Below are 113,309 nucleotides of genomic sequence, written 5' to 3'. Positions count from 1 at the left end.
GGTCGAGCAGCGAGCGCCGTCCGCTGCTGGTCGAGCAGCGAGCGCCAGCGAGCGTCGTCGAGACCCCCGCAACCCACCCACCACCGCCACCACCATCGACCGACCACCACCAGACCGCAGGCACCTCACCGGGTCTCGACGACGCTCGGCGCTGGCGCGCCTCCCTGCTCGACCAACGAGTAGCCCAGCGAGCGTCGTCCGCTGCTGGTCGAGCAGCGAGCGCCAGCGAGCGTCGTCCGCTGCTGGTCGAGCAGCGAGCGCCAGCGAGCGTCGTCGAGACCCCCGCAACCCACCCACGGCCGTCACCACCATCAACCGACCACCACCAGACCGCAGGCACCTCACCGGGTCTCGACGACGCTCGGCGCTGGCGCGCCTCCCTGCTCGACCAACGAGTAGCCCACCGAGCGTCGTCCGCTGCTGGTCGAGCAGCGAGCGCCAGCGAGCGTCGTCGAGACCCCCGCAACCCACCCACGGCCGTCACCACCACCGACCGACCGCGACCAGACCGCGGGCACCTCACCGGGTCTCGACGACGCTCGGCGCTGGCGCGCCTCCCTGCTCGACCAACAGGGACCGCAGGCACCTCACCAGGTCTCGACGACGCTCGGCGCTGGCGCGCCTCCCTGCTCGACCAACAGACCGCAGGCACCTCACCGGGTCTCGACGACGCTCGGCGCTGGCGCGCCTCCCTGCTCGACCAACAGGGACCCCAGGCACCTCACCAGGTCTCGACGACGCTCGGCGCTGGCGCGCCTCCCTGCTCGACCAACGAGTAGCCCAGCGAGCGTCGTCCGCTGCTGGTCGAGCAGCGAGCGCCAGCGAGCGTCGTCGAGACCCCCGCAACCCACCCACCACCGCCACCACCATCAACCGGCCACCACCAGACCGCAGGCACCCCACCGGGTCTCGACGACGCTCGGCGCTGGCGCGCCTCCCTGCTCGACCAGCGGGAAGCGCTGGCGCGCCTCGCTGCCCGACCAGCGCCATGACGTCCCTGGTCCTCGCTAGGTTCGGGAGCGTGGACCTGCCCGTGATGCCGCCCGTCCAGCCGATGCTCGCCAAGTCGGTCGCCGGGGTGCCCGACCCGGCCAAGCACGGGGGCGGGCTGCTCTACGAGCCGAAGTGGGACGGGTTCCGCTGCCTCGTGTTCCGCGACGGCGACGAGGTGGAGCTGACCAGCCGCAACACCAAGCCGCTGACCCGGTACTTCCCCGAGGTGGTCGAGGCGGTCAAGGAGCAGCTCCCCGAGCGGTGCGTGCTCGACGGCGAGCTGTTCGTCGCGGTGGGCGACCGGCTGGAGTTCGAGGTCCTGCAGGAGCGGATCCACCCAGCGAAGTCGCGCGTCACGATGCTGAGCGAGACCACCCCGGCCGGCTTCGTGGCGTTCGACCTGCTGGCCCTGGGTGACGCGTCGTACCTCGACCGCCCCTTCTCCGAGCGGCGGGCGGCGCTGGAGGAGGCCCTCGGACACCTCGTCGGCGGCCGGGGCCCGTGCCACCTCACCCGCGCCACGACCGACCCCACCGAGGCGGAGAGCTGGTTCACGCGGTTCGAGGGCGCAGGGCTCGACGGCGTGGTCGCCAAGCCGCTCGACGCGGCGTACGTCCAGAACGGGCGCACCATGCTCAAGGTCAAGCACGAGCGCACCGCCGACGTCGTCGTCGCCGGCTACCGCGAGCACAAGACGAGCACGCCGGAGCGGCCGCTGCTCGGCAGCCTGCTGCTGGGGCTGTACGACGCCGACGGCTCGCTCCAGCACATCGGCGTGAGCGCCAGCTTCACCGAGAAGCGGCGCGCCGAGCTGCTCCAGGAGCTGCAGCCGCTCGTGTGTCCGCCCGAGGAGCACCCGTGGGGCGCCTGGAGCGAGATGGCCGTCGCCAACCCCGATCGGGTCCCGGGCACGCAGAGCCGGTGGAGCGTCGGCAAGGACCTCTCGTTCACGCCGCTGCGCCCCGACCTGGTGCTGGAGGTCAAGTACGACCACATGGAGGGCCGACGGTTCCGCCACACCGCCCACTTCAAGCGGTGGCGGCCCGACCGCGACCCCACCTCCTGCGGCTACGACCAGCTCGAGGAGCCGGTCCGCTACGACCTCGCCGAGGTGCTCAGCGCCGCCCCCGCCGACGACCCGACCGGACTAGGGTGACCGCCATGCCCGACTACGACGTCGTCCTGCTCGTCGAGCAGGCGCTCACGCCCGCCGACGCCGCCCAGGTCCGCTCCCTGCACGAGGGCATCGAGGAGCCGGTGACCTACCACGTGCTGCTGCCGATGGAGGACGCCGCGGCCCGCGTGGAGGCCGCGATGGGGTCGCTCTCGGGGGGCGAGCTGCTCGCCTCGCCGGCGATGGCGATGTCGGAGGTCGACCTCGACGCGGTCCGCCAGGACTGCCAGGACCGCTCACGCGCCGACCTGGCCGCCACCCTCGAGGCACTGCACGGCGCCGGCGCCACCGCCGTGGGCGAGGTCGTCACCGACCCGCCGATCCACGCGCTCGCCGAGAAGGTGCGCGCCGTCGACGGTCGCGAGGCGATCATCCTCACCCGCCCCCACGTGGTGGCGGAGTTCTTCCACGTCGACTGGACCTCCCAGGCGCGCCGCAAGATCGGCGTGCCGGTGCTGCACCTGCTCGAGCACGAGAACTTCGACGAGCAGGCAGGCGGCCCCGAAGGCATCTCGGGCGCCTGACGTGCGACTCCACCTCCGCCGGTCGACCGAGGCCGGTCCCGCCGACGAGCACGCCCCCGACCTGACCCTCGAGCGACCGCCCCGGCCCACCCCGCCGCACGGCCGCCCGACCGCGGCGTACGCCGCCGTCCTCGACGGCGAGCACCTGTGGCTGGCCGTCGACGCCGCGCCCGGCACGCTCGCCCTGCGCGACACCGGTTCCGGCGAGGTCGTGGCCCTGGTCGGCGACCACGAGGACACGCCGACCTACCGCTCGGTCCGCGCCGACCTGCTCGCGCTGCCCGGCACCGGCCCCGCGACGTACGACGCCGTGCTGGTCGGCTCCGGCGGCCGCGCGCCCCGGGCGGTCTGGACCCCGCCGCTCACGGAGGTGGGACCGGCGGTCGGGCCCGACGGCGGGCCGACGGCGGTGCCGACGACCCGCGACGGCTCGGCCCGGTTCGGCCTCGAGCGGGCCGAGGACGGCACCCTGCGGCTGCACCGACGACCGGTCGAGCGGCCGCTCCCCCGGCTCGTGTCGGTGACCAGCACCGGCGACGCCGTCGAGCTGCACGTGGGCGGCGTGGCCGGCGGCGAGCTCCACCTGCGGGCGGGCGGGCGGGACGGGGACGTCGTGGCGACGGTGTCGGTCCTGGAGGGTCGGGCGCGGATCGCCCGCGACGACGTGCCGCTCGACCGCGGCCGGCGGCTCGACATCACCGTCGCAGCCGCGGGGGCCGCGCGCCCCCTCGCCCGCGACGTCAACGACCTGCGCCAGCCCGGGCCGGCGACGCTGCTGCCGCTCCTGCTCGACGAGGCAGACCGGCCGCTGTGGCGTCTGGTGTGGTTCCCGGACGCGACGCTCGGGGTGCGGGTCCCGCCCCGCGACGACCACCCCGACGACCAGCAGGACGACCACCAGGACGACCACCAGGACGACCAGCAGGAGGAGCGCTCGTGAGGATCGCCTGGCTGGTCACCGACCTCGACGGGATGACCGGGCCGACCCGGTCCGCCATCACGCAGGCCAACGCGCTCGCGCCCGACCACGACGTCCGGCTGGTCAGCGTCACCCGCACGGCCGACCGGCCCTGGTACGAGGTCGACGACCGGGTCACGGTGCAGTACCTCGCCGACGTCCGCGAGGACCGCGACCCGGCGCGAGCGGCCGTCGCGGGCCTCGCCCCGCAGGCTGCCACGGCTCTCGCGGACCGCGGGTCGGCGCTGGTGCCGGCGCGGTGGGACGCGCAGTTCTCCGCGCTGACCGACGTGGCGATGGGGGCGGCGCTGCCGGCCCTCGACGTCGACGTGGTGGTCACCGTGACCCCGGCCCTCCTGGCCTCGGCCGTCCAGCTGCTGCCCGACCACGTCACGGTGGTCCACCAGGAGCACCGCTCCTCCTCCGACCGCGCCTCGGGACTCGAGCCGCTGCTGGCCCACGCCCCGCAGGCCGACGTCGTGGCCCTCCTGACGCCGTCGGCCGAGACCTGGCTGCGCGAGCGCCTCGGCGAGGTCGCCCCCGAGACGGTCGTCGTGCCCGACCCGCTCCCGATCGGGTTCGTCCCCCGCTCCCGGCTGGACCGCAGGACGATCGTCGCCGCGGGCCGGCTCGTCCCGGAGAAGCAGTTCACCAAGCTCGTCGCCGCCTTCGGCCTGGTCGCCGACCGGATGCCGGGCTGGCGGCTGCGGATCTGCGGCGAGGGCCCGCAGCGCAACGAGATCCTGCGCCAGGTCCGCAAGGACGGCCTGTGGGACCGCGTCGAGCTGCCCGGCGCCGTCCCCGACATGCGCGGCGAGTGGGCCAAGGCGAGCATCTCCGCGGTCACCTCCCGCGCCGAGGGGCTCCCGCTGGTCGCCCAGGAGGCGATGGCCGCGGGTGTCCCGGTGGCCAGCTTCGACTGCGGCTCCGGTCCCCGCGAGCTCATCGAGCACGAGGTGTCCGGGCTCCTCGTCGGCCCGGAGTCCGTGGCCGGCATGGCCGCTGCCCTGCTCCGGCTCGCGTCCGACGACGAGCTGCGCCACCGGCTCGGCGCGGGGGCGCACCGCGCCGCCCGGCAGTACGACGCGCACGCGCTCGCCGAGCGCTGGCTCGGGGTCTTCGCCGACGCGCGGGCCCGCCGGGCGGGGCGGGGACGGCTCGAGGCCCGCGCCCTCGCCAAGCCCCCGCGGCGTCGCCGCTCCGCCGACCCCGTGACCGCCCCGGGGGTGACGCCCCTCGAGGCGCGCCGCACCGCGCTGCGGCTGGCGGTCGACGCCGCCCGCGCCGCCAGCGACGCGTGGTTCGTGGTCCCGCCGGACGGGCCCACCCCGCCGGTCGTCGCGGTCCCGATGTCGGCCCGCCGGTCCGTCCTGGACCACCTGGCGGCCGCCGACGTCCCGGCGTACCTCTCCCTGCGCGACCCCGCCCAGCACGGCTGGCACGAGCGCCGCGCACCGGTCGCCGAGCTGGCCCGTGACCTGCGCCGCGGGATGACCACCCAGGTCTCGCTCGAGCCGTGGCCCGAGGACCCCGCCACCGGACGCCCCGGCCTGCTCGCGCACGGCGGCACCGTCGACCTCCAGTTCTGGGAGTCGACGGTCGACGGCGACCTGGTCGCGCCGCGCCGCAACCGCTGGGTCCAGCGCGTGCCGCCCGGCACCGTGCTCGTCGACCACGACGTCGACGGCGTCACCGTCCGCACGCTGCCCCTGATGGCCGAGCCGACGTTCGACCAGTGCCGCTTCCCGGTCGACGTCGTCTACACCTGGGTCGACGGGAACGACCCGGAGTGGAACGACGCCCGTGCCGCGAGGCTGTCGCAGGTCACCGGCACGGCGACCACCCGCGAGGCCAGCGGCCGCGCGCGGTTCGTCCACCGCGACGAGCTGCGGCACTCGATGCGCAGCGTGCACCTGTTCGCGCCCTGGGTGCGCCACATCTACCTCGTCACCGCCGGCCAGCGGCCCGCGTGGCTCGGCGACCACCCGCAGGTCACCGTGGTCGACCACCGGGAGATCCTCCCGGCGGACGCGCTGCCGACGTTCAGCTCGCACGCGATCGAGACCGCGCTGCACCGCATCCCGGGGCTCAGCGAGCAGTGGGTCTACCTCAACGACGACGTGTTCCTCGGTCGTCCGGTGCGCCCCGAGCAGCTGTTCACCCCCGCCGGGCAGAACGCGGTCTTCCTCTCCACCACGACCGTCGGACCCGACGACGACCCCGGCGCGCCGGCGTACCTCCGCGCCGCCTGGAACAACCGCCGGGTGCTGCGGGAGGCCTTCGGCGCGACCACGACCAGCACCCTGGCCCACACCCCGCACCCGCACCGGGTGTCGGTCCTGGAGGAGATCACCGAACGGTTCCCCGAGGAGCTGGCCCGCACCGCCCGCTCGCCGTTCCGCTCCGAGACCGACGTGTCGGTGCTGAGCTCGCTGGCCCAGCACTACGGCCTCGCGACCGGCAGCGCGTACCTCGGCTCCGCCGAGCACTCCTTCGTCAACGTGAGCAACAGCGACGTGGCCTGGCAGCTGCAGCGGCTGCTCGACCGGCAGCAGGACTTCTTCTGCCTCGGCGACCACCACGACCACGCCGCGACGGCCACGCGGCTCGACCGGCTGCTGCGCGAGTTCTACGCGGCGTACTACCCGGTCGCGGCTCCCTGGGAGCGCTGAGCCCGCGACCGGCGAGCGTCGGTCAGCCCGACCGGGACGCGAGGTAGGCGGTCACGACGTCGGCGATCCGCTCGCCCGCGTGGCCGTCCCACAGCGGCGGCACCGGCCACTGCTCGGGCCGCCCGGCGGCGAGGGCGGCGGCGACGGCGGTGGCCAGGCCGGTCGCCTCGACGAGCCGGTTGGTCCCCTGGGTGATCGTCACCGGGCGCTCGGTGTTGGGCCGCACCGTCAGGCACGGCACCCCGAGCACGGTGGTCTCCTCCTGGATCCCACCGGAGTCGGTGACGACCAGGGCGCTGCCGTCGACCAGGCTGAGGAACTCCAGGTACGGCAGCGGGTCGACCGCGTGCACCGCGGGGTGCTCGAACAGCCCGGCGCGGGTGAGGCTGGGCCGGCTGCGGGGGTGGACCGGCAGCACGACCGGCACCTGGTCGGCCGTCGCGTGCAGGCCCTTGACGAGCTCGACCAGGGCGTCGTCGTGGTCGACGTTCGCCGGCCGGTGCAGGGTCGCCACGGCGTACGACGCGGGCAGGTCCGGCAGGCCGGCCAGGCGGTGCGGACCGAGCTCGGCGCGGTGGCTGAGCAGGGTGTCGATCATCGGGTTGCCCACGAGGTGGACCGCGTCGGGGTCCACGCCCTCGCGGGCCAGGTGCGCCACGGCGTCGACGCTCGTGGCGAGCAGCAGGTCGCTGAGGCGGTCGGTGACCAGCCGGTTGACCTCCTCCGGCATCGTCCGGTCGAAGCTGCGCAGGCCCGCCTCGACGTGGGCCAGCGGGATGCCCATCTTGCTGGTGACCATGGCCGCGGCGACCGTCGAGTTGACGTCCCCGTAGACCATGACGAGCGCCGGCCGCTCCGCGGTCCACAGCTCCTCCAGGCGCGCCATCACCGTGCCGACCTGGACCGCGTGCGTGCCGGAGCCGACCCCCAGGTTGAGGTCGGGACGCGGCAGGTCGAGCTGCTCGAAGAAGACCGTCGACATGTTGTCGTCGTAGTGCTGCCCGGTGTGCACGAGCCGCTGGCGGTGACCGTGCCGCGCCATCGCGCGGAGGACGGGAGCCGCCTTCGGGAAGTTCGGCCGGGCACCGGTCACGTGCCAGATCTCGGCGGGGGGGACGGGCATGCGAGACGTCCTGGGGTTAGGGTCTGGGGCTGCCAGAACCTAGCAGCAGGGCACTCCAGGAGAGGAACAGGACATGGGCGACCTCGTCGTCGTGGGGCTCGGGTACGTCGGGCTCCCACTGGTCGCGGAGGCTTGCCGCGCCGGACTCTCCGTCACCGGGCTGGACGTGTCCCGCGGCGTCGTGGACGGCCTCAACGCCGGACGCTCGCACGTCGACGACCTGGACGACGCCGAGATCGGCGAGCTCCTCGCGACCGGCTTCACCGCCACCGACGACGCCACCTGCGTCGCCGAGGCCGACGCGGTCGTGATCTGCGTCCCGACGCCGCTGAGCGCCGAGGGCGGCCCGGACCTCGCCGCGGTCGAGGGCGCCTGCCGCGGCATCGGCCCGCACCTGCGGCCCGGCACGCTGGTGGTCCTCGAGTCCACCACCTACCCCGGCACGACGGCGGAGGTCGTCCGGCCGCTGCTCGAGGAGCTCTCGGGCCTGGGTGCCGACGAGCTGCACGTGGCGTACAGCCCCGAGCGGATCGACCCGGGCAACGCGACGTACGGCCTCAAGAACACGCCCAAGGTCGTCGGCGCCGACGACCCCGCCGCCCAGGAGAAGGCGCGGGCGTTCTACTCCCGCGTCGTCGACACCGTGGTCGTGGCGTCGGGCACCCGCGAGGCGGAGTCGGCCAAGCTGCTCGAGAACACCTACCGGCACGTGAACATCGCGCTGGTCAACGAGATGGCGCGCTTCTTCCACGAGCTCGAGATCGACTTCTGGGAGGTCGTCCGGCTCGCCTCGACCAAGCCGTTCGGCTTCCAAGCCTTCACCCCGGGCCCCGGCGTCGGCGGGCACTGCATCCCGATCGACCCCAACTACCTCAGCCACCGGGTGCGCACGCAGCTGGGCTACGGCTTCCGCTTCGTCGAGCTGGCCCAGGAGATCAACTCCTCGATGCCGGCGTACGTCGTGAGCCGGATCGCCTCGCTGCTCAACGACCAGGAGAAGGCGGTGCGCGGCAGCACCGTGCTGCTGCTCGGCGTCACCTACAAGCCCGACATCGCCGACCAGCGCGAGTCGCCGGCCGTCGACGTGGCCAAGCGGCTGCTCCAGCTGGGCGCATCGGTGCGCTACCACGACCCGCACGTCGCCTCGTGGGACGTCGCGGGCACCACGTCGGCCGGAGAGGACGTGCTCGCCGCGGCCGCCGACGCGGACCTGACCGTGCTGCTCCAGCAGCACAGCGCCTACGACCTCGACGCGATCGAGGCCTCGGCCCGCTGCCTGTTCGACACCCGCGGGCGCACGACCGGCGAGAGCACCCACCGGCTCTGACCACCGCGCCGCCCCCGTGGTCCACGGGGGCGGCGGGGGGCAGCGCGACCGTCGGGGTGTCAGCCCCGACGCATCACCACCGCGCCCTTCTCCAGCGGGAGGCTGCGGACCTCGAAGTCCGGCAGCAGGAGCGCCCAGCGCTCGGTCACCTCGAGGTCCGAGGCGCGGGTGGTGTCGTCGACGACGATGGTGCAGCGGGCCGCGAGGCGGTCGCGCAGCAGCGGGACCGCGGGGTACCGCGCGGCCGGGCCGGTCGCCGTCGGGGGGCCGTCGACGACGAGCATGCCGACGTCGTGGAGGTCGGCGATCGCCGCCTCGTCGTACCAGGGGGTCAGGTGGCCCGGCACGTGGGTCCGGGCGAGCGGCGCCCAGCGGACCTCCGCGCGGTCGGCCACGCCGTGGCGCTCGAGCAGCTCCCGGGTCTGCGCGGCGTAGTGGGCGTCGTGGTCCAGCGACACGATGCGCGTGTCGAGCCCGTGCTCGCGGGCGGCGAGGGCGAGGAGCAGCGTCGAGACGCCGCTGCCTGCCTCGACGACCAGCCGCGGCCGCTGCTCGAGCAGCCGGTCGACGACCTCGACCGCGAAGTCGGGTGAGGCGGCCCAGCCGCCCAGCGCCGGGACGCCGGCGCGCATCGGCGCCATCTGGCTGAGGTTGACGAGCGCCTGCACCTGGCGCCGGACGGTGAGCCCGTCGTTCTGCACGGTCCGGGTGAGGTGGGCGGGGACGGCGTCGACGGCGCGCTGCACCTTGCGCAGCCGGCGGCCCTGGCGCCGGGCGCGGTCGCGGGTCTCCTCGACCACGGCGAGCTGGCGCCGGCTGCGGCCGCGGGCGTCCCGGCCCTGCCGGGCCACGACACGCTCCAGGTGCGCGAGCCGGGCGGTGGTGGACCGCTGGGCGAAGGCGACCACCGCGGCCAGCGCGGCCAGGCCGAGCAGGAGGACGCCGAGCGCGAGGCCGACCACGACGCCCTCCGCGCCCGCGACGAGGCCGAAGACGACGGCCGGCAGCACCAGCGCGAGCAGCGCCAGGACGGCGGTCACGAGCAGGCCCGCGCGAGGCCCGCGGCCCACGCGGCGACCCACGACGGCGAACAGGCTCCTCGCCGAGGCCGCGGGCCCGGCCGGGCGCGCCTGCGCCTGTCCCTGGGGCGCCGGACGCTTCTTCTGCCCGGGGCCGCGACCACCTGCCGGGCGGGTGCGGGGGCCGTCCCGCCGGTCACCGAGCTGCTGGCGGGCCTCCGCCAGCTCGGCCCGGACCCGCCGGAGCTGCTCCTCCTTGCGCTGGAGCTGGGCCGCCGCGGCGGCCCGCTCCCACTCCGCGGCGACCTGCTCCTGGTGGCTGGTGCGGGCGTCGGGGGCCGTCGTGCCGGCCGTCAGCACCGCGTCGAGCACCCAGGCCGGGTCGGCGACCGGCGCCGAGGGACCGCCGAGCACGACGCACGGCCGGTCGCGGAAGCGGCGTACACCGGTCAGCGCCGGGGCCGCCGGGTCCGTGAGCCGGGCGCGCAGGTGGTCCAGCGCGTCGAGGTCCCAGGGGATCTCGACGGCGAGCACCGGCGGCTCCTGGCCCGTCCCGCCCGGCTGCCTCACGAGCGCGAGAGCGGCGTCGACCGCCTGCTGCATCCCGGGTCCCGCCGCGACACCGACGAAGACGAGCGGGTCCGTCGTCGGCGCAGCGACGGTGGGGTCGTGCTCGGCGGCCAGGTCGGTGGCCAGCTCGGTAGCCAGGTCGGCCGCCATGTCGTCGTACGTGGTGACGACGACGCGCTCGAGCGCACCTCCGAAGACCTGCGCCGCGCCGGGTCGGTCCACGCCGACGATCAGCGCCCGTCCGGTTCGCGTATCGTCCGGTCCCGTTGTCGTCACCGGGCGTCCCTCGTCTCGAGAGGCCCCGGCACGAGCCTGGGGAAGGTCGAAGGGATCGTCAGCATGAGCGGCAGTCTGCCACCTGATATCTCGGTCGTCGTGGCCACCCGCGGGCGCCCCGAGATCGTCGGCGAGGCCCTCTCCTCCCTCGCCGCGCAGACCCTCCCGGCCGACGCGTTCGAGGTCGTGGTCGTCGTCAACGGCTCCTCCGACGGCACCTACGAGGCGGTCGAGGAGGTCGCCCGGCAGCAGACCGACATGCACGTCCGGGTGCTCCGCTCCGAGCGCCCGGGTGTCGCCCACGCGCGGACCGTCGGCCTCTGGGCGGCGCGCGGGACCCACATGACGATCGTCGACGACGACGACCGGGTGACGCCCCACTACCTCGAGGACCTGCTCGCCGCGGTCGAGCCCGGCATCGTCCCGCTCGCCTGGCTGGCCGACGTCGAGCCGGACGCACCCGACGCCCCGGACTTCGCCAACTACTACTCCGACGCGCTGACCGCGGCCCTCGCCATCCCCGGCGCCGCCGAGGGTGCGCCCGTGCCGGTCGTGCGGCTGCCGCAGGCGATCTCCCTGAACGTCGGCAAGCTGGTCCCCGTCTCGCTCGCCCGGACCGTGGGCTACGACTTTTCCCTCCGCGGCGGCTCGGACTTCGTCTTCTGGACCAAGGCCTTCGCCCACGAGCAGTTCTCCTTCCGGGTCCTGCCCGACCGCCGCGCCTGCTACCTGCGCACGAAGGTGCCGGACTCGCTCTCGCGCCAGGAGCCGGGCTACGACTTCTCCATCACCCAGCGGCTCGCCTGCATCGGCAGCCTCGAGAGCATCCCCGACTCCACCGGCGACGTGGAGCGGCTGACCCGGCACATGGTCCGCAGCCAGCTGGTCCACGCCCAGCGCTTCCTCGGCCGCAACCCCGACCAGCGCACCACCGTGATCGAGGACGTCGAGAGCCGCCGCCTGCGCCGGATGTTCTGGTCCACGGTGAACGAGGGTGCGGCGCAGAACCTGGCCCTCCTCTACTGCTTCACGCCCTGGGTGGGCACCGCGGGCATCGTCGCCGCCCGGCGGCTGCGCGAGCGCGGGGTCCTCGTCGACGTCGTCTGCAAGGACCTCGACGAGATGCGCGACCGCGACACGTCGTTGAAGGTCATCGCCGACCCCTGGGTCGCTCGGGTCGCCGCGCTCGGCGGCCCCGCCGACTTCAGCTCCTGGGGCTCGGTGGAGTCGTGGTCCGGCGGTGTCTTCGCCCAGCTGGAGGAGTGGGGCACCGACCACCGGTCGGTGTACTCCCGAGCGATGTGGGTCGCCAGCCACCTGGTCGCCGCGCAGTACAAGCTGCGCAACCCCTCGGTCCCGTGGACCGCCGAGTTCTCCGACCCCATCAGCCGCACGATCCACGGCCGCCGCCGGCCGGGACGGGCCCGGGAGGGTGCCCTGCTCGAGGAGCTCCGGTCGGGGATGCGCGCCGCCGGGTTCGAGCCACCGGGCCACCACGACACGTTCGAGTGGGCGGAGGTCGCGGCGTACGCGCTGGCCGACGAGGTGCTCTTCACCAACGAGAACCAGCTCGAGTACATGCTGGACTACTGCCCCGACCCCGCGCTGGCCGAGCGCGTGCGCGCGGTCGCCACGGTGCGTCCGCACCCGACCCTGCCGCCGCGGTTCTACGACCTCGCGGAGCCGGACTACGTCCTCGACGAGGGCGTCGTGAACCTCGGCTACTTCGGCGCGTTCTACCCCACCCGCGGGCTCACCGAGGTGACCGGCGCGCTGGAGGGCCTCCCGGCGCACGTGCGGTCCAGGGTCCGCCTGCACGTCTTCACCCAGGACCCCGCCACGATCCGCTCGGCGGTCGTCGACGCGGGCCTGGCCGACTGCGTGGTGGTCAACCCCTACGTCGGGTTCCTGGAGTTCCTCGCCCTGACCCGCCGCTTCGACGTGCTCGTCGTCAACGACGCCGACTCCTCCGAGCACGGGCCCGGCGGCAACCCCTACCTGCCCTCGAAGCTCTCCGACTACCTCGGCAGCGGCACCCCGGTCTGGGCGATCGTCGAGCCCGGGAGCGTGATGTCGCGCCGGTCGCTCGCGCACACGACCCTGCTCGGGGACGTGGCCGCCGCCGCCGAGGTGGTCACCGGGCTGGTCGCGGCCCGGGCGGCAGGACCGGTCGGGGCCTCAGCCGACCTGTGAGGGCGGCACGTCGTCCACGGTGATCTGCTCCACGGGGGTGCGGGCCACGCCGGCCTCGCTCAGCTCCCGGTGCAGCATCGGCGTCAGCGTGCGGACGAAGGTGTCGGTCAGGTGCGACCCCTGGCGCAGGACGAGCACGCCTCCGATCGCGGACGGGCACGCGCCCTCGCCGGGGCAGATCCAGCGGTCGAGGTCCACGACGGGCAGGTCGAGCCGGTCGGCCAGGAGCGCGAGCGTCTCGCTGCCGTAGCCGTCGACGTCCTCGCCGCGCGGGGTGTCGCAGCGCCCGTAGCGGCCAGGGTTGCGCTCCACGCACCGGTAGGTCGCCGCCCGCCGCGGCGAGGGGTTGTCGTCCACGACGACGACGCGCGTCCCCATCGCCATCAGCTCCTCGAGGGCCTCGCGGTGGCCCTCGAGCAGGCCCGGCTCGTCCGTGGGGCTGCCCTGCGACACGAACGCCACGTCGGGCGCGCCGTCGGCGGCGTAGGCGTCGAGGACGTTGCGGGCGTACGGCGCGCAGTCCTCCTCCAGGCCCTGCAGGGTGAAGGAGCAGGCCGACTTCAGGCGCAACTGCAGGCGCCAGCCCTCCTCGCGCGCGATCGCGTCGAAGGCGGTGAACCACTGGCCCATCTTCGAGTCGCCGAGGAGGGCGACGGTCGTCGTGCCGTCGGTGTCGCCGTACTCGCAGGGGCGGACCTCGGTCTCGCCGGGGCTGAGCTGGCAGTCGTCGTCGTAGTAGGCCGGCACGTCCTCGGTCGCCACCGCCGGATCGGGCGTGAGCGGCCCGCGCCGGGTGAAGAACCGCGCGGGACGGTCCACGACCTCCCACCGGTCGGCCGAGGGCTCGGCGACCAGCGCGGTCGCGCCGCGTCCGGTCGCCCCGTCCAGGCGGGGCGCGCCGGCCCAGAGCAGGCCGGCGACCACCAGGCACAGCGCCATGGCGGCGCCGCCGGCCGCGAGCGCCCGCCCCGGTCGTGCCCCGAGACCGCGGTGGAACCGGACGGGGTCCTCCACGAGGTGCCGGGTGAGCCAGGCCAGCGGCACGGCCAGGAGCGCGAGGCCCAGCGAGGACCAGGTCCCCAGGTCCCACACCGAGCCGCCGATGACGAGCAGCGGCCAGTGCCAGAGGTAGACGGCGTAGGAGAGGCCGCCGAGCCACACGAGCGGGCCGAGCCCGAGCAGCCGGCCGGCCCAGGACGCCGGGTGCGCGCAGCCCGCGCCGATCACCGCCGCCGCGCCCAGGGTCGGGAGCAGCGCCGCGACGCCCGGCCACGGGGTCGCGGAGTCGAGGGTGAGGGCCGCCACGACGATGGCGCCCAGGCCGGCCGCGGCCAGCACCTCCGCGGCGGCGCGGGACATCCGTGCGGCCGGGGTGGCCAGGCAGGCCAGCACCGAGCCGACCGCGAGCTCCCAGACCCGGGTGTGGCTGGTGAAGTACGCCGCGGCGGGGTCGCTCGCCGTGCGGAGCACGCCGAGGAGGAACGAGACGCCCAGGACGGTGGCGGCGGTGGCGAGGAACCACCGCTCGACGCTGCCCCTCCGGCGGCGCGTGAGGGCGAGCACCACCAGCATCAGCAGCGGCCACACCACGTAGTACTGCTCCTCGACCGACAGCGACCAGTAGTGCTGCACGGCGGAGGGCGTCGCGGCCTCGGCCAGGTAGTCGACCGAGCGCGCGGCCAGTGTCCAGTTGACGGCGTACACCGTGGCGGACGCGACGTCCGTGGCGAGGTCGGCGTGGGCCGAGCGCGGCAGCAGCGCCCAGCCGGCCAGCGCGGTCACCACCAGGACGAGCGAGGCCGCCGGGAGCAGGCGGCGCGCCCGCCGCGCGTAGAAGTCGACCAGGGAGATCCGCCCGTCGCGGGCGGCCTCCCGCAGGAGGAGCGAGGTGATGAGGAACCCGGAGATGACGAAGAAGACGTCCACGCCGACGAAGCCGCCCGGGAGCAGGGAGCTGCTGGCGTGGTAGAGCAGCACGGTCCCGACGGCGACGGCCCGCAGGCCCTCGATGTCGCGCCGCAGCCGGGTGCGTCCGTCGGGGGCCGGTGCCGCGCCCGGCTCGGCGGCCGGGTGCTGCGAGGGGCGGCTCGTCGTCGTCACGGGCGCCGACCGGCGATCCGGGTCAGCACCTCGGTGGCGCCGGCCACGTCGTGCAGGGACGAGGCGTGGGCGACCTGCTGCCGCGACAGGACGCTGCCGGGCTGGCTGATCGCCCAGATGTCGGTGCCGCTGCCGAGGTAGTCCGACAGCTTCGAGGGCAGGTAGGGGTTGACGCCCTCGTGGTCGGCGTCGTTGACCACGAGGACGTCGAAGCGGGTGGTGAGGTGGAGGAACTCGAGGAACGGGCGGTAGCCGTTGACCTTCACGACGTCGGCGAGGCCGGCCGCCCGGACGCCCTCCTCGATCTCCTCGGGACCGCTGGTGAAGACGTGCAGCTGGACCCGGGCCCGGACCGCGGCCGGCAGCCCCGCGAGCGCCTCGGTGACCTCGGTGAGGCCCCGGGTGGCGTAGAAGACGCCGAAGTAGCCGATGTGCACGCGCTCGGGGTCCAGCGCGTAGCTCGACGGCTCGCGGCGGTAGAACGGCGGCGGCAGCGTCGGGTGGTGCGAGACCGTGCTGATCGCCTCGACCCGGCTGCGCAGCAGGGGGTCGGGGCAGTACCCGAGCATGTAGTCGCGCTGGTTGGCGTTGGTGAAGACGATCTCGTCCGCCAGGGCGTAGGCCAGCTGCTCGACCCAGGGGAACAGCTGGAGGTGCCCGGGCGCCTCGACCCCGGCCGCCTCGAGCCCGCCGCGCAGCTCGCGGAGGAGCTCGCCGTCGCGCAGCCGCGCCGGACGCGGCTCGCCGTGGACGTCCTTGGAGAGCGGGTCGGAGAACTCCGCGCGCCAGTGCACCGCGGGGTTGCGGATCTTGTAGCGCGCGGCGGCGACGTGGGAGGCCGGGAACATCGCGCGGGAGTAGACCGTGTCGAACCGGCGCCCGGCCAGCGGCCCCTCCTCGAGGATCCGGGTCGAGGACCGCACGAACCGCACGATGCCCTCCCACCCGGCGAAGGAGGCGTCGCCCGGCACGACGTGCTGCCCGGCTACGTACGGCGCGGCGATGGCGCGCGACGCCTCGTCGCGGCCCCGCAGGTTGTCCATGGCCTGGGCGACCACCTCCACGACCGCGCCGCGGGCGCGGATCCGGCGGGCCGCGACCAGCCCGCTGGTCCCGTTCCACGGCGTGAAGCAGTAGAGCAGTGCCAGCTCCCTCGCCCGGCCCGCGTTGAGCAGCGACCAGTCCACCCGCTGCAGCCCCCGCGCCTCGACCTCCTCGACCAGGCGCGCGTGGTCCTGCGGGTGGGTGTCGAGGTGCGCCCGGACCGGCTGGAGCTCGACGGCCACGGCGTCCTGGAGGGCGGCGGCCGCCTCGTCGGTCGGCGCCGACACCGCCTCGAGCTCGGCGAGCGCGTCGAGCCGGGGCCCGACCACGGTGTCGAACGGGTCGTCGGAGGTCGCCTGGCCGCCGGCGGCACGTCTCGTCGACCCCGGGGACGACGTCGCGAGCCGCGGGACGAGGCCGGGCAGGCGGACCGCCGCGGTCGTGTCGCTGCCGGCGCGTGCCCGCAGCGTCGCGGTCGGCACCAGGCCCTCCCCTCGGCCCTCCGCCCACCCCGCGAGCGTCTGCTGGTCGGGCACCGCACCCGGGAGGAGCACTGCACAGAACGGCGCGCGCGCGGCGGCCGCGCCGACCGCCAGCAGCCGACCGGGGGCCGCGCGGAGGGTCCGGGTGCCTGCGGGCAGCGCGCTCGCCACCCGGGCCGGGACCGGGTCGACGGACGTGACGACGAGGTCCGCACCCACGGGGGCGACGGCGAGGAGGGTCGTCAGCAGGCCCTCGTGCTGGCCCTGGTCCTGGCTGTCGGGCCGCGACGGTGCGCCGTCCAGCGGGACCACGACAGAGACCGGCGGGTCCGGCTCCAGCACGATGCGTCCTCCGCTCGTCCGAGGTCAGGTCGGTCAGGTCGGGTCAGGCCGGCCATCGCGGGAACGGCCTACGGGATGGTAGTCGCGCCGACCGCCGCCGCCGACCTCGCCGGCCCCCTGCCGGACGCGGCACTCACCCGCGCGGGCGCACCACCCGCGCGGCCCGGGCGGCGAGCCGGCGTGCGGGGCCGGGGGCCGGGGCGGCCCGCTCGAGCTCCTCCACCCGCGCCCGCAGCCGCTGGTTGCGGGAGCGCGCCTGCTGCAGCTCCTGGCGCTGCGCGCGACGTGCCGCGGCGACGGCGGCCTCGGTGTGGTCGGCGGCGAGCGCGACGGCGTCGGCGTGCAGCCCGGCGTACGCCTCCCGGGCGGCGTCCAGCTCGGCCAGCGCCGCAGGGTCCTCCGGGGCGTCCACGAGCCCGTTGACCGCGCGCCAGGTCCGCTCGGCGACGTCGCGCAGCGCCGGCGGGACCGACGTCTCCTCCCACCCGGCGCGCGACCGGTTGAGGGAGACGTCGATGAAGTCGTCGACCGGGTGCGGCTCCCCCGGCCCGGGCTCGGAGCGGAGGCCGGCGCCGAGGTCGACCCCCAGCGCCCCCTCCAGCGGCGCGAGCGCACGACGCCAGTCGGCCAGCAGGTCGTCGTACCGGACGAACGCCCGCGGGTGCCCGCGGAAGGCCCGCTCGGAGGCGTAGGCGGCGTTGCACCAGGCGGCCACGTTGCTGACCTCGCGGATGCGGCGGTGCTCGGCGTCCTTGTCGACGAGGTAGGCGGTGTCGCGCGAGCGGGCGACCTCGACCGGGTGCCGCAGCATCGTCACGAACGACAGGTCGATCCCGGCCTCGTCCGCGGCGGCGCGCCAGGCGCGGTGCAGCCAGAAGATCTGCGGGTCCTTGACCACCGACTGGGCGTGCCCGGCGACGTGCTGGAGCAGCCACGCCCGCACCCGGGCCACCAGCTCGGCGCTCTCGGCGCTCGCGCTCTCCTCCACGAGCGCGGCGGCGTCGGGCCGCGCGTCGTTGCCGCGGACCGGCACCGACTCCAGCACGACGCGGTTGGCCTCGATCACCCAGGGCGTCTCGTAGAAGCCCTTGGGGTTCCGCTCGTCGGCGGGGGCGAGCGGGCCGGGGAGGTGCAGGCCCAGGCGCGCCAGCGCTCCCGTGACCGTGCTGGTGCCGCTGCGGCCGGACCCGGTGACGACGACGAGCCGGGGCTTGGTCTGGTGGGGTCGCTCGCTCACCCCGGGAGGCTATCGCCGCGCCGCGGCGACCGTGCCGCTGACGCCGCCCGGCCCGGGCTCAGTAGGCTCCGCGAGCGTGAGAGCGATGGGTGCCGACTTCCTGCCCGTGGCGCCGGCAGCCGGATCGGTGCGGCACGAGGGCCGCGCGGCGGTCTGGGCCGAGCGGCCCGACGGGGCCCGGGCCGTGCTCCGGGCCCGGTTCGAGGACGCCAGCGCGGCGACCGTGGTCCACGAGCTCGCGCTGCTGCACCCGGTCGAGGACGTGGCCGGCTCCGACCGGCGCCGGCTGCTGCTGCTGGGCTCGCGCGAGCCGGACGTCCGCGCCTACGCCCGCCGCCTCGCCGACCAGGGCTGGCGCGAGGTCGCCCGGGCCGTCCCCGACGGCGCCGGCTACGCGCTGAGCCTGGTGGACCACCCCGCGGGCTGAGCCCGCCTCAGGCGTCCGCGGGCCGCCGGGTCCGCAGCTGCTCGACGAGGATGTCGCCGTGGCCGGCGTGACGGGCCAGCTCGGCGACGACGTGGGCGTGGACGAAGCGCAGGCTCACCGGTCCGGAGTGCCAGGCGAACTGCTCGTCGAGCCCGTGCTCCGCGGCCACCGCCCGGGACCGCTCGCACGCCGCCAGGAACGCCGCGCGCACCGACGCGACCGTGGCGGAGTCGTCGAGCAGGAAGCTCTCCTCGACAGTGTCGGGCAGCCCGAGCTCGGCGCGCGCGACGCCGGCCACCCGGTGGTGGAACCACACCCGCTCGACGAACGTCGCGTGGGTGACCAGCCCGAGCGGGGTGGTCAGGGAGGGCACCAGCCGCTCCCTCGCCTCCTCCTCGGTGAGGTCGTCGAGCAGTCCGGCGATCGCCGACCGCTGCCGGTCGAGCATCCCCTCGAGCAGCGCGCGCTCCCCCGCCACGGTGACGTCCACGGTGATCTCCATGGTGGGAACCTACGGCCGCCCGCGGCCGGCGCTCACCCGATCCGGTTGCCCTCGTCGTCCCAGTGCGAGGCGACCTTCTTCGAGGGCTGCACCCTCGGCGGCTCGCCGGGCATCTTCGGGTAGTCCGGGGGGAAGTTCAGCTCCCCGCCGGGCAGCTCCTCCCACAGCCGCAGCAGCGGCTCGAGGGAGTACGCCGTGTCGTCCATGTCGGCCCAGGGGTCGCCGTCGGCGAGCCGGTCGGGGACGGTGAAGAGGTTGAAGACCTGGGGGTCCGTCAGCGTCGCCAGCTCCTCCCAGCCCACCGGGGTGGACACCGGGGCGCCCGGCAGCGGGCGCAGGGAGTAGGCCGAGGCGATGGTGCGGTCGCGGTTGTTCTGGTTGTAGTCGACGAAGATCCGCGCACCCCGCTCCTCCTTCCACCACTCGACGGTCACGGCCTCGTCGCGACGGGCCAGCTCGCGGCCGAAGCCGATGGCGGCGTGGCGCAGGTCGGTGAACTCCCAGCGCGGCTCGATGCGGACGTAGACGTGCACCCCGCGGTTGCCGGAGGTCTTCGCGAAGCCGCGCAGGCCGAGCTCCTCGAGCAGCTCCTTGGCCACGCCGGCCACCCGGACGGCGTCGTTGAAGCCGGTGCCCGGCTGCGGGTCGAGGTCGATGCGCAGCTCGTCGGGCCGGTCGCCCCAGGTGTCCGACGCCGGGTCGCGGCGCACCGGCCACGGGTGGAAGGTCAGGGTGCCCATCTGGGCGCACCACACCGGCACCGCGATCTCGGTCGGGCAGATCTCCTCGGCGGTGCGGCCGGAGGGGAAGGTGATCTCGACGGCCTCCAGGTAGTCCGGAGCCCCCTTGGGCACCCGCTTCTGGTAGAACGCGTCGGCCTTCTCCCCCGGCCGGCCCGTCGCCAGCTTGATGCCGGGGTGGACGCCGGCGGGCCAGCGCTCCAGCGCGGTCGGCCGGTCGCGCAACGCCCGCATCAGGCCCTCGCCGACCGACGCGACGTACTGCGTCACCATCAGCTTGGTGACCTCGGGCGTCGTCTCCGTCGCCGGGTAGATCACCCGGTCCGGACTGGTCACCCGTACCTCGCGGTCCCCCGCGACGACCGTCGCGGCCGCTGCCTTCGCCATGGACGCCACGCTAGCGGGGGTCACCGACCGGCGGGGGTCACCTCGGTGAGCGCGGAGCTGGGCTGGAACGTCGGGCGCTTGTCGAGGTCGTCGCGCCCCGGACGCACGAACTCGAAGCTCGCGGTGGTCACCAGCACCCAGTCCGTCGGCGGTGCGTCGAGGCCGAGGAGCGCCTCGCCCACCGAGGAGTACGCCGCGTGCAGCGCCTGCGCGCAGGACAGGTGGGCCGGCGGCAGGTGGAACGCCAGCCGGTCGGCCTCGGTCCGGGTGCCGAGGAACGCCAGCGGACGGCCGAGGGTGGCACCGCAGACCCCGCACACGCGGCTCAGCGCGCACTGGGTCACCCGGCGCTTGTCCAGCCCGCGGGCCGAGATCGCCGCGCCGGCCGGCCGGTCGCCGTACCCGACGTCGGTGCCGGCCGCGAACGGGACGGGGACGCCCAGGTCGGGGTCGGTCGGCAGCTCGGAGAACTCGCGGGGAGCGGGATCCATCAGTCGTGGCTCCTCTCCCGGGGCGAGCGGGTCCAGGCACCGAGCTCGGCGCGGCGCGGCTGCCGCTCGGCGTCGGACTTGCGGCGGCGGTCCTTGGACGGCTCGTCAGCGGTGTCGGAGCGCTCCGGCGGCGCCGGGTCGTTGCTGGTGGTCCAGCTGTTGGGGACCGAGAGCTTGATGATCGTGCGCAGCGCCTGGCCGTACTGCCGGTGCAGCGGGCCGGTGGTGTAGGGGATGTCGTACTTGTCGCACAGCGCGCGGACCTTGACCGAGATCTCGGCGTACCGGTTGCTCGGCAGGTCCGGGAAGAGGTGGTGCTCGATCTGGAAGCCGAGGTTGCCGCTCATGACGTGCAGCAGCGGGCCGCCCTTGAAGTTCGCCGCGCCCAGGACCTGGCGCAGGTACCACTCGGCGCGGGTCTCGTCCTCGAGCTCCTCCTCGGTGAAGTGCATCGCGCCGTCGGGGAAGTGGCCGCAGAAGATGATGACGTAGGACCACAGGTTGCGGCTGAGGTTGGCGGTGGCGTTGGCGACCGCGACCTCCTTCCACCGCGGGCCGGACAGCGCCGGGTAGACGACGTAGTCCTTGAGCACCTGGTTGCGTCCCTTGCGGAGGATCTGCGCCAGCTGGCGCTTCATCTCCTTGGGGTCCTTCTCGCCCTTGCGGATCCGCTCGAGGTCGAGGTCGTGGAGGGCGACGCCCCACTGGAAGAGCGTGGCCAGCAGCGCGTTGTAGACCGGCTGCCCCAGGTAGTAGGGGTGCCAGCGCTGCTCGCGCGCCATCCGCAGGATGCCGTAGCCGATGTCGTTGTCGTGGCCGAGGACGTTGGTGAACTGGTGGTGGATGTAGTTGTGGGAGTGCTTCCACTGCTCGGCCGGCTGCGCGGTGTCCCACTCCCAGTTCGAGGAGTGGATCTCGGGGTCGTTCATCCAGTCCCACTGGCCGTGCATGACGTTGTGGCCGATCTCCATGTTCTCGAGGATCTTGGCCACGCCGAGGCACACGGCGCCGACGGCGATGGCCGGCTTCTCCGCGCGCGGCGCCCACCGGCGCCCCCACGTCCCGGCGAGCATGGAGACCCGGCCGGCGGCCGCGAGCCCACGCTGGATCTTGATCAGCCGGTTGATGTACGCCGCGTCGGCGGCGCCGCGGGACTCCTCGACCTCCTGCCGGATCGCGTCGAGCTCACGCCCGATCTGCTCGACCTCCTCATCGGAGAGGTGGGTGTACTCCTTGACGTCCGCGATGGCCACGGGGCCTCCAGTGCTGGTGTGCGGGGTGGGTGTGCGGGGTGGGTGTGCGGGGTGGGTGTGCTGGCTGGCTGTGCGGTGGTGCTCAGATGTCGAGGGTGCAGTCGCCGACGGCGGCGGTGACGCAGGTCTGCACGGGCTCGTTGGGCTGGCCGAAGTCGTCGCCGTTGCGCAGGTCGCGCACCGTGCCCTCGACCAGCGTGAGCGTGCAGGTGTGGCAGATGCCCATCCGGCAGCCGTACGGCATGCCCACCCCGGCCTGCTCGCCGGCCTCGAGCACCGTGGTGGCGCCGTCGACCTCGATGGACTTCCCGGAGTTGCGGAAGGTGATCGTGCCGCCCTCGCCGCCCTGGTCGCCGAGCTCGAGGGAGAACCGCTCGAGGTGGAGCTGCTCCTCGAGCCCCTCCTTCTCGAAGTGCTCGGTGATCGCGTCGAGCATCGGGCCCGGCCCGCAGGCCCAGGTCTCGCGCTCGCGCCAGTCGGGGCAGATGCCGTCGAGGCCCTTCTCCGGGTGCTCGAGCTCGAGCATCCCGTCGACGTCGGTGTGCAGCTGGTGCAGCGTCAGGCCGGGGTGCTTCTCGGCCAGCGCCTCGAGCTCGTCGCGGAAGATCATCCGGTCCGGGGTCGGCGAGGAGTAGTGCATGACGACGTCGGGCCCGGAGTCCTCGCCGTCGCCGCCACCGAGGGTGCCGCGGCGGTCGAGCGTGCGCAGCATCGACATCACCGGCGTGACGCCGCTGCCGGCCACGAGGAACAGCATCTTCGGCGGGGGTGGGTCGGGCAGCACGAAGTCGCCCTCGGGCAGTGCCAGCCGCAGGATCGTGCCCGGCTCGAGGCCCTTGACCAGGTGGGCGGAGAGCTTGCCCTCCGGCATCGCCCGCACGGTGATCGAGATGGTGCGGCCCTTGCGCCGGGGCGGTGAGGAGACCGAGTAGGAGCGCCACTGGAACTTGCCGTCGACCTGGATGCCGATGCCGACGTACTGCCCGGGGCGGTGCCGGTAGCGCCAGCCCCAACCGGGCCGGATCACCAGGGTCGCGGCGTCGTCGGTCTCGGGGACGACCTCCTCCACCCGCCCGCGCAGCTCGCGCGCGGTCCACAGCGGGTTGATGAACCGCAGGTAGTCGTCGGGGTCCAGCGGAGTGGTGAGCGTGTGTCCCGCCTTGCGGACCCGCTCCCACGGGATGGTGCCTGCCATGTCGCCCCCGTTGCCCTTGTGACGTCCCTCGCACACTCAGTGAACACTCGTCCTCTAGACCGGTCAACCGGGTGTCCACGACAGCCGCCGTCCTGGGACGCCGCCGTACGCTGGAGGCATGGGTTACCAGGTCGAGAAGTCCGACGAGCAGTGGCGCGAGGAGCTCTCCCCCGAGGAGTACGCCGTGCTGCGCCAGGCGGGCACCGAGCGCGCGTTCACCGGTGAGTACACCGACACCGAGACCACCGGCGTCTACCGCTGCAAGGCCTGCCAGGCCGCGCTGTTCGAGTCTGACACCAAGTTCCACTCCGGCTGCGGCTGGCCGTCGTTCTACCAGCCGCTCACCGACACCATCGAGTACATCGAGGACACCTCCCACGGCATGAAGCGGGTCGAGGTCCGCTGCGCGAGCTGCGGCTCCCACCTGGGCCACGTCTTCCCCGACGGGTACGGCACGCCCACCGGCGACCGGTACTGCATCAACTCGATCAGCCTCACCCTCGAGCCTGCGCAGCAGGCTGCCGAGCGGGGCTGAGCCCGGTCGTCGCCGTCGCCCGCCGGGTCGGGCGGTCAGCTGCTGAACCACCCGGAGGGACCGAGCTCTGAGCCCATTCGCGGGACGTACTGGTCGAAGTAGATCCGGGCGATGAGCTCGCGGCGGGACCGCACGTCGGCCTTGTCGAAGACCGACTTCAGGTGGTCCTGGACGGTGTACGTCGACACGTGCAGCGTCGCGGCGATCTCCTTGGTGTCGACCCCCTGGAGCACCAGCTGGGTCACGTCCCGCTCGCGCTGGGTCAGGCCGAACGCCGCGACCACGAGCGCGACGATCTCCGGGGGCCGGGCCTCCTCGATCGTGACGACGACGTCGCCGCCCCGGTCGCCGAAGGAGGTCAGCGGGGCGGCGTTCAGCACCAGCCACATCCCGCTCGCCGCGCGGACCCGGCAGCGCGGCGGCGTGGTCGTCTCCCCGCGGGCGTAGCGCCGGGCGGCTCCGACGAGCGCGGCGACCGGGCTGAGCGGATCGCCCGCGGCCGGTGACGTCGCGATCAGGTCGGCGATCCGCTCCTCGGCCCCGACGCTCATCTGCGCGATCGCGTCGTCGGTGCCGACGATGAGCACGGCGGGCCCGGACGGGGCGGCCACGGACGGCGCCGGGGCGTCGGCCATCCGCGTGAGCAGGCCGGTCCGCACACCGCGCGCGAACGCCGACGAGACGCCGGCCAGGAACTGGACCTCCGACTCGTCGAAGGGCCGGTCGCCGTCGCCGCGGAACAGCGCCATCCCGCCCCACACCTCGGCTCCGTCGCGGAAGACGACCCGCGCCTCGTCGGTGAAGCCGAAGTTCGGCACCATGAAGGTGCTCATGCGCCCCGAGCGCTCCACCTCACCGCCGGTCACCTGGTGCACGCCGGCCGCCGCCGTCCGGGTGGCCGCGAGCTCGGTGAAGGCGGTCGGCTCGACCGTGCCGTACTCGATGAGACCGAACTCGTGGTCGCGGGAGTTCATCGACCGCAGGGCGCCGTACTTCCGCGCGCTCGTCAACAGGTGGGTGCCCGGGTCGTGGGTCGCCAGGCAGGCGCTCACCCAGGGCACGGCGCGCACGAGGGACTCGACGGCCTCCTCCAGGAACGTCTCGAGGTCCAGCCCGGCGCGCGACACGACGTCGACGTCCTGACGTACGCGCTCGGCGGTCAGACCTCGGGGCATGCCGACGAGTGTGCGCGCACACCCGCGCGACCGACATCCCACATTTGTGGGTGGTTCGGACCACCAGGCCCACCGCCGCAGAGCTCCCCGCGGCCCGGGGATGGCCGCCGCGCCTCCTCCGGCCCGAGCGTTGCCGCCATGACCACGCACACCGCCACCCCGGTCGACGACGCGGGCCGGCTGCTCCACGCGGAGGACCCGGCAGCGCATCTCGCGCTGGCGCTCGCCCGGCTCGAGGACGCCCTCGACCGGGTGGGCCGCGCCCCGGCCGACCTCGCCGCGCTGACCGTCCGCACCACCGACCCCGTCGCTGCCTCAGGAGTCCTCGACGTCCTCGCCGAGCGGCTCGAGGCCACCGGCGCGACGCCGTGCGTCGCCGTGCGGGCCGTGCCCGGCCTGGACCTGCCTGGGATGCTGGTCGCGCTCGACGCCTCGACCCGCCCGCGGCTGCTGGTTGTGGTCGCCCACCCTGACGACGAGGCGTTCGGCTGCGGCTCGGTCCTGGCCCACGCCAGCGCGCACGACGTCCGCACGACCGTCGTCTGCGCCACCCGCGGGGAGCTCGGCGATCCGGCTCCGGGCAGCGGGCTCACCCGGGCGGACCTGCCGGCGGCCCGCGAGCGGGAGCTCCGCGACGCCTGCACCCTCCTGGGCGTCGAGCGGGTCGAGGTCCTCGACTACGCCGACTCGGGCGTCGACGGCTCGCCCGCGCCGGGCTCGCTCGCCGCTGCGGACCCGGCCGGGCTCCGCGACCGGGTCGCCGCGTTCTACGACGACGTGCGACCCGACGTGGTCGTCACGCTCGACGCGAGCGACGGGCACCGCGACCACGCGACCGTCCGGGACGCGGTCCTCGCGGCCCTCGACACGGCCGCGCACCGGCCCGGCGCGACGTACCTCTCCTGCCTGGCGCGCTCGCTCATGGCCGACTTCGCCGGCGTCGACCCGGGCACGACACGCCTCGGAACGCCCGACGCCGACATCACGACGTACGTCGACGTGGAGGACCTGCTCGACCAGCGGTGGCAGGCGATCCGCACCCACGCCTCGCAGGTCCCGCCGTTCGACGCGATGGACAAGGCGCTGCAGCACGGGTTCCTCGCCGTCGACCGCCTGCTGCGCGTCGATCCGCCGTGGGCCGGCCGCCCGCCCGAGACCACCTGGATCCCCAGGACCACCACCGATGGAACCACTCACGAAGGAACGAGCATGACCCTCTCCACTCCGCTCCACACCGACCCCACCGTGATCCTGCGGGCCCGCCTCGGAGCGTCCGGCTGCGAGCTGCACCTGCCCGGCGACCCCGGGTACGACGCCGCGCGGACGCCCTGGAACCTCGCCGCGCAGCAGCGGCCCGCCGCGGTCGCCGTGCCGCGCTCGGTGCCGGAGGTGCAGGCCGTCGTCACCGCGGCCGCCGCCGCCGGCCTCCGCGTCGCGCCGCAGAGCACCGGCCACGGGGCCGCGGCGCTCGCGGAGACCTCGCTCGGCGACACGGTCGTCCTGCGGCTCTCCGAGCTGACCGGCGTGGTCGTCGACCCCGCCACCCGCACCGCCCGGATCGTCGGCGGCACCCTGTGGCAGGACGTCGCGGTCGCCGCGGCCGAGCACGGGCTGGCCGCGCTCCACGGCAGCGCGCCCGACGTCGCGGTCGCGGGGTACGCCCTCGGCGGCGGGCTGTCGTTCTACGGCCGGCAGCACGGGCTGGCCGCGAGCAGCATCACCGCCGTCGAGGTGGTGACCGCCGACGGCTCGCTGCTGCGCGCCAGCGCCGAGGAGCACGCGGAGCTGTTCTGGGCGGTGCGCGGCGCGGGCGGCAACCTCGGTGTCGTCGTCGCCATCGAGCTCTCGCTGCTCGAGCTGACCGACGTGTACGCCGGCATGCTGCTGTGGGACCGCGAGCGCGCGCCCGAGGTGGTCCGGGCGTGGGCCGCCTGGACCCGCACGGTGCCGGAGTCGGTGACGACCTCCCTGCGCGTGATGAGCTTCCCGCCGCTGCCCGAGCTGCCCCCGTTCCTCTCCGGGCGCGACCTGGTCGTGGTCGACGGCGCCGTGCTGGAGGACGACGAGCGCGCCGCCGAGCTGCTCGCACCCCTGCAGGCGCTCGCCCCGGAGATGGACACCTTCGGCCGGATCCCCGCGCCGGCGCTGCTCAGCGTGCACATGGACCCGCCCGGGCCCTCGCCGGCGGTCTCGGACCACGCCGTGCTCGACGCGCTGCCGGAGGCCGCCGTCGAGGAGCTGCTGCGGGTGGTCGGGCCGGGGACGCGGACCGGGCTGACCTTCGCCGAGCTCCGGCACCTCGGCGGCGCGCTCAGCCGGCCCGCTCCGGGCGGCGGGGTCCTGGCTTCCCTGCCGGGTGCGTACGCGCTGTTCTGCGTGGCGATCGCCCCCACCCCGGCCCTGGCCGAGGCGGGCTCCGCCGCGGCTGCGTCGGTCGTGGCCGCGCTGGCCCCCTGGTCGAGCGACCGGTGCGTGCTCAACTTCGCCGATCGGCGCGTCGCGGACGCCTCGGCCGCGTTCGAGCCGGGCGTGCGCGAGCGGGTCTGCGGGATCCGGGCGTCCGTGGACCCGGCAGGCGTCTTCCGCGCCAACCACGAGCTCTGACGCCCAGCGCCTCGTGATGCCCAGCGTGCGCCCCGGCGCACGCTGGGCATCACGAGACCGGCACGGGTCCGCTCAGCGCCGGGTGGTCGGCGGCCGGCGCCGGGCGTGGTCGGCCGACGGCCGGCCCCGGCCGGGTCCGGTGGAGCGCCCGCGCGCGGGGAGGTCCCAGCCGAGCGCGTTCTCGGAGCGGGTCAGCCCGGCGACCCGGCGGACGGGCCGGCTGGGGTCGACGAGGTGGCAGCGCAGCCCGGCGGCGTGCGCCACGCGGCGTACTCCGACGATCGCGGCGAGCCCGCAGGCGTCGACGAAGGTGACCCCGCCGAGGTCGACCAGCACGTCGCGTCCGGCGGCGACGGCGAGGTGGGCGGCCCGGCGCAGGGCGTCGACCTCCGCGAGGTCGATCTCTCCGACGAGCCGCAGCACGGTGTGCCCCGGCTGCAGCACGGTCGTGACGCTCAGCCCGGCCACGTCGGTTCGCTTCCCCATGTCCCTCCCAACGAGGCGTCGTGCCGGGCGACACCGGCCGGGGGCCGGAATGGCCCACCCGGGGCCCCGAACCACCCGAACGGGCCAGCCCGCAGGGGTGCCGGGGTGCCCGAACGGACTACGGGAGGCGGTCGACCAGCTCGGCGACCGGCACGAGCGCGCCGGTGTAGAAGGGCACCTCCTCGCGCACGTGGCGGCGCGCGTCGGAGGCCCGCAGGTGCCGCATCAGGTCGACGATCCGGTAGAGCTCGTCGGCCTCGAAGGCCAGCAGCCACTCGTAGTCGCCGAGCGCGAAGCTGGCCACGGTGTTGGCCCGGACGTCGACGTAGTCGCGCGCCATCTTGCCGTGCTCGGCCAGCATCCGGCGGCGCTCGGAGTCCTCGAGGAGGTACCACTCGTAGGAGCGCACGAACGGGTAGACGCAGATGTGCCGCTTGGGCTCCTCGTCGTTGAGGAACGCCGGCACGTGGCTCTTGTTGAACTCCGCGGGCCGGTGCAGCGCCATCTGCGACCAGACCGGCTCGAGGCGACGGCCGAAGGCGGTGCGGCGGAAGCGGTGGTACGCCGACTGCAGGTCCTCGGAGTCCTGGGCGTGCCACCAGACCATCAGGTCGGCGTCGGCGCGCAGGCCGCTCACGTCGTACACGCCGCGGACGACGACGTCGGCCTCCGCCAGCTCGGCGAAGAGCTTCTCGACCTCGGCGCCCTCCGCCTCGCGGTCGGCCTCCCCCAGGACGTCGCGGAGCCGGAACACCGACCACATCGTGTAGCGGATCGAGTCGTTGATCTCGCGGACGCGGCTGGCGTTGGACTTGGTCTCGCTCATGACCTCCATTGTGCCGGGCGGCCCGGCGCGACCGGCAGGGCCCTAGGTCCTCCCCGAGCGGCCGTACCCGGCCTCCCGGGCCTTGACGATCGCCTCCGCCCGGCCGGCGGCGTGCAGCTTGGCGTAGATCGTCGAGACGGTGTTGCGCACGGTCTTGCCCGACACGTGGAGCTCGGCGGCGATGGCGTCGTTGGAACGGCCCGCGGCGAGCATCTCGAGCACGGTGCGCTCGCGGTCGGTGAGGTCGGGGAAGGGGTCGTCGGCGCGGGTGGCGGGCGCCGTGGCGCCGGCGAAGTACGACGCGACGCGGCCCGCGAGGCTCGCCCCGAACACCATCCCGCCGGCCGCTGCCGCACGCACCGCGTGGTGCACCTCCTCAGCACCCGACCCCTTGAGCAGGTAGCCGCTCGCGCCGGCCCGGATGGCGGCGAGCACCGTGTCGTCGTCCTCGTTCATGGTCAGCATCACGACGCGGGTGCCCGGCCGCCGGCCGGTGATGAACCGGGTGGCCTCGATGCCGTCCAGCACCGGCATCTGGATGTCCATGACGACGACGTCGGGCTCGGTCTCCTCCACGACGTGCAGCGCCTCGCGGCCGTCGGTGGCCGCACCCACGACCTCGACGTCGTCGAGCGCGCCGAGCAGCGCGACGAGGCCCTCGCGGACGATCTGGTGGTCGTCGACGACCACCACGGTGACGGGACTGCTCACAGGACGCTCCTCAGGGGCAGGGCGGCGCGCACGACGGTGCCGCCGCCGGGCGGACAGGTGACCTCGGTGGTGCCGCCGAGCTCGGCGGAGCGCTCGCGCAGCGAGACCAGCCCGACGCCGGCCTGCGCGTCCGCCGGGATCCCGCGACCGTCGTCGGCGACCTCGACCAGCAGCGAGCGGTCGGTGCGGGTCAGCCGGACGCAGCACCGCGTGGCGCGGGCGTGCCGGACGACGTTGGTGAGGGCCTCCCCCGCGACGCGGTACGCCGCCACCTCGACGGCGGCGGGCAGCGGGCCGAGCCCCTCGGCCGGCACGGTCACCACCTCGGTCGGGACCGGCGCCTGGTCGGCCTGCTGGCGCAGCGCGCCCACCAGGCCGCGGTCGTCCAGGGCGGGCGGACGCAGGTCGTGCACGAGGCGGCGTACGTCGCCGACGACGTCCTGGACCAGCGCGCTGGCCGCGGCCACCTGGTCGCGGGCGGCGCCGGGGTCGCGGTCGACGAGCAGCCGCGCGGACTCGAGGCGGAAGACGACGCCGGACAGCGACGGCCCGAGGCCGTCGTGCAGGTCGCGGCGGATGCGTCGCCGCTCCTCCTCGCGGGCGACGACGAGCCGCTCGCGGCTCTCCTGCAGCTCCTCGGCCAGGCGCCCGGTGCGGGCGGCCGTGGCGGCCTGGCGCACCAGGTCGGCGAGCAGCTGCTCGTCGCGGCGGGTCAGTCGGCTGCGCAGCCCGCGGGCGGGCAGGACGAGCCGGCCGACCTCCGCGTCCCGGTAGGTGATCGGCAGGACGCGCGTCTCGGCCGGCTGCTGGCCGTGGGTCGCGGTCACCCGCTCGCCGCCGGGCCGGTCGACCTCGACGCTGACGTACCGCACCCCGAACGCCCGCGCCACGGCGCCGGCGACCACGGCGAGCTGCTCGGTGCCCTCGTCCGCGGTCTCCAGGCCCGAGGCGAGGCCGGCCACCACGTCGTACGGGTCGTCGCGCCGGCCGAGCAGCAGCCGCCGGGCGAGGGCCTGCGCACGCAGGCGCAGCGGCCCGTAGAGGAGCACCGTCAGCAGCAGCACGACCCCGACCACCTCGCGCTGGGCCAGCGCGTCGCCGAGCACGGAGGTGAGCGCGGCGACCACGGCGAGGTCGACCACGAGCAGCGCGGTCCACAGGCCGCCGTAGGCGAGGGTCCGGCCGAGCAGCGCGTCCACGTCGACCACGCGCGGCGCGACGACGGCCACCGTCATCGCGGCGGGGAGCAGGCAGACGTCGACGAAGAAGAGGTACGGCTCGACCGGCCCCACGTCGACCAGCAGGGTGAGCACGGCGAGCAGCACGACCGCCGAGACTCCCCAGAGCAGCCAGCGCATCCGGTCGCGCTCCAGGCCCACCGCCCGGCGGTGCCGGACCACGACGGTGGCCACCGGGACCAGCAGGGCGAGGACCGAGGCGGTGCCGGCGAGGGCCAGGAGCTGGTCGGCGACCGGGGCGAGCGCCGTGAGGGTGGTGGGGTCGGGGTCGGCGCCGACGGGGAGCCGCCCCACGTCGTCGAAGCCGCCGGAGGGCGCGACGACGTAGACCAGCGAGCCGAGCAGCATCACGCCCAGCGCGGCCTTGCCGGCCAGCCCCCAGCGTCCGGGCAGGAAGCGGCCCGTCGGGAAGAGGAGCGCCACCACGGCGACGGTGACCGGGAGCAGCGAGGTGAAGCGGAGCAGGAACCAGGCCGTGAACGTCATCAGCGGCAGGGGCTCGTCGCTGTCGAGGCCGGTGCGGAACCACGCCTCGGAGATGCCGTCGAGGGTCCAGAACACCCCGAACCAGGCGAGCGCCCAGCCGAGCCCCTGCCTGCGGTCGTGGCGGAGGACGACGGCCGCGAGGGTGGCCAGCACCAGGCCGGTGAGGCCGGTGCTCCACCCCGGCCCCGGCGCGAGCCCGTCGCCCGGGATCCGGTCGGGCAGCCGCTGCTCGAGCCACACCGCGAGCGCCACCCCGGCTGCGCAGGCCACGGGCAGGGCGAGGACCAGCCAGCGCGCCGCCGCGCGGCTGGGGCTCGGGTCCGGCGACACGGCCTGGGTCACGGGGACAGTGTGCTGCCGGTCCGGCCCCCGTGGGGCCGAACCGGCAGTGGTGGAGGTGGAGGTGGTCACGCGGCCCGGTGCGCCTTGTCGCCGAGCGCGAAGCCGAGCGCGGTCACGAGGAGCCAGACCGGTCCGACCATGCCGGCGAGGTACTGCAGGGGCGAGATGCCGACGAGCAGGGTCAGGCCGCCGAGGACCAGGCCGGTCCGGCCGAGCCAGCGCGGCACCGCACCGGCGCGCCCGGCGGCGTGCAGCGCCAGGCCGGCGAGCCCGGCGAGGACCCAGCACCACGGCACGGTGCCGATGAAGTGGCCGTACATCACGACGTTGCTGTCGACGAGCACGTCCTGCTGGGGCAGCCCGAAGAGGAACTCGGTGTCCAGGCTGGTGCCGATCACCTGGACGACCGCGGTCCCGGCCAGCCCGGCGAACGCGACCATCGGGGCCAGGGCCTCGCTGCCGCTCCCCTGCCGCAGCCGGCGCAGCAGGCCGGCCGCGAAGACGAGGAGCAGCACGGCGCTCACCAGCGCGAGGCTGTGGAACACGAACGCCGCCTCGCGCTGGGTCGCGAGCCGGTCGGCGATCGCGGCGGCGTCGCCCTGGAGGTCGGGGTCGTAGACCGCGTCCACGAGGCCGGAGGCGACGATCGCGCCGATGCCGGCGAGGCCCGCGCCGACGCCGGCGAGCGCCCAGTGGCGGGTGGGACGGGCGCCGCTGCGGCCGTCGTGGTCGGGGGTGGCCGGCACGGAGCCCCGGTGGAGGTCGGTGCGGACCGGGTGGGTGGTGGTGGTGGTGGTCGTCATGCCGGGAGGTTCCCGGGCCCGCTGTCCCGCGGCCCAGGGACAAGCGGGCAGACCCTGTCCCGGCCCGCGCCGGCCCGGTGCCGGGACCTAGCCCAGCTCCCGGACCGCCCGGTGGGCGGAGGCGATGACGGCGGGGATGCCGACGCCGTCGTACGACGCACCGCAGGCGACCAGGCCCGGGACGGCGTCGAGGGCGGCCCGGATGCGGGCGACCCGGTCGAGGTGGCCGACGGCGTACTGCGGCAGTCCCCCGCCCCAGCGCTGCACGTGCACGTCGACGGGGGCGGCGGCCAGGCCCGTGGCGTCGGCGAGGTCGGCCAGCGACCAGGCGACGAGCTCCTCGTCGGAGGCCTGCAGGGCGACCTCCTCGCCGTGCCGGCCCAGCGAGGTGCGCAGGTGGACGAGGCCCTGCTCGGCGCCGGCGGCGCGGACCCAGTCCCACTTGGCGAAGGAGAACGTCGAGGCCTTGATCCGGCGCCCCTCGACCGGCGGCACCAGGAAGCCCGACGAGCCGGCCCCGACGACCGGGGCGGCGTCCTGGACGCGGTAGGCGAGGGTCACCACGACCACCGACGCGGTCTCCACGCCGGCGAGCTCGACGGACGCGACCGGCGCGACCGCGGCGAGCAGCCGGGACGCCGGGGCGGCCGGGGTGGCCAGGACCACCGCGTCCGCCTCGACCCGCTCGGGCGCCGTGGTCGGGCCGCAGGTGAGCACGAAGCCGCCGTCCGGCCGGCGCTCGAGGCCGCGCACCGTCACCCCCAGCCGGACCGGGAGCCGGGCCGCGAGCGCCTCGGGGAACCGCCCCATCCCGCCGGCGATGCCGGCGAAGACGGGCGCGTCGTACGTCGTGGGGACCCCGGCGGCCTGCTCGAGGACCGAGCCGCGGGCGGCGTAGGTGACCAGCTGCGGGACGGCGGCGCGGGCGGAGATCTCGCGGGCCCGCCCGGCGTACACCCCGCCCAGCAGCGGCTCGACCAGGCGGTCGGTGACCTCGGCGCCGAACCGGCGGTCGACCAGGTCGCCGACGGAGACGTCGCCCTCGAGGGCATCGGGCCCGAGCGACGGCTCGGCGCGGACCCGGTCGAGGCCCTGCTCGCTCAGCACCCCGGAGGCGGCGAGCTGGTCGAGGTCGAGCGGGACGCCCATGAGGGAGCGCGGCAGCGGCCGCAGGTCGCCGCGCGTCCAGATCCGGGACGCGGCGAGGGCGGGGTGCTCGACCTCGAGGCCGACCTCGCGGGCGAGGTCGACGCCCTCCGGTCGGCGGTTCAGCATCGCCTCGGCGCCGACGTCGACGGGCGTGCCGCCGACCTCCTGGCGGCGGATCTTGCCGCCGACGGCGTCCGAGGCCTCGAGCACCACGACCTCGTCGCCGGCGGCGACGAGGTCGTGTGCGGCGGTCAGGCCGGCAATGCCGGCCCCGACGACGACGGTGCGGCGAGGACTACCCACGCCGCCAGGCTATGCCGGGGCGGGGACCGCTCAGGCGCTGGCCTCCAGGCGCCCGAAGGCCGAGCGGTGGAAGACCAGCGGGAGCGAGGTGTCGGCGTTCTCGACGGCGTGCAGGCGCAGCAGCACCAGGGTGTGGTCGCCGGCGACCACCTCCTCGTGGATGGAGCAGTCGAAGCGGGCCAGTCCCTCGTCGAGGAGCACCGCGCCGTCCTCGGTGGTGTGCAGCCCGACACCGGCGAAGCGCTGCTCCACCGGTCCGGCGAGCTGGCGGCAGATCGTGCCCTGGTGGGAGGCCAGGATCGTGACGCCGAGGTGCCCCGCGCGGCGCAGGGCCGGCCACGTCTTGGAGGTGTTGGCGACCGAGAACGACACCAGCGGCGGGTCGAGGCTGACGGAGGTGAACGAGCTGGCGGCGAGGCCGACCGGCTCCCCGTCGACCTCGGCGGCCACCGCGACGACGCCGGTCGGGAAGATCCCGAACGCCTCGCGCAGCCGGGTCGGGTCGAGGTCCTGGTTCGTGGTCAGCGCGGTGACGCTGGCGAGCGGGTCGGGGGTCGCGGTCATGCGGGTGCTCCTGTCCGGGTGAGGGCGGCGGCGACGCGGGGGCGGGCCTCGGCCAGCCACTCGGCGTACGCCGCGGGGTCGTCGTGGAGGTCGTCGAGCACGTAGAGCGCCCGGGTCGGCACGGTGCCGCCGATCTCGGCCAGCAGCGGCCGCAGCGCGAGCTCGGGGGCCAGCGCGTGGGCCGGTCCGGCGCCCAGCATCAGCGGCACGGCCACGCCCCGCAGGCCGGTGGTCGAGAACCGGTCGAGGAACAGCTTCAGCAGCCCGGTGTAGGTCGCCTTGTACGTCGGGCTGGCGACCACGACCAGGTCCGCGGCGCCGACCGCCTCGACCAGGCCGCGCACCTCCGCGTCGGACCAGTCGAGGAGCGCCGGGCCGAGGACCGCGAGGTCGACCACGAGGTCCGGCTCGGCGCCGGACAGCTCGCGGGCGACGTACGTCGCGGCGGTGAGGGTGCGCGACGCCGGCTTGGGGTTGCCGACGACGACGGCGACGGTCACGACGCGGCCCTGCTGCCGCCGGCCGCACCGAAGGGCACCGCGGCGGACGCCGTCGCCTGCGGCGCCGGGTGCTGCCAGAGGCCGCGGCGGGTGAGCTCGGGCAGGACGCCCTCGCCGAACCAGTAGGACTCCTCCAGGTGCGGGTAGCCGGAGAGGACGAACTCCTCGATCCCCACCGCGGCGTACTGCTCGACGAGGTCGGCGATCTCGCTGTGGCTGCCGACCATCGCGGTGCCGGCGCCGCCGCGGACCAGGCCGACGCCCGCCCACAGGTTCGGGTGGATCTCGAGGCCCTCCTTGCTGCCGCCGTTGAGCTCGAGCATCTTCTGCTGGCCCACGGACTCGCTGCGCCTGAGGCCCGCCTGCACCTTCGCGATCTGCTCGTCGTCGATGCCGGCGAGCAGCCGGTCGGCCTCGGCCCAGGCGGCCTCGGAAGTGTCGCGGGCGATGGTGTGGAGGCGGATGCCGAACCGCAGCTCCCGGCCCTCCTCCTTGGCCAGGCCCTTGATCCAGTCGATCTTCTCGGCGACGGCGGCCGGCGGCTCGCCCCAGGTCAGGTAGACGTCGGCGTGCTTGGCCGCGACCCGGCCGGCGGCGGGCGAGGACCCGCCGAAGTAGATCTCCGGGAGCGGGTCGGGGCGCTGGGCGAGGACGGCGTCCTCCACCGAGTGGTGCTTGCCGGTGAAGTTGACCGTCTCGCCGCGCCAGAGCGCGCGGACGATGTGGAGGAACTCGTCGCAGCGCTCGTAGCGGCCGTCCTTGTCGAGGAAGTCGCCGAACATCCGCTGCTCGTGGCTCTCCCCGCCGGTGACGACGTTGAGCAGCAGCCGGCCCCCGGAGAGGTTCTGGAACGTGCCCGCCATCTGCGCGGCGAGGAACGGCGCGGTCAGGCCGGGGCGGAACGCGACGAGGAACTTCAGCCGCTCCGAGAGGCTGCTCAGCATCGCCGTGGACACCCAGGCGTCCTCGCACCAGGCGCCGGTCGGGGTCAGCGCCGCCTCGAAGCCGAGCTGCTCGGCGCTGCGCGCGATCTGGCCGAGGTACGGCACGGTCGCGGGCCGGCCGGAGGCGCCGGCGGACACGCCGTGACCGCCGCCGACGACCTGGCGGCCGTCGCCGCCGTTGGTGGGCAGGAACCAGTGGAACTTCAAGGACATCTCGTCACTCCTGTGCGGTGCGGGGGCGGTGCGGTGCGGGGGCGGGGGCGGGGTGGTGGGCGTCAGACCTGGCCGTGGTTGGGCGGGAACACCCCGTCGAGGGCGTGCCGGCCCAGGTGCTGGACCTTCCAGGACGCCGGGTCGTGGAGGGTGTGGGTGCGGGCGTTGCGCCAGTGGCGGTGCAGGTTCAGGCCGTCGAGCGCGGACCGGGTGCCGGCGACCTCGAAGAGCCGGCTCGACACCTCGACCGAGGCCTGCGTGGTCGACGCGCGCGCGGCGGCGACGGCGAGGCTGGCGTGGCCCGCCGACGCCTCGGTGAGGTCGGCGTCCGCGCGGTCGACGGCACGGGCCGCCTCGGCGACGAGCGCCTCGCAGGCGCGGACCTGCACCTCCATCTCGCCGAAGGCGTGGACCACCAGCGGGTCGTCCGCGTGCCGCTCGACGCCGGCGTCGGGGTAGGGCCGCGACCTCGTGGTGACGAACTCCGCGGCCTCGGTGAGGGCGGCGCGCGCGATGCCGGCGTCCAGCGCGGCGTGGAGCACCTGCGCGAACGCGCCGTACGTCTGGGGCCCCTCGAAGGTGAGGTGGTACGGCATGACCCGGGCGTCCTCGACCGCCACGGCCTCGAGCCGCACGGTGCCGCTGGCGGTGGTGCGCTGGCCCATGCCGTCCCAGTCGTCGACGACGGTGACACCGGGCGCGGACCGCTCGACCCAGGCGACGTGCATCGGGCCGTCGACGTCGAGGTGGGCGAGCACCGGGATCCAGTCGGCGAAGAGCGCGCCGGTGCTGTAGCCCTTGGTGCCGTCGAGCAGCCAGCCGCCGCCGGTCGCCGGCGTGAGGGTCGTGCGGTGGTCGCGGACGTGCTTGGTGCCGACCTCCGACTGGGCGTTGCCGAACCGCTTGCCGGCCAGCACCTCGCCGAAGAAGAACGCCTGCTGCGCCGGCGTCCCCTGGTGGCGCAGGGCGTTGACGTAGACGAAGTGGCTGTGCGGGACCTGGGCGATGCTCGGGTCGCCGGTGGCGAGCAGGCGGAAGACCTCCGCCACGACGCTCGTCGGCAGGCCCGGCCCCCCGTGCTCGCGGGGAACGGTGATGGCGAGGAGCCCGGACCCGGACAGCAGGTCGACCTCCTCGGCGGGGAGCACCCGCTCGGCGTCCCGCTCGGCGGCGCCGACCGCGAGGCGTCGGGCGATCGTGGCGGCCACCTCGAGGGCAGCGGCCTCGTCGAGCACCGGCACCCGGCCGGTCCCGACCACCGCAAAGGAGCCGGTCCCGGGCGCCTCGGACGTGAGCGACGTGGACACGTCGGCCTCCCTTCCGTCGTGGACATTGGTGTCTATGTCGATGAGATTGGCTCAAATAGGAGGTGAGTGCAAGCCGACGTGGCGCGCGTCGCGCGAGGAAGGCGTGAGTGGGTGACAGGCAGCGCCTCTCACCCGTCCCCCAGCCGCGGGTCGTCCCGCGCACTCGGGGAGTGGCGCCTCGCGCCGCCGAGTCCGGTAGCGTCGGCTCCACTTAAGTAGACATTGTCGCTCTACTTAGCCGATACCTACCAGGAGGACGCGTGCGCATCGAACAGCTGGAGTACCTCGCCGCGGTCACCCAGCACGGCTCGCTGCGTCGGGCCAGCGAGCGGCTGCACATCTCCCAGCCGGCCCTGTCCGAGGCGCTGACCAAGCTCGAGCGCGAGCTGGGCGTGACCCTGCTGGACCGCCGCCGCTCGGGCGCGCGGATCAGCCGCCAGGGCCGCGACCTGCTGCAGAACATGGTCGACGTGCTCGAGGCGGTCGACCGCCTGCGCCAGGCCGCCGGCGACCAAGGCACCGCTACCCGGCTGCTGCGCATCGGCACCGTGAACGCCGCCACCTCGACCCTCCTGGTCCCGGCCCTGCGGCTCTTCCAGGACCGACACCCCGGCGCGACCGTCGAGGTGCTCGACACCCAGCAGGCCGAGATCCACCAGGGCGTCCTGGAGGGTTCGCTCGACCTCGGCCTGGTCAACGTCCTCGCCGGCGACGACGCTCCCGCCGACCTCGCGGGCACCGCGCTGGTCCACGGACGACCGGTCGTCGTGCTGCCCGCCGACCACCCGTTGGCCGCCCAGCCGTCGGTGACCACCGACCAGCTGCGCGAGGAGCGGTTCGTGGCGATGCGCGCCGGCTACCTCATGCACCGCTTCGCCCACCGGCTCTTCGAGGGCCGGATGCCGCAGCGGTGCCACACCACCGACGGGGCCGAGATGGGCAAGCTGATGGTCGCCGAGGGCCTCGGGGTCACCGTGCTGCCCGACTACAGCGTCGTCGGCGACCCGCTCGAGCGCACCGGGCTGCTGACGTGCCGTCCGATCGCCGGCGACGAGACCGCCGTGACGCTGGTCCTGCGGCACCGTGAGGGCCAGCTCCCCGGCCGGGTCCGCGACCTGCGCGCCGCCCTCGTGGAGGTGGCCCGCGGGCGACGTACGCCGGCGGCCGTCGGCGGAGGAACCGTGATGGAGGTCGTGCCGTCCCAGACGGCATGACCCCTCCGTCCCGCACGGCCCACCGCGCTGCCGCCGCCTGCCTGGTCGCCGTCGCGACCCTCACCACCGCCTGCTCGGGCGGCTCCTCGGACGACTCCTCCGCCTCCGGAGGCTCGGCCACCTCCGCGGAGGCACCCCGAGCCGCTGCCGTGGAGGAGGACGGCGCCGTCCTGGACCAGGCGGGCACGGCCTTCACCGCCAACAAGGCGGAGGCGCCCGAGGGGCCTGACCGCAAGGTCATCTCCACCGGCAACGTCGCGCTGCGCGCCGACGACGTGGCGAAGGCACGGTTCGACGTGCAGGAGGTGGTCGACGAGCACGGCGGCGAGGTCGCCGAGGAGCGCACGGCCACCGACGACGACGGCGAGGTCGAGCGCTCACGCCTCGTCCTGCGCGTCCCCTCCGCGCGCTTCGACGAGGCGGTCGAGTCGCTCACGGGTGTCGCGGAGCTCGTCGACGCCAGCACGACCAGCGAGGACGTCACCACCCAGGTCCTCGACGTCGACATCCGGGTGCGGGTGCAGCGCCGCAGCATCGCGCGCATCGAGCTGCTGCTCGACCGCGCCGAGTCGATCCGCGACATCGTGGTCATCGAGGCGCAGCTCTCGCGCCGCCAGGCCGCGCTCGCCTCCCTGGAGAAGCAGCAGGACTACCTCGCCGACCAGACCTCGATGTCGACGATCACCGTGTCCCTCGAGCGCACGCCGAAGGCCCGCACCGTCGCGGAGGAGGACGACGACAGCGGGTTCCTCTCGGGTCTCGCCGCCGGCTGGGACGGCCTCTCCGCGACCACCGTCGCCGCCGCCACCGTCGTCGGCGCACTGCTCCCCTTCGCCGCCGTCGCCCTGCTCGTAGCCGTCCCCGCCTGGCCGCTCCTCAGGCGGCTGCGCCGGCGGCGCCTGGCTGCGGAGTGAGCGGGGCGCTGCTGCGGGAGTCCCCGGTGCACCGTCCCGGGCAGGCGGCCGGCCGTCGCTTCATCAAGGGATGCAGGTGGACCACCGGTTCCCTGCTGGAGCTCACCGGGGAAGGTGCGAGGTCGTCCGCATACCTTGATGAACCGTCATCCCGAGGCGCGACGCGACCCGGCGCTCGCCGCCCACCACCGCGGGCGGGAGGACGCTCAGAGCGGGTAGGACTGCACGAACTCGGTCAGCCGCTTGAGCTGGTCGGGGTCGGTGGAGGGGATGACCCCGTGGCCGAGGTTGAAGATGTGGCCCTTCGCGGCGCGCCCGGCCTCGATGACCTCCGCCGCCCGCGCGGTCATCACGTCGGTGGGGGCGAAGACGAGGGTGGGGTCGAGGTTGCCCTGGACCCCGCGGTCGCCGACGAGCGGGATGGCGGAGCTCAGCGGCGTGCGCCAGTCGACACCGACGACGTCGGCCCCGGCCTCCCCCATCAGCGTGAGCAGGTTCGAGGTGCCGACCCCGAAGTGGATCCGCGGCACGCCGAGCTGCCCGGCCGCGGCGAGCACGCGGGCCGAGTGCGGCATGACGTGCTCGGCGTAGTCGGCCGGCGTGAGCGCCCCGGCCCAGGAGTCGAAGAGCTGGACGGCGGAGGCGCCGGCCTCGACCTGCACCGCGAGGTACGCCGCGGCGATGCCGGCGATCTTGCGCATCAGCGCGTCCCAGACGTCCGGGGCGCTGAACATCATCGCCTTCGTCCTCGCGTGCTCCTTCGACGGACCACCCTCGACGAGGTAGGAGGCGACCGTGAACGGCGCGCCGGCGAAGCCGATCAGCGGGGTGGCCCCCAGCTCGCCGACCAGCGACCGCACCGCGGCGGTGATGAAGGGCACCTGGTCGGGGGTGAGGTCGGGGATCGCCTCGACGTCGGCGAGCGTCCGCACCGGGGAGGCGACGACCGGCCCGACGCCCGGCTTGATGTCGAGGTCGACGCCGACCGCCTTGAGCGGCAGCACGATGTCGGAGAAGAAGATGGCCGCGTCCACGCCGTACCGCCGGACCGGCTGCAGGGTGATCTCGGTGACCAGGTCGGGGTCCATGCAGGACTCGAGCATGCCGACGCCCTCGCGGACGCGGAGGTACTCCGGCAGCGACCGGCCGGCCTGCCGCATGAACCACACGGGCGTGTGCGGCACCGCCTCCCCGCGGGCGGCCTTGAGGAAGGCGCTGTCGGCGAGTCCGGGGTGACGGTCGCCGGGGGTGTCGTTCGTGGTGCTCACGGCGACAAGCCTCCCACCCGCTCCGGCGTGTTCGCACATCGGTTCGAGCGCCCGCGACCTACTGTGGCCCCATGGTCGTGCGTCAGGAGACGCACCCGGGCACGGGTGCGGCGGCGAGCCCCCCGGAGTTCCGGGACGCGGTGTCGAGCATGCACGGCGCACGCCTGCGCCCGGAGGTGTTCTGCGAGGAGATGCCGGCGCCCCAGCGGATCGCGCCGTACGCCGCCGCGCTGAGCGCCGACGTCACCGTCGAGGGCACCGACGTCGGGACCGGCCGGATCATCCTGCTGCACGACCCGGACGGCAACGACGCGTGGGACGGCACGTTCCGCTGCGTGGCCTACGCCCGCGCCGAGATCGAGGTCGACATGGTGAGCGACCCCATGCTCGCCGAGGTCGGCTGGTCGTGGCTGACCGAGGCCCTCGAGGCGCACGGCGCGACGTACGCCATGGCCTCGGGGACCGTGACCCGCGTCGCGACCGAGAGCTTCGGCGGCATGGCCGACGAGGGCGGCACGGCCCAGCTGGAGGTGCGCGCGTCCTGGACGCCGCTGGTCCCGCAGGGCGCCGCCCCCGGCACCCCGCTCGACGTCGCACCGCACGTGGAGGCGTGGGGCGAGCTGCTCTGCACCGCCGTCGGGCTGCCGCCGGTGCCCGAAGGCGTCAGCGTGATGCCGAGCCGTCGCGGCCAGCGGGGCTCGGGTCGCTGATGGTCGACGAGACACCCGAGCCGCCGTCCCCCGAGCACGATCCCGCCCTCGAGGCGGACCAGCCGCAGGGGACGCCCGAGCCGCAGCCCGAGCCCCCGCCCCTGCTGACGCTGCGCGACGGGCTGCCGCCCGTGGTCGCCAGCGCCGCGGCGCTGGCCGAGGTCTGCGCCGCGATGGCCGCCGGGACCGGGCCGGTCGCGATCGACGCCGAGCGGGCCTCGGGCTACCGCTACTCCAACCGCGCCTACCTCGTGCAGCTGCGCCGCGAGGGCGCCGGCACCGCGCTGGTCGACCCGATCGCCTTCGACGACCTCGCCCCGCTGCAGGAGGCGCTCGAGGGCACCGAGTGGATCCTGCACGCGGCCACCCAGGACCTCCCGTGCCTCGCCGAGATCGGCCTGACCCCGACCGCGCTGTTCGACACCGAGCTGGCCGGGCGGCTGCTCGGCTACCCCCGGGTGGGCCTGGCGACGCTGGTCGAGACGGTGCTCGGGTTCGGCATGAAGAAGGAGCACTCCGCGGTCGACTGGTCGACCCGCCCGCTCCCCCAGCCGTGGCTGGAGTACGCCGCGCTCGACGTCGAGGTGCTCGTCGAGCTCCGCGACGCGCTGGCCGTCGAGCTGGTCGAGCAGGGCAAGGACGAGTGGGCCCGGCAGGAGTTCGACCACCTGCGCAGCTTCGAGGTCGTCCCCCGCGTCGACGCCTGGCGTCGTACGTCGGGCCTGCACCGGGTCCGCGGACGGCGGTCGCTCGGCGCGGTGCGCGCACTGTGGGAGCTGCGCGACCAGCTCGCCGAGCAGCGCGACGTGACGCCCGGCCGGATCGTCCCTGACTCCGCGATCGTCGCGGCCGCGACCGCGATGCCGCAGGACCGGACCGCGCTGCTGGCGACCAAGGGCTTCCACGGCCGCGGCGCCGAGCGGTACGCCACCCGGTGGGTGGCGGCCCTGCGCGAGGTGGCCGAGATGGACGAGGCCGACCTGCCCGCGCGCGCCCCGCGCGGCGACGGCCCGCCGCTCCCCCGCGCCTGGGCCGAGAAGGACCCGGTCGCAGCGGTCCGGCTGCAGCTGGCCCGCGAGGCGATGACCGCCCTCGCCGAGGAGCACGGGCTCCCCGTGGAGAACCTGCTGACCCCCGACTACCTGCGCCGCACCCTGTGGACGCCGCCCGCCACGCGCGAGCCCGGTGAGCTGCTCGACGCCGTCGCCGGCGTGCTGCAGGGGTACGGCGCCCGCTCGTGGCAGGTCTCCCTGGCCGCGCCGGTCCTCACCCGCGCGATCCTCGACGCCGACACCCGCGCCGCCGCACCGGCGCCCGAGGCCGTCGCGGGGACGGACCCCCTGGTCGACGGGTGACCGCGCCGGCCTGACCGGCCGAGCCGAGCACCAGCCGGGCACCAGCCGAGCACCGAGCCGAGCCGCTCCCCGAGGACCTCCCCGGGGCGGCGGCTACTCCTCGTCCGGGCTCTCCTCGTCGGAGGCGTCGTCCGAGGCGCCGTCCGACGGCGACTCCGACTCCAGCGACTCGGGGTCGAGCACGGTCCGGGAGTCCAGGTCGATCTGCTCGGTGACCGCCTCGAGGTCCAGCTCGGGGGCGGCGGTGACGAGCGAGCGCAGGTCGCCCTCGAGCGCGGCCTCGAGCTCGTCCCAGGTGTCGAGCAGCGGCGGCAGCCGCAGCGCCCGGATCGAGTCGGTGAAGACCGCTCCGTGCGAGGGCTGGCGGTCGGGCTGGAGGAAGTCGTCGGAGTAGGCGACCTCGAGGTTGGCCGGCACGAGGTAGCCGGCCCGGACGACCCGGGTCACGGACTCGGTCGAGGTCGCGTGGACCAGGAAGTCGGCGCCCTCGGCGGTGCTCGCCGCGGAGCTGGACAGGCAGAGCCCGGTGATGTCACCGACGGTGGCGTAGGTGCCGAGCGTCGGGATGGGCATCACGTCGAACTGCAGGCCCGGGACCTTCCGGAGCTCGGGCACCATCGACCGGAAGCCGGTCATCATCCCGAGCCGGCCCCGCTCGAACCACTCCTGCGGCGTCGCGCGCTGCAGCTGCTTCTCGGTGAGCGTGAGCTGGGGGTTGCGCAGCAGCTCGAGGGTGCGGGTGAGCGCCTCGCGGCTGCCCTCGCTGGCGAAGGCCGTCGAGGTGGGGTCGGTCTGGTCGTCGAAGACCTCGCCGCCGCCGCTGTAGACGAACGGCGCGAGACCGGCCAGCGTCGGGTCGACGTGCACCCCGCGCGTGCGCAGCCGCGGCCGGGTGGAGAAGTCCGCGGAGGCGACGAACTCCTCGAAGGACCAGCGCTCGTCCTCCGGGCTGCTCGGCGCCGGCAGGTCGCGGTTGCGCATCCGCTCGAAGTCGACGAGCTCGGTGTTGTAGAAGACGACCATCGGGGAGATGCCGTACGGCATGCACTGCAGGCGCGCGTCGGCGGAGAACGCCGTGAGCGCGTCGCGGGAGTAGTTGTCGCCGAAGGCGGTGCCGCGCTCGTCGAGCAGCTCGTCGACGGGCTGGGTCAGCCCCTCGTCGACCAGCCACTTCAGGTCGCGTCGCGAGGCCAGGAAGACGTCGGGGACCTTGCCGCCGGCCTCCAGGGCGTCCTCCAGCGCGGCCCGGTCCGGCCAGCTGCGCAGCTCGACCTGGCTGTCGTCGGCCTCGGCGTTGTAGGTGTCGACCATCGCCTGGTACGCCGCGACCTCCTCGTCGCTGCCCCAGACGCCGAACAGCAGCTGGGTGGGCGCCGCCCTGCGCGTCGGCTCCGGCGCGGGCTCCTCGCCACCGTCGCCGGTGCAGGCGACCGCACCCGTGCTGAGCACCATCGCGAGCGCCGCCAGGGCTGTCCGCCGTCCCCGTCGCAGCCTCACGGCAGCCCTCCTCGCTCCCGACCGCCACAGCGGCCCACGTCACACCACGCGCCCCGGCGTCCCGGGGCGCGCCGTCACCCTACCGACCTCCACCGCTGCCTACGATGCAGCGTGGTCCGACGTCCCCGAGCACTGCTCCTGCCCGCCCTCCTCACGCTCACGCTGGGCGCGACCGCGTGCGGTGGCGACGACCCGGCCGCCTCGCCGGCGCCGGCCCCGAGCAGCACCGCACCGGTGTCGCCGACCGCGTCGGCCAGCCCGCAGCCGTCGGCCACCCCGACGAGCCCCGCCCCGACCGGCGGGTCGAAGCCCTCCCGCCGTCCGAACCGGACCCTGGCACCGCTCCCGCCCCAGCAGCTGCTCGCCCGACCGGTCGGGTCGCACCTGCTCGACGCCGCGCGGATGCCGACGCTGGCCGAGGACCTCCCCTGGGCCTCGACCGCCGAGGCCGAGGGCGACGAGCCCGTGGGCGCCTGCCAGAAGGCCTCGCTGTTCGACATCGGCGCCCTGCGCACCGTCGAGCGCCGCTTCGTCACCGCCGACGGCTCGACGACCGCCACGCAGGTGGTCGGCCGCTTCCCCGACGGGGCGTCCGCGTGGCGCGCGGCCGAGGTGCTCCTGGCCTGGCGTGCCGACTGCGCCGAGCGGCTCCAGCACCCGCGCACGGTCGTGGGCGAGGTGCGCGACGTACCGGTGTCGACCGGGACCGGCTCGGTCTACCCGGCGTCGTACGGGCCCCGCAAGGGCGACGGCGGTCGCGCCACCGGCTTCGGCCTGGTGCGCAAGGGCAGCTGGCTCAGCGTCGTCGAGGTCGCCACCGACGAGGCCCGGTGGCCCTCGGGGCGGAACCCGGCGCGCCAGGCCGTGCGCCGGATCGCGGCGACCTTCCGCGGCTGAGGTACGGCGCGGCCGCGGCCACGACCGCGTCGAACGTGCCCCGGTCCAGCGCGGCGCCCTCGCGGCGTACCGAGGCCGGGTCGAGCTGGAGCAGCCGGTCCAGGCGCACCTCGCTGGGCCGCCGCTCGCGGTCCCAGCCGCCGGACCCGACGTCCATCCAGTGCCGGCCCCAGCGAGCTTCGTCGGCGGCGTCGCGGTCGTGGTCCTTGCTGGTCAGCATCAGCGCGAGCAGCCGCTCGCCCTCCGGCGCCTGGACGCGCGCGATCACCAGCACCGGGCGGTCCTTGCCCTGTCGCGGGTCGTCCTCGTAGGGGACCCACGCCCAGACGACCTCGCCGGGATCGGGGCGACCGTCGGCCTGCGGCGCGTAGGAGGACCGGGCGCGCGGGCGGCGCAGCCTGCGACCGAGAGTGGTGAGCACGCCGGACCGGGAGCGCCTCACGGCGCGTGGCCGCTCGTGGCGGCTAATTGTGGGACCCGGGGCTGCCGCGGTCCGACGTGCTCGATGTCCATTGTAACGACCTACTGGAGCCGGTGGGCCAGCTCGAGGTGACCGGCCGCCTCGAGCTGCTCGGCCATCACGAGCATCCGCTGGACCGACGCCTCGTCGGACTCCGGCAGGTGGGCGCGGCCGGTGGCGACGACCCGGGCGAACGCCGCGGCGCGCAGCAGGACGTCGGCGAAGTCGCTCGTGACGATGCCGCGCAGCACCTCGTCGACCATGGTCTTCAGCTGCTCGGGTCCGGGCGGGTCGGCGACGCCGGCCACGACCCGCGCCACCTGCGCGCGCACCCGCCCGGCGTCGTACTGCCGGGCCACGGCGACCGGCTCGGCGTGCACCCAGGAGCGCAGCAGGTAGAGCCGCCACAGCGAGCCCGCGAGGGACTCCGCCGGCGCGCCGGACCACACCTCCGCGATCGTCTCGATGCCCTCGGTGTCGGCGAGGTGGAGCAGCCGCTCGGCCACCGCGGCGTCGCCGCTGGCCCGCGCCCCGCGGACGAGCAGCTGGGCGGCGCGGTCGGCGGCCTCGGTGACCAGCGCGGGGTCGGTGCCTCCGACGATCTCCGCGAAGAACCCGGCGCCGGGCGTCATCGGTCGGTGGTGCTCTCGGCTCACCCGCCCGAGGCTACGCCCGCCCGCCCGAGCCACCGGCCGGGCCCGAGCCGCTGGCCTGCTGCAGCGCCTTGCGGATGCGCTGGTCGCTGACCGGGGTGGCGGTGCCCAGCTGCTGGGCCCACAGGGAGACGCGGTACTCCTCGAGCATCCACCGGACCTGGCGCAGCGCGGCGCCCGGCGGACGTCCCGGCGCCAGCGCGTCGGTGGCGTGCTGCCAGGCGTCCTGCAGGTCCGCGACCTGGTCCATCAGGCGCCGGTCGCGGTCGACCGCGGCCCAGCCCTCGTCGAGGCGGGTCCGCCGCTGCAGCAGCGCCTGCAGGTAACGGGGGTAGGACCGCAGCTGGGCGGCCCCGGCCTCGCCGACGAAGCCGGGGTGCACCAGCCGCGCGAGCTGTGCCTTGAGGTCCGACAGCGCGGGCAGCATCGTCATCTCCGCGCGGCCGCTCAGCGCCTTGTCGGCCTGGCGCCACAGGTCGAGCACGCGGATCACGTCGGCCACCACGGCGCGCAGCCGCGCCTCCTGGTCGGCGGCCGCCAGCGTGCGGAGCGCGTCGTACGCCGCGCGGTCGCGCACCGTGGGCCGGGCATCGACCAGGTCCACCACGACCGCGCGACGGCAGTCCTCGAGCAGCGCACCGACCGACGGGTACGGCGAGCCGGCCAGCGCGAGCTTCTCGTGGTTGGTGAGGGAGTCCAGGACCGCCTTGACCGGCGAGGGCGTGTCGAGGAGCAGCAGCCGGACGACGCCGAGGCGGTGCCGGGCCTCCTGCTCGTCGGCGGACCCGAAGACCTGGAGGCCGACCGTCGACCCCTCGTCGACGAGCGCGGGATGGGCCTTGACCTCGTGGCCGGCGCGCTTCTGGGTGAACGAGGCGTCCACCGTCCCGAAGTCCCACGTCGTGGCGCCGGTGCGGGTCAGCCCGCTCTCGGTGGCGACCTCCTCCAGCGCCCGGCGGAACCGCGGCCGGAGCGGGGCCTTGAGCGCCTCGAGGTCCTTGCCCCGGGCCTGCTCACGACCCTGCTCGTCGACGACGCGGTACGTCGGCCGCAGGTGCTCGGGGACCTTGGACCAGTCCCACGCCTCCCGCGGCACGACCACGCCGGTCGTGGAGCGGCACCACCGCTCGAGCGCGTCGAGCAGCGGCTCCTCCCCCGGCGGCACCGCGGCGAGGAACTCCCGCGCCTTGTTGGGTGCCGGGACGAAGCTGACCCGCAGGTTCTTCGGCAGGCTGCGGATCAGCTCGGTGACCAGCTCCTCGCGCAGGCCCGGCACGTTCCAGGAGAAGTCCTCGGCCGCGACCCGGTTCAGCGTCGCGACCGGCACGTCGATGGTGAGGCCGTCCTCCACCGTGCCCGGCTCGAAGTGGTAGCTGATCGGAAAGGTGAGGCCCTCGGCCTGCCACTCCTGCGGGTAGTCGGCCTCGCGGACCTCCTCGGCGGTGTCGTGGGTCAGCATCGAGGGGTCGAACGTCAGCAGCTCGGGGCGCCCCTGCCGCTCCCGCTTCCACCACTGGTCGAAGTGCGCGCCGCTGACGACCTCGGCGCCCACGCGGGCGTCGTAGAAGTCGAACAGCGTCTCCTCGTCGACGACGATGTCGCGGCGCCGGGCGCGGTGCTCGAGCTCCTCGGCCTCCTCGAGCAGCCGCTTGTTCTCGGCCAGGAACCGGTGCCGGGTGTGCCACTCGCCCTGCACGAGCGCGTGCCGGATGAACAGCTCGCGGGAGACGACCGGGTCGACCTTGCCGTAGGACACCAGCCGGTCGGCGACCAGCGGCACGCCGTACAGCGTCGCCCGCTCGTAGGCCATGACGGCCGCGCGCTTCTTGCTCCAGTGCGGCTCGCTCCAGGTGCGCTTGACCAGGTCGCCGGCCAGCCGCTCGGCCCACTCGGGCTTGATCGCGGCGTTCTGCCGGGCCCACAGCCGGCTGGTCTCGACGAGCTCGCCGGCCATGAGGTACGTCGGGTTCTTCCGCGCCAGCCCGCTGCCGGGGAAGATCGCGAACCGCGCGCCGCGGGCGCCGAGGTACTCGCGCGGACCCCGCCGGCGCTCCCCCGCCTTCTCCTTCTTGTCCCGCTCCTCGAGCAGGCCGATGTGGGAGAGCAGGCCGGAGAGCAGCGCCTGGTGGATCCCGTCGGCGTCGGGGACGTCGGCAGGATGGCCCACGTCGATCTTCATCTCCTTGCACACCTGCCGCAGCTGGGACTCGAAGTCCTGCCACTCGCGGACGCGCAGGTAGTTGAGGTGCTCGGCACGACACAGCCGACGGAAAGCGCTGCTGCTGAGGTCCTTCTGCTGCTGCTTGAGGTAGCGCCACAGCTCGAGCCAGGTGAGGAAGTCGCTGCCCTCGACCTTGAACCGGGCGTGCAGCTGGTCGGCCCGGGCCTGCTCGGCGGGGTGGTCGGGGCCGGGCCGTTCGCGCGGGTCCTGCAGCGACAGCGCGGCCGCGATCACGACCACCTCGCGCACGCAGCCGAGCCGCTCGGCCTCCAGGACCATCCGCGCCAGGCGCGGGTCGATGGGCAGCCGGGCCAGGCGGCGGCCGAGCCGGGTCAGCCGCTGGCCGGCCCGGCCCTCGTCCTCGGTGCCGGCCTGCACGGCCAGGGCGCCGAGCTCCTCGAGCAGCTGCACGCCGGCGGTGATGTTGCGGCGGTCCGGCGGCTCGACGAACGGGAACCGGCCGAGGTCGCCGAGGCCGAGGCTCGCCATCTGGAGGATGACGCTGGCCAGGTTGGTCCGCAGGATCTCGGGGTCGGTGAACTCCGGGCGCCCGGTGAAGTCCTCCTCGGAGTACAGCCGGATCGCGATGCCGGCGGCGACGCGGCCGCAGCGGCCGGAGCGCTGGTTGGCCGAGGCCTGGCTGATCGGCTCGATGGGCAGCCGCTGGACCTTGGTGCGCAGGGAGTAGCGCGAGATCCGCGCGACGCCGGTGTCGACGACGTACCGGATCCCCGGGACGGTCAGCGAGGTCTCCGCGACGTTGGTGGCCAGGACGACCCGGCGGCCGGTGTGCGGCGCGAAGACGCGGTGCTGCTCGGCGGCGGAGAGCCGGCTGTAGAGGGGGACGACCTCGGTGCCGCCGCCGCGGGTGGAGCCGGTGAGCTCGGAGAGCGCGTCGGCGGTGTCGCGGATCTCCCGCTCCCCGGGGAGGAACACCAGGATGTCGCCGGGTCCCTCGGCGGAGAGCTCCTTGACCGCGTCGACGACCGCCTCGGTCTGGTCGCGGACGATCGGCTCGCCCTCGTCGTCGTTCTCCGGCAGCTCCAGCAGCGGCCGGTAGCGGACCTCGACCGGGTAGGTGCGGCCCGAGACCTCGATGATCGGTGCGGGTCGCCCGCGGCCGTCGGAGAAGTGCTCGGCGAACCGCTCGGGGTCGATGGTGGCGCTGGTGATGACCAGCTTGAGGTCGGGGCGCCGGGGCAGCAGCCGCTTGAGGTAGCCGAGCAGGAAGTCGATGTTGAGGCTGCGCTCGTGCGCCTCGTCGATGATGATCGTGTCGTACCTGCGCAGCATCCGGTCGCGCTGCAGCTCGGCGAGCAGGATGCCGTCGGTCATCAGCTTGACCCGGGTCGCCTTCGAGGTCCGGTCGGTGAACCGCACCTGGTAGCCCACCGGGCTCTCGGGCCCGCCGAGCTCGGTGCCGAGCTCGCCGGCGATGCGCTCGGCGACCGACCGGGCGGCGATCCGCCGCGGTTGGGTGTGCCCGATGAGCCCGCCGCCCTCGCCGGGGCCGCGGCCCCGGCCGAGCTCGAGGCAGATCTTGGGCAGCTGGGTGGTCTTGCCGGAACCGGTCTCGCCGGCCACGATCACAACCTGGTGGTCCCGGATCGCGGCCGCGATGTCGTCGCGGCGCTGGGTGACCGGCAGCTCCGGCGGGTAGGTGATCTCCACAACCGCTCCATCATCCCAGCCCGGTGGTGGCCCCCGCACCCGAGATCGCCAGGCGGGTGGGACGACCCGTTGCGTAGAACACGTTCTACCGCGACGATCGCCCGGTGATCGGCACCGGTGAGGACAGCCAGGACAGCCAGGAGTACGACGTCGTCGTGGTCGGGTCGGGCGGTGGCGCCCTGACCGGGGCGGTCCTGGCGGCGCGCGCCGGCCTCTCGGTCGTCGTGGTCGAGAAGACCGGCTTCCTCGGCGGGACCTCGGCGTACTCCGGCGGCGCCTGCTGGCTGCCCGGCAGCGACGTGCAGCAGCGCGCCGGCCTGCCCGACTCCACCGACGGCGCGCGGGCCTACCTCGGCGCGATCCTCGAGGACCCCGACCAGGACCGGGTCGAGGCGTTCCTCGCCCACGCCCCGGAGCTGGTCGCGGAGCTGGAGTCCGACGAGCTCATGGAGTTCGAGTGGACCCCGTTCGCGGAGTACTACGACGCCCCCGGCCGGGTGCCGTCGGGCCGCTCGATCCAACCGTCCGGCATCCGCCGCGACGACCTCCCCGAGCAGGTCGCGGCGTGGGTGCGGCCTCCCGTCGAGCGCGACCGCGCGGGCCAGCCCGGCCGCCGCACACTGACCGGCGGCCAGGCCCTCGTCGCGCGGCTGGCGGCGATGCTCGTCCGCGAGGGTGGTGCGGTGTCCACCGGCCTGCCCGTGACCGGGCTGCTGACCGACGGCGAGCAGGGCACCGGGCGCGTCGTCGGCGTGGTCGGCATGAGCCCCGAGGGGCCGGTGCAGATCCGGGCGCGCCGCGGCGTGCTCCTGGCGGCCGGCGGCTTCGAGGGCAACGCCGCGGCCCGGGAGGAGCACGGCGTGCCGGGATCCGCCGCGTGGACGATGGCGCCGGCCGGCACCAACACCGGCGAGCCGATCGCCGCGGCCGAGTCGATCGGCGCCGCGAGCGACTACTCGGGCCTCGGCTGGTTCTGCCCCGGGCTCGAGCAGCCCGACGGCACCGGCGCGTTCACGCTCGGGTTCCGCAGCGGGCTCATCGTCGACCAGACCGGCCACCGCTACGGCAACGAGTGCCTGCCCTACGACCGGTTCGGCCGGGTCATGGCCGAGGCCCCCGAGCGCATCCCGTCGTGGTTCGTCTTCGACTCCCGCGAGGACGGCAGGCTGCCGGCGATCGCGATCCCCGAGGGCGACCACGACGCGCACTTCGCCGCGGGGACGTGGGTCCGCGCGGACACCCTCGAGGGCCTGGCGGAGGCGACCGGCCTCCCCGTCGACGCGCTGACCGCGACGGTCGCGCGCTTCAACGGCTTCTGCGAGTCCGGGGTCGATGAGGACTTCGGCCGCGGGGAGGACGAGTACGACACGTTCTTCGCCGGCGGCACCGGTCCCAACAAGGCGCTGACGGCGTGCGACCGGCCGCCGTACCTCGCCGCCCGGGTGGTCCTCTCCGACCTCGGCACCAAGGGCGGCCTGGTCACCGACGCCGCCGCCCGGGTGCTGCGCGAGGACGGCTCGCCGGTGCCCGGCCTGTACGCCACGGGCAACTCCGCCGCCTCCCTCTTCGGCAGCGTCTACCCCGGACCCGGGGCGCCGCTCGGGTCCGCGATGGTCTTCGCCTCGCTCGCCGTGCGGGACCTGCTGGGCGCCTGACCCGGCTCCGGGAACCCACGACAGCGGGCCGCCGGTCGGCCTAGGGTCGCGCCGTGCCCCCAGCGCGAGCCGTGGACCTGCCGGGTCCGGCGACCCGTCACCTCGCGCTCGTCGCGGCCGGCGTCGCCGCGCTCCTGCTGCTCACCGCCGACCGCTACGGGCCGCACCGCGACGAGCTGTACTTCGTCCTCGCCGGCGGTCACCCCGACTGGGGGTACGTCGACCAGCCGCCGCTCGTCCCTGTGCTCGCCCACGCGTGGGACGCGGTGACCGGCGGCCGGCTGTGGCTCTTCCGGCTCCCGTCCGCGCTCGCCGCGGGTGCGGTCGCCTGGCTCACCGGGCTGCTCGCCCGCCGGCTGGGCGGCGGAACGGGGGCGCAGGTGCTGGCGGCGGTGATGATGGGGCTCGCCCCGGTCACCCTCGCGGTCGGGCACCTCGTGTCGACCTCGACGTACGACCTCCTCGTCCAGGTGGCCCTCGTGCTGGTGGTGCTGCGCGCGCTCGAGGACCCGCGCTGGTGGTGGGCGGCCGGCCTGCTGCTCGGGGTCGGCCTGCAGGTCAAGTCGCTGCCGCTGCTCCTCGCGGCGTCGTTGGTGGTCGGCCTCCTGGTGGCCGGGCCGCGACACCCCTTCCGCTCGGTGCACCTGTACGCCGGCGGGCTGGTCGCCCTGGCCCTGTGGGCCCCGAACCTGCTCTGGCAGCGGGCCCACGGGTGGCCGCAGCTGGAGCTGGCCGAGGCGATCGCCGCAGGCGGCTCCGGCACGAGCACCGGGCTGGTCGAGCTGTGGGCGACGCAACCGGGCCTGGTCGGGCCGCCGGTCGGCGTGGTGCTCGTCGTCGTCGGCGCGGTGCGTCTCGCCCGGTCGCCGCACCTGCGCGACCGGCGGTTCCTGCTCGTGTCGTGGGGCGTGCTGGCCGTCGTCGTGACCGTGACCGGCGGCAAGGCGTACTACCTCGCGGCGGCGTACGCGCCCCTCGTCGGCGCCGGCGCGGTCGCGGTCGCGGCGTGGGTCGGTCGCGGCCGGGCGCGGGTGCGACGCACCGCCCTGGTGGCGGGGACGGTGCTCGGGGCGGTCGTGGGGGCGGTGCTCTTCCTGCCGGTCCTGCCGGCCGACCGGCTGGCCGGGACCCCGGTGGTCGCGGTGAACTACGACGCCGGCGAGACCGTCGGCTGGCCGGCGTTCGTCGACGCCGTCGAGGCGGGCCTGGACGCCGCGGGCCCCGGCGCGGTCGTGGTGACCGGGAACTACGGCGAGGCCGGCGCGGTCGCCCGCTGGCTGCCCGAGGTCCCGGTGCACAGCGGGCACAACTCGCTGTGGGACCTCGGGCCGCCGGCCGACGACGACGCGACGGCGGTGGTCGTCGGCTGGCCGGCCGCGCGCGTCGAGGACTGGTGCGCGTCGACGGAGCAGGTGGCGCTGGTCGACAACGGCGTGGGCCTCGACAACGACGAGCAGGACCGTCCCGTGCTGGTCTGCCGGGGCCCCCTCGGCGGCTGGTCCGACCTCTGGCCGCGGCTGCGCCGCCTGGGCTGAGGCCCCCGCGACCGGGTCAGGTGGCGTCGCCGCTGGTGCCGTCCGGCACGGCGTCGGGCTGCACGTCCTCCTCCGGTGCCGTCCCCTCCGGTGCACCGGGCGGCGGCCCGCCCGGGGCGTCGCGGTCACCGCGGTCGGGCCCGTGCTCGCGCACGTCCGCGAGGTCCGGGCGACCGTGCCGACCGCCGTCGTCGACGGCCGCGTGCACCAGCGCCCCGCCGGCACCACCCACGAGGAGCGCGGCGAGGGCGACGACGACCAGGACCCACGTGCCCACGGTGCGCCGGCCCAGCGCCCGCAGTCGTGCGCGGGCCGCCGCCCCGCGTCCGCGTCGGGTCTCCTCCACGGGAGTCTCCGGCGGGTTCTCGTCCACGTCCTTCTCCACGTTCTTCTCCACGTTCTCCTTCATGGCCCCCAGGCTGGGCCGGCAGCCTGTGCGCGCGCTGTGCTCCTACCCAGGGGTGAGGATGAATCGGCGCGCGAGGGTCACCGGAACGGGGCACACCAACCCCATCCGGGAGGACACAGATGACGACCGACACCAGCGCGACCGATCGTGCCCAGCAGGCCGCGTCGACCGCCGCCGAGGAGGGGCGCCACGTCGCCGGGACCGCGGCGGGCGAGGCGAAGCAGGTCGCCGGCCAGGCGGCCGAGCAGGCCCGCAACGTCGTGAACGACACGCTCGGCCAGGTCACCACCCAGGCCCAGGACCAGGCGCGCACCCAGCGCGACCGGCTGGTCACCACCCTCAGCACCCTCGGTGACGACCTCGACGGGATGGCCGAGCAGGCCCCGGGCGGTCTCGCCACCGACCTCACCCGCCAGGCGGCCCAGCAGGTCCGTTCGTTCGGCAGCCGTCTCGACGGACGCGAGCCGACCGAGCTGCTCGACGACGTACGCCGCTTCGCGCGGCAGCGTCCGGGCACCTTCCTGCTCGGCGCCCTCGCGGCCGGTGTGGTCGCCGGCCGGCTGGTCCGCGGGGCCGGTGACGGCATCGCCGGCGCCGCCGCCGCACCCAGCACGCCGACCTACGGCACCACGCCGACCTACGGCAGCACGCCCACCACCCCGGTCGCTCCCCTGTCGACCGGCACGGGCTCCCTGGGCACCGACGTGGGGGTGACCGGCACGACGTCGACCGAGCCGGTCGGCACCGCCACCACCAACCCGCCGATGCCGACCTCGACCCCGGGCCAGCCCACCCAGCCGCCCCGTGACGAGCTGTCCGGCAACGAGACCGGCTACAGCGGTGGCGGCCTGAGCTCGGAGGACCTGCGGTGACCCAACCCACTCACCAGCCGCTGCACGACCCGGGCGCCCAGCCCAAGGGTCAGCCGAGCGGCTCCACGCCGGTGGAGGGCCGTGAACCCGGCCAGCCGGCCGACGGCCGCAGCCTCGGCGAGATCGTCAGCGACGTCACCAACGACCTGACGACCCTGATCAAGCAGGAGATGGACCTGGCCAAGGTCGAGATGAAGGAGGAGTTCGCCAAGGCCGGCAAGGGTGCCGGCCTGCTCGGCGGTGCCGGCCTCGCCGGTTACTTCACGCTCCTCTTCCTCACCCTGACCCTGGTGTTCCTGCTCGACAACTGGATGCCCATCGAGGTCGCCGCTCTCATCGCCACGGCGGTGTGGGCGATCGTCGCCGGTGTCCTGGCGCTGACCGGCCGCAAGGCCCTCAAGGAGAGCAACCCCCAGCTGCCGCAGACGCAGCAGACCCTGAAGGAGGACGCCCAATGGGCCAGAGCACAGAAGAGCTGAACAGCCAGATCGAGGACACCCGGGCCCGCATGGCCGGTGACCTCGACGCGTTGCAGGACCGGGTGAGCCCCTCCGCGATCGTGGAGCGGCGCAAGGAGGCCGCGCGCAGCAAGGTGCTCGGCGTCCGTGACCGGATCATGGGCACCGCGACCGACGTCCGCGACACCGTCAAGGACAAGGCCAGCAGCGCCGGCGACTCCATGCCGAGCACCTCGGGCATGTCGGCCCCCGACGTCCGCGGCGCCGCCTCCTCGGCGGTCGGCACGGCGAGCTCCCAGGTGCAGGGCTCGCCGCTCGCGGCCGGCCTCGTCGCCTTCGGTGCCGGCCTGGTCATCGCCTCGCTGATCCCGGCGAGCAAGGCCGAGGCCGACCTCGCCCACCAGACCATCGAGACGGCCAAGGAGAAGGGCCAGCCCCTCATCGAGGAGGCCCGCGGCGCCGGCCAGTCGCTCGCCGCCGACGTGAAGGACCAGGCCGCCCAGGCGGCCCAGGAGGTCAAGCAGTCGGCGACCGAGTCGGCCCAGAAGGTCAAGGAGGAGGGTCAGTCCTCTGCGGAGTCGGTCAAGTCCGACGCCCAGGGCTGAACCCACCCCGACACGCGAGCGGCGGTGCCCTGCGGGGCACCGCCGCTTCGTGCGTCCACCCCGACCACCCCAGGAGGACCAGATGAGCGAGAGCAGCAACGAGACCGGCGACCAGCGCAACCCCGAGCAGCAGGAGATCGCCGAGGTCCAGGAGCAGCTCGACGAGCAGGCCGACGGCGACGGCCTGGCCGCCGAGGCCGGCTCCGGCGACGAGACCGGCCTGACCGAGGGCTGACCTCCGCGGCACCACCCACGACGAACAGGGTCGTGTGCCTCCCGACGCGCTGCGGCGCGGCGAGGGGCACACGACCCCGTGGTCGTGGCGGAGGCGTACGCCGGTCAGCGGCCGCGGACCACCCGGCGGACCCGGCGGTGGACGACGGCGGCGCGGGCGGCGTTCATGCCGCAGGCCCCGTGCACGCCGCCACCGGGGTGGGCCGAGGCCGAGCCGAGGTAGAGCCCCTTGACCGGCGTCTCGGAGCGGCCCAGGCCCGGCACGGGGCGGAAGACCAGCTCCTGGTGCAGCTGGGAGGTGCCGCCGTTGAGCGCACCCCCGATCAGGTTGGCGTCGCGTGCCTGCATCTCCCGGGGGCCGAGGACGCGCCGGCCGACGACCTTGTCGCCGAACCCGGGCGCGAGCTCCTCGATCCGGGCCTGCATCCGGTCGGCGAACCGCTCGCAGTCGTCGCGGTCCCAGGTGCCGCGCACCGGGTCCTCGCCGAGGTCGCGGGCGATGTCCTGCGGCACGTGCGTGTAGGCCCACAGCGACTCCGTGCCCGCCGGGGAGCGGGTCGGGTCGGCGGTGGTCATCTGGCCGGCCAGCATGAACGGCCGGGCCGGGACGGTGCGGCTGTTGACGTGGTGCAGCGCCTCGGCCATCTGCTCGACGGAGTCCGCGACGTGGAAGGTGCCCGGCGCGTGCGGCGGCTCGGTCTTCCACGGCACCGGGCCGTCCAGCGCCCAGTCGACCTTCACGGTGCCGGGGTCCATCTCGAAGGACTCCATCTTGCGCATCGTGCTGGCGGGGAGGTCCTCGGCGGCGACGAGCCCGCCGTAGAGGTGCGGCGCCGCGACGTCGGCGACGACCGCGTGCTGCGCGGCGTACCGCTCGCCGTCGTGGGTGCGTACGGCGACCGCCCGGCCGCTCTCGACCTCGACCTTGACCACCTCGGCGTCGCAGCGGATGGTGCCGCCGAGCGCACGGACCCGCGTGGCCATCGCCTGGGTGAGCATGCCGGCGCCGCCCTCGGGGACCGGGTAGCCGACGGTCTGCCCCAGCATCGTCAGCAGGATGCCCATCAGGCCCGACCCCGGCGCGCTCAGCGGGATGTCGGAGTGGCCGGCGTTGCCGGCCAGCAGGATGCGCGGGGCGAACCCGCCGAAGCGGTGCCGACCGATGTCGATGACCGGCGTGAGCATCTCGCGCACGAACGAGAGGCCGCCGACCTTGGGCAGGCGGGCGAGCGCGCCGACCGCGGGCCGCACGGGCGGGAAGGGGGTCAGCAGCGCGCCGACCACCTGGTCGCCGATGGTGTCCCAGGTGTCGCAGAGCCGGAGCCAGGCGTCGCCGTCGCCGGGGTGCTGGGCGTCCATCAGCGACGCGGTGACCGTGCGGTCGCGGTGCAGCGTCGCCCACTCCCCCGAGGGCAGGCAGTGGCCGAGCACCGCCGGGCTGTGCACCCAGCGCAGGCCGTGCTCCTCGAGGTGGAAGGACCGGATCGTCGGGGACCCGGCCGCCAACGGGTAGAACGCGCTGAAGGTGTCGTGGACGTAGTCGGGGTGCAGCTCGCGGTCGCTGCGGACCGCCCCGCCCACGTCCGGCTGCGCCTCGAGGACGAGGACCGACCAGCCCTGGTCGAGCAGGTGGTTGGCGGCGACCAGCCCGTTGGGGCCGGCCCCGATGACGACGGCGTCGTAGGTCTCGGTCACCGGGTCACCTGCGCAGCTGGCCGAGTACGTTGCGCGCGATGCCCGCGATCGCGTTGCCCTGGTCGCCGTGCAGCTTGTTGCCGCTCTGGCGCGGGGCGAGCACGTTGCCGGCGGTCGGCCCGGTCGGCCGGAGCCGGTCGATGGCGCCGTACCGGAAGAACGGCCCGATGATCGCGTCGTACACGAACGGCACCGCGCTGAACCCGAAGCGGATCACCTCGTTGCTCACCAGCAGCTGTGCCCGGGCGCCCTCGCGGCCGATCCGGGACAGGACCTGCGTCGCGACGCGCTCCGGGCTGGCGACCGGCGGCGGCGGGCGGCCCTCGAAGCCGTCGTAGTTGGCGGCCTGCTGGTAGATCGGGGTGTCCACGCCGCCCGGCGCGACGTAGGAGATGGTCACGCCCTTCTTGTCGGCGTTCTCCAGCTTCAGCTGGCGGGCCAGCGACCGCACACCCCACTTGCTCACCGCGTACGCCGTCATCCCCGGCACCGCGATGTGGCCGATGACCGAGCCGACGAGCGTGAGTGTGCCGGAGTCCTGGCCGCGGAGGACGGGCACGACGTGGCGCGCGACGTTGGCGGCGCCCAGCAGGTTGGTGCGCAGCACGCCGTCGAAGACCTCCTGCGGCACCTCCTCGGTGCGGCCGTAGGCGACCACGCCGGCGGAGCTGACGAAGACGTCGATGCGCCCGTGGCGGGCCAGCACCGCCTCGACGAGGGCAGCGACCGCGGCGTCGTCGCCGACGTCGGTCGGCACGACCGTCGTCGAGGCGGCCCCGGCGTCGTCGCACTCGGCGGCCACGAGGTCGAGCGAGCCGACCCCCCGTGCCGCCAGCACGAGGTGGGCCCCCTCGGCGGCCGCGGCGAGCGCCGTGGCGCGGCCGATCCCGCTGGAGGCTCCGGTGATCACGACGACGTCCCCGGGACGTGGGTTCCTCATGGCCGCCCGATACCCGGGCTGCTGCCGCCATATCCGCTCCACACCCTGCGCTGCGGCCCTTCACAGCAGGCTCACAGGTAGCGTCGGCACGGTGGGTCCCATGGATGCTGCTCGTCCCGCCGGCCCCGCTGCCGCCCCCGCCCTCACCCGGCCCGACGGCTCCCCGCTGCGCGTCCTCGTCGTCGACGACGAGGTCAACCTGGCCGAGCTGGTCGCGATGGCGCTGCGCTACGAGGGGTGGCAGGTCGAAGTGGCGCACACCGGCTCGAAGGCCGTCAGCACCGCCCGCGAGCAGCGCCCGGACGCCGTCGTCCTCGACATCATGCTGCCCGACCTCGACGGCCTGGAGGTGCTGCGCCGGATGCGGGCGACCGCTCCCGACCTCCCGGTCGTCTTCCTCACCGCCCGCGACGCCGTCGAGGACCGGGTCGCCGGGCTGACCGCCGGCGGCGACGACTACGTCACCAAGCCGTTCTCGCTCGAGGAGGTGGTCGCCCGGCTGCGCGGCCTGGTGCGACGCGCGGGCGCCCGGCAGGCGGCGACGTCCTCGGTGCTCACCGTCGGGGACCTGACCCTGGACGAGGACAGCCACGAGGTGTCCCGCGGGGGCGAGGAGATCACGCTGACCGCCACGGAGTTCGAGCTGCTGCGCTTCCTGATGCGCAACCCGCGCCGCGTGCTGTCCAAAGCCCAGATCCTCGACCGCGTCTGGAACTACGACTTCGGTGGCCAGGCCAACGTCGTCGAGCTCTACATCTCCTACCTGCGCAAGAAGATCGACGCCGGCCGCGCCCCGATGATCCACACCCTGCGCGGCGCGGGCTACGTGCTGAAGCCGGCCCCCTGATGACCCGGCTGCGGTCGCTGACCGCGCGGCTGGTCGTGACCGCCGTCGTCCTGGTCGCGGTCGTCTCCCTGCTCATGGCGGGCGCGACGACCCTCGTGATGCGCCAGTCGCTCCTCGACCGGCTCGACGGCGAGGTCGCCGCCGCGCTGGACCGCACCCTTGAGGGGCCGCCCGGTCCGCGCGACGGTCCGGCTCCGCCCGACCTCCGCAACCAGGCGCCCGGCACCCTCATCGTCTTCCTCGGCGGCGACCTCGGCAACGAGGGCGTCGTCGTCGGCGACGGGCCGGGCGAGCGGGAGACCGTCGACGAGGCCGTCATCGACCGCCTCGCGCTGATGGAGTCCGACGACGGGGTCGACCACGTCGACCTGCCAGGGATCGGCGACTACCGCGTCGCCTCGACCACCGTCGGCGACGTGGCCGTCGTGGTCGGGCTGCCGACCGACGACGTGGACGACGCCGTGACCTCGCTGCTGGTGACCGGCCTGCTGCTCAGCCTGCTGGCCGTCGTGGTGGCGGGCGGCGCGGCGGCACTCGTCGTACGCCGCCAGCTCCGGCCGCTGCGCGAGGTCGCCGCGACCGCGCACACCGTCGCCGACCTGCCGCTGGCCAGCGGCGAGATCGACCTGGCCGAGCGGGTCCCCGCCCACCTCACCGACGAGCGCACCGAGGTCGGGCAGGTGGGGGCGGCGCTGGACAGCCTGCTGTCCCACGTCGAGACCGCGCTGCGCGAGCGGCACCGCAGCGAGCAGCAGGTGCGCCAGTTCGTCGCCGACGCCTCCCACGAGCTGCGGACGCCGCTGGCGACGATCGCCGGCTACACCGAGCTGGCCCGCCGGCACCCCGTCGACACGGCGACCGGGACGGCCGCGCTCGCCAAGGTGGAGGAGGAGTCGGCGCGGATGACCGCGCTCGTCGAGGACCTCCTGCTGCTGGCCCGTCTCGACGCCGGCCGCCCGCTCGCCCGGGAGCCGGTCGACCTGACCCGCCTGCTGCTCGAGGCCACCGAGGACGCGCGGGTCGTGGCACCCGACCACCGCTGGCGCCTGGAGCTCCCCGAGGAGTCGGTCGAGGTGCTCGGCGACGAGCTGCGGCTGCACCAGGTCGTGACGAACCTGCTCACCAACGCGCGCAAGCACACCCCGCCGGGGACCACGGTGACGGTGCGCGGCACGGACCACGGGTTCGTGGTCGCCGACGACGGTCCGGGCTTCCCTCCCGGGCTGGTCGACTCCGCGTTCGAGCGGTTCGCCCGCGGCGACTCCTCCCGCTCCCGCGACGGCTCCTCCGGGGGTGGGGCGGGCCTGGGGCTGGCGCTGGTCCGGGCCATCGTCGGGGCCCACGGCGGCCACGTCGGTTTGGCCAGCGGTCCGGGCCGCACCACCATCGAGGTCGACCTGCCACGGCCCGGGCCGAACGACCCGGGCCCCGCCGATGCGGACGTTCGTCAGATTGTCTGACAATCTGGCGCACGACCCGAAGGAGGCACGATGACCACCCTGACCGAGACCGCCCGCACGCCGTTCCAGCGCGCGGAGGAGCGGACCGCGCACAACTACCACCCCCTGCCGGTGGTCGTCGAGCACGCCGAGGGCGCGTGGATGACCGACGTCGACGGCAAGCGCTACCTCGACCTGCTCGCCGGCTACTCCGCGCTCAACTTCGGTCACAGCCACCCCGGCCTGCTCCGGGTCGCGCACGAGCAGCTCGACCGGCTCACGCTCACCAGCCGCGCGTTCGTCCACGACCGGTTCGCCGACTTCTGCGCCGCGCTCGGCGACCTGTGCGGCAAGGAGCTCGTGCTGCCGATGAACACCGGCGCCGAGGCCGTCGAGACCGCCATCAAGGTCGCGCGCAAGTGGGGCTACGAGGTCAAGGGCGTGACGCCGGGCCAGGCGAAGATCATCGTCTTCACCGGCAACTTCCACGGCCGGACCACCACGATCGTCGGCTTCTCCGACGACCCCGACGCCCACGACGGCTTCGGACCCTTCGCCCCCGGCTTCGTGCAGGTGCCTTACGGCGACCTCGCCGCGGTCGAGGCCGCGATCGACGACGACACCGTCGCGGTGCTCGTCGAGCCGATCCAGGGCGAGGGCGGCGTCGTGCTGCCGCCCGAGGGGTTCCTCAGCGGGCTGCGCGAGCTGTGCACCCGCACCAACGTGCTGATGGCGGCCGACGAGATCCAGGCCGGCCTCGGCCGGACCGGCAAGACGTTCGCCTGCGACCACGAGGGCGTCGTGCCCGACATCTACGTCCTGGGCAAGGCCCTGGGCGGCGGCATCGTCCCGGTCTCGGCCGTCGTGGCCGACCGCGACGTGCTCGGCGTGCTCCGGCCCGGCCAGCACGGTTCCACCTTCGGCGGCAACCCGCTCGCCTGCGCGGTCGGGCACGCCGTCGTGGAGATGCTCGCCACCGGTGAGCACCAGGCACGGGCCACCGAGCTCGGCGTCGTGCTCCGCGAGCGGCTCCAGTCGCTCGTCGGCCGCGGCGTCGTCGACGTACGCGTCCGGGGGCTGTGGGCCGGCGTCGACATCGACCCCACCATCGGCACCGGCCGCGAGGTCTGCGAGGCGCTGATGGCCCGCGGCGTGCTGGCCAAGGACACCCACGGCTCCACGATCCGCCTCGCGCCGCCGCTCGTCGTCAGCCGCGAGGACCTCGAGTGGGGCCTCGACCAGCTCGCCGACGTCATCTCCTCCGGGCCGCTCGGCACCTGAGGCGGCCAGTCGCGGCTTGTAACGCGCTGTCCGACCATCTGCCGCGCCGTTCCACCGGCGCGGTAGATGCGCGGACGGCGCGTTACAGCCCGCAAGGGCCCGGGCCGCCCGTCAGGAGCCGGCCGACTCCACGAGGGCGGGCAGGGAGACGGCGGCGAGCTCGAGCAGCCGCTCGCGGGGCACGTCGGCGGGGTCGGCCACCCAGGCGAGGACCAGCTCCTCGACCATGGCCGACCAGCCGCGGACGAGCAGCCGGTTGACCGGGGTGTCGGGCACGACGTCGCCCCAGGGGTCCTCGGTGAAGATCCGTCCGGTGAGCGCGGAGCGGGCGTCCTCGTAGATCTCGCGCAGCACGTCGTTGCCGCTCGCGGCCGCCTTGACCAGCGACTGGTAGCCGGCGTGGTTGGCGACGACGTAGTCGACGTACGCCGTGACCGACGCGAGCAGCCGCTCGAGCGGCTCGCCGCCCTCGGGCGGCGCGGTCTGCGCGATGAGGTCGTCGGCGGCGTGGCGGACGACGGCCTCGTGGAAGGCCTGCTTGCCGCCGAAGTAGTGGTAGAGCAGGCCCCGGCTGATCCCGGCCTCCTCGGCCAGCACGTCGATCGACAGCTCGTCGAGCGACCGGGTCGCCAGCAGCCGCACGCCGAGGTCGAGCAGCTGGGTCCGCCGCTCCTCGGGCGCGAGGCGGGTGCGTGTGGGTGGCGTCACGACCCCCATCCTATTGACGCTCATTCAATAGTGCCAATAGCGTCGGGAGCATGAGCACCACCGCCACCGACCCAGCCGACCCGGCCGCGCAGGCCGCGCAGGCCGAGCAGGCCGACCCGACGGTCCGGCACGTCGACCACCTCGTGATCGGCGCCGGCTTCGCGGGCCTCTGCGCCGCCATCAAGCTGCAGGAGGACGGCGAGCACGACTTCGTCGTCATCGAGAAGGGCGACGACGTCGGCGGCACCTGGCGCGACAACACCTACCCCGGCGCCGCCTGCGACGTCCCGAGCCAGCTCTACTCCTTCTCCTTCGCGCCGAACCCCGACTGGACCTCGTCGTTCTCCCCGCAGCCGGAGATCCAGGCCTACCTGCGGCGGGTGGCCCGGGAGTCCGGCACCCTCGACCGGTTCCGGTTCGGGACCCGCGTCGAGGACGCCACCTGGGACGACGCCACCGCCCGGTGGACGGTGCAGACCTCCGCCGGCACCTGGTCCGCGGGCAGCCTCGTCGTCGGCGCCGGCGGCCTCTCGGAGCCCAAGCTCCCCGACATCGAGGGCATCGGGGACTTCTGCGGGCACCTGTTCCACTCCGCCCGCTGGGACCACGACGTCGACCTGGCCGGCAAGCGGGTGGCGGTGATCGGCACCGGCGCCTCGGCCATCCAGATCGTGCCGGAGGTCCAGCGCGTGGCCGCCCGCCTCGACGTCTACCAGCGCACCGCACCGTGGGTGATCCCCCGCAACGACCGGCGCTACTCCGCGCTCGAGCGCGCCGCCCTGCGCCGCATGCCCGGCCTGCAGCGGGCCTACCGGACGGCGGTCTACTGGGCCCGCGAGACCTACGTGCCGGCGTTCACCCTCGAGCCGGGCATCGCGTACCCGGCCCGCAAGCTGGCCGAGGCCAACATCGCCCGCGGCATCAGCGACCCCGACCTGCGGGAGAGGGTCACCCCGCACTTCGCGCTCGGCTGCAAGCGGGTGCTGATCAGCAACGCCTACTACCCCGCGCTCGCGGCCGGCAACGTCGACCTGGTGACCGACCGGATCGCCCGGGTCACGCCCACCTCGGTCGTCACCGCCGACGGCACCGAGCGTGAGGTCGACGTCATCATCGTGGCCACCGGCTTCCACACCACCGAGCTGCCGATCACCGAGCACCTGGTCGGCCGGCGCGGCCGCACGCTGGCCGAGCGCTGGCGGGAGTCCGGCATGGCGGCGTACAAGGGCACGACGGTGCCGGAGTTCCCCAACCTCTTCCTCCTGGTCGGCCCGAACACCGGCCTCGGGCACTCCTCGATGGTCTTCATGATCGAGTCCCAGGTGCAGTACGTCCGGCAGGCGCTGCGCACCATGCGCCTCAACCGGTACGCCGCGCTCGAGCCGCGCGAGGACGTCGCCGCGCGCTGGAACGACCGGCTCCAGCAACGGATGAAGCGCACCGTGTGGCACCGCGGCGGCTGCTCGAGCTGGTACCTCGACGAGCACGGCCGCAACACGACGCTGTGGCCGCGGACGACGTTCGGCTTCCGCGCCGCGCTCCGCGAGTTCGACGCCGCGGCGTACGCCGTGCGCGGCGAGCCCGCTCCCCTACCCACCGGCACCATCCCACCCACCCCCCAGCAGACGGAGGACGTACCCGCATGAAGACGCTCGAGAACAAGGTGGTCGTGATCACCGGAGCCGGCTCCGGCATCGGCCGGGCCCTCGCCCTCGACTGCGCCCGCCGCGGGTCGCTGCTCGCGCTGTCGGACGTCGACGAGGCCGGGCTGGCCGAGACCGCCGACCAGGCGCGCGCCGCCGGCGCCCGCGAGGTCCGCACCGACCGCCTCGACGTCGCGGACCGCGACGCGATGACGGCGTACGCCGCGTCCGTGGCCGACCAGTTCGGGCGGGTCAACGTGGTGGTCAACAACGCCGGCGTCGCGCTGGCCGGGGACCTAGTCGACCTGGACTACCCCGACATCGAGTGGATCGTCGGCATCAACTTCTGGGGCGTGCTGCACGGCACCAAGGCGTTCCTGCCGCACCTGATCGCCTCCGGCGACGGCCACGTGGTCAACCTGTCCTCGCTGTTCGGGCTGGTCTCGATGCCGGGCCAGTCGATCTACAACGCGACGAAGTACGCCGTGCGCGGCATGTCGGAGGCGCTGCGCATCGAGATGCTCTCCGCCGGCCACCGCGTCGGCGTCACCGTCGTCCACCCCGGCGGCATCAAGACGGCGATCGCGCGGAACGCCCGGGTCTCCTCGCGCGAGGACCAGGCCAAGACGGCGTCGTTCTTCGACAAGAAGCTGGCCAAGACGACCCCGGAGAAGGCCGCCGAGGTGATCATCGCCGGCGTGCTCGGCGACAAGTCGCGCGTCCTGGTGGGCAGCGACGCGCACGCGCTGCACTGGTTCGGCAAGCTCACCGGGGCCCGCTACCAGGACGTCGTCGCGCGGGTCTCCAAGAAGGTCCTGCCGGCGAAGACCACCGTCGTCTGAGCGGCGGACCGCCGGGCCGGACTTCCGCTAGACGGAGGTCTCGGCCCGGCGGCGGGCGCTGCGCCGGGTGCGCTGCGACCCGTCGGGGCGGGTCCGCAGCGGACCCACCAGCCGGGGGCCGGCCAGCCGGCTCTCCAGCCGGGCCGCCTCCCGCTTGACCGGCTGCGCGACGTACTCGCCGAGGATCACGCCGGCCGACAGCGCCATCGCGACCGAGCCGGCGGTGACCATCGCCAGCAGCCCGGCGCTCGTCGACCCGCCGCCCTCGGCCAGCAGGGTGAGCCCGCGGTAGATCGAGAGGCCGGGGAGCATCGGCACCACCGCGGAGACGACCACGACCAGCGGCGGGACCCGCAGCCGGCCGCCGACGGTGTAGCCCACGAGCCCCACGAACAGCGCCGCCAGCGCGACCGACCAGGCCCGCCCGATCCCGGGCGCCGCCACCGACTGCGAGATCGCCATCGCCACCGCGGACACGAGCGCGATCGGCGCCAGGCTGCGCCGCGGCGCGTAGGAGGCGAACGCGAAGGCGCCGGCGGCGAGCGCGGAGCCGAGGATCATCAGCCCGACCCCGGAGAGCGTGCCGCTGCCCGGGTCGAGCTGGGGCACCTCGACGCCGACCGCGTAGGCGAGGCTGATGCCGCCGCTGACGCCCGCGATGATCCCCGACGTCGCCAGGATGGCCTCGGTGAGCCGGGCGCCCGCGGTGATGTAGAAGCCGGTGAGCGCGTCCTGCAGCGCCCCGAAGAAGCCGATGCCGGCCAGCAGCATGACGATGTTCGCCGTCACGACGAGCGAGGGGTCGAGCGCGAGCGGGGTCGCCGCCGCCAGCAGGGCGATGACCGTGGCCAGGCCGCCGCCCGCGACCTGCTGGTAGAAGACCGGGTAGCGGCGACGCGACATCCGCAGCTGCAGCCGGTCGATCGCCATCGCCGCGAACAGCGCGATCACCACCACGGCGATGTCGCCGCCGAGCTGGAGGCCGACGCCGCCGCACATCAGGCCCCAGCCGACGGTGATCGCCCACCGCGGCCGGTCGTGGCCCGAGGAGGTGATCCGGCCCAGCTCGGAGCGCGCCTCCTTGAGGTCGAGGTCCTGGCGCAGCAACGCCCGGACCAGGTGGTCCACGCGGGTGAGGTGCTCGTAGTCGATCGCGCGCTGCTTGACGTAGCGCAGCTGCACGATCGCGGGCTCGTCGCTGACCGGCTGGTGGCTGATCGACATCGAGGTGAAGGTGATATCCACGTCGACGTTGCGCAGGCCCAGGCTGCGGGCCACGGCCTGCATCGTCGCGGTCACGTCGGCGGCCCCCGCACCGGAGGCCAGGAGCAGCTCGCCGATGCGCAGCGAGAGGTCCAGGGTCTGGGTGATGGTGCGGACCGAGGACTCCTCCGACGCCGACATGGCGCCGATGCTAGACAGGGCCCATGTCGCTCTCGGAGGCTCCCCCGGCCGGCTCCCGGGTCGCTGTGACGATGACCAAGTGGGTCGCTGTGCCGCACTGGACCTTCGAGGCCGTCGTGCTCGGCACGGACGTCCACGGCGACTGGTTGGGGCTGCGCGCGGGCACCCCGATGTCACGGCCCGGGGCGTCGTACGTCGCCCCCACCGACCAGGTCGTGCTGGTCCCGCCGGCCGGTCCCGAGCTGGGCCGCGCGTGGCTGGCGACCTTCCACGGGGAGGGCGGACCGCTCGACGCCTACGTCGACATGACGACGCCGCCGGTCTGGGACGGCACCGTCCTGCGGGCGGTCGACCTCGACCTCGACGTGCTGCGCGGTCCGACCGGACGGGTGTGGGTCGACGACGAGGACGAGTTCGCCGAGCACCGGGTGACGCTGGGCTACCCGCCGGAGGTCTGCGACCTGGCCGTCGCCTCCTGCGAGCGGGTCCGCGCGCTCGCCGAGGCCGGCGCCGCGCCGTACGACGGCACCGCCCAGGGGTGGCTGGCCCGGCTCTGAGCGCCGGCGGGGAGCGCGCCGGCGCCCGGCGCCCGCCGGTGTGCTTCGCTGGTGCCGTGCGGATCGACTTCCGGCCCTCGCCCGAGCCCACCATCGGGGTGGAGTGGGAGCTCGCGCTGGTCGACCGCGGCTCCCGCGACCTGGTCAACGCCGCCTCGGAGCTGATCGACGCCGCCCGGCCGCGGATGGCCAGCCCCGAGCAGCTGCACAAGGAGCTGCTCCGCAACACCGTCGAGGTCGTGACCGGGGTCTGCCGGACCGTCGACGAGGCGGTGACTGAGCTCCGGCACGCCCTCGAGGCGGTGGTGCCGGTCGCCGACGAGCTGGGTGTCGACCTGTACGGCGGCGGCACCCACCCGTTCGCGTCCTGGACCGCGCAGCAGCTGACCGAGGGTCACCGCTACGAGGAGCTGATCAACCGCACCCAGTGGTGGGGCCGGCAGATGCTGATCTGGGGCGTGCACGTCCACGTCGGCCTGCCCGAGCAGGAGCGCGTGATGCCGGTGCTGTCCTCCCTGCTCAACCACTACCCGCACCTGCAGGCGCTCTCGGCGTCGTCGCCGATCTGGGCGGGCGTCGACACCGGCTACGCCTCGAACCGCGCGCTGATGTTCCAGCAGCTGCCGACCGCGGGGCTGCCCTTCCAGTTCCAGCACTGGTCGGAGTTCGAGTCCTTCGCGGGCGACCAGCTGCACACCGGTGTCATCGACGAGCTCAGCGAGATCCGGTGGGACGTGCGGCCCGCACCCCACCTGGGCACCCTGGAGAACCGGGTGTGCGACGGCGTCTCCTCCTTCGAGGACCTCGCCGCCATCGTCGCCCTCTGCCAGTGCCTGGTCGTCGACCTCGACACCCGGGCGGCCGCCGGCGAGCAGCTGCCGACGATGCCGCCGTGGCACGTGCAGGAGAACAAGTGGCGGGCCGCGCGGTACGGCCTCGACGCCATCGTCATCCTCGACGCGGACTCCAACGAGCGGCTCGTCACCGACGACCTGGTCGACCTCGTGGCGCGGCTCGAGCCGGTCGCCGAGCGGCTCGGGTGCTCCGCGGAGCTGGCGTCGGTCGCCGACGTCCCCGGGCGCGGGGCGTCCTACCAGCGGCAGCGGGCCGTCGCGGAGGAGTCCTCCGGCGACCTCGTGGCGGTCGTCGACTCGGTGGTGGGCGAGCTGCGCCAGGGCCTGGGGCGCTAGCGGTCGTACCCGCCCTCGGGCGGGACCATCTCCAGCCGCACCCCCAGCAGCCGGACCGGCCGGTCCCGCTCGACCCGGTCGAGCAGGCCGGCCGCCGCGTCGGCCAGCACCTCGGGGTCGTTCGTCGGCACCGGCAAGGTCCGGCTGCGGGAGGTGGTGAGGAAGGGCCGGAAGCGCACCTTGATGCCCACGCGCGCCGCCGGCCGACCCTCGGCGTCGATGTCCGCCGTCGCCGCCCGCGCCAGGCGACGTACCGCCTCCTCGACCTCCGACCAGTCCTCCAGGTCGGCCTGGAACGTCTCCTCGCGGCCGTGCGCCCGTGGGACGTACGGCGTCGGGTCGACCGGGCTGGTGTCGACCCCGCGCCCGAGCCGGCGGTACCAGGGACCCATCGTCGGCCCGAGCTCCGCGGCCAGCAGCGCGGGGTCGGCGGCGGCGAGCTGTGCGACGGTGTCGATGCCGAGCGAGGCCAGCCGCTTGGCCGTGCGCCGGCCGATCCCCCACAGCGCGTCGGTCGGCCGGTCGCCCATCACCTCCGACCAGCTCTCCGCCGTCAGGCGGTACGTCCCGCGCGGCTTGCCGAGGTCCGTCGCGATCTTGGCGCGCAGCTTGTTGTCGCCGATGCCCACCGAGCAGTGCAGGCCGGTGCGCTCGAGCACCGCGGCCCGGATCCGTGCGGCGAGGTCCTCCGGGCTGGTGGGGGTCCCTCCCCCCACCCCCTCCGCGGCCGGGTCGACGGCGAGGAACGCCTCGTCCCAGCCGAGCACCTCGACGACCACGGGCGCGCCGTCCCAGGTCGTGGCCCGCAGCGTCGCCATCACCTCCGCCGAGGCCTCGTCGTACGCCGGTCGGTCCACCGGCAGGAACACCGCGTCGGGGCACCTGCGCGCGGCCACGCGCAGCGGCATGCCCGAGCCGACCCCGTGCTCGCGCGCCTCGTACGACGCGGTCGAGACGACCCCGCGCTCGGTCGGGTCGCCGCGACCGCCCACCACGACCGCCCGCGCGGCGAGCTCGGGCCGCCGCAGCACCTCGACGGCGGCGATGAACTGGTCGAGGTCGACGTGCAGCACCCAGCCGGCCCGTGGGTCGGCGGCCGCTCCCGGTGTGTCCTCGGGGTCGGTCATCGCGGCGGTGGCGGCAGCGCGTTGGTCGACTCCAGCTGGTCCATGCCGGTGATGAGCAGCAGGTCGACCACGACCGACCGGAGCTGGACGAGCACGACCTCGGCGTTCATCTCGGCGGCCCGCTCGACCCGCCCGGAGGCGTCCCCGACGGCGAGCAGTGCCGACCGGGCCGCGGCCGGCGTGCGGTCGGCCTCCAGCTCCTCGGCCACCGCGTCCGCGGCGTCGGCGAGGTCCAGGGCCAGCAGCGCGTAGGAGGAGGGGACCGGCCGGCGGTGGTAGGCCAGCACCGCCACCTGGCGCACCAGCACCCGGGTGCTGCGCAGCCCCCGGTCCAGCGGCTCGACCAGGTCGGCCATCCGTCGCAGGTTCCCCCGGTGCCGCACCCGGAACGGCGAGGACGTCACGACCGCCATGCCCTCGTCGGCGGCGGCCTGCAGCTCCCGGATCAGCCGGTCGGTCGTGCGGGCGTCGGCCAGCAGCGCCATGCCGCGGTCCGACGCCCCGTCGGTCATCACCTCCCCCGCGGCGCGCAGCAGCGTGGCGATCTTCCGGACCACCAGCGCCGCCTGCTCCCGCGGTCGCCGCAGGGGCGCCGAGGGCACGACGGTGGCCGCGAGCAGCGCCACGGCACCGCCCACCAACGCATCGGTCCACCGCACCAGGCCGGCGCCGGGATCGGGCACCAGGGTGGAGACGACGATCGACTGCACGGCGGCCTGGGTGACCACCAGCTGCCCCCCGTCGAGCAGGAAGGCGGTCGACATCGCCAGCACGACCACCAGGGTCAGCTGCCACCCGCCGGTGCCGATCTGCAGCGTGAGCAGGTCCCCGACGAGCACGCCGACGGCCACGCCGACGGTGACCTCGGCGACCCGGCGCAGGCGCTGGCCGTAGGACGTGCCGAGGCTGACCACCGCGGCGACCGGCGCGAAGAACGGCGTGGGGTGCCCGAGCAGGTCGGCAGCCACGAACCAGGCCACGCCCGCCGCGACCGCGCACTGCCCGATCTGCCATCGCTTGGCCGACAGCCGGTCGAGCCGGGCCCGCATCGAGGTCCGGCCGCGTTCGCGGAGGCGGTCGACCGGGCCGGGCTCGTGCATGCGGCCGATCGTGCCAGAGCCCCGGCGGGACGCCGACCGGTCACGACGGCGAGGCGAGCGACTGCGCGTAGTTGATCGCCCGCTTCATGTCCGCGAGGTCGCGGTACCAGGTGCGGACCTCGCTGCGGCAGCGCACCCGAGCCACCTCGGTGTCGTACTCCCGGCACTCGGCGTGCGCCTCGGAGTCCGTCGGCGGGAACTGCTCGCTGCCGTCGTATCGGAGGATCTCGAAGCCGTTGACCTTGTCCCCGGTGACCTCGACGATCGTGTGGGGAACCGGCTTGTAGGGCTTCCCGGCGACCTGCCCGGGGGCCACCGTGCCCCGATCCGTGCCCCCGTCGGCGACCGCCGCCCCTCCGGTCCACCCGCCGACGACGAGGCCGGCCACCACCCCGACCGCCGCCGCACCCGTCGCCAGGCCGTTGCCGAACCGCTTGTCCATGTCTTCTCCCGAGGTCTCGCGCACCGGCTGGTTCCGGTGACGGGAAGGACGCTAGGGACGCGGCGCGCCGGGCAGCGGGCGTCCGGCCGCCGCTGGGGAGCACCCGCCGGCTGGCCCGCCCTGTGGACGGCACCTGGGCCGGAGCGGACCCGCGGCGCCCCGCCCTTGTGGCGGACGTCACCGCGAGCCACACTCACCCCCGACCGTGCTCGTGCGGCCGGTGCTCCCCGTCGCGACCGAAAGGCCCTCCGTGGTCACTCCGATCGATCCCACCTCGCTGGCCTTCCTGATGGCCGAGAACCGCAGCATGCCCATGCACGTCGGCGGCCTGCAGCTGTTCGAGAACCCGGCCGGGGCGGGGCCCGACTACACCCGCGAGATGTACCAGTGCATGCGCGACGCCGACGAGATGTCGCCGCTGTTCCTCAAGCGGCCCTACCGGTCGCTGCGCACGGCCGGCCAGCTGGTGTGGAAGCAGGACGAGCAGTTCGACATCGACCACCACGTCCGGCACAGCGCCCTCCCCCAGCCCGGCCGCATCCGCGAGCTGCTCGACCTGTGCGGGCGGCTGCACGGCACCCGGCTGGCCCGGGAGCGGCCGCTGTGGGAGGCCCACGTCATCGAAGGGCTCGACGACGACCGGGTCGCGCTCTACACCAAGGTGCACCACTCCCTCGTCGACGGCGTCTCGGCGATGCGCCTGCTGCAGAGCGTGCTGAGCGAGGACCCCGAGGAGCGCGGCATGCGCGCCCCGTGGGACGCCCGGCCGCGCTCGGGCAGCGAGCCGCGCACCCGCGACCGCTCGCCGGTCGACCTCGCCGAGGTCCCGGTCCAGGCGCTGCGCACCGCGCTCGGCATCACCGCCGAGGCCGCCGGCCTGCCCGGCGCGCTGGTCCGGACCCTCACCAAGGGGCTGCGCAACGAGACCTCCGCGCTGTCGCTCTACGCGCCGCGCACGATCTTCAACCAGCGGATCACCGGCTCGCGCCGGTTCGCCGCCCAGGACTGGCCGATGGAGCGGCTGCGCGCGGTCGGCAGGGCGACCGGCACCACGCTCAACGACGTCGTCCTCGCGATGTGCAGCGGCGCGCTCCGCAGCTACCTGCGCGAGCTCGACGCGCTGCCGGACTCCTCCCTGGTCGCGATGGTCCCGGTCGGGCTCAACGCCAAGCAGTCGCAGGTCGCCAATCCCGACGGCGGCAACGCGGTCGGCGCGGTCATGGTGCAGCTCGCCACGAACCAGGACGACCCCGCCCGGCGCCTCGACCTGATCCACCGGTCGATGCGCGACGGCAAGGAGGCGCTGTCGTCGATGACGCCGGTGCAGATCGTCGCGATGAGCGCGCTCGGCCAGGCCCCGGCGATCCTCACCCCGGCGCTGCGGCTGCAGGGCATCGTGCGGCCGCCGTACAACGTGATCATCAGCAACGTCCCCGGCCCGCGCTCCACGCGCTACTGGAACGGCGCCCGCCTCGACGGGACCTACCCGCTGTCGATCCCCATCGACGGGATGGCGCTCAACATCACCTGCACGTCGTACGACGACAAGCTGGCCTTCGGCCTGACCGGCTGTCGTCGCACCGTGCCGCACCTGCAACGGCTGCTCGTCCACCTCGACGACGAGGTGGCCGCGCTGGAGAAGGCCGCCGGCGTCGACTGAGCGGTCCCCGAGCCGGGTCACCAGCCGACCCGCTCCACCAGCCCGCCGCCGAGCAGCGCGTCCACGGCACGCAGCCGCGCCCGGGTGATGTCGGCGACCGTGCGCAGGCCGGCGAGGTCGGCGTTCGAGCCGGGCCGGGTGGGCTCGGCGGAGTTCACCGAGACGCAGGCGCGGCTGCCCCCGTCGGCGGCGTTCGCCAGCGTGACCGCGTGGCCGGTGGTGCCGCTGCCGGCGAACGGGTCGAGGACCACCGCGTCGTCGGGCATCGTCCCGAGCACGCGGCGGACCAGGCCGGTCGGCTTGGGCGACTCGAAGACGTGCCCGACCAGCTCCTTGAGCTCGGCGACCGCGGTGTCGGTCGACCCGACCTCCTCGGCCAGCCAGATGGTCGGGAGCTTCTTGCGGCGACCGCCGGGGGTGTCGCGGTCCAGCCAGTCGCGCTGGAAGACGTCGACCCGCTCCCCGGCACGGCCCTTGACCACCCGGCACACCAGGTCGCCGGGGCGCTCCTGGATCCGCGGGCGGCTCCAGCGCCACACGGCCGGCCGCCCGTCGCCGAAGACGGGACCGACCTCGACGGCACCCGCGAACGGCTCGGTCGCCACCTGCCCGCTCACCGGGTCGCCCCAGACCGGGAAGTGCAGGGTCGGCGCGGTGACCGGGTTGAACTTCTTGTTGGTGTTGCGCAGCGGCAGGTGCCGGTAGCGCCGGCCGGACGCCTCGTCGAGCAACGGGAAGTCGCGCTCGTCGACCGTCTCGGCGCTGCTCGCGTCCAGCACGGTCCGCCGCGCGTCGCGGGCGTAGGCCAGCAGGTACTCGTGGCTCGTGGCGAACCCGCGCCCGAGCTGCCGGCCCTTGGGGTTGAGGTTGACCACGACCTGGGCGAGGAAGTTCTGCTCGCCCATCACCTCGTCGAGCAGCAGCCGCAGCCGGGGCGCCTCGTTGTCGTCGATGCTCACGAAGAGGGCGCCGGTCTCGCGCAGCAGGTCCCGGCAGGCCTCCAGCCGCGGGCGCATCATCGCCACCCACGCGTCGTGCCGGCTCCCCGGTCGGCCACCGGAGTCGCGGAAGTCGTCGCGGTAGGCGAAGTCGTTGCCGGTGTTGTACGGCGGGTCCGTGCAGACCAGGTCCACCCGCTCGCCGGCCGCCGCCATCGCCCGGAGCACGTCGAGGTTGTCGCCCTCGACGAAGGTGTTCCACGGCCGCACGCGCCGACCCTAGAGGCCCCGCCCCACGGCCGCCGGGATTGCGGCGCATCCCCAGCGGTCACCGTGCGGGTGTGGACCACCGGGAGCGGCGCCGGCACGGCCCGGTCCTCCCGGGCGTCCTGGTCGCGCTCGTCCTCGCCGGCCTCGTGCTGCTGCGCGACCCGGGCAGCAACGGGGCCCGCCTGCGCGAGCTGCTCGGTACCGAGGAGCGCCGCGCCGAGGCGGTGACGGTCCCGGCCGGGCCGGGCGCCTACCGCTTCGCCGCCACCCAGCCGGGCTCGGACAAGCCGGTCTCCTGGAACCCCTGCGAGGACGTCGAGTACGTCGTGAACCCGGCCGGCGCCCCGGCCCACTGGCGCGCGATGGTCGAGCGGAGCGTCGCGACGGTTGCCGCCGCGACCGGGCTGCGGTTCTCCTACGAGGGCGAGACCGACGACCGCAACTTCACCGACCGGATCGGCGCGCTGGGCCGCGCGGCCCCGGTCCTCATCGGGTGGGCCGACGAGGACGAGGTCGAGGAGCTGGCCGGGGACGTCGCGGGCGTCGGTGGCGCGGCGTACCTCGAGACGCCGGGGCGCTGGAGCTACAGCACCGGCATGGTCGTCCTGGACACCGCCGTCTTCACCGAGCTGCCCGCCGACGGGGACTCCTACGACGACCCCGACACCCGGGCCCTCGACCTGCAGACCGCGATCCTCGACCACGAGCTCGGGCACGTCGTCGGGCTGGCGCACGTCGAGAGCCGCGAGGAGCTGATGTACGCCGACAACCTCGGCCGCACGTCGTTCGGCGCCGGCGATCTGCAGGGGCTCGCGCGGCTCGGCGCCGCCCCCTGCGCCTGAGCCGGCCGGTCCGGCGCCCCGCCGGGGCGTGACCTCCGCCCCGCTGGACCGTTCATCCAGCGCCAGCACGTCCGAGCCGGAGGACCGGGTCCCCTGCGCCGTACCACCAGCACGCTCCTCGCCACCCTCGCCCTCCTCGCCGGCGGCCTGGCCGCCGCGCCGAGCAGTCCGGCCGCCGACCCGGCCGCCGCCCCGGTGGCCCCGGCCGACTCCTCGATCCGGGCCGGCGCCACCCAGCGCGACGGCTGCGTCAGCAGCGTCCCGGAGCCTGGCGAAAGTACCCCGGTCGACATCTGCTGGACCGTCTTCAAGCCGGCGGGCGCGTCGGCGAGGCGGCCCGTCCCGATGGTGCTGCACAGCCACGGCTGGGGCGGCAGCCGCGCGGCGCGGGGCGAGGTGCAGGCGTTCCTCGACGCGGGCTACGGCGTGCTCACCTTCGACCAGCGCGGCTTCGGCGCCTCGGGCGGGCACGCCCACGTCGAGGACCCCGCCCTCGAGGGCCGCGACGTCCGCCGGCTGGTCCGGCTCGCCGCTGGCCTGCCCTGGGTCCAGCAGGACGGTCCGGGCGACCCGCGGCTGGGCGCCATCGGCGGCAGCTACGGCGGTGGCTACCAGTACGTCGGCGCCTTCGAGCTGCTCCGCACGCGCGGCACGCCGGTCTTCGACGCGCTCGCCCCGCAGATCACCTGGCACGACCTGAGCCAGAGCCTGGCCCCCAGCGGCGTCGTCCGCACCGAGTGGGCGCTCGCCCTCAGCGCCGCCTCCTTGCCCAGCGACGCGCTGCCGCCCCGCGTCTACAAGGCCCTGGTCGAGGGCGCTGCCCTCGGCACCTGGCCCGACGGCAGCATCCCCGGCACCGAGGACATGGTGTCGTTCTTCCGCAGGAACGGCCCGCGCTGGCACGTGGGCCAGGGGCGTCGCCTCGACATCCCGATGCTGCTGGGCCAGGGCACCACCGACGGGCTGTTCCCGCTCGAGCAGGGGTTCCGGAACTGGCAGCAGGCGATGACGGCGGGGGCCCGCCGCCGCAGCATCTTCGTGGGCTACAACGGCGGGCACGTCCTGCCCGCCGTGCTCCCGGCCGGCACGACCGCCGACACCGACCCGTGCAGCCGGAAGCTGGCCGGTGGCGACTTCGAGAGGCTCACCGTCCGCTTCCTCGACCACGTCCTCAAGGGCCGGCGGACGACGCTGCGCGGCTTCGGGAGGATGCACCTGGCCACCCCCGGCGGCACCTGCACGACGATCCGCACCCCGCGCGCGAACACCGCCGTCGAGGTCGGCACCGTCGCCACGCTCGAGGGAGTCGGCACGCCGCTGTCCTACGAGGTCGCGCAGGGCCCGATCCGGGTCGCCGGCACGCCGTACCTCACGGGCACGATGACCGCGCTGGGCGTGCAGAACCGCGCCTTCTACGGGCTCGCGGTCGGGACCAGCCCGCTGGATGCGCGCCTGGTGCAGAACAACGTGCTGCCGATCGACGAGCCGCGTCCGGTGCTCGGCGAGGCGCGACGGGTCGCGCTGCCGTCGGTGGCGGTCGACGTGCCGGCGGGGCAGAACCTCTACCTGCTGGCCACACCCGTCTCCGACACCTTCGTGCTGATGGGCTCGCGCCTGCCCGGCGCGGTCACGATCGAGGACACGATCGTCCATCTTCCCGTGGTGGGCCGGTGATCGGCCTAGCCTTGCGCGGGTGCGCGCCCGACTCTCCCTGACCTCCGGCGCCCTCGCCTGCGCCCTCATGCTCGGATCCACCGCGGCGATCGCCGCGCCCGGCGACGACCCGACCGCCCCACCTGGCGGTACGCCGCGCGGCGGCGCCGATCGTGCCGAGCGTGCCGACCGTGCCGGCCGTCCGGACCTGCGCGCCGAGCGCGGGCCGCAGCACACCTCCGGCGGGGAGCCCGGCCTGCTCGCCCCGGTCGTGCCGCAGCGTCTGCTGCGGTTCGCCCAGCGCTCCGAGCCGGTCCGCTCCGACGTGGCTCCCGGCGTCAGCCTGACCCGCTGGGACGAGGCCGACGCCCGGGGACCGCAGCGGTTCTCGCTGCTGACCGTCGACCCGTCGGTGGCGGGGGTGTCCCTCGACTACGCCGGCGCCCGGAACGTCTCGGGCACCGCCACGCTCCCCACGCTGCTGGCCGGGTCCGCGACGGTCGCCGGGGTCAACGGCGACTTCTTCGACATCGGTGACACCGGCGCGCCGCTGGGGACCGGCCGGGACCTCGAGCGCGGCGTCCTGCACGGGCGGCGCTCGGGGTGGACCTCCTCCTTCCTGGTCGACAAGCGCGGTCGGGCGGACATCGACGAGGTCGCGCTCCGCGCCGGCGTGCGACAGCGCCCCGGGATGAAGGTGACCAACCTCAACTCCCCCTTCGTCGAGCCCGACGGCGTCGGCATCTACACCTCCGCGTGGGGCACCACGTCCGGCTACCGGGTCACCAGCGGCCAGCGGCGGGGCGTGCGCATGGTGCTCGTGCGCGGCGGGAGGGTCGTGCGCACCCGGGCACGGCTGTCCGCGGGCGAGAGGATCCGGGGCACGCTGCTCGTCGGCCGGGGCGCGGGCGCCCGGGCGCTCGGGAAGCTCCGCAAGGGCTCCCGGGTCGACGTCCGGTGGTGGCTCCAGGGCGGTCCCCGGATGGCGATCAGCGGCAACAAGGTGCTGGTCCGCGACGGCGTCGTCGAGGTGGTCGACGACCGGGAGATGCACCCCCGCACCGCCATCGGGATCGACCGGGACACCGGCGAGGTGCTCGTGCTGGTCGTCGACGGCCGGCAGGAGGTCAGCCGCGGCGCGACGATGGTGGAGCTGGCCGCCACCATGATCGACCTGGGCGCCGACGAGGCGCTGAACTTCGACGGCGGCGGCTCCACCACCATGGTCACCCGCCGCGCCACGGGCGTCCTCGGGGTGGTCAACACCCCCTCGGACGGCCACCTGCGCCAGGTCGCCAACGCGCTGCAGGTCCGCTACACCCCGCCGCGCGGCTGAGCCGGCCGGGCGTCCGGCGCGACCGCCAGCGCGACGGTCGTGACCGCCACCCGGCACTCGACGGTCGACCGGGGCACGACGACCTCGAAGGCGCCGCCCACCAGCCGCGCCGACGTCGCCGGCTCGCAGCCGACCGCGACGACCTGCGCGAGGACCGTCGGGAGCCGCTCCTCGGTCCCTCCCGACCGCAGCTCGCCCACCCGCTCGCGCAGCCGCGCGGCGTACGCCGGCTCGAGCCCGGCCACGAAGTCCTCCATCGCCTCCGGCTCGGTCACCGGCACCGCCACGTCGCCCACCGACCCGCCCGCGCCGGCACCGGTGACCAGCTCGACCCGCGGCGGCGCCACACCCCCGGCGGTGGTGGTGGCGGCCGGGTCCGGCGCCTCCTCCGCCCCGCCGCAACCGGACAGCAGGACGGCAGCGAGGACCGTCGCGGCGGAGGTCGCGTGGAGGGGCCGGGGCAGCGGGCGCACGTCGGTGGGACGCCGGGGAGGCCCACGCCGTTCCCGGGCCACCTCACGAGCGGGGGGCGGCCGCTGGCATCCTGCCGCTGTGCCGTCCGCCCGCAGCTTCACCCGCGCCGAGCTGGAGTCCTTCCGGGACCGCGAGGTCCCCGACCTGCTGCCCGGGCCGGACGGGCCCGCGCTGCGGCTGCTCTTCGTCGGCATCAACCCCGGGCTGTGGACGGCCGCGACGCAGACCCATTTCGCCCACCCGGGGAACCGCTTCTACCCCGCGCTGCTGCGCGCCGGTGTCATCGAGCGCCCGATCGACCCGGCCGCCGGCATGACCGAAGACGACCGCGACCACCTGCGCGCCCGCGGCATCGGCATCACCAACGTCGTCCGGCGCGCCACGGCCAAGGCCTCCGAGCTCACCGCCGAGGAGTACCGCGCGGGCGGCGTCCAGCTGGTCGAGACGGTGCGCCGTGCCCGGCCGCGCGTCGTGGCGGTCGCCGGCATCACGGCGTACCGGGCGGCCTTCGGCCTGCCCAAGGCGGTCCCGGGCCGGCAGCCGGAGCCGATGGCCGACGCCGAGCTGTGGGTCGTGCCCAACCCGAGCGGCCTCAACGCCCACGAGACCGTCGCGTCCCTGGCCGAGGCGTACGCAACACCCGCGCGGGCCGCGGGCGTCCTCACCGGCTGAGGCCGCTGCCGGCTCAGCCGGGGAACGCCTGGTCCTTGCCGAGGACCACGAGCCCGTCCTCGACGTGGAAGCCGCGGGCCCGGTCCTCCTCGGCGTCGACCCCGAGCCGGGCGCCGGCCGGCACGACGACGTTCTTGTCGAGGATCGCGTTGCGCACCACCGCGCCGGCACCCACCCGGACCCCCTGCATCAGCACCGACCCCTCGACGGTCGCGCCGGCCCCGACGCCGACCGCCGGGGACAACACGGAGCGGGTGACGGTGCCGCCGCTGACGACCGTGCCCGGGGAGAGCACCGCCTCGTCGACGCGGGCCGGTGAGCCGTCCGCGCCCTGGACCACCTTCGCGGGCGGCTGCGGGCCGTAGGAGGTGTAGATCGGCCACTCGAAGTTGTAGAGGTTGAACACCGGCAGCGGCGACACGACGTCCATGTGGGCGGCGTAGAAGGAGCCGATGGTGCCGACGTCTCGCCAGTAGCCGCGGTCCCGGTCGGTCGCGCCGGGCACCACGTTGTCCTTGTAGTCGTAGACGCCGGCCTGCGCGCGGCGCACGAAGGCGGGCACGATGTCGCCGCCCATGTCGTGCTGCGAGCCGGTCGTGGTGGCGTCGCGGGTCACCGCCTCGACCAGGGCGTCGGCGTCGAAGACGTAGTTGCCCATCGAGGCCAGCACCTCGCCCGGGGAGTCGGGCAGCCCGACGGGGTCGCCCGGCTTCTCGCGGAAGTCCCGGATCCGCGAGGGGGACGCCGGGTCGACCTCGATCACCCCGAACTGGTCGGCCAGCCCGATCGGCTGGCGGATCGCCGCGACCGTGCAGGCGGCGCCGCTCTCGACGTGCTGGGCCACCATCTGGGAGAAGTCCATCCGGTAGACGTGGTCGGCACCGACCACCACGACGATGTCGGGCTTCTCGTCCTTGATCAGGTTCAGCGATTGGAAGATCGCATCGCCGCTGCCGAGGTACCAGTGCTTGCCGACGCGCTGCTGGGCCGGCACCGGGGTGACGTAGTTGCCGAGCATCGTCGACATCCGCCAGGTCTGGGTGACGTGCCGGTCGAGGCTGTGGGACTTGTACTGCGTCAGCACGACGACCTTGAGGTAGCCGGAGTTGACGACGTTCGACAGCGCGAAGTCGATGAGCCGGTAGATCCCCGCGAACGGCACGGCCGGCTTCGCCCGGTCGGCCGTGAGCGGCATCAACCGCTTGCCCTCGCCGCCGGCCAGGACGATCGCGAGGACCTTGGGACGGGCCTTGGCAGCAGGCGGCGCGCTCATGCCGCTCACCGTAGCCGTGCGCGGGGACCACCGGCTCCCCCACGACGCTAGGTTCGGGGGATGCGAGTCGACGTGCTGACCAAGGAGTACCCGCCCGAGATCTACGGCGGGGCCGGCGTGCACGTCGCCGAGCTGGTCCGGGCACTGCGCCGCCGCGACGACGTCACCGCCCGGGTCCACGCCTTCGGGGCCCCGCGGGACGAGCCGGGGACGGCGTCGTACGCCGAGCCGGCCGAGCTCGCCGGGGCCAACGCCGCGCTGCGGACCCTCGGCGTCGACCTCGCCATCGCCGACGCGTGCGCCGGTGCCGACCTGGTGCACTCCCACACCTGGTACGCCAACCTCGCGGGCCACCTGGCCGGTCTGCTGCACGGCGTCCCGCACGTCGTCACCGCCCACTCGCTGGAGCCGCTGCGCCCGTGGAAGGCCGAGCAGCTCGGCGGCGGGTACGCCGTGTCCGGCTGGGCCGAGCGGACGGCGTACGAGTCCGCGGCGGCGGTCGTCGCGGTCTCCCGCGCCATGCGGGACGACGTGCTGGCGGCGTACCCCGCCGTCGACCCCGGCCGCGTGCACGTCGTCCACAACGGCATCGACACCGCGCTCTGGTCGCCGGTCGACGACCCGGACCGGGTGCGTGCGCTCGGCGTCGACCCGGACCGCCCCTCGGTGGTCTTCGTCGGGCGGATCACCCGGCAGAAGGGGCTGCCCTGGTTCCTCCGCGCCGTCGCCCAGCTCCCGCCCGACGTCCAGGTCGTGCTCTGCGCCGGCGCGCCGGACACCCCCGCCATCGAGGCCGAGGTCGTCGCCCTGGTCGACGACCTGCAGGCCGCGCGCACCGGCGTGGTGTGGATCCGCGACATGCTGCCCCGCGCGGACGTCGTCGCGCTGCTGTCCGCCGCGACGGTGTTCGCCTGCCCCTCGGTCTACGAGCCGCTCGGCATCGTCAACCTCGAGGCGATGGCCTGCGAGACAGCCGTCGTGGCGACCGCGACCGGCGGCATCCCGGAGGTCGTCGTGCACGGCGAGACGGGGCTTCTCGTGCCGATCGAGCAGGCCACCGACGGGACCGGCACCCCCGTCGACCCCGAGCGGTACGTCGCCGACCTCGCGGCCGCGCTGACCGAGGTCGTCACCGATCCCGACCGCGCCGCGACCATGGGCCGGGCCGGGCGGGCACGGGCGCAGGCCGCCTTCGGCTGGGACGCGATCGCCGAGCGGACCCTCGAGCTCTACCGCTCGGTCGCCTGACCGGCCCACCATCCGTCCACAGGGCGCCGTCGGCCGGCCTCCTCCCCTGGTCCTGGGGAGGACCGCCTCTCCGGGCGGCGGCGCGCAGCAGGGTGGTCGTCATGACCTACGCACCCGTGATCGTGACCCAGGCCGACGTCGAGCAGGCGTGGCGCTCCCTGATGCGCCCGCTCGGCTGGACGCGGACCAGCACCTGGCTGATGCTGGTCGGCCCCGACGACCGGCCCCTCCCGCACCTGACCGAGATCGAGGACTGCGGCGGCCCGCCTCCGCCGGGCGGCGCCGACCGGCTGGGTGAGCTGCTCGCCGGCCTGGTGCGGGGCGCGCTGCCCCCGGGCGTCCGCGTGGCCTTCCTGCGCTCGCGGCCGGGCGCGGGCCTCGCCGACGACGACGACCGGGCCTGGGCACGGACGCTCCTGGCCGCGGCGCAGGTGGCCGGTCTCCGGTCCGAGGTGGTCCACCTCGCCACCGACGTCGACGTGCTCCCCCTCCCGGTGGACGAGCCGGCCCTTCCCGCGGGGGCCTGAGGCTGGCTACGGTCCGGCGGTGACCACGGTGCCCGACCTGACGAAGCTGATGTTCCTGGTGCGGGGCGAGGACGCGCCGCTCGCCGAGCTCCTCGAGGACGGCCTGCGCGGCCAGCTCGCCGCGGCCGGCGCGAGCCGGCTGCAGGTGAACCTCGACGACGAGCCCGTGGCGGCCGCCCTGCGGATCCCCGGCCCGGCCGCACCGGTGCGGGCCGTGGTGTCGGTGTGGGCCGCCGGCGGGACCGCCGCGGTGGTCGACGTCCTGGCCGCCGCCGTCGCGGGCGCGACGCTCGACGGCTGGGAGGTCGAGGAGCGGCTCCCGCTGGCGCCGCCGGAGGTGGCCGACGGCCGCCGGGCCGAGGCCCTCGCCAACGTCGCGGTGCTGCGGCGACCGGCCGAGCTCGACGTCGACGAGTGGCGGCACCGGTGGCTGGTGGACCACACGCCGGTGGCGATCGAGACGCAGGGGACCTTCGGGTACGTCCAGAACCTCGTCCTCCGCCCTGTCACCGAGGACGCGACGTACGTCAGCGCGATCGTGGAGGAGCTGTTCCCCATGGCCGCGGTGGGCGACCTGCACGCGTTCTACGGCAGCGGCGGGGACGCCGACGAGCTGCGGTCGCGGATGGAGCGGATGATGGCCAGCGTCGGCCGGTTCGGCGCCGACCGCGACCTCGACCTGGTGCCGACCAGCCGCTACGGCTGGTCGCTCTAGCGGCGGGAGCGGCGGGCGATCGCGTACGACGGGGCGCGCACCCGTCGCACCCACTCGTAGTTCGGCAGGCCCGGCAGCTCGTTGAGCACCGCGTCGAACTCCAGGTCCGGGTCGTCGGCATGCTCGGTCCCCGGCTCGGGCGCCTCGAGGTGGAGGTCGGCGAAGACCTGCCAGTCCGACCGCAGGCCCGCCACCGCGAGCTGCGCGTGGTGCTCGGCGACGTACCGCGCACCGATGAGCACCGCCCCGCGGGGCCCCCGGTAGGGGAACAGGGTGGTCAGCGGTCGCGTGGTCATGCCGGCCGACGGGAGCACGAGGAACCGGGCCACCGGCCCCCAGCCGTTGGTCGACAGCAACAGGTCCGCGTGCTGCGTGCCGCCCTCGACCGGGTCGGCGAGGAGGTCGTCGACGCCCGCACCGCCCAGCGGCACCTTGACGGCCAGCCCGTGAATGTCGGGGAGGCCCGGCGGCAGCCCGATCCCCTTGGACTCCCGGGCCACGACGTCGTCGGAACCCGCGTCGTCGACGAACGGCACGCCGATCCCCGGCTCGAGACCGTGCCGCTCGAGCCGTCCGCGGAGCACCCGGCCCACCGGGTGCATCGGCTTCTCGGCGGGGCGGGCCGCGGCGAGGCCGCGGACGGCGGTGGCGATGACGGCACCACCGACGCGGGCGGGGAGCACGGCGAGCGGGCTGGGCGTGGTCACGAGGGCCTCCGGGGAGGGAGTCGGTGGAGGACGACGTCGCCGAGGACGCCGTCCGCCACGTGGGCGGTGAGGTAGGTGCAGTGCGGCTGGCGCCGCCGGTCGGTCGGCGAGCCGGGGTTCAGCAGGCGGAGCCCTCCGGGCGTCGTGGTGTCCCAGGGGATGTGGCTGTGGCCGAAGACGAGCACGTCGAGGTCGGGGTACGCCGCGTCGGCTCGCGCCTCGCGGCCGGCCCGGCCGCCGGTCTCGTGGACGACTCCGAGCCGGACGCCGCCGAGCTCGACCCGCGCGACCTCGGGGAGCCGGGCCCGCAGCCCCGGCCCGTCGTTGTTGCCCCAGCACGCGACGAGCCGACGCGAGCGCTCCTCGAGCCGGTCCAGCGTGGCCTCGTCGACCCAGTCGCCGGCGTGGACCACCACGTCGGCGGCCTCGACCGCGGCCCAGAGCTCGGCGGGCAGGTCCTTGGCCCGCTTGGGCAGGTGCGTGTCGGCCATCAGCACGAGCTCGAGCCGTGCCGGTGCGGCGGGGTCGGCGGCGCTCATCGGGCTCACCCGCAGGCGACGCAGCGGCGGGCGTCGGGCCGGACCTCGAGCCGCTCGGGCGGGATGGGGCGGCCGCAGCCCTCGCACACGCCGTACGCGCCCTCGCCGAGCCGGGCCAGCGCCGCCTCGATCTCCGCGAGGCGACCGGAGGCCTGCCGCACGAGCGTGTCGAGCTGCGAGCGCTCGAAGGCGATCGTCGCGCCCTCGGGGTCGTGCTCGTCGTCGGCGTTGGTGTCCCGGGACGCCTCGACCATGCCCGAGTAGTCCCCCTGCAGCGCCTCGAGCCGGCGGGCCACCAGCGCGTGCTCGGCCCGCAGCCGCGCCTCGGCCTCGGGTGCGGACTCCGACCCGGCTGCGGACGGGGGCGGCTGGGGGTTCAGGCCGCCACCCGGTTGCTGATGATCAGGCACCCGAGCTCCTGCCACGGTCGACCCTGGCGGGCGACGGCCAGCTCGGCGGTGTTCCCGCCGACCATCCGGGCCGCGACGAGCAGCGGCTCCCCGTCGTCGGTCTCGCCCGGCGCGGCGAGCACGCCGGTCATCGTCCACTCCAGGCCGGGCTCCCCGTGCCGTACCCGGCGGCTGACCCGGCTCCAGGTGGTCGCGGCCAGCACGAGGTCGAGGTCCGGGCCCCCGACGAGCGGGACGCGGATCGTCAGCCCGTGCACGAGCGCCTGCGGGCCACGCAGGGTGGCCTCCCGGGACTCGGTGACCACCACGTCGTCGGTGCCCGGCTGGTCGAAGTACGCGTGCCCCACCGGCTCCTCGAGGCCGCGGCGGAAGAGCCTCCCGTGCACCGGCACGGCCTGCGGCCGGATCACCGAGGCGGTGCGCGTGGCCAGGGTCAGGATCGACATGACCGGCTGGTACCCGCGTCCGGTGTCGCAGACACCCGGCCCGGCGGGTGGTCCGGACTCCGGGCTAGATCACCAGCGAGAGCAGCAGCACGAACACGAGGCCGGAGACCGACAGGACGGTCTCCATCAGCGACCAGGTCCTGATCGTCTGCCCGACGCTCATCCCGAAGTACTCCTTGACCAGCCAGAACCCGGCGTCGTTGACGTGGGAGAAGAACACCGAGCCGGCACCGACGGCGAGCACGACGAGCGAGGTCTCGCCCGTGGAGAGGCCGTCGACCAGGCCGATCATCAGCGAGCTCGCCGTGATCGTGGCGACGGTCGCGGATCCCGTCGCCAGCCGGATGAGCACCGCGAGCACCCACGCCAGCAGCAGCACGGGGATGTTGCCGTCGCGGGCCCAGTCCGCGAGCAGCGTGCCGATGCCCGTGTCGACCAGCACCTGCTTGAAGCCGCCGCCGGCCGCGACGATGAGGATGATCCCGGCGATGGGCGGCAGGGAGGACTCCACGATCTTCCCGACGTCCTTCATCGGCGTGCCGAGGGCCGTGCCGAAGGTGACCATCGCGAGCAGCGTGGCGAGCAGCAGGGCGACGAGGGGCTCGCCGAGCACGTCGAGGACCTGCCTCAGGAGCTGGTCCTCGTCCTCGATGAAGATGTCGGCCAGCGCCTTGGCGAGCATCAGGGCGACCGGCGTCAGCACGGTGAGCAGCGTGACCGCGAACGTCGGGCGGCGGTCCCCCGCCGTGCCCCGCTCCTCGTCGTCGCGCACGTCGAAGCGGTCCGGCGGGGCGAGCACCACCCACCGGCCGGCCAGGGAGCCGAACAGCGGACCCGAGACGATCACGGTCGGCACCGCGACCAGCACGCCCAGCGCCAGCGTGACGCCCAGGTCGGCGCCGAGGTAGTCGATGGCGGTCAGCGGACCGGGGTGCGGCGGCACCAGCCCGTGCATGGCCGAGAGGCCGGCCAGGGCCGGGATCCCGACCGTGATCAGCGAGACCTGTGCGCGGCGCGCCACGAGGTAGATCACCGGCATGAGCAGCACCAGGCCGATCTCGAAGAACATCGGCAGGCCGATGAGCGCGCCCACCGCGGCCATCGCCCACGGCAGCGACCGGGGGCCGCTGCGCCCGACGATCGTGTCGACGATCTGGTCGGCGCCGCCGGAGTCGGCGAGCAGCTTGGCGAACATCGCACCGAGCGCGATCAGGATGCCCACGCCCGCGCTCGTGTCCCCGAAGCCGGTGGTGAAGGACTCCAGGACGTCGAGGATGTTCTCCCCCGCCACGATGCCGACGGTGAAGGCGCCGAGGATCAGCGCGAGGAACGGGTTGAGCTTGACGACGGTGATCAGCACGACCAGCAGCGCGATCGCCACCAGGGCGGCGGTGACCAGCTGCCACCCGGCGGCGACCGGTTCGGCCAGCTCGTCGGCGGCGAGCACCACCAGGTCGGCGGTGGCGGCGGTGACGGTGGGGGTCATCGGCGTTCCCTTCCCCCGGCCGCGTCCACGTACGCCTGCACGATCGCGTCCACGCCCTGGTCGACGTCGATGACGATGCCGTCCTCGTCCGGCTCCAGCGGCTCGAGGGTGGCGTACTGCGAGGTCAGCAGCGAGGCCGGCATGAAGTGCCCCGGCCGCGAGGCCTGACGACGCTCGATCACCTCGCGCGCCCCCTCGAGGAGCACGAAGGTGGTGGCCGGCGCGTGGTGCCGGAGCTGGTCGCGGTACTTGCGCCGGAGCGCCGAGCAGCTCATCACCCCGCCGTCGGGGTGGTCGGCGAGCCAGTCGCCGATCACCTCGAGCCACGGCCACCGGTCGGAGTCGTCCAGGGCCTCGCCGCGCGACATCTTGGCGATGTTGGCCTCGGGGTGGAAGTCGTCGGCGTCCGCGAACGGCACCCGCAGCCGCTGCGCGAGCGCGGCCCCCACCGTGGACTTGCCCGAACCGGACACGCCCATGACGACCAGCAGGTGGCTCATGCGGCTCACCGTACGCCGGGCGGGAGCAGCGCCGCGGTCAACGCGTCGGCGGCGGCCCGCTCGAAGACGGCGGCGTGCCGCAGCATCGCGTGGCCGGCTCCGGGGACCTCCAGCCACTCGACGTCGGCCCGCCGGCGCAGCCGCTGCACGACCGTGCGGGCCCGCTCCGGCGGCGCGACCCGGTCCTCGGTGCCGTGCACCACGAGGACCCGGCGCCCGGCGAGGTCCGCGTCGTCGGTGGGGTGCAGCCACGGGTTGAGCGCGACCACCGCCGCCACCCCCGGCTCCTGGCCGGCCAGCAGCGCCGCCCGGCCGCCGAGGGAGTGGCCCACGAGGCCGATCGGCAGGTCGCCGTACCGCTCCCGGACGCGTGCCATCGCCCAGCGGGCGTCGTCGACCGGCGTCCGGTCGGTGCCCCAGCCCCGGGTCGCGTTGAGGACGCGGTGGACGGCGAGGCGGCCGCGCCCGGCCCGGGCGGTGCGCGCCGCGACCGGCACCATCCGCAGCACCGAGAGCTGCCACGGGCTGACCAGCGGGTCGCCGGGGCGGGCGTCACCGCCGTGCAGGACGAGGACCGCGGCGGCCGGCGCGCGGGGCGGGCGCGGCGCGAGCGTCGGGACCAGCCTGGTGCCGCTCACGCGGCGGCCGTGCGGGCGCCGGGTCGCGCGCCGGCCGAGGCGCCGGGGCCCGGGCGGCTGTGCACGAGGTGGGCGAGCACGAGGAGGGAGGAGAGGGCGGCGTAGAGGCACCAGAACGAGGCGAAGGCGTCGCGGTAGGCGAGCGCCACGACGGTGAGCCCGACGAGGTTCACCACCCCGAAGGCCACGACGAGGCGGTGGCCGGCCACCAGGCAGGCGCCCATCGTCGCGAGCACGTAGAGGCCCGTCCACAGCTCGGGGTCGTGCAGCCCGATCCGGTAGACCAGCGCGTGCGGGTGGGCCTCCACCCGGACGCCGTTCTCGACGACCAACCGGGCGAGGTGGGCGGTGACGACGGCGCCGAGCGCGAGGAACGGCGCCACCCACCGCCTGCGTCCGGAGCGCGCGACCAGGAGGACGGCCGCCGGCACGAGCGTCGGGAGCAGCGGGAGCGCCACGACGACGTACGCCACGGCGGCCACGTGCGCGGCCTGGTCGGGGACCCGGCCCTCGACCCCTGCCCAGACGACGGCCTCGGTCAGCTGGTGGGCGGCGAGGAGCAGCGGCAACGCCGCCAGCGGCAGCTCCCGCGGCGCCCGCACCTCACGCAGTGCCAGGACCCCCACCGGCAGGACGAGGGCGCCGGCGACCAGGTCGGCCTCGAGCGAGAAGCACATGCGCGGACGGTGCCCGACCCGGTTGCCCTCAGACCAGCGTGCCCAGCCGGCGGATCTCGAGCTCGACCTGGCGCTGCTGGCGCTCGCGGAGGTGACGGAGGCGCGCCTGCTTCTGCTCCGGGGTCAGCGCACGCCAGCCGGCGCGCCGGTGCGGTCGCTCGGAGGTCGTGGTCACGGACGTCATCGTCGTGCGCGCCCCAGCGGGGTGTCGACGGATTTTCCGCGCCCCTCCGGCGTCCACCGCCCCTAGGCTGCTGCCATGGGTGAGCGGAACGTGCTGGGCGGGGATCTGGTGCCGTGCGGGACCGACCCGTTGACGGGTTTCTACCGCGACGGGCTCTGCTCGTGCGGCTCCGACGACGTGGGTCTGCACGCCGTGTGCGCGGTGATGACCGCCGAGTTCCTGGACCACCAGCGCTCGGTCGGCAACGACCTGTCCACGCCGCGGCCGGAGTGGCACTTCCCGGGCCTGCACCCGGGCGACCCGTGGTGCGTGGTGGCCGGCCGCTGGCTGCAGTCCTACCGGGCGGGCGCGGCCGCCCCCGTCGTGCTGGCCGCGACCAACGAGCGCGCGCTCGAGGTGGTGCGGATCGAGATCCTCGAGGAGCACGCCGTCGACGTGCCGCCCGACCTCAGCTCGCTCGGCTGACCGGCGCGCCGGCGCGTCGGCGCGGCTCAGTCGGCTGCGCTGAGCCTCCAGACGCCCGGCGTCCCCGGCTCGAGGACGCCCTCGTCCTGCAGCACCCGCCGGGCCTTGCGCGCCGCGAGCTGCCAGCGGGGCTCACCAGTGGGCGAGGGCTCCCGGTCGCCCGGCCGCAGCGCCTCGCCGAGCCGCTCGTCGAGGGTCGGGAAGACTTCGTCGGCCGGCAGCTCCCCGCCGCTCTCCTGGAGCAGCGCGACGATCGGCGCCTTCAGCTCGTCGGGCGAGGTCCACTTGCGTGGGGCGCTCTTCCTCACCGGCGTGCCCGGCACGCGCGGCGTGGTCGTCCGGGTCCGCACCCGCGAGGCGGGCGGCGCCTTCTCGGGCTCCACCGGCTTCGGCTCGGGACGCCCGTGCACGCACTGGCTCAGCGGGAGGTCGCACAGCTCGCAGTAGTCCTCGGCCACGTCGACCCAATCTACGGACCCCTCCCCACCGCCGCACGACGGGGCTCGCGGACCCGCGCTGCGCGAGGCGTGCGTCACCGACGGCCGAGGAGGACCAGGACCTCGTAGTGCCGGGTGTGCGGGAACATGTCGAGCAGCCGGCCGCGCAGCGGGGCGTACGACGGCATCGCGGCCAGGTCGGCGGCGAGGGTCCGGGCGTTGCAGCTGGAGTACAGCACGTGCGGCACGCCGGAGCCCTCCAGCCACCCGGCCAGCTGGTCCCCGATGCCGCGCCGGGGAGGGTTGACCACGACGAGGTCCGGGACCACCTCCGGTGCGGCGTTGACCGCGTACGTCGTGGCGTCGCCGGGCAGGAACCGGACGTCGGCGAGGCCGGCCGCCGCGGCGCTGTGCTCGGCCGAGCGGACCGCCTCGTGGGAGATCTCCACCCCGGTGACCGCCCGGCCCGGCGCGGCCAGGTGGAGGGCGAACCCGCCGACGCCGGAGTAGAGGTCCCACACCGAGCGCGGCGCGAGGTCCGTGGTCCACGCGACCGCCTCGCCGTACAACGCGGTGGCCATGGCGGTGTTGGTCTGGAAGAAGCTGCGCGGGCGCAGGTGCAGGGTCACCGCGCCGAGCGGCATCGCGAGCGTGGCGGCCGGGGTCAGCACGATCTCCCGCTCGCCCTCGAGCACCGCCTTGTGCGCGGGCTGGAGGTTCACCGTGGCGACCGCGACCGGCAGCCGCCCGAGCAGCGAGGGCAGGTGCTTGCGCAGCCGTGCAGCCGGCTCCTGGGACCGGCACACGAACCGCACCATCAACTCACCGGCCGGTGACTCGGTCACCAGCAGGTGCTTGAGCTCGCCGCGCCGCTGCACCACGTCGTACGGCGCCAGGTCGGCCTGCCGCACGAAGTCGGCCAGCACCGGCAGGGCGTCGTGGAGACCCCGCGTGTGGAGCCGGCACTCCCGCAGGTCCACGCCCGCGAAGGCCGCGTCGAGGATGCCCAGCGTGGGCTCCGCCGCGGTGCCCCCGACGACCATCTTGGCCTTGTTGCGGAACTCGACCGGCGGCGACGCCACGGGCTCGGACCACCCCGCCGCCGGCGCCGGCAGGAGCGCCTCGACCTCCCGCTGCTTGTCGGCGAGCTGCGCGTCGTACGGCTGGTCGAGCAGCGCGCACGAGCGGCACCGGCCGGTGTCGAAGTAGTCGCAGCGGGCGGCGACCGACCGGGTCAGCGGCGGGGCGTCCATCACTCGGTGGGGATGCCGAGGTCGACGAGCGAGTCGTAGCCGCCGCCGTTGACGACGCTGCCGAAGCCGAGGCCGCGCATCACCTCGATGGCCTGGGTCGACCGCTCCCCCGACTCGCAGTAGACGACGTAGTAGCGCCCGCGCGGGAGCTGGGCGACCCGGTCGCGGAAGTCGTCGGCGGCGAGGTCGATGTTGACCGCCCCCTCGACGTGGCCGGCGGCGTACTCGTCGGGGGTGCGCACGTCGAGCACGGCCGCGCCGCGCTTCTCGATGAGGCGCTGCACCTCGCTGGCGTCCTCGGCGCAGGCCGCGGTCAGGCCGAGGAGCCCGCAGAGCAGCAGGGGCAGGAGGAGCAGCCTCACCACTGGTGGTGGACCGCCTCACGGAAGTGGGTGTCGTAGATCCGGCGGACCCCGTCGAGGAGGTCCTGCGAGAGCGGAGGGAGCGTGCCGGCCGCGGCGTTGGCGCGGGCCTGCTCGGGGTTGCGCGCACCCGGGATGACGGTGGTGACGCCGGGCTGCTGCCAGACCCACGCGAGCGCGACCTGGGCGGCGGCGGCTCCCTCGGGGCCGTGCTCGGCGACGAGCGCGGTGAACTCGCGCGCGGCGGCCACGCCGGTCGCGAAGTCGACGCCGGAGAAGGTCTCGCCACGGTCGAAGGCGCTGCCGTCGCGGTTGTAGGTGCGGTGGTCGTCGTCGGCGAAGGTGGTGTCCTCGTCGTACTTGCCCGACAGCAGCCCGGAGGCGAGCGGCACCCGCGCGATGATCCCGACGCCGGCCTCCTGCGCGGCGGGGAGCACGCGGTCCAGGGGCTTGAGCCGGAAGGCGTTGAGGATGATCTGCACGCTGGCCAGGTTCGGGCGGGCGATCGCCGACAGCGCCTGGTCGGCGGTCTCGACCGAGACACCGTACGCCGCGATCGCGCCGTCGGCGACCAGGGTGTCGAGCGCGTCGTACGTCGCGTCGTCGTCGATCGTGGCGCTCGGCGGGCAGTGCAGCTGGACCAGGTCGAGGGTGTCCACGCCGAGGTTGCGGCGCGAGCGGTCGGTCCACTCGCGGAAGGCGTCCAGCCGGTAGTTCTCCGGGACCTGGTCGACGCGGCGCCCCATCTTGGTGGCCACGGTGATGCCGTCGTGTTCGCGGAGGAAGGAGCCGATCACCTGCTCGCTGCGGCCGTCGCCGTAGACGTCGGCGGTGTCGAAGAAGGTGACCCCGTCGGCCACCGACGCCTCGAGCACGGCCCGCGCGTCGTCCTCGCTCACCTCGCCCCAGTCGGCGCCGAGCTGCCAGGTGCCGAGACCGACGACCGAGACGTCGCGGCCGGTGCGTCCGAGGGTGCGGGAGTCCATGCGGGAAGCCATGGAGCCCATCCTGACCGACCGCGCGAAATCCCCGGGCGCCGCCTCCGGGCCACCGCGATCGTTCAATTGCGCGATCGCGGCGGCGCGGGAGCGCTTCCATCGGGTCGGGGGCCACCGCGATCGTTCAATTGCGCGATTCGGGCGGCACGACGCGCCCGGACCGATGAGTCCGGCGCGGCCCGGGGGTCGGAGCCGGCGTACCCACCACCCACCCCCGCTCGACCCCCACCGGAGGCCGCCATGCCCGTCCAGCTCAGCCCCTACCTGCACTTCGACGGCACCACCCGCGAGGCGATGACCTTCTACCGGTCGGTCCTCGGCGGGGAGCTGACCATCAGCACCTTCGGCGAGTACGGCATGGAGGGCTCGGCCGCCGACGGTGTCATGCACTCGATGCTGCGCACCGAGGAGGGCCTGATGTTCATGGCCTCCGACCTCCCGCCCGGCACCACGCTCACCCCCGGCGACGCCACCGTGTCGCTGACCCTCAGCGGCGACGACGAGGCGCGCCTGCGCGGCTGGTTCGAGGGACTCGCGGAGGGCGGGGAGGTGCACGTCCCGCTGGAGAAGCAGATGTGGGGCGACGTGTTCGGCCAGCTCAAGGACCGGTACGGCGTGCAGTGGATGGTCGACGTCGGCTGACCCTGCGGCACGCCGCGGCCTGCCGGTGCCCGCCCCGAGCGTCCGCTCTGGCCGCAGGACTACGGTGGCACCCGCGCGGCGAGACGGCCGCGCCGCCGAGCCGGGAGGGTTGCCGATGCAGCTGGAGCTGTCCGCCGAGGACGCCGCGTTCCGCGACGAGATGCGGACGTTCTTCACCACCGAGGTCCCGCAGGAGATCCGCGACGCCGTCGCGAACCGCCGCGAGCTGACCAAGGACCAGATCGTCGAGAGCCAGCGGGTGCTCAACGCCCACGGCCTCGCGGTCCCGAACTGGCCGGTCGAGTGGGGAGGCAAGGACTGGTCCCCGCTGCGCCGCCACATCTGGCACGAGGAGATGCAGCGCGCCGACGTGCCCGCTCCGCTGGCCTTCAACGCCTCGATGATCGGGCCGGTGATCGCCCACTTCGGGTCCCAGGAGATCAAGGAGCGGTTCCTGCCGGCGACGGCGAACCTCGACATCTGGTGGTCCCAGGGCTTCTCCGAGCCCGACGCCGGCTCCGACCTGGCCTCGCTGCGCACGACCGCGGTCCGCGACGGCGACGAGTTCGTCGTCAACGGCCAGAAGACGTGGACGACGCTGGGCCAGTACGGCGACTGGATCTTCACCCTGGTCCGCACCGACCCGGACGTGAAGAAGCAGGCGGGCATCTCGATGCTCCTCATCGACATGACCTCGCCCGGTCTCACCGTCCGCCCGATCGAGCTGATCGACGGCGGCCACGAGGTCAACGAGGTGTGGTTCGAGGACGTCCGCGTCCCGGCCGGCAACCTCGTCGGCGAGCTGAACTCCGGCTGGACGCAGGCGAAGTTCCTCCTCGGCAACGAGCGCGTCGGCGTCGCCCCGGTGGGTGGCACGAAGCGGGTGCTGGCGCAGGCCAAGGACTGGGCCCGCGAGACCGGCCAGCTCGACGACCCGCTCACCAGCAGCCGCATCGCCGAGCTCGAGAACGAGCTGCTCGCCCTGGAGCTGACCGCGCTCCGCGTGGTCGCCCACTCCGCCGACGGCAAGCCCCACCCGGCCTCGTCGGTGCTCAAGCTCAAGGGCACCGAGCTGCAGCAGGCGGTCTCCGAGCTGGTCGTCGACCTCGCCGGGCCGGCCTCGCTGGCCACCGGCGCCGGGGACGACTCGGACCTGCCGTGGTGGTCGCGCCGCGCCACCCCGGCGTACCTCAACCTCCGCAAGGCCTCGATCTACGGCGGCTCCAACGAGGTGCAGCGCCAGATCATCGCCAAGACGATCCTCGGACTCTGAGCGGGACGGGAAGGGACTTCTCATGGACTTCACCTACGACGAGGAGCAGCAGGCGCTGCGCGAGGCCGTCCGCGGCCTGGTCGGCAAGGCCTACTCCGACTACGAGCAGCGGCGGCAGACGGTCGCGGCGGACCCCGGCTTCGACGAGGCGCAGTGGGGCCGGATGGCCGAGATGGGCCTGCTCGGCCTGCCCTTCAGCGAGGACGACGGCGGCGTCGGCGCCGGCCCGGTCGAGATCTCGATCGTGGCCGAGGAGCTCGGCCGCGTCGTCGCGCCCGAGCCCTACCTCACCTCCGTGGTGTGGGCCGGCGGGCTGGTCAGCGCGGTCGGGACCGCGGAGCAGCGGGCCGAGGTGCTCGGCGCGCTGAGCGCCGGCGAGAGCCTGCTGGCGCCGGCCCTCGCCGAGCCCGGCCGGCGCTGGACCAACGACGCGACCGCGGTCACCGCGGCCGAGGACGGCGGCGCCTGGACGCTGACCGGCACCAAGGAGCCGGTCCCCCAGGGCGCCCGCGCCGACGTGCTGGTCGTCAGCGCGCTGCTGCCGAACGGAGGGACCGGGCTGTTCCTGGTGCCCGGGGACGCCGACGGGCTCACCCGCACGGGGTACGCCACGCACGACGGCGGCCGGGCGGCCAAGGTCACCTTCACGGGCACGCCCGCCACCCCGCTCGGAGAGCCCGGCTCGGACGCGGCGGCCTCCATCGCCACCGTCACCGACATCGCCCGCGTGATGGCGTGCAACGAGGCGGTCGGCGCGATGGAGACCGCGCTGCGGACCACCTCGGCGTACCTCACCTCGCGCAAGCAGTTCGGGGTCACCCTCAACACCTTCCAGGCGCTCACCTTCCGGGCCGCCGACATGTACATCTCGCTGGAGCTGGCCAAGTCCCTGGCCGTCTGGGCGACGATGGTCGTGGCGGCGGGCTCGCCCGCGGAGGTCGCCGAGGCGGCCGGGCGCGCGTCGCTGCAGGTGGCGCGGGCCGGTCGGCACATCGGCCAGGAGGCGATCCAGCTCCACGGCGGCATCGGCATGACCGCGGAGTACTCCATCGGCGCCTACACCAGCCGGCTCACCGCCCTCGACCACCTCCTCGGCGACGCGACGTTCCACCTGCGCACGCTCGCGGCGACGGTCGGGGACCACGCCGAAGTGGACCCGCTGCCCTGACGGTCGCCGCGCCGCGGGTGGTCCGGGCCGGCTTCGCACCGGTCAAGGGCACCCGCCACCAGTCGTACGACGCGGTCCGGCTCGACCGAGCCGGACCCGTCGGCGACCGCTCCTGGTGCGTCGTCGACGTCGACCGGCAGCAGGTGCTGCGCACCGTGCAGCACCCGTCGCTGGTGGCCGTCTCGGCCGTCCCCTCCCCCGACGGGCTGTCCCTGGCCCTGCCCTCCGGGAAGACCGCCGGGGGACCCGTCGCGGCCTCCGGTGCCACCGTGACCTGTGACTACTGGGGCCGCTCGGTGGCCCTCGACCTGCTCGACGGCCCGCACGCCGAGCTGCTCTCCTCCCACCTCGGGAAGCCGGTGCGGCTGGCGGCCGCACCGCGCGGCGGGGTGGTGTACGCCGGCGCCGTCACGATCGTCTCGACCGGCACCCTGTGGGCCCTCGCCGAGCGGGTCGGCCTGCCGGTCAAGGAGCTGGCCGCGCGGTTCCGGCCGACGTTCGTGGTGGAGTCCGAGGAGCCGCACGCCGAGGACGGCTGGGTCGGCTCGGAGGTGCAGCTGGGCCCGGCGCGCGTGCGGGTCACCTCGACCGTGCCGCGGTGCGCCGTGGTCGACACCGACCCCGTCACCGGCGAGCGGGGCGGCCGCGTGCTGGCCGCCCTCGCGGCGTACCGCCCGCGGGACCCGGCCTCCGGCGACCTCGTCCTGGGCGTCGACGCCGAGGTGGTCGTGCCCGGCACGGTCGCGCGCGAGGGCGTCCACGAGAACCGGTGAGGCCGCCGAAGTACTGAACCAACGGCCCTCCGACGGCCGTGGCTGAGCGTGCCGCGACCCCGCGGAGGCCGGTTCGTTCAGCACTTCGGCAGCGGAAAGTGCCGGCCGTGCTGCCCCGGGGTCAGGCGGTGAGCGCCGCCGGCTCGGGACGGGCCAGCTTGCGCAGCTGCCGGCCGAGGTTGCGCCGGTTGGTCTCGGCCAGCCACCCGTTGGGCAGCGAGAGCCGGACGACCTTGTGCCAGGCGCTGGCGACCTGCTGCGGGAGCGGCCGGGCGTTGTAGGTCAGGCCGTACCTGTCGAAGACCGCCCGCATCCGCGGCGCGATCTCGCCGTACCGGCGGCTGGGCAGGTCGGGGAAGCAGTGGTGCTCGATCTGGTGGGAGAGGTTGCCGGTCATCAGGTGCATGAACTTGGAGCCGGAGATGTTCGCCGAGCCGAGCATCTGGCGCAGGTACCACTGCGCGCGGGTCTCGGACTCGTCGAGCTCGGGCTCCTCGAAGGTCTCGACGCCCTCGGGGAAGTGGCCGCACATGATGACCGAGTGGCTCCAGATGTTGCGCCCGAGGACGGCGACGGCGTTGGCCGCCAGCGTCGCGCGCCAGCCGGGACCGCTGAGGATCGGGTGGACCACGAAGTCCTTGGTGACCTGCTTGCGGACCTTGTGCAGCGCGGCGACGACCTCGTCGCGCTTCTCGGGGGGCATCTTCTTCTTCGCGCGCAGGTGCTCGCCGAAGTCGAGGTCGTACATCGCGATGCCGTACTCGAAGATGCACGCGGTCACGAAGTTCCACAGCGGCTGCACCAGGTGGCGCGGGCGCCACTGCTGCGACTCGTCGACGCGGAGGATGCCGTAGCCCAGGTCGTTGTCCTGGCCGAGGATGTTGGTGTAGCGGTGGTGGACCTCGTTGTGCGCCCGCTTCCACTGCGCCGGCGGGGAGGCGTGGTCCCAGTCCCAGGTCGAGGAGTGGATCTTCGGGTCGCGCATCCAGTCCCACTGGCCGTGCAGGACGTTGTGGCCGATCTCCATGTTGTCCAGCGCCTTGGCGGTGGTCAGGCCGACCGTGCCGACCACCCAGGCGAGCTTGTTGCGACCGGCGGCGAGGAGCACGACGCGGCTGCCGAGCTCGAGCGCGCGCTGGGCGCGGATGACCCGCCGGATGTACGCCGCGTCGACCTCGCCGCGGTCGTCGAGGACCTCCTGGCGGATCGCGTCGAGCTCGCGGCCGATCTCCTCGACCTGCGCTGCGGTCAGCCCTCCGGGGTACGTCTTCTCGACGGCCGCGCGCGGCGTCGCGGTCGACGGCCCATCGGTGGTCGCCGGAGGGGCGGTCGTGAGGTCGTCCCGAGTCAGCGTCATGGTCCTACGGTGCCCGATCCCTGGGCACCACAGCGCCACCGGGTCGACATTTGACCCTTGACAGTGGCGGCGCGCACCGGGTCCGTGCAGATCAGCCGGGGTGCCGGGTGGGCCCGTGCTCCTCGAGCCGCTGGCGCTGCGGGACGACGGTGTACTTCGGGTCCTTGGCCGAGGCCTGGCCGGCCTCGAAGACGCCGAAGCGCGTGCAGGCCGACCCGGCCAGCAGCGCGGCACCCGAGAGCACCGAGAGGACGCGGCTGCGCCCGGCCAGCAGCGACCCGGCGGCCCCGGCCACCGTGAGCGCCTTGGCCGCCCGCATGAGCCGGCCGGCCGTGCCGTGGTGCAGCGGCTCGGCGGTGACGCCCATCGTCTGCTCCATGCGGTGCTCCATGACCAGCTCGAGCGCGGCGCCCGCGACGGCGAGCCGGCGGGCCGGACCGGCCTCGGCGACCGGGGCGGTGACCATCGCCATCCCCGAGGACGCGGCCGCAGCGGAACCCACGAAGACGAACGGCAGCTCGCGGTAGGCGGAGTGCCAGGACGGGGTGGCGGTGTCGGAGAGCAGCACGGCGGTGTACGACGCGACCGCGGGCGCGATGACCGCCGCCAGCACCCCGGCCGGCCGGTCGACGTACGGCAGCAGGGCCAGCGGCCGGCGCAGCGGCCCGGCTGAGCCCCACCGCGGCGGCAGCATCCGGGCGACCTCGGCCGCCGTCGCAGCACCGGCGAACGCGCCGTAGCCCGACAGGATCCACGTGCCCATCGACATCGGCGAGGTCGGCTTGGCCACGCGCAGCATGTTGTAGAACCGGCTGGGCGTGCCGAGGTCGTGCACCAGCGCGACCATGGAGAACCCGAGGGCGCCGATCGAGACCAGCCGCCCCGAGCGGCGCATGACCGGCCGCCCCGTCAGGTCCGCCCCGGCGGCGAGGAGCGAGGAGCCGGCGGCGAGCCCGCCGGCGAAGAGGTACGCCGGGATGTCGGCCTCCCACGGCGACGGCTTGACGATCGGCCGGCCGTAGTAGGAGGTGAACTCAGCCTCCGGCACCATCGACCGGTCGCCGCCGCGACCACCACCGCGGCGACCACCCCGTCGGCGACCGGAGCCGCCCTCACCGCTGCCGCGCGCACCGCCGCGCGTGCCGACCGTCGCGGTCGTCTGCGACCGCACCCCCTGCGGCCCCTCGCGGCCGACGGCGTTGTCGCCCTCGGCGCCGAGCGGGTCGCTCGCGGCGTTGACCTGGTCGTGGGTGTGCGCGTCCTCGGTCGGGTCGCCCTCGGGACCGGTCGGGCGACCGGTGGTCATCCGCGCCTCCCGACGAAGGCGAGCGCAGCGCCCGCGAGCAGCGTGCCCGCGGCCGCGATCGCGCGCTTGTACATGTCCGGCAGGTCCTTGGTGGTCACCACCGGGTCCGGCGGGAAGCCGTAGACCTCCGGCTCGTCGAGGAGCAGGAAGAACGCACCGGTGCCGCCGACGCCGTCCTCGGGGTCGTTGCCGTAGAGCCGGGCGTCCATGATCCCGGCGTCGTGGAGCTGCTCCACCCGCTTGTTGGCCCGCTCGCGCAGCTCCTCGACATCGCCGTACTGGATCGACTGGGTCGGGCAGGCCTGCGCGCACGCCGGCGTCTTGCCCGCGTCGAGCCGGTCGTAGCAGAGCGTGCACTTCTGGGCGATGCCGACGTTCTTGGCCCCGTCGGGGGCCTTGCGCCGCTCGATGACGCCGTACGGGCAGGCGGGCACGCAGTAGCCGCAGCCGTTGCAGATGTCGTCCTGCACCACGACCGTGCCGAACTCCGTGCGGAACAGCGACCCCGTCGGGCACACGTCCAGGCACGCCGCGTGCGTGCAGTGCTTGCAGACGTCGGAGGACATCAGCCAGCGGAAGTCGGGCCGGTCGTCGGCTCCGTTGGCCAGCTGCTCGGGGGCGCCGGTCGGCGGCACCGTGGGCATCCCCAGGTCGACGGTCCCGCGCAGCCCGGTGTCCTGCCCGGCGCCCTCGGTGACCAGCCGCTTGGGCTGCTCGATGAACGCGACGTGGCGCCACTGGTTGGCGTTGAGGGAGTGGCTGTTGTCGTAGGACGTGCCCGTCATGTCGAAGTGGTCCGACGGGACGTCGTTCCACTCCTTGCAGGCCACCTCGCACGCCTTGCACCCGATGCAGATGCTGGTGTCGGTGAAGAAGCCCTTCCGCTTGGGCCGGTCCTCGGGGTAGCCCGCGTCGGCCGCCGGGTCGAGCGGCCCCCAGAAGGAGTTCTCGCTGATCGTCCAGCTCACTGTGCGCCTCCCCCGCCGCCGGTCGGGTCGCCCTCGTCGTCGCCGGCCGCCCCCGGTCCGGTCGTGACGATCGGGACGGTGTGGTCGTCGTGGACGCCCGCGCGCCGCTGGTAGGACGTCACGAGGTCCACCACCGCTCGGCCGGTCGGGCGACGGCCCGGGAGGACGTCACAGGTGCCCACCTTGCTCTCCTGGATCAGGACGTTGGGGTCCAGCGAGATGCCGAACAGGTCGTTGGCCGAGTCGCCGGTCACCAGGCCACCCGTGCCCCAGTGGTAGGGCAGCCACACCTGGTGCACGGTGCGCCCCTCGACCCGCAGCGGGCTCAGCCGCTCGGTCACCAGCACCCGCGCCTCGACCGCCGCGCGCGCGGTCACCACGTGGCACCAGCCGCCGTTCTCCAGCCCGCGCTCCGCGGCCAGCTCCGGGCTCACCTCGACGAACATCTCGGGCTGCAGCTCGGCGAGCCGCGCGACGTACCGGCTCATGCCGCCCGCCGTGTGGTGCTCGGTCAGCCGGCTGGTGGTGAAGACGTAGGGGAAGACCTCGCTGCCGTCCTCGGGCGGGCTGGGGTTCAGGCGGTTGTCCTGGCGCGGGTACTCCTTGCGCGTGGGGTTCGCCTGCTGTCCGTAGATGGGGTTGCGGAACGGCGACTCGACCGGCTCGTAGTGCGTCGGCATCGGGCCGTCGATGAGCCCCTGCGGGACGTAGAGGCTGCCCTTCCCGTCGCCCTGCATGATGAACGGGTCGTCGCCGGCGATGCCCTCGATGCCGTCCGCTCCCTGCTCGGGGCGGTACGTCGGCGGCTTGGTCACCTCGAAGTCCGGCACGTCGTGGCCGGTCCAGCGCTGCTGCTCCTCGTCCCACCACACGTAGGCCTTGCGCTCGCTCCACGGGCGGCCCTCGGGGTCGGCCGAGGCGCGGTTGTAGAGCGTGCGTCGGTTCGCTGGCCAAGTCCAGCCCCACTCGGCCGCGACCCAGTCCTGCTCGCGGCCGGGCTTGCGGCGGGCGGCCTGGTTGACGCCGTCCTTCATGACGCCGGTGTAGATCCAGCAGCCGCCGGCGGTCGACCCGTCGTCGGTCATCTCGGTGAAGGTCGAGAGCGGGCGGCCGGTGGCGACCTCGAAGCCGTTGATCTCCTTGAGCACCGCCTCGGCGTCGGGGTCCTGGGTCTCCCCGAGCAGCGGGTAGTCCCAGGTGAGGTCCAGCAGCGGGCGGTCCCGCTCCTCGGTCGAGCCGGCCAGCCGCTCGCGGATCATCCGGCCGAGGTGGAAGAAGAACCACAGCTCGCTGCGGCAGTCGCCCGGCGGCTCGACGGCCTTCTCCCGCCACTGCAGCATCCGGTGGGTCTGGGTGAAGGTGCCTTCCTTCTCCACGTGGGAGGCGGCCGGCATGAGGAAGACCTCGGTGCGGCACTCCTCGGGCACGATCTCGCCGGTCGCGACCTCGGGTGAGTCCTTCCAGAACGACGCGCTCTCGATCTCGAACAGGTCGCGCACGACCAGCCAGTCGAGGTTCGCCATGCCCAGGCGCTGGGCCTTGCCGTGCGCGGAGCCGACGGCGGGGTTCTGCCCGAGCAGGAAGTACCCCTTGACCTTGCCGTCGATCATGTCGAGCACGGTGCGGTAGGTGCCGTGGTCGCCGGTGATCCGCGGCATGTAGTCGAAGCAGAAGTCGTTCTCGGCCGTCGCGTGCTCGCCCCACCAGGCCTTGAGCATGCTGATGCCGTACGCGCCGGCCTTGGACCAGAAGCCCTTCGCGCCGGGGTGCCGCACCGCGTCGACCCACTGGTCGAGGGACTGGTGCTCCTCGGCGTTCGGCATCGGCAGGTAGCCGGGCAGCAGGTTGAACAGGGTCGGGATGTCGGTAGAACCCTGGATGCTCGCGTGGCCGCGCAGCGCCATGATCCCGCCGCCGGGGCGGCCCATGTTGCCCAGCAGCAGCTGGAGGATCGCGCCGGTGCGGATGTACTGCACGCCGACGCTGTGCTGGGTCCAGCCGACGCTGTAGACCAGCGCGGTGGTGCGGTCGCGGGTGGAGTTCTCGGTCCACGCCTTGCAGACCTCGAGGAACTGCTCCTCGCTCACGCCGCACGTGCTCGCCACGACCTCGGGGGTGTAGCGCGAGAAGTGCCGCTTGAGGACCTGGTAGACGCAGTTGGGGTGCTGCAGGGTCTCGTCGCGCTGCACGTCGCCGTCGACGCTCATCCCGTGCGTCTCGTGCTGCATGCCCGCGGCGGTCTCCCGCTGCATCCGGTGGTCCTGACGCTCCTGGCCGTCGTCCTCCTGCGTGGCGTACTGCCAGGACTCCGGGTCGTAGGTGCGCGTCTCGGGGTCGAAGCCGGAGAACAGCCCGTCGAGGTCGTCGGTGTCGCCGAACTCGTCGCTGACGATGGTCGCGGCGTTGGTGTACGCCACGACGTACTCGCGGAAGTCCAGCTCGTTGGCCAGGACGTAGTTGATGATCCCGCCGAGGAACGCGATGTCGGTGCCCACGCGCAGCGGCACGAAGGTGTCCGCGAGCGCGCTCGTGCGGGTGAACCGCGGGTCGACGTGGATGACCTTCGCCCCGCGGGCCTTCGCCTCCATGACCCACTGGAAGCCCACGGGGTGGGCCTCGGCCATGTTGGAGCCCTGGATGACGATGCAGTCAGCGTTGGACAGGTCCTGGAGGAACCCTGTGGCGCCGCCGCGCCCGAACGAGGTCCCCAGACCGGGGACCGTGGCGGAGTGTCATATCCGCGCCTGGTTCTCGATCTGGATGGCGCCCATCGCGGTGAAGAGCTTCTTGATGAGGTAGTTCTCCTCGTTGTCGAGGGTCGCCCCTCCGAGGCTGGCGATGCCCATCGTCCGCCGGACCTTGCGGTCCTGGTCGTCGAGGTCCTGCCAGGTGTCGTTGCGCGCCTTGACGACCCGGTCGGCGATCATCTCCATCGCGACGTCGAGCTCGAGGTCCTCCCACTCCGTGCCGTACGGCCGGCGGTATCGGACCTTGGTCTGGCGCAGCTCGCTGGTGACCAGGTTCTTGCTGGCCGCGCCCTTGGGGCACAGGCGGCCGCGGTTGACCGGGCTGTCGGGGTCGCCCTCGATCTGGACGACCTGCTCGTCCTTGACGAAGATCTTCTGCGCGCAGCCGACGGCGCAGTAGGGGCAGACGCTCTTCGCGACCCGGTCCGCGGTCTCGGTGCGGGCGGTGGTGGCGTCGGTCTGCCGCGAGCGGGCGGCGACGCCGCGGCCGAGCGGGTCGGAGCCGAGCAGCTGGCGGAGCACTGGCCAACCCAGGTGCGTCCTGCCCATGCCGCGCCTCCCTGGTCCCGATCTCGCTGGTGCCGCGACAGTACCCCGCTCCCCCGACACTCACGCACCACCCGCGCGGGCGGTCCGAGCGGACCAGACACTTGCCAACTCGGAAAGTGATTGGATAACTTTCCACCATGGAAACAAACCCGGACCAGGACCTGCTGCGCGAGCTCGAGCGGGCCGAGGCGGCGCCGTACGTCGACTACCCGCCGACGCCGGCGTGGTACTTCCCGGCCGCCGGTGCGTGGTTCGCCGGGATCACCGGCATGCAGGGACTGACCGAGGACCACCTGCCGATCGCGCTCGTGCTGCTCGTGGTGCTCATCGGGGCGCTCGGGGCCTTCTGCGCGTGGTATGCCGGCTACCGCGGCGCGATGCCGTCGATGCTGCGTCGCGCCCCGCGCGGGATGGGGCCGATGTTCGCGCTGTACTTCGTGGGCGCGGCGCTGATCTTCGGCGCCGTGTGGACGACCGGCCACGCCGCCGGCTGGGGCTGGGCCTCGGCGCTCACGTTCGTGCTGGCGACGACCGGGCTGTGGCTGCACGAGAAGTCGTACGGCGCCGCCGCGGCGCGTGTGCGGGAACGGCTCTCGTGACCAGCGGCCTCGACGAGCTCGACCCGGTCATCCACGCCCCGAAGCGGCTGGCCGCCATGGCGGTCCTCTCGACGGCCAGCACGGTGACCTTCCCGTTCCTGCGCGAGCACCTGCAGGTCAGCGACTCCGACCTGTCCAAGCAGATGTCGGCGCTGGAGAAGGCCGGCTACGTGGCGGTCACCAAGGAGGGGCGCGGACGCGGCGGCACCACGTCGTACCGGATCACCCGCGCCGGCCGCGCGGCGTACACCCGGCACCGCAAGGCGCTCACCGCGATCCTCGGCGGCTGAACCGGGCTAGCGGACCTGCACGGTGACGCCGTCGCGCGCCGGGACCAGCTCACCGATCACGGGGTGACCGGGCAGCTCGCCGGCGACCAGCAGGCCGCCCGAGGTCTGGGCGTCGGCGAGGAGCACCAGCTCGTCCTCGTCGACCCCGGCCTCGAGGAACGGGCGCACCCAGTCCAGGTTGCGGCGGCTGCCGCCCGGGACGAACCCGTCGCGCAGCGCCTCGCGGGCCCCCTCGACGTACGGCACCGCGGCCGCGTCGACCACGGCCGTGACGCCGCTGGCCCGGGCCATCTTGTGCAGGTGGCCGAGCAGGCCGAACCCGGTCACGTCGGTGGCGGCGGTCAGCCCGGCCGCGACCGCCTCGCGGGAGGCGTCGCGGTTGAGCGTGGTCATCACCGCGATCGCCTGCTCGAAGACCTCCCCGGTCGCCTTGTGCCGGTTGTTGAGCACCCCGAGGCCGATCGGCTTGGTCAGCGTGAGGGGCACGCCGGCGCGCGCGGCGTCGTTGCGCAGCAGCTTGTCGGGGTGGGCCAGGCCGGTGACGGCGAGGCCGTACTTCGGCTCGGGGTCGTCGATGCTGTGCCCGCCCGCGAGGTGGGCACCGGCCACCAGGCAGACGTCCGCGCCGCCGCGGAGCACCTCGGCCGCCACCTCGAACGGGATCCGGTCCCGCGGCCAGGCCAGCAGGTTGAGCGCCACCAGCGGCTCGCCGCCCATCGCGTAGACGTCGGAGAGCGCGTTGGTCGCCGCGATCCGGCCGAAGTCGTAGGCGTCGTCGACGACCGGCGTGAAGAAGTCGGTCGTCGCGATGACCGCCCGGTCGGCGTCGATGCGGACCGCCGCGGCGTCGTCGCCGTGGTCGAGGCCGACGAGCAGGTCACCGGAGGCGTCCTGGGCCAGCCGTCCCCCGGGCAGGTCGCCCAGCACCCGCTCCAGCTCCCCCGGCGGCACCTTGCACGCGCACCCCCCGCCGGACGCGAACTGGGTGAGGCGGAGACCGGTCGGCGCCGACGTCGTCATGGCTCCGAACCTAGTCCGCGGGTGGGGGTGGCGGGGCGCCGGAATCCCCGGCCCCCCGGGGATTCCGGCGCTTCTCGGGTGATGCAACCCCTGTGAAGTGCCGGTTTCCCCTGAGAGGTCCGCCCCGGGACCGCCAGCGCGACGGCCGGTGGGGCCTGCGCCTACGATCGACCCGGAGGCGTTCCTCGTCTGGTGACGGGCGCGGTCCTCAAAACCGTAGTGGCCGAGCATCTCGGTCAGGCGGGTTCGATTCCCGTCCGCCTCCGCCAACGACCCTCCCCGGCACGGCCTCCCCCGCCGACGCAGCACCGGCCGGGAACAGATCCACCGCCACCGACGCTGGCCCTCCCATGACCACCATCGGACTCATCGGCAGCGGACTCATCGGCTCGGCGATCGCACGGCAGGCGGTCGCGCAGGGGCACGACGTCGTCCTCAGCAACTCCCGCGGACCGGAGACCCTCGGCGACCTCGTCGCCGAGCTGGGACCCCGGGCGCGGGCGGCGACGGCGCAGGAGGCGGCGGAGGCGGGCGACCTGGTCGTCGTCACGATCCCGTTCAAGGCCTACCGCGAGGTCCCGGTCGAGCCGCTCGCCGGCAAGGTCGTGATCGACACGAACAACTACTACTTCGAGCGCGACGGGCACGACGAGGCGATCGATGCCGGGGAGACCTCGCCGAGCGAGCGGCTCGCCGCGCACCTGCCCACCTCGAAGGTGGTCAAGGCCTTCAACGCCATCCAGGCCGCGCACATCGTCGACGCGGCACGTCCCGCCGGCGACCCGGCCCGGCGCGCCATCCCGATCGCCGGCGACGACGCCGAGGCCAAGCAGGTGGTCGCCGACCTCGTGGACAGCTTCGGGTTCGACGTGGTGGACGCCGGTCCGCTGGTCGAGGGTCGCCGCTTCGACCGCGACCGACCGGCGTACGGCGCCGAGGCGGGCGCCGAGGAGACGCGCGCCCTGCTGGCCCAGGCCTGAGGGAGTGGGCCCGCCAGGCATTTTGGCGGTCCGAGTGACGTGCTTCACGCTGGCCGTCTACGATCAGGACGCGCTACTGCGCAGTAGCCCCTGATGTTCCTGGGAGGGATCCACTTCATGCAGCTCAACCGCACCGCTCGTCGCCTCGCCGTCGCCGCCACCTCCGTCGCCGTCGCCGGCACCGCCCTCGTGGGCGCCACCGCCACCTCGGCGAACGCCGCGACCGTGACCAGCGACTACACCTGCAGCATCCCTGGTCTCTACACCGGGACGTTCCCGCTGACGGTGACCGGCGACCTGCCGGTCGACCAGTACTGGGCCGGCGCGACCGTCCCGGCCGGCCTGCTCAACGTCACCGCGACCGCCACCGTCCCGGCCGACGCCGCGGGCCTGCTCGCCGCCGCCGGCGTCGACGGCGCGGAGTCGCGCGACTTCGGCTTCAAGGTCGGCTCCGCGACCGCTCCGGTCCCCCTGGACGGCAAGTTCACGACGACCGGTGGCACGACCACCTGGAACGGCTCGGGCAAGAACGGCTCGTTCCTCACCCCGAAGCCGGGCGCCACGAACGTCGTGCTGCCGACCAAGTTCAACCTGACCACGAAGCAGGGCGAGACCGACTCCGCCACGCTGAACTGCGCGATCGCCTCGGGCGCCACGCCCGCGACGCTCGACTCGATCACCTTCCTCAAGCAGACCGACACCAAGGTCGTCGGCAAGAACGTGACCGTCAAGAAGGGCAAGAAGGCGACCGTCAAGGTCACCGTCAACGCCTCCGGCGGCGCGGTCACCGGCGGCAAGGTCGTCGCGACCAAGGGCAGCAAGAAGGTCGGCACCGCCACCGTGAAGAACGGCAAGGCCACGCTGAAGCTCGCCAAGCTCCCGGTCGGCAAGAACAAGATCACGCTCAAGTACGGCAGCAACCCGAGCGTCGAGTCCGCCAAGGGCAAGGTCACCGTCACCGTCAAGAAGTGACCCCCGCCCTCCGGGGCACGCTCACCAGCACGACGCACGAACGCCCGGCCGGGTCACCCGGCCGGGCGTTCGGCTTTCCGGAGGCCTCAGGCGCCGCCGCCGGAGGTGCTCTGGAACAGGAACATCGCCCGACCGCCCCACACCTGGCCGTCGCCGCGGGCCGGACCCGAGACCGTCTGGGCGGTCCCCGCGACGAGCCGGCCCGAGGCACCGCCGCGCTGCCAACCGACCCGCACGAGGTTGCCGGCCGCGGTGGCGACGTACACCTGGGAGCCGGCGAGGAACATGCCCCTCGCCTGGGTCAGGTCCGCGCCGGCCACGCCGGTGCTGGCGACGTACCGCTGCGCCCCGACGACGCCGCTCTCCGGGGTGAAGTAGCGGTAGTGGAGGCGGGGGTCGCCGGCGAGGGTGAAGTAGACGCGGTTGTCGTCGAGGAACATCCCGGTCATCGTCCGGACCTCGTCGTGCCAGGCCGCCAGCGCGACGATCCGGTCGGAGGTGTCGACCACTTGGGCGCTGCCGTACGTCGTGCCTGTGAACGCACGGCGGGTGAAGGACCCGTCGGCGTGGCCGAGGTAGAGCGCCCCGTTGACCATGAAGGCCCCGCGGACCGCCGACCAGTCGATGCCGCCGTCGGGCGGGTCCTGCACGGCCCCGGCCGTGGCGCCGTCGTACCGGTGCTTGAGGAGGCCGAGGGGCGCCGCGAGCGACCCACCGGTGTAGACGTCGTTCGGCAGGAGCGGCGTGCGGATGTCGGGCCGCGTGGCGCCGTCCTTGAGCAGCAGGGCGATCCGGCTCTTGAGCTGGCCGGCGAGGCGGGTGGTGTCGGAGGCGACCCAGAGCCCGCGGTCGTCGAAGGTGAAGTCGAAGACGCCGACGCCCTTGTCCCGCCCCGGGTTCCAGCTCAGGGGCAGGCCGTTGACCGGGTCGAGCGCGGCGATGCCCTCCCGGGCGACCGCCCCGGGGCCGGCACGGTCGGCGGCGAACGGGTTGTTCTGCCAGCGCTGGTGCCCGCCGACGTACACCGCGGCAGGGGTGACCTCGACGCCGTACGTCGTGTCGCCGCCGGTGTGGTTGATCCACGACGGCTTCACGTCGGTCGACGCCGCGAAGGTCTCGAACCGGGCGGTGGTGTCGCACGCCGCGGTCGACCCGCCGTACGCCCCGGTGGTCGAGACGACGAAGAAGGAGCCGTCGTCGGAGATGCTGACGTCGCGCATGTAGCTGTCGAAGGCCGACGAGCACGGCGTCAGGTAGAACCCGGTGCGGAACGGAGCGGGCTGGGCGCTCGTGCCCGACGTGTCGAGCACCAGCAGCTGGTGGTTCTGGACGCCCTGGAGGGTGTCGAAGTTCCCGATCGCGACGAGCCGCGAGCCGTCGGGCGTCGTGTCCATCTTCAGCACCTGGGTCACGCCGGTGCCGCGGTGGGTGCCGGCGATGCGCAGCCCCATGTACGGCGAGAACGCGCCGGTCGTGGGGTCGAGGGTCGCCAGCGCCGGCTGGGACCGGCCCGCCACGTGGGTGAAGGCACCCGCGACCCAGAGCCGCCCGCCGCGCAGCGCGAGGTCGCGGACGTTGCCGTTGATCGTGCCCGCGTTGAAGGTCGACACGACCGCCCCGTCGGACACGCGGACCTGGGCGACCCGCGAGCGGCTGACGCCGCCGATCGTGGAGAACCCGCCGCCGACGTACACGCTCTGGCCGTCGGGGGCCGGCAGCAGCGAGGTGACGCTCGTCCCCGGGTTGGGGTTGAACGTCGTGCTGACCTTGCCGGTGTAGGCGTCGAGGGCGACCAGGCCGTTGCGGACGACCTCGACGCTGGTGCCCTCGTTGCGGACGCGGGTGAAGCTGCCGCCGAGGACGATGTGGGAGCCGACGCGGACGACGGCGAGGACCTTGCCGTCGAGCACGTGGGGGGTCGCGCCGGCGGGCGTGGTGCGCACGACCGTGCCGCCGGGGACGTCTGCTGTCGCGAGGTTCGAGGTGCCGAGGAGGCCGCACGACAGGGCGAGTGCGGCTGCGACGGCGAGGAGTCGTCTGTTCACGAGGACCTGCCTTCGGTTCAGGGGAGGTCGTCAGCGTGCGCCTCCCGCACCGGTCGTCCCGGCGGTCGGCACCAGAAGTTCCCCCGACTTGGGGAGGCGGGCGACGGCCGGGGCCGGGCACGGCCTCACCCGGTCGGGTGTTCGGGCCTCTCGGGCATGCTGAGCAGGTGCACAGCGAGGACCCGCGACGACGTACGCCGCGCACCGACGTCGTCCTGGCCGACCCGCTGCTCGCCGAGGCGCGGGAGCGGCTGGGCGACACGATCGTCAAGCGGGTCGTCGCGGGGGCCCTGGAGCGGTGCCGCGCCGGCGAGGTCGCGCCCGAGGACGTCCCGGCCGCCGCGCACGCGGCGCTGCCGGCGCACGCCACCGCCCTGCGGCGCGTCCTCAACGCCACCGGCGTCGTGGTGCACACCAACCTCGGCCGGGCGCCGCTCTCCGGCGCGGCCGTGGCCGCGCTGGCCGTCGCCGCGGGCGCCACCGACGTCGAGCTGGACCTCGCCACGGGGCGGCGTGGACGGCGCGGTCGCTCCGCGACGTCGGCGCTCGCCGCGGCGGTGCCGGACGCGGGCGGCGTGCACGTGGTCAACAACGGCGCCGCCGCGCTGGCCCTGGTGACGTGCGCGCTGGCGATGGACCGCGACGTCGTCATCGCCCGCGGCGAGCTGGTCGAGATCGGCGACGGGTTCCGGATCCCCGAGCTGCTGGAGTCGGTCGGCGCCCGGCTGCGGGAGGTCGGGACGACCAACCGGGTGCGGCTGGCCGACTACGAGGCGGCGGTCGACGACGACGTGGCCTTCGTGCTCAAGGTGCACCCGTCGAACTTCCTCGTCACCGGCTTCACCTCCTCCGTGGGCGTCCGGGAGCTGGCGACCCTGCCCGTGCCGGTGGTCGTGGACATCGGCTCGGGGCTGCTCGCGCCGCACCCGCGGCTGCCGGACGAGCCCAGCGCGGCCGCCGCGCTGCGGGAGGGCGCGGACCTGGTCACCGCCTCCGGCGACAAGCTGCTCGGCGGTCCGCAGGCCGGGCTGCTGCTGGGGCGGGCGGACCTGGTGGAGTCGCTGCGGCGGCACCCGTTCGCGCGGGCCCTGCGGGTCGACAAGCTGACCCTGGCGGCGCTCGAGGCGACGCTGACGGGACCGGTCCCGCCGGTCGCCGCCGCGCTGGCCTCCGACCCGGCCGCCCTGCGTGCGCGTGCGGCGGCGCTGGCCGCCGCGATCGGCGAGGTGCCTGGCGGCCGCGCGGAGGCGGTGGACTCGACGGCCGCCGTCGGCGGCGGCGGAGCGCCCGGGGTCGAGCTGCCCTCGGCCGCCGTCGCGCTGCCCGCCGCGCTGGCCGAGCCGCTGCGGCGCGACGCCACCCTGCCGGTCGTGGGGCGCGTCGAGCGCGGCCGGCTCCTGCTCGACCTCGTCGCGGTCGACCCGGCCGACGACGAGCAGCTCGCCGCCGCCGTACGCCGCGTGGCGGGCTGACGGCGTGCACGTCGTCGCCACGGCCGGTCACGTCGACCACGGCAAGTCCACCCTCGTCCACGCCCTCACCGGGATGGAGCCCGACCGGCTCGCCGAGGAGCGCTCGCGCGGGCTGTCCATCCAGCTCGGTTACGCCTGGACCGACCTCGGCGGGGAGGACGTCGCGTTCGTCGACGTCCCGGGCCACGAACGGTTCGTCACCACCATGCTGGCCGGCATCGGCCCGGTCCCCGCAGCGCTCCTGGTCGTCGCGGCCGACGACCCGTGGATGCCGCAGGCCGCCGAGCACCTCGCCGCCCTCGACGCCCTGGGCGTCGCGCACGGCGTCGTCGCCGTGACGCGCGCCGACCTGGCCGACCCCGCACCGATGGTCGAGCGCGCCCGCGCGGAGGTCGACCGCACGACGCTCGCCGGCGCACCCGTGGTGCCGGTCAGCGCGCGCACCGGCTCCGGGCTCGACGAGCTGCGGGGGCACCTCGCCACGCTGGTGCGGGCGCTTCCGGCTCCCGACCCGGCCGCCGACGTGCGGCTGTGGGTCGACCGGCGCTTCACCATCACCGGTGCCGGGACGGTGGTGACCGGCACCCTGCCGGCGGGGACGGTGCGTCGCGGCGACGTGCTCGAGCTGTGGCCCGACGGGCCGAGCGGGCCGGTCCGCGTGCGAGGCGTCCAGTCCCTCGGCGCCGGGGTCGACGCGGCCGCGGGCGTGGCCCGCGTGGCGCTCAACCTCAGCGGGGACGGCCTGGACCGCATCGACCGCGACAGCGTGCTGGTGACCCCCGGCGCCTTCCACCCCTCGACGGTCGTCGACGTGCGGGTCGCGGGCGAGGGCCGGATGCCGGAGCGGCCGGTGCTGCACGTGGGCGCCGCGTCGTTCGCGGTGCGGTCCCGCCCCCTGGCCGGGGACGACGGCGCGCTCGTGCGGCTCTCGCTGCCGCGCGCGGTGCCCTTCCGGGTCGGTGACCGGGCGCTGCTCCGCGACCCGGGCTCGCGCCGGGTCTGGGGCGTGCGGGTGCTCGATCCCGAGCCGCCGCCGCTGGACCGCCGCGGCGCCGCGGCCGCTCGGGCCCGCGTGCTGGGCGAGGTCTCCCCCGCACCCGACCTGACCGGCGAGCTGGAGCGGCGCGGACTCGTGGCGGTCGGGCTGCTGGACCGCCTGGGCGTCCCCACCGCTCCCCTGCCCGCCGGCGCGGTCGAGGCAGACGGCACCCTGGTCTCGGCGGCGCGCGCGGCCGCGCTCGCCCGCGAGGTGGTCGAGCTGGTGGGTCGCCATGACACCGCCCACCCGCTCGACCGGGGCGTCCCGGTGCCCGCCGTCGCCGAGCGGCTCGGCGTGCCCGCCGCCGTGGTCGCGGCGGTCGCGCCGCTGGTGGCCGGCGGGCGCGTGGTCACCGGTGCCGCCGCTCCCGGCCTGCCGGCCGAGCTGGAGCGGGCGCTCGCCGATCTCGCCGCCGACCTCGCCGAGGACCCCTTCGCCGCACCGCCCGCCGACCGGCTGGCCGCGCTCGGCCTCGACGCGCGGCGTACCGCCGCCGCGGCGAAGGCCGGCCGCCTGCTCCGGCTCGCCCCGAACGTCGTGCTGCTCCCCGGCGCCGACGCCGCCGCCGTCGAGCGGCTGCGCGAGCTGCCCCAGCCGTTCACCACCAGCGAGGCACGGCAGCGGCTGGGCACGTCGCGCCGGGTGGTGCTGCCCCTGCTCGAGCACCTGGACCGCACCGGCCGCACCCGCCGGCTGCCCGACGACCGGCGCGAGGTCGTCGACCGCTGACCCGCGACCGCCGGCCCGCCGGTCCGGGGCTCAGTCGCCGAGCAGGGCCCGGACGTCCTCGGCGGTGACCGCCCCGGACATGGCGCCGTCGCCGTCCACGACCTGCGCGAACAGCGCGGCCTTGCGCGACTTCAGCTCCATCACCTTCTCCTCGATGGTGTCGCTGGCGACCAGCCGGTAGACCGTCACCGGCTGGTGCTGGCCGATCCGGTGGGCCCGGTCGACGGCCTGCGCCTCGGTGGCGGGGTTCCACCACGGGTCGAGGACGAAGACGTACGTCGCCTCGGTCAGGGTGAGCCCGACACCGCCGGCCTTGAGGCTGATGAGGAACGCCGGCGCGTCGCCCTGCCGGAACTCCTCGATGACCGCGTCGCGGTCGCGGGTCCGGCCGTCGAGGTAGACGTGGCCGAGGCCCTCCGCGTCCAGGCGGCTGCGCACCCGGGCCAGGAAGCTCGTGAACTGGCTGAAGACCAGCGCCCGGTGGCCCTCGTCGGCGAGCTCGCGCAGGTGGTCGACGAGCAGGTCGATCTTGGCCGAGCCGACCGCGTCCAGCTCGGGGTCGACCAGCGCCGGGTCGAGGCTCAGCTGGCGCAGCTTGGTGAGCGAGCTGAAGATCGCCACCCGGTTGGCCGCGAAGTCCTCGGCGATCAGGCCCAGGATGTGCTGCCGCTCGCGCTGCAGGTGCGCGTCGTACACCTTGCGGTGCTTGGCGCCCAGGGCGACGTCGAGCACCTGCTCCTGCTTGGGCGGCAGGTCGGCCGCCACCAGCTCCTTGGTGCGGCGCAGCAGGAAGGGGCGGATGCGGGTGCGGAAGCGGCGCAGCGCGCCCTCGTCGCCCTGCTTCTCCACCGGGTTCGCGACCAGCTCGGCGAACTTGCGCGGCCACGGGTAGAGGCCGGGCGCGACGATGGAGAGCAGGGACCACAGCTCCATCAGCCGGTTCTCGAACGGGGTGCCGGTCAGGGCCAGCCGGAACGGCGCGTCGACGAGCCGGACCGCCTGGTAGGTCTTGCCCTGGTGGTTCTTGACCTGCTGCGCCTCGTCGAGGACCGTGCCGCCCCACGGGAGCGCGGCGTACTCGGCCGACTCCAGGCGCAGCAGCGTGTACGTCGTGACGACGACGTCCGCGCCGGCGACCGTCTCGGCGAGGCTCGTCCCGCGCCGCCGCCGCCCCGAGGTGACCGCCCGGACGTCGAGCCCGGGCGTGTGCGTGGCCGCCTCGCGCACCCAGCCGGGGACGACGCTGGTGGGGGCGACGACGAGGAAGGGGCCAGCCCCGCGGGACCGGGCGTGGCTGATCAGGGCGAGGGTCTGCAGCGTCTTGCCCAGGCCCATGTCGTCGGCGAGGATCCCGCCGAGGCCGGCGTCGTGGAGGAAGGCCAGCCAGCGGAACCCCTCGAGCTGGTACTCCCGCAGCGTGGTCGCCATCCCCGGCGGGTCCACCTGGGGCAGCGTGGTCAGGCCGCGCAGCGCCTGGGCGGCCTCCACCCACTGGGCCGCCTGCCGGTCGACGACGCCGATCTCCGCGAGCTCGCCCCACAGGCCGAGGTCGCCGGCGCCGACCTCGATCCGGTCGCGGTCCTGGCGCTCGGCCAACTCCTCGGCGGCGCGG

103 protein-coding genes and 1 tRNA gene (1 of these 104 cut by a window edge) are annotated in these 113,309 nt (G+C 74.6%); 47 read left to right on the top strand and 57 right to left on the bottom strand.

Annotation, left to right across the window (positions count from 1 at the left end; genetic code table 11):
* The first annotated feature begins 1,021 nt into the window (after positions 1 to 1,021).
* Genes OSR43_RS04540 through OSR43_RS04525 form a run of 4 tightly spaced genes read left to right on the top strand, consistent with a single transcriptional unit; the run spans position 1,022 to position 6,321 of the window.
* Positions 1,022 to 2,149, top strand: a complete 1,128-nt coding sequence (locus OSR43_RS04540; protein WP_302269869.1) for an ATP-dependent DNA ligase — start codon at positions 1,022 to 1,024, stop codon at positions 2,147 to 2,149.
* A gap of 5 nt (positions 2,150 to 2,154) precedes the next feature.
* Positions 2,155 to 2,691: a hypothetical protein gene (locus OSR43_RS04535; protein WP_302269868.1), complete on the top strand. Its 537-nt coding sequence runs from the start codon at positions 2,155 to 2,157 to the stop codon at positions 2,689 to 2,691.
* Between the two features lies 1 nt (position 2,692).
* The gene (locus OSR43_RS04530) at positions 2,693 to 3,631 is read left to right on the top strand and encodes a hypothetical protein (RefSeq protein ID WP_302269867.1); all 939 of its coding nucleotides are present in this window, start codon (positions 2,693 to 2,695) and stop codon (positions 3,629 to 3,631) included.
* Positions 3,628 to 6,321, top strand: a complete 2,694-nt coding sequence (locus OSR43_RS04525) for a stealth conserved region 3 domain-containing protein (RefSeq protein ID WP_302269866.1) — start codon at positions 3,628 to 3,630, stop codon at positions 6,319 to 6,321. The genes OSR43_RS04530 and OSR43_RS04525 overlap by 4 nt, the downstream gene beginning before the upstream one ends.
* 22 nt (positions 6,322 to 6,343) lie before the next feature.
* On the opposite strand, the gene wecB is transcribed toward OSR43_RS04525, so the two are convergent.
* Positions 6,344 to 7,444, bottom strand: coding sequence for a non-hydrolyzing UDP-N-acetylglucosamine 2-epimerase (gene wecB / locus OSR43_RS04520; RefSeq protein WP_302269865.1), 1,101 nt, complete (start codon positions 7,442 to 7,444; stop codon positions 6,344 to 6,346).
* A 73-nt stretch (positions 7,445 to 7,517) separates the two neighbouring features.
* Between wecB and OSR43_RS04515 the strand changes: the two genes are divergently transcribed.
* Entirely contained in the window at positions 7,518 to 8,771 is a 1,254-nt protein-coding gene (locus tag OSR43_RS04515; RefSeq protein ID WP_302269864.1) for a nucleotide sugar dehydrogenase, read from the top strand.
* Between the two features lie 59 nt (positions 8,772 to 8,830).
* On the opposite strand, the gene OSR43_RS04510 is transcribed toward OSR43_RS04515, so the two are convergent.
* Positions 8,831 to 10,582: a class I SAM-dependent methyltransferase gene (locus tag OSR43_RS04510; protein ID WP_302269863.1), complete on the bottom strand. Its 1,752-nt coding sequence runs from the start codon at positions 10,580 to 10,582 to the stop codon at positions 8,831 to 8,833.
* A gap of 117 nt (positions 10,583 to 10,699) precedes the next feature.
* Here OSR43_RS04510 and OSR43_RS04505 point away from each other — a divergent pair, with 117 nt between their 5' ends.
* Complete coding sequence (locus OSR43_RS04505) at positions 10,700 to 12,829, top strand: glycosyltransferase (RefSeq protein WP_302269862.1); 2,130 nt, start codon at positions 10,700 to 10,702, stop codon at positions 12,827 to 12,829.
* Here the strand turns inward: OSR43_RS04505 and OSR43_RS04500 are convergent.
* From OSR43_RS04500 to OSR43_RS04490, 3 genes are all read right to left on the bottom strand, one after another.
* Positions 12,815 to 14,929 (bottom strand): acyltransferase family protein, encoded by a 2,115-nt coding sequence (locus OSR43_RS04500; protein ID WP_302269861.1) that lies wholly within the window; start codon positions 14,927 to 14,929, stop codon positions 12,815 to 12,817. The two genes, OSR43_RS04505 and OSR43_RS04500, sit on opposite strands and share 15 nt — an antisense overlap.
* Positions 14,926 to 16,797, bottom strand: coding sequence for a hypothetical protein (locus OSR43_RS04495; protein WP_302269859.1), 1,872 nt, complete (start codon positions 16,795 to 16,797; stop codon positions 14,926 to 14,928). The genes OSR43_RS04500 and OSR43_RS04495 overlap by 4 nt, the downstream gene beginning before the upstream one ends.
* 133 nt (positions 16,798 to 16,930) lie before the next feature.
* Positions 16,931 to 18,034, bottom strand: a complete 1,104-nt coding sequence (locus tag OSR43_RS04490) for a sulfotransferase family protein (protein WP_302269857.1) — start codon at positions 18,032 to 18,034, stop codon at positions 16,931 to 16,933.
* A 76-nt stretch (positions 18,035 to 18,110) separates the two neighbouring features.
* Between OSR43_RS04490 and OSR43_RS04485 the strand changes: the two genes are divergently transcribed.
* A complete protein-coding gene (locus OSR43_RS04485) occupies positions 18,111 to 18,461 on the top strand; it encodes a hypothetical protein (RefSeq protein WP_302269856.1) in 351 nt (116 codons plus the stop codon).
* A 7-nt stretch (positions 18,462 to 18,468) separates the two neighbouring features.
* On the opposite strand, the gene OSR43_RS04480 is transcribed toward OSR43_RS04485, so the two are convergent.
* From OSR43_RS04480 to OSR43_RS04460, 5 genes are all read right to left on the bottom strand, one after another.
* Positions 18,469 to 18,963: a DinB family protein gene (locus tag OSR43_RS04480; RefSeq protein ID WP_302269854.1), complete on the bottom strand. Its 495-nt coding sequence runs from the start codon at positions 18,961 to 18,963 to the stop codon at positions 18,469 to 18,471.
* A 32-nt stretch (positions 18,964 to 18,995) separates the two neighbouring features.
* Positions 18,996 to 20,090: a DNA polymerase domain-containing protein gene (locus OSR43_RS04475; protein WP_302269851.1), complete on the bottom strand. Its 1,095-nt coding sequence runs from the start codon at positions 20,088 to 20,090 to the stop codon at positions 18,996 to 18,998.
* Positions 20,091 to 20,110: 20 nt separating this feature from the next.
* Positions 20,111 to 20,581 carry a hypothetical protein gene (locus OSR43_RS04470; protein ID WP_302269850.1) on the bottom strand — a complete coding sequence of 157 codons (471 nt, stop codon included), beginning with the start codon at positions 20,579 to 20,581 and terminating at the stop codon, positions 20,111 to 20,113.
* On the bottom strand, positions 20,581 to 21,834 hold the full coding sequence (locus OSR43_RS04465; RefSeq protein WP_302269849.1) for an acyl-CoA desaturase: 1,254 nt from the start codon (positions 21,832 to 21,834) through the stop codon (positions 20,581 to 20,583). Before OSR43_RS04465 ends, OSR43_RS04470 begins: the two co-directional genes overlap by 1 nt.
* An 82-nt stretch (positions 21,835 to 21,916) precedes the next feature.
* Entirely contained in the window at positions 21,917 to 23,029 is a 1,113-nt protein-coding gene (locus OSR43_RS04460; RefSeq protein WP_302269848.1) for a ferredoxin reductase, read from the bottom strand.
* A 118-nt stretch (positions 23,030 to 23,147) separates the two neighbouring features.
* Here OSR43_RS04460 and msrB point away from each other — a divergent pair, with 118 nt between their 5' ends.
* Positions 23,148 to 23,564 carry a peptide-methionine (R)-S-oxide reductase MsrB gene (msrB, locus tag OSR43_RS04455; protein WP_302269847.1) on the top strand — a complete coding sequence of 139 codons (417 nt, stop codon included), beginning with the start codon at positions 23,148 to 23,150 and terminating at the stop codon, positions 23,562 to 23,564.
* A gap of 35 nt (positions 23,565 to 23,599) precedes the next feature.
* On the opposite strand, the gene OSR43_RS04450 is transcribed toward msrB, so the two are convergent.
* A complete protein-coding gene (locus OSR43_RS04450; protein WP_302269846.1) occupies positions 23,600 to 24,739 on the bottom strand; it encodes a LuxR C-terminal-related transcriptional regulator in 1,140 nt (379 codons plus the stop codon).
* A 138-nt stretch (positions 24,740 to 24,877) separates the two neighbouring features.
* Here OSR43_RS04450 and OSR43_RS04445 point away from each other — a divergent pair, with 138 nt between their 5' ends.
* Positions 24,878 to 27,343 (top strand): PIG-L family deacetylase, encoded by a 2,466-nt coding sequence (locus tag OSR43_RS04445; protein WP_302269845.1) that lies wholly within the window; start codon positions 24,878 to 24,880, stop codon positions 27,341 to 27,343.
* A 72-nt stretch (positions 27,344 to 27,415) separates the two neighbouring features.
* On the opposite strand, the gene OSR43_RS04440 is transcribed toward OSR43_RS04445, so the two are convergent.
* The 10 genes from OSR43_RS04440 to OSR43_RS04395 all read right to left on the bottom strand — a co-directional run bounded on the left by OSR43_RS04440 (position 27,416) and on the right by OSR43_RS04395 (position 37,215).
* Positions 27,416 to 27,829, bottom strand: a complete 414-nt coding sequence (locus OSR43_RS04440) for an STAS domain-containing protein (RefSeq protein ID WP_302269844.1) — start codon at positions 27,827 to 27,829, stop codon at positions 27,416 to 27,418.
* 118 nt (positions 27,830 to 27,947) lie between these two features.
* On the bottom strand, positions 27,948 to 28,655 hold the full coding sequence (gene hemQ, locus OSR43_RS04435; protein ID WP_302269843.1) for a hydrogen peroxide-dependent heme synthase: 708 nt from the start codon (positions 28,653 to 28,655) through the stop codon (positions 27,948 to 27,950).
* A gap of 42 nt (positions 28,656 to 28,697) precedes the next feature.
* Positions 28,698 to 29,366, bottom strand: coding sequence for a response regulator transcription factor (locus OSR43_RS04430; protein ID WP_302269842.1), 669 nt, complete (start codon positions 29,364 to 29,366; stop codon positions 28,698 to 28,700).
* Positions 29,363 to 31,432, bottom strand: a complete 2,070-nt coding sequence (locus tag OSR43_RS04425) for a sensor histidine kinase (RefSeq protein WP_302269841.1) — start codon at positions 31,430 to 31,432, stop codon at positions 29,363 to 29,365. Before OSR43_RS04425 ends, OSR43_RS04430 begins: the two co-directional genes overlap by 4 nt.
* 65 nt (positions 31,433 to 31,497) lie before the next feature.
* Positions 31,498 to 32,235, bottom strand: a complete 738-nt coding sequence (locus OSR43_RS04420; RefSeq protein ID WP_302269840.1) for a hypothetical protein — start codon at positions 32,233 to 32,235, stop codon at positions 31,498 to 31,500.
* An 87-nt stretch (positions 32,236 to 32,322) separates the two neighbouring features.
* Positions 32,323 to 33,687, bottom strand: a complete 1,365-nt coding sequence (gene hemG, locus OSR43_RS04415) for a protoporphyrinogen oxidase (RefSeq protein ID WP_302269839.1) — start codon at positions 33,685 to 33,687, stop codon at positions 32,323 to 32,325.
* A gap of 30 nt (positions 33,688 to 33,717) precedes the next feature.
* Positions 33,718 to 34,251, bottom strand: a complete 534-nt coding sequence (locus OSR43_RS04410; RefSeq protein WP_302269837.1) for a flavin reductase family protein — start codon at positions 34,249 to 34,251, stop codon at positions 33,718 to 33,720.
* A complete protein-coding gene (locus OSR43_RS04405) occupies positions 34,248 to 34,751 on the bottom strand; it encodes an NADPH-dependent FMN reductase (protein ID WP_302269836.1) in 504 nt (167 codons plus the stop codon). Before OSR43_RS04405 ends, OSR43_RS04410 begins: the two co-directional genes overlap by 4 nt.
* Entirely contained in the window at positions 34,748 to 35,908 is a 1,161-nt protein-coding gene (locus OSR43_RS04400) for an LLM class flavin-dependent oxidoreductase (protein WP_302269835.1), read from the bottom strand. The genes OSR43_RS04405 and OSR43_RS04400 overlap by 4 nt, the downstream gene beginning before the upstream one ends.
* 62 nt (positions 35,909 to 35,970) lie before the next feature.
* Positions 35,971 to 37,215, bottom strand: coding sequence for an SfnB family sulfur acquisition oxidoreductase (locus OSR43_RS04395; protein ID WP_302269834.1), 1,245 nt, complete (start codon positions 37,213 to 37,215; stop codon positions 35,971 to 35,973).
* A gap of 260 nt (positions 37,216 to 37,475) precedes the next feature.
* On the opposite strand from OSR43_RS04395, the gene OSR43_RS04390 reads away from it, so the two are divergent.
* Positions 37,476 to 38,429 (top strand): LysR family transcriptional regulator, encoded by a 954-nt coding sequence (locus OSR43_RS04390; RefSeq protein ID WP_302269832.1) that lies wholly within the window; start codon positions 37,476 to 37,478, stop codon positions 38,427 to 38,429.
* Positions 38,426 to 39,343: a DUF4349 domain-containing protein gene (locus OSR43_RS04385; RefSeq protein ID WP_302269831.1), complete on the top strand. Its 918-nt coding sequence runs from the start codon at positions 38,426 to 38,428 to the stop codon at positions 39,341 to 39,343. The genes OSR43_RS04390 and OSR43_RS04385 overlap by 4 nt, the downstream gene beginning before the upstream one ends.
* Positions 39,344 to 39,549: 206 nt before the next feature.
* Here the strand turns inward: OSR43_RS04385 and hemE are convergent, their stop codons facing one another.
* Positions 39,550 to 40,611, bottom strand: a complete 1,062-nt coding sequence (hemE, locus tag OSR43_RS04380) for a uroporphyrinogen decarboxylase (RefSeq protein ID WP_302269830.1) — start codon at positions 40,609 to 40,611, stop codon at positions 39,550 to 39,552.
* A gap of 71 nt (positions 40,612 to 40,682) precedes the next feature.
* Between hemE and OSR43_RS04375 the strand changes: the two genes are divergently transcribed.
* Entirely contained in the window at positions 40,683 to 41,321 is a 639-nt protein-coding gene (locus tag OSR43_RS04375; RefSeq protein ID WP_302269829.1) for a DUF3000 domain-containing protein, read from the top strand.
* On the top strand, positions 41,321 to 42,676 hold the full coding sequence (locus OSR43_RS04370) for a ribonuclease D (RefSeq protein WP_302269827.1): 1,356 nt from the start codon (positions 41,321 to 41,323) through the stop codon (positions 42,674 to 42,676). Before OSR43_RS04375 ends, OSR43_RS04370 begins: the two co-directional genes overlap by 1 nt.
* Before the next feature lie 93 nt (positions 42,677 to 42,769).
* Here the strand turns inward: OSR43_RS04370 and OSR43_RS04365 are convergent, their stop codons facing one another.
* Positions 42,770 to 44,173, bottom strand: a complete 1,404-nt coding sequence (locus tag OSR43_RS04365; protein WP_302269825.1) for an extracellular solute-binding protein — start codon at positions 44,171 to 44,173, stop codon at positions 42,770 to 42,772.
* Positions 44,174 to 44,284: 111 nt separating this feature from the next.
* Here OSR43_RS04365 and OSR43_RS04360 point away from each other — a divergent pair, with 111 nt between their 5' ends.
* Entirely contained in the window at positions 44,285 to 45,070 is a 786-nt protein-coding gene (locus OSR43_RS04360) for a hypothetical protein (protein ID WP_302269824.1), read from the top strand.
* Here the strand turns inward: OSR43_RS04360 and OSR43_RS04355 are convergent.
* The 3 genes from OSR43_RS04355 to hrpA all read right to left on the bottom strand — a co-directional run bounded on the left by OSR43_RS04355 (position 44,970) and on the right by hrpA (position 50,075).
* A complete protein-coding gene (locus OSR43_RS04355; protein WP_302269822.1) occupies positions 44,970 to 45,512 on the bottom strand; it encodes a type II toxin-antitoxin system PemK/MazF family toxin in 543 nt (180 codons plus the stop codon). The genes OSR43_RS04360 and OSR43_RS04355 overlap by 101 nt on opposite strands.
* Before the next feature lie 80 nt (positions 45,513 to 45,592).
* On the bottom strand, positions 45,593 to 46,186 hold the full coding sequence (locus tag OSR43_RS04350; RefSeq protein ID WP_302269821.1) for a hypothetical protein: 594 nt from the start codon (positions 46,184 to 46,186) through the stop codon (positions 45,593 to 45,595).
* Positions 46,187 to 46,196: 10 nt separating this feature from the next.
* A complete protein-coding gene (gene hrpA, locus OSR43_RS04345; protein WP_302269819.1) occupies positions 46,197 to 50,075 on the bottom strand; it encodes an ATP-dependent RNA helicase HrpA in 3,879 nt (1,292 codons plus the stop codon).
* A gap of 104 nt (positions 50,076 to 50,179) precedes the next feature.
* Between hrpA and OSR43_RS04340 the strand changes: the two genes are divergently transcribed.
* Positions 50,180 to 51,730, top strand: coding sequence for an FAD-dependent oxidoreductase (locus OSR43_RS04340; protein WP_302269818.1), 1,551 nt, complete (start codon positions 50,180 to 50,182; stop codon positions 51,728 to 51,730).
* 53 nt (positions 51,731 to 51,783) lie between these two features.
* Positions 51,784 to 53,265, top strand: a complete 1,482-nt coding sequence (locus OSR43_RS04335; RefSeq protein ID WP_302269817.1) for a glycosyltransferase family 39 protein — start codon at positions 51,784 to 51,786, stop codon at positions 53,263 to 53,265.
* Between the two features lie 16 nt (positions 53,266 to 53,281).
* Here the strand turns inward: OSR43_RS04335 and OSR43_RS04330 are convergent, their stop codons facing one another.
* A complete protein-coding gene (locus tag OSR43_RS04330) occupies positions 53,282 to 53,674 on the bottom strand; it encodes a hypothetical protein (RefSeq protein ID WP_302269816.1) in 393 nt (130 codons plus the stop codon).
* 119 nt (positions 53,675 to 53,793) lie between these two features.
* Between OSR43_RS04330 and OSR43_RS04325 the strand changes: the two genes are divergently transcribed.
* The 4 genes from OSR43_RS04325 (at position 53,794) to OSR43_RS04310 (ending at position 55,844) form a co-directional block, all read left to right on the top strand.
* On the top strand, positions 53,794 to 54,546 hold the full coding sequence (locus OSR43_RS04325; RefSeq protein WP_302269815.1) for a hypothetical protein: 753 nt from the start codon (positions 53,794 to 53,796) through the stop codon (positions 54,544 to 54,546).
* Entirely contained in the window at positions 54,543 to 55,025 is a 483-nt protein-coding gene (locus OSR43_RS04320) for a phage holin family protein (RefSeq protein WP_302269814.1), read from the top strand. The genes OSR43_RS04325 and OSR43_RS04320 overlap by 4 nt, the downstream gene beginning before the upstream one ends.
* Positions 55,001 to 55,609 carry a DUF3618 domain-containing protein gene (locus OSR43_RS04315; protein ID WP_302269813.1) on the top strand — a complete coding sequence of 203 codons (609 nt, stop codon included), beginning with the start codon at positions 55,001 to 55,003 and terminating at the stop codon, positions 55,607 to 55,609. The genes OSR43_RS04320 and OSR43_RS04315 overlap by 25 nt, the downstream gene beginning before the upstream one ends.
* 82 nt (positions 55,610 to 55,691) lie before the next feature.
* On the top strand, positions 55,692 to 55,844 hold the full coding sequence (locus OSR43_RS04310) for a hypothetical protein (RefSeq protein ID WP_302269812.1): 153 nt from the start codon (positions 55,692 to 55,694) through the stop codon (positions 55,842 to 55,844).
* Between the two features lie 104 nt (positions 55,845 to 55,948).
* Here the strand turns inward: OSR43_RS04310 and OSR43_RS04305 are convergent, their stop codons facing one another.
* Complete coding sequence (locus OSR43_RS04305) at positions 55,949 to 57,538, bottom strand: NAD(P)/FAD-dependent oxidoreductase (protein ID WP_302269811.1); 1,590 nt, start codon at positions 57,536 to 57,538, stop codon at positions 55,949 to 55,951.
* 4 nt (positions 57,539 to 57,542) lie between these two features.
* Positions 57,543 to 58,478: an SDR family oxidoreductase gene (locus OSR43_RS04300; protein ID WP_302269810.1), complete on the bottom strand. Its 936-nt coding sequence runs from the start codon at positions 58,476 to 58,478 to the stop codon at positions 57,543 to 57,545.
* A 100-nt stretch (positions 58,479 to 58,578) separates the two neighbouring features.
* Here OSR43_RS04300 and OSR43_RS04295 point away from each other — a divergent pair, with 100 nt between their 5' ends.
* Genes OSR43_RS04295 through rocD form a run of 3 tightly spaced genes read left to right on the top strand, consistent with a single transcriptional unit; the run spans position 58,579 to position 62,045 of the window.
* On the top strand, positions 58,579 to 59,325 hold the full coding sequence (locus OSR43_RS04295) for a response regulator transcription factor (RefSeq protein WP_302269809.1): 747 nt from the start codon (positions 58,579 to 58,581) through the stop codon (positions 59,323 to 59,325).
* Positions 59,325 to 60,785, top strand: a complete 1,461-nt coding sequence (locus tag OSR43_RS04290) for a HAMP domain-containing sensor histidine kinase (RefSeq protein ID WP_302269808.1) — start codon at positions 59,325 to 59,327, stop codon at positions 60,783 to 60,785. The genes OSR43_RS04295 and OSR43_RS04290 overlap by 1 nt, the downstream gene beginning before the upstream one ends.
* A 30-nt stretch (positions 60,786 to 60,815) precedes the next feature.
* Complete coding sequence (gene rocD / locus OSR43_RS04285; protein WP_302269807.1) at positions 60,816 to 62,045, top strand: ornithine--oxo-acid transaminase; 1,230 nt, start codon at positions 60,816 to 60,818, stop codon at positions 62,043 to 62,045.
* A 111-nt stretch (positions 62,046 to 62,156) separates the two neighbouring features.
* Here the strand turns inward: rocD and OSR43_RS04280 are convergent, their stop codons facing one another.
* Entirely contained in the window at positions 62,157 to 62,762 is a 606-nt protein-coding gene (locus OSR43_RS04280) for a TetR/AcrR family transcriptional regulator (protein WP_302269806.1), read from the bottom strand.
* Between the two features lie 41 nt (positions 62,763 to 62,803).
* On the opposite strand from OSR43_RS04280, the gene OSR43_RS04275 reads away from it, so the two are divergent.
* On the top strand, positions 62,804 to 64,399 hold the full coding sequence (locus OSR43_RS04275; RefSeq protein WP_302269805.1) for an NAD(P)/FAD-dependent oxidoreductase: 1,596 nt from the start codon (positions 62,804 to 62,806) through the stop codon (positions 64,397 to 64,399).
* Positions 64,396 to 65,238 (top strand): SDR family oxidoreductase, encoded by an 843-nt coding sequence (locus OSR43_RS04270; protein ID WP_302269804.1) that lies wholly within the window; start codon positions 64,396 to 64,398, stop codon positions 65,236 to 65,238. The genes OSR43_RS04275 and OSR43_RS04270 overlap by 4 nt, the downstream gene beginning before the upstream one ends.
* 27 nt (positions 65,239 to 65,265) lie before the next feature.
* On the opposite strand, the gene OSR43_RS04265 is transcribed toward OSR43_RS04270, so the two are convergent.
* Complete coding sequence (locus OSR43_RS04265; protein WP_302269803.1) at positions 65,266 to 66,642, bottom strand: threonine/serine exporter ThrE family protein; 1,377 nt, start codon at positions 66,640 to 66,642, stop codon at positions 65,266 to 65,268.
* A gap of 23 nt (positions 66,643 to 66,665) precedes the next feature.
* Here OSR43_RS04265 and OSR43_RS04260 point away from each other — a divergent pair, with 23 nt between their 5' ends.
* Together OSR43_RS04260 and OSR43_RS04255 are read left to right on the top strand one after the other, a co-directional pair.
* Positions 66,666 to 67,199 (top strand): DUF402 domain-containing protein, encoded by a 534-nt coding sequence (locus OSR43_RS04260; RefSeq protein ID WP_302269802.1) that lies wholly within the window; start codon positions 66,666 to 66,668, stop codon positions 67,197 to 67,199.
* A 56-nt stretch (positions 67,200 to 67,255) separates the two neighbouring features.
* Positions 67,256 to 68,389 carry a glutamate--cysteine ligase gene (locus OSR43_RS04255; protein ID WP_302269801.1) on the top strand — a complete coding sequence of 378 codons (1,134 nt, stop codon included), beginning with the start codon at positions 67,256 to 67,258 and terminating at the stop codon, positions 68,387 to 68,389.
* On the opposite strand, the gene OSR43_RS04250 is transcribed toward OSR43_RS04255, so the two are convergent.
* The 3 genes from OSR43_RS04250 to OSR43_RS04240 are packed head-to-tail and all read right to left on the bottom strand — an operon-like array spanning position 68,386 to position 71,058.
* Complete coding sequence (locus tag OSR43_RS04250; RefSeq protein WP_302269799.1) at positions 68,386 to 69,516, bottom strand: DNA polymerase IV; 1,131 nt, start codon at positions 69,514 to 69,516, stop codon at positions 68,386 to 68,388. The genes OSR43_RS04255 and OSR43_RS04250 overlap by 4 nt on opposite strands.
* Entirely contained in the window at positions 69,513 to 70,616 is a 1,104-nt protein-coding gene (locus OSR43_RS04245) for an aromatic acid exporter family protein (protein ID WP_302269798.1), read from the bottom strand. Before OSR43_RS04245 ends, OSR43_RS04250 begins: the two co-directional genes overlap by 4 nt.
* Positions 70,617 to 70,656: 40 nt before the next feature.
* Positions 70,657 to 71,058, bottom strand: a complete 402-nt coding sequence (locus tag OSR43_RS04240) for a hypothetical protein (protein WP_302269796.1) — start codon at positions 71,056 to 71,058, stop codon at positions 70,657 to 70,659.
* A gap of 250 nt (positions 71,059 to 71,308) precedes the next feature.
* Between OSR43_RS04240 and OSR43_RS04235 the strand changes: the two genes are divergently transcribed.
* Positions 71,309 to 72,718 (top strand): wax ester/triacylglycerol synthase family O-acyltransferase, encoded by a 1,410-nt coding sequence (locus OSR43_RS04235; protein WP_302269795.1) that lies wholly within the window; start codon positions 71,309 to 71,311, stop codon positions 72,716 to 72,718.
* A gap of 17 nt (positions 72,719 to 72,735) precedes the next feature.
* On the opposite strand, the gene OSR43_RS04230 is transcribed toward OSR43_RS04235, so the two are convergent.
* Complete coding sequence (locus OSR43_RS04230) at positions 72,736 to 73,926, bottom strand: site-specific DNA-methyltransferase (protein WP_302269793.1); 1,191 nt, start codon at positions 73,924 to 73,926, stop codon at positions 72,736 to 72,738.
* 71 nt (positions 73,927 to 73,997) lie between these two features.
* Here OSR43_RS04230 and OSR43_RS04225 point away from each other — a divergent pair, with 71 nt between their 5' ends.
* The 3 genes from OSR43_RS04225 to OSR43_RS04215 all read left to right on the top strand — a co-directional run bounded on the left by OSR43_RS04225 (position 73,998) and on the right by OSR43_RS04215 (position 77,757).
* Entirely contained in the window at positions 73,998 to 74,768 is a 771-nt protein-coding gene (locus OSR43_RS04225; protein ID WP_302269791.1) for a hypothetical protein, read from the top strand.
* Between the two features lie 195 nt (positions 74,769 to 74,963).
* Positions 74,964 to 76,442, top strand: a complete 1,479-nt coding sequence (locus OSR43_RS04220) for a CocE/NonD family hydrolase (RefSeq protein WP_302269790.1) — start codon at positions 74,964 to 74,966, stop codon at positions 76,440 to 76,442.
* A 19-nt stretch (positions 76,443 to 76,461) separates the two neighbouring features.
* Complete coding sequence (locus OSR43_RS04215; protein WP_302269789.1) at positions 76,462 to 77,757, top strand: phosphodiester glycosidase family protein; 1,296 nt, start codon at positions 76,462 to 76,464, stop codon at positions 77,755 to 77,757.
* Here OSR43_RS04215 and OSR43_RS04210 read toward each other — a convergent pair.
* On the bottom strand, positions 77,736 to 78,230 hold the full coding sequence (locus tag OSR43_RS04210; protein ID WP_302269788.1) for a hypothetical protein: 495 nt from the start codon (positions 78,228 to 78,230) through the stop codon (positions 77,736 to 77,738). The two genes, OSR43_RS04215 and OSR43_RS04210, sit on opposite strands and share 22 nt — an antisense overlap.
* Positions 78,231 to 78,309: 79 nt before the next feature.
* Here OSR43_RS04210 and OSR43_RS04205 point away from each other — a divergent pair, with 79 nt between their 5' ends.
* Positions 78,310 to 78,903: a mismatch-specific DNA-glycosylase gene (locus OSR43_RS04205; RefSeq protein ID WP_302269787.1), complete on the top strand. Its 594-nt coding sequence runs from the start codon at positions 78,310 to 78,312 to the stop codon at positions 78,901 to 78,903.
* 13 nt (positions 78,904 to 78,916) lie between these two features.
* On the opposite strand, the gene glgC is transcribed toward OSR43_RS04205, so the two are convergent.
* Positions 78,917 to 80,176 carry a glucose-1-phosphate adenylyltransferase gene (gene glgC, locus OSR43_RS04200; protein WP_302269786.1) on the bottom strand — a complete coding sequence of 420 codons (1,260 nt, stop codon included), beginning with the start codon at positions 80,174 to 80,176 and terminating at the stop codon, positions 78,917 to 78,919.
* 60 nt (positions 80,177 to 80,236) lie between these two features.
* Between glgC and glgA the strand changes: the two genes are divergently transcribed.
* The 3 genes from glgA to OSR43_RS04185 all read left to right on the top strand — a co-directional run bounded on the left by glgA (position 80,237) and on the right by OSR43_RS04185 (position 82,666).
* Entirely contained in the window at positions 80,237 to 81,424 is a 1,188-nt protein-coding gene (glgA, locus tag OSR43_RS04195; RefSeq protein WP_302269785.1) for a glycogen synthase, read from the top strand.
* 101 nt (positions 81,425 to 81,525) lie between these two features.
* On the top strand, positions 81,526 to 81,951 hold the full coding sequence (locus OSR43_RS04190) for a hypothetical protein (RefSeq protein WP_302269784.1): 426 nt from the start codon (positions 81,526 to 81,528) through the stop codon (positions 81,949 to 81,951).
* Positions 81,952 to 81,970: 19 nt separating this feature from the next.
* Positions 81,971 to 82,666: a hypothetical protein gene (locus OSR43_RS04185; RefSeq protein ID WP_302269783.1), complete on the top strand. Its 696-nt coding sequence runs from the start codon at positions 81,971 to 81,973 to the stop codon at positions 82,664 to 82,666.
* Here OSR43_RS04185 and OSR43_RS04180 read toward each other — a convergent pair.
* The 9 genes from OSR43_RS04180 to OSR43_RS04140 form a co-directional block, all read right to left on the bottom strand.
* On the bottom strand, positions 82,663 to 83,373 hold the full coding sequence (locus OSR43_RS04180) for a hypothetical protein (protein WP_302269782.1): 711 nt from the start codon (positions 83,371 to 83,373) through the stop codon (positions 82,663 to 82,665). The genes OSR43_RS04185 and OSR43_RS04180 overlap by 4 nt on opposite strands.
* Entirely contained in the window at positions 83,370 to 83,912 is a 543-nt protein-coding gene (locus OSR43_RS04175; RefSeq protein WP_302269781.1) for a metallophosphoesterase, read from the bottom strand. Before OSR43_RS04175 ends, OSR43_RS04180 begins: the two co-directional genes overlap by 4 nt.
* A gap of 5 nt (positions 83,913 to 83,917) precedes the next feature.
* Positions 83,918 to 84,322 (bottom strand): TraR/DksA C4-type zinc finger protein, encoded by a 405-nt coding sequence (locus OSR43_RS04170; RefSeq protein WP_302269780.1) that lies wholly within the window; start codon positions 84,320 to 84,322, stop codon positions 83,918 to 83,920.
* Complete coding sequence (locus OSR43_RS04165; protein WP_302269779.1) at positions 84,289 to 84,768, bottom strand: hypothetical protein; 480 nt, start codon at positions 84,766 to 84,768, stop codon at positions 84,289 to 84,291. The genes OSR43_RS04170 and OSR43_RS04165 overlap by 34 nt, the downstream gene beginning before the upstream one ends.
* Before the next feature lie 64 nt (positions 84,769 to 84,832).
* Positions 84,833 to 86,254 (bottom strand): GntP family permease, encoded by a 1,422-nt coding sequence (locus tag OSR43_RS04160; RefSeq protein WP_302269778.1) that lies wholly within the window; start codon positions 86,252 to 86,254, stop codon positions 84,833 to 84,835.
* A complete protein-coding gene (locus OSR43_RS04155; RefSeq protein WP_302269777.1) occupies positions 86,251 to 86,754 on the bottom strand; it encodes a gluconokinase in 504 nt (167 codons plus the stop codon). Before OSR43_RS04155 ends, OSR43_RS04160 begins: the two co-directional genes overlap by 4 nt.
* 5 nt (positions 86,755 to 86,759) lie before the next feature.
* Complete coding sequence (locus tag OSR43_RS04150) at positions 86,760 to 87,392, bottom strand: dienelactone hydrolase family protein (RefSeq protein WP_302269776.1); 633 nt, start codon at positions 87,390 to 87,392, stop codon at positions 86,760 to 86,762.
* Positions 87,389 to 88,069: a DUF6629 family protein gene (locus OSR43_RS04145; protein ID WP_302269775.1), complete on the bottom strand. Its 681-nt coding sequence runs from the start codon at positions 88,067 to 88,069 to the stop codon at positions 87,389 to 87,391. Before OSR43_RS04145 ends, OSR43_RS04150 begins: the two co-directional genes overlap by 4 nt.
* A gap of 28 nt (positions 88,070 to 88,097) precedes the next feature.
* Positions 88,098 to 88,244 carry a hypothetical protein gene (locus OSR43_RS04140; RefSeq protein WP_302269774.1) on the bottom strand — a complete coding sequence of 49 codons (147 nt, stop codon included), beginning with the start codon at positions 88,242 to 88,244 and terminating at the stop codon, positions 88,098 to 88,100.
* An 84-nt stretch (positions 88,245 to 88,328) separates the two neighbouring features.
* On the opposite strand from OSR43_RS04140, the gene OSR43_RS04135 reads away from it, so the two are divergent.
* The gene (locus OSR43_RS04135; protein WP_302269773.1) at positions 88,329 to 88,718 is read left to right on the top strand and encodes a DUF2237 family protein; all 390 of its coding nucleotides are present in this window, start codon (positions 88,329 to 88,331) and stop codon (positions 88,716 to 88,718) included.
* A 26-nt stretch (positions 88,719 to 88,744) separates the two neighbouring features.
* On the opposite strand, the gene OSR43_RS04130 is transcribed toward OSR43_RS04135, so the two are convergent.
* The 4 genes from OSR43_RS04130 to OSR43_RS04115 form a co-directional block, all read right to left on the bottom strand.
* On the bottom strand, positions 88,745 to 89,176 hold the full coding sequence (locus OSR43_RS04130; protein ID WP_302269772.1) for a hypothetical protein: 432 nt from the start codon (positions 89,174 to 89,176) through the stop codon (positions 88,745 to 88,747).
* Positions 89,177 to 89,250: 74 nt separating this feature from the next.
* Entirely contained in the window at positions 89,251 to 90,408 is a 1,158-nt protein-coding gene (gene rlmC / locus OSR43_RS04125) for a 23S rRNA (uracil(747)-C(5))-methyltransferase RlmC (protein WP_302269771.1), read from the bottom strand.
* Positions 90,408 to 90,770, bottom strand: coding sequence for a rhodanese-like domain-containing protein (locus OSR43_RS04120; protein ID WP_302269770.1), 363 nt, complete (start codon positions 90,768 to 90,770; stop codon positions 90,408 to 90,410). Before OSR43_RS04120 ends, rlmC begins: the two co-directional genes overlap by 1 nt.
* The gene (locus OSR43_RS04115; protein WP_302269769.1) at positions 90,767 to 91,768 is read right to left on the bottom strand and encodes an aldo/keto reductase; all 1,002 of its coding nucleotides are present in this window, start codon (positions 91,766 to 91,768) and stop codon (positions 90,767 to 90,769) included. Before OSR43_RS04115 ends, OSR43_RS04120 begins: the two co-directional genes overlap by 4 nt.
* 240 nt (positions 91,769 to 92,008) lie before the next feature.
* Between OSR43_RS04115 and OSR43_RS04110 the strand changes: the two genes are divergently transcribed.
* The 4 genes from OSR43_RS04110 (at position 92,009) to OSR43_RS04095 (ending at position 95,624) form a co-directional block, all read left to right on the top strand.
* Positions 92,009 to 92,410 carry a VOC family protein gene (locus OSR43_RS04110; protein WP_302269767.1) on the top strand — a complete coding sequence of 134 codons (402 nt, stop codon included), beginning with the start codon at positions 92,009 to 92,011 and terminating at the stop codon, positions 92,408 to 92,410.
* A 115-nt stretch (positions 92,411 to 92,525) separates the two neighbouring features.
* The gene (locus OSR43_RS04105; RefSeq protein WP_302269766.1) at positions 92,526 to 93,683 is read left to right on the top strand and encodes an acyl-CoA dehydrogenase family protein; all 1,158 of its coding nucleotides are present in this window, start codon (positions 92,526 to 92,528) and stop codon (positions 93,681 to 93,683) included.
* A gap of 22 nt (positions 93,684 to 93,705) precedes the next feature.
* On the top strand, positions 93,706 to 94,851 hold the full coding sequence (locus OSR43_RS04100; protein ID WP_302269765.1) for an acyl-CoA dehydrogenase family protein: 1,146 nt from the start codon (positions 93,706 to 93,708) through the stop codon (positions 94,849 to 94,851).
* A 17-nt stretch (positions 94,852 to 94,868) separates the two neighbouring features.
* Positions 94,869 to 95,624, top strand: coding sequence for an MOSC domain-containing protein (locus OSR43_RS04095; protein WP_302269764.1), 756 nt, complete (start codon positions 94,869 to 94,871; stop codon positions 95,622 to 95,624).
* A gap of 121 nt (positions 95,625 to 95,745) precedes the next feature.
* Here OSR43_RS04095 and OSR43_RS04090 read toward each other — a convergent pair whose 3' ends face one another.
* The 4 genes from OSR43_RS04090 to fdh all read right to left on the bottom strand — a co-directional run bounded on the left by OSR43_RS04090 (position 95,746) and on the right by fdh (position 102,551).
* Positions 95,746 to 96,981, bottom strand: coding sequence for an acyl-CoA desaturase (locus OSR43_RS04090; RefSeq protein ID WP_302269763.1), 1,236 nt, complete (start codon positions 96,979 to 96,981; stop codon positions 95,746 to 95,748).
* 91 nt (positions 96,982 to 97,072) lie between these two features.
* The gene (nrfD, locus tag OSR43_RS04085; RefSeq protein WP_302269762.1) at positions 97,073 to 98,287 is read right to left on the bottom strand and encodes an NrfD/PsrC family molybdoenzyme membrane anchor subunit; all 1,215 of its coding nucleotides are present in this window, start codon (positions 98,285 to 98,287) and stop codon (positions 97,073 to 97,075) included.
* On the bottom strand, positions 98,284 to 99,255 hold the full coding sequence (locus tag OSR43_RS04080; RefSeq protein WP_302269761.1) for a 4Fe-4S dicluster domain-containing protein: 972 nt from the start codon (positions 99,253 to 99,255) through the stop codon (positions 98,284 to 98,286). Before OSR43_RS04080 ends, nrfD begins: the two co-directional genes overlap by 4 nt.
* Positions 99,252 to 102,551 carry a formate dehydrogenase gene (gene fdh, locus OSR43_RS04075; protein WP_302269760.1) on the bottom strand — a complete coding sequence of 1,100 codons (3,300 nt, stop codon included), beginning with the start codon at positions 102,549 to 102,551 and terminating at the stop codon, positions 99,252 to 99,254. The genes OSR43_RS04080 and fdh overlap by 4 nt, the downstream gene beginning before the upstream one ends.
* 137 nt (positions 102,552 to 102,688) lie before the next feature.
* Between fdh and OSR43_RS04070 the strand changes: the two genes are divergently transcribed.
* Positions 102,689 to 103,150 (top strand): hypothetical protein, encoded by a 462-nt coding sequence (locus tag OSR43_RS04070; protein ID WP_302269759.1) that lies wholly within the window; start codon positions 102,689 to 102,691, stop codon positions 103,148 to 103,150.
* Entirely contained in the window at positions 103,147 to 103,440 is a 294-nt protein-coding gene (locus OSR43_RS04065; protein ID WP_302269758.1) for a transcriptional regulator, read from the top strand. Before OSR43_RS04070 ends, OSR43_RS04065 begins: the two co-directional genes overlap by 4 nt.
* A 6-nt stretch (positions 103,441 to 103,446) precedes the next feature.
* Here OSR43_RS04065 and selD read toward each other — a convergent pair whose 3' ends face one another.
* On the bottom strand, positions 103,447 to 104,460 hold the full coding sequence (gene selD / locus OSR43_RS04060) for a selenide, water dikinase SelD (RefSeq protein ID WP_302269757.1): 1,014 nt from the start codon (positions 104,458 to 104,460) through the stop codon (positions 103,447 to 103,449).
* Positions 104,461 to 104,634: 174 nt separating this feature from the next.
* Between selD and OSR43_RS04055 the strand changes: the two genes are divergently transcribed.
* From OSR43_RS04055 to OSR43_RS04045, 3 genes are all read left to right on the top strand, one after another.
* Positions 104,635 to 104,729: transfer RNA gene (locus tag OSR43_RS04055), tRNA-Sec, on the top strand.
* An 81-nt stretch (positions 104,730 to 104,810) separates the two neighbouring features.
* The gene (locus OSR43_RS04050) at positions 104,811 to 105,440 is read left to right on the top strand and encodes an NADPH-dependent F420 reductase (RefSeq protein WP_302269755.1); all 630 of its coding nucleotides are present in this window, start codon (positions 104,811 to 104,813) and stop codon (positions 105,438 to 105,440) included.
* Between the two features lie 93 nt (positions 105,441 to 105,533).
* On the top strand, positions 105,534 to 106,412 hold the full coding sequence (locus tag OSR43_RS04045; protein ID WP_302269753.1) for an Ig-like domain-containing protein: 879 nt from the start codon (positions 105,534 to 105,536) through the stop codon (positions 106,410 to 106,412).
* A gap of 86 nt (positions 106,413 to 106,498) precedes the next feature.
* Here OSR43_RS04045 and OSR43_RS04040 read toward each other — a convergent pair whose 3' ends face one another.
* Entirely contained in the window at positions 106,499 to 108,457 is a 1,959-nt protein-coding gene (locus OSR43_RS04040) for a hypothetical protein (protein WP_302269752.1), read from the bottom strand.
* A gap of 167 nt (positions 108,458 to 108,624) precedes the next feature.
* Here OSR43_RS04040 and selA point away from each other — a divergent pair, with 167 nt between their 5' ends.
* Together selA and selB are read left to right on the top strand one after the other, a co-directional pair.
* Entirely contained in the window at positions 108,625 to 109,929 is a 1,305-nt protein-coding gene (selA, locus tag OSR43_RS04035) for an L-seryl-tRNA(Sec) selenium transferase (RefSeq protein ID WP_302269750.1), read from the top strand.
* Between the two features lie 4 nt (positions 109,930 to 109,933).
* A complete protein-coding gene (gene selB / locus OSR43_RS04030; protein ID WP_302269749.1) occupies positions 109,934 to 111,697 on the top strand; it encodes a selenocysteine-specific translation elongation factor in 1,764 nt (587 codons plus the stop codon).
* A 30-nt stretch (positions 111,698 to 111,727) separates the two neighbouring features.
* Here selB and OSR43_RS04025 read toward each other — a convergent pair whose 3' ends face one another.
* On the bottom strand, positions 111,728 to 113,309 hold the final stretch of the coding sequence (locus tag OSR43_RS04025; RefSeq protein ID WP_302269747.1) for a DEAD/DEAH box helicase. The gene runs 1,736 nt beyond the window's last position; only the last 1,582 of its 3,318 coding nucleotides appear in the window; the start codon falls outside the window, past its right edge; it ends in the stop codon at positions 111,728 to 111,730.

Origin of the sequence: Nocardioides sp. Arc9.136 (assembly GCF_030506255.1) — a bacterium.
Lineage (GTDB): Bacteria > Actinomycetota > Actinomycetes > Propionibacteriales > Nocardioidaceae > Nocardioides.
The sequence above is the reverse complement of the archived record's forward strand: the minus strand, read 5'-3'. Positions and strand labels throughout refer to the sequence as shown.

Bases quoted from the DNA above. Each gene is read 5' to 3' on its own strand.
- OSR43_RS04450 (WP_302269846.1), bottom strand. From the start codon at position 24,739: ATGCCCCGAGGTCTGACCGCCGAGCGCGTACGTCAGGACGTCGACGTC.
- OSR43_RS04270 (WP_302269804.1), top strand. From the start codon at position 64,396: ATGAAGACGCTCGAGAACAAGGTGGTCGTGATCACCGGAGCCGGCTCC.
- OSR43_RS04135 (WP_302269773.1), top strand. From the start codon at position 88,329: ATGGGTGAGCGGAACGTGCTGGGCGGGGATCTGGTGCCGTGCGGGACC.
- OSR43_RS04480 (WP_302269854.1), bottom strand. From the start codon at position 18,963: ATGGAGATCACCGTGGACGTCACCGTGGCGGGGGAGCGCGCGCTGCTC.
- OSR43_RS04410 (WP_302269837.1), bottom strand. From the start codon at position 34,251: ATGACCGCGACCCCCGACCCGCTCGCCAGCGTCACCGCGCTGACCACG.
- msrB (WP_302269847.1), top strand. From the start codon at position 23,148: ATGGGTTACCAGGTCGAGAAGTCCGACGAGCAGTGGCGCGAGGAGCTC.
- OSR43_RS04535 (WP_302269868.1), top strand. From the start codon at position 2,155: ATGCCCGACTACGACGTCGTCCTGCTCGTCGAGCAGGCGCTCACGCCC.
- OSR43_RS04515 (WP_302269864.1), top strand. From the start codon at position 7,518: ATGGGCGACCTCGTCGTCGTGGGGCTCGGGTACGTCGGGCTCCCACTG.
- OSR43_RS04045 (WP_302269753.1), top strand. From the start codon at position 105,534: ATGTTCCTGGGAGGGATCCACTTCATGCAGCTCAACCGCACCGCTCGT.
- OSR43_RS04115 (WP_302269769.1), bottom strand. From the start codon at position 91,768: ATGGCTTCCCGCATGGACTCCCGCACCCTCGGACGCACCGGCCGCGAC.
- OSR43_RS04260 (WP_302269802.1), top strand. From the start codon at position 66,666: ATGTCGCTCTCGGAGGCTCCCCCGGCCGGCTCCCGGGTCGCTGTGACG.
- OSR43_RS04250 (WP_302269799.1), bottom strand. From the start codon at position 69,516: ATGACCGACCCCGAGGACACACCGGGAGCGGCCGCCGACCCACGGGCC.
- OSR43_RS04505 (WP_302269862.1), top strand. From the start codon at position 10,700: ATGAGCGGCAGTCTGCCACCTGATATCTCGGTCGTCGTGGCCACCCGC.
- OSR43_RS04290 (WP_302269808.1), top strand. From the start codon at position 59,325: ATGACCCGGCTGCGGTCGCTGACCGCGCGGCTGGTCGTGACCGCCGTC.
- OSR43_RS04050 (WP_302269755.1), top strand. From the start codon at position 104,811: ATGACCACCATCGGACTCATCGGCAGCGGACTCATCGGCTCGGCGATC.
- OSR43_RS04100 (WP_302269765.1), top strand. From the start codon at position 93,706: ATGGACTTCACCTACGACGAGGAGCAGCAGGCGCTGCGCGAGGCCGTC.
- OSR43_RS04190 (WP_302269784.1), top strand. From the start codon at position 81,526: ATGACCTACGCACCCGTGATCGTGACCCAGGCCGACGTCGAGCAGGCG.
- glgA (WP_302269785.1), top strand. From the start codon at position 80,237: ATGCGAGTCGACGTGCTGACCAAGGAGTACCCGCCCGAGATCTACGGC.
- OSR43_RS04325 (WP_302269815.1), top strand. From the start codon at position 53,794: ATGACGACCGACACCAGCGCGACCGATCGTGCCCAGCAGGCCGCGTCG.
- OSR43_RS04445 (WP_302269845.1), top strand. From the start codon at position 24,878: ATGACCACGCACACCGCCACCCCGGTCGACGACGCGGGCCGGCTGCTC.
- OSR43_RS04160 (WP_302269778.1), bottom strand. From the start codon at position 86,254: ATGACCCCCACCGTCACCGCCGCCACCGCCGACCTGGTGGTGCTCGCC.
- glgC (WP_302269786.1), bottom strand. From the start codon at position 80,176: ATGAGCGCGCCGCCTGCTGCCAAGGCCCGTCCCAAGGTCCTCGCGATC.
- rlmC (WP_302269771.1), bottom strand. From the start codon at position 90,408: ATGGACGCCCCGCCGCTGACCCGGTCGGTCGCCGCCCGCTGCGACTAC.
- OSR43_RS04155 (WP_302269777.1), bottom strand. From the start codon at position 86,754: ATGAGCCACCTGCTGGTCGTCATGGGCGTGTCCGGTTCGGGCAAGTCC.
- OSR43_RS04295 (WP_302269809.1), top strand. From the start codon at position 58,579: ATGGATGCTGCTCGTCCCGCCGGCCCCGCTGCCGCCCCCGCCCTCACC.
- hemQ (WP_302269843.1), bottom strand. From the start codon at position 28,655: ATGAGCGAGACCAAGTCCAACGCCAGCCGCGTCCGCGAGATCAACGAC.
- wecB (WP_302269865.1), bottom strand. From the start codon at position 7,444: ATGCCCGTCCCCCCCGCCGAGATCTGGCACGTGACCGGTGCCCGGCCG.
- OSR43_RS04385 (WP_302269831.1), top strand. From the start codon at position 38,426: ATGACCCCTCCGTCCCGCACGGCCCACCGCGCTGCCGCCGCCTGCCTG.
- OSR43_RS04175 (WP_302269781.1), bottom strand. From the start codon at position 83,912: ATGAGCGCCGCCGACCCCGCCGCACCGGCACGGCTCGAGCTCGTGCTG.
- rocD (WP_302269807.1), top strand. From the start codon at position 60,816: ATGACCACCCTGACCGAGACCGCCCGCACGCCGTTCCAGCGCGCGGAG.
- OSR43_RS04105 (WP_302269766.1), top strand. From the start codon at position 92,526: ATGCAGCTGGAGCTGTCCGCCGAGGACGCCGCGTTCCGCGACGAGATG.
- OSR43_RS04165 (WP_302269779.1), bottom strand. From the start codon at position 84,768: ATGTCGATCCTGACCCTGGCCACGCGCACCGCCTCGGTGATCCGGCCG.
- OSR43_RS04400 (WP_302269835.1), bottom strand. From the start codon at position 35,908: ATGTCCTTGAAGTTCCACTGGTTCCTGCCCACCAACGGCGGCGACGGC.
- OSR43_RS04440 (WP_302269844.1), bottom strand. From the start codon at position 27,829: ATGGGGAAGCGAACCGACGTGGCCGGGCTGAGCGTCACGACCGTGCTG.
- OSR43_RS04375 (WP_302269829.1), top strand. From the start codon at position 40,683: ATGGTCGTGCGTCAGGAGACGCACCCGGGCACGGGTGCGGCGGCGAGC.
- OSR43_RS04475 (WP_302269851.1), bottom strand. From the start codon at position 20,090: ATGGCGAAGGCAGCGGCCGCGACGGTCGTCGCGGGGGACCGCGAGGTA.
- selD (WP_302269757.1), bottom strand. From the start codon at position 104,460: ATGACGACGTCGGCGCCGACCGGTCTCCGCCTCACCCAGTTCGCGTCC.
- OSR43_RS04265 (WP_302269803.1), bottom strand. From the start codon at position 66,642: ATGTCGGCGTCGGAGGAGTCCTCGGTCCGCACCATCACCCAGACCCTG.
- OSR43_RS04240 (WP_302269796.1), bottom strand. From the start codon at position 71,058: ATGGACAAGCGGTTCGGCAACGGCCTGGCGACGGGTGCGGCGGCGGTC.
- OSR43_RS04370 (WP_302269827.1), top strand. From the start codon at position 41,321: ATGGTCGACGAGACACCCGAGCCGCCGTCCCCCGAGCACGATCCCGCC.
- OSR43_RS04310 (WP_302269812.1), top strand. From the start codon at position 55,692: ATGAGCGAGAGCAGCAACGAGACCGGCGACCAGCGCAACCCCGAGCAG.
- OSR43_RS04315 (WP_302269813.1), top strand. From the start codon at position 55,001: ATGGGCCAGAGCACAGAAGAGCTGAACAGCCAGATCGAGGACACCCGG.
- OSR43_RS04090 (WP_302269763.1), bottom strand. From the start codon at position 96,981: ATGACGCTGACTCGGGACGACCTCACGACCGCCCCTCCGGCGACCACC.
- OSR43_RS04300 (WP_302269810.1), bottom strand. From the start codon at position 58,478: ATGAGGAACCCACGTCCCGGGGACGTCGTCGTGATCACCGGAGCCTCC.
- OSR43_RS04245 (WP_302269798.1), bottom strand. From the start codon at position 70,616: ATGCACGAGCCCGGCCCGGTCGACCGCCTCCGCGAACGCGGCCGGACC.
- OSR43_RS04280 (WP_302269806.1), bottom strand. From the start codon at position 62,762: ATGGGGGTCGTGACGCCACCCACACGCACCCGCCTCGCGCCCGAGGAG.
- OSR43_RS04420 (WP_302269840.1), bottom strand. From the start codon at position 32,235: ATGACGACCACCACCACCACCACCCACCCGGTCCGCACCGACCTCCAC.
- OSR43_RS04330 (WP_302269816.1), bottom strand. From the start codon at position 53,674: ATGAAGGAGAACGTGGAGAAGAACGTGGAGAAGGACGTGGACGAGAAC.
- nrfD (WP_302269762.1), bottom strand. From the start codon at position 98,287: ATGACCACCGGTCGCCCGACCGGTCCCGAGGGCGACCCGACCGAGGAC.
- OSR43_RS04460 (WP_302269848.1), bottom strand. From the start codon at position 23,029: ATGGCAGGCACCATCCCGTGGGAGCGGGTCCGCAAGGCGGGACACACG.
- OSR43_RS04275 (WP_302269805.1), top strand. From the start codon at position 62,804: ATGAGCACCACCGCCACCGACCCAGCCGACCCGGCCGCGCAGGCCGCG.
- OSR43_RS04470 (WP_302269850.1), bottom strand. From the start codon at position 20,581: ATGGATCCCGCTCCCCGCGAGTTCTCCGAGCTGCCGACCGACCCCGAC.
- OSR43_RS04145 (WP_302269775.1), bottom strand. From the start codon at position 88,069: ATGTGCTTCTCGCTCGAGGCCGACCTGGTCGCCGGCGCCCTCGTCCTG.
- OSR43_RS04110 (WP_302269767.1), top strand. From the start codon at position 92,009: ATGCCCGTCCAGCTCAGCCCCTACCTGCACTTCGACGGCACCACCCGC.
- OSR43_RS04070 (WP_302269759.1), top strand. From the start codon at position 102,689: ATGGAAACAAACCCGGACCAGGACCTGCTGCGCGAGCTCGAGCGGGCC.